Genomic DNA, 115,343 nt, shown 5'->3' with positions numbered 1-115,343 from the left:
ACGCGCTGTTCCCGCACATGACCGTCGAGCAGAACATCACTTTCGGTATGCGGATGCGCAATGAGCCGAAAGCCCAGCACCGGGCACGGGTGGATCGCGTGGCGGGGTTATTGCAACTGGAACCGCTGCTGAACCGAAAACCGGGGAAACTCTCCGGGGGCCAGCGGCAGCGGGTGGCGATGGCGCGTGCCATCGTGCGTGACCCGAAGCTGTTTCTGATGGATGAACCCTTGTCGAATCTCGATGCGCGTCTGCGCACCGAAGTACGCGATGGCATCATGACCCTGCATAAACAGCTGAAAACCAGCACCGTGTATGTCACGCACGACCAGATGGAAGCCATGACCATGGCCGACCGGATAGCGGTGCTGGACCAGGGCCATCTGCAACAAATCGGCGCACCGGAAACCCTCTACGCCCATCCGGCTAACCTGTTTGTCGCCGGGTTTATCGGCACACCGTCGATGAATATTTTCAAACTGCCTTGTGGGCAGGGTACTTTATCGCTTAATCATCAGGCTATTACGTTGCCGGACAGTGAGCACTCGCTTGGTCTTAGCGAAGTGTATCTGGGCATCAGACCCGAACATCTCAGCGACCGGCCAGATGCGCACGGCACGCTGAAAATCGACGTCACTTTGCACCACCGCGAGTTGTTGGGTGCCGAGTACCTGTGCCATGCAGAAAGCAGCATCGGCAACATTCGTTACATCAGAAAAAACCATTTACGCGAAAACAGCCGGGAGATCCCACAACCCGGCGATCGCGTCACCCTGTACTTCTCTTTGCACGACCTTCATCTCTTTTCAGGCCAAACCCGGCTGAATTTGAAACACAGTCACCAGGAGATCCACCATGCGTTCGACCCTGCATAAATTTCACGTATTAACGCTGGCACTCGGGCTGCTGTCCGCAGGTACGGCGGCGGCGAAAGAGAGCATCGATTTCATGTTCCCTGCGCCGGTTGACGGCAAGCTGACCATGGAAATGACCCGCGTTATCAAAGAGTTCAACCAGTCACAGAATGATGTCGACGTGCGCGGGATTTTTACCGGTAACTACGACACTACCAAAGTGAAGGCTGAAGCGGCCGCCAAATCCGGCCAGCCCCCGGCGCTGGTGATCATGTCTGCCAATTTCACGGCGGATCTGGCGATTAAAGATGAAATCCTGCCGATGGACGATTTATTCAAATATGGCGATCAGAAAGCCACGCCGTTTTTGACGCAGAATTTCTGGCCCGCGATGCGCCAGAACGCCCAGCTCAACGGCGTGACGTATGCCATCCCGTTCCACAACTCGACACCTATTCTCTATTACAACAAAGATCTGTTCGCTAAAGCCGGAATTTCAGCCCCGCCGAAAAACTGGGATGAGCTGCTGGAAGATGCGAAAAAACTCACTGACCAGGCCAAAGGGCAGTGGGGCATCATGCTGCCGTCCACCAATGATGACTACGGCGGCTGGATTTTATCTGCGCTGACTCGCGCCAACGGTGGCCAGTATTTCAATGCTGACTATCCGGGCGAAGTCTATTACAACACCGCTTCTACCGTCGGCGCGTTGCAGTTCTGGCAGAATCTGGTGTACCGCGACAAGGTGATGCCAGCTGGCGTGCTGAACTCCAAGCAGATCAGCGCGGCGTTTTTCTCCGGCAAACTGGGGATGACCATGCTCAGTACCGGCGCGCTGGGTTTTATGCGTGAAAACACCAAAGATTTTGAGCTGGGCGTGGCGATGATGCCGCAGAAAGTGCGTAATGGCGTGAGCATCGGCGGTGCGAGTCTGGTGAGCTTTAAAGGGATTTCGGAAGATCAGAAAAAGGCGGCCTATACCTTCTTGCAATATCTGGTCAGCCCGAAAGTGAACGGCGCATGGAGTCGCTTCACCGGTTACTTCTCACCGCGCATGGCCTCGTATGACTTGCCGGAAATGAAAGAGTATCTGGCGAAAGATCCGCGGGCGGTCATTGCTCTGGACCAGTTGAAATATGCCTATCCGTGGTATTCGACCTATGAAACCGTTGCCGTGCGTCAGGCGATGGAAAATCAACTGGGGGCGCTGGTCAATGATCCGAAACTGACGCCACAGGATGCCGCTGCCGCCGCGCAGCAGAAAGCTGACGCGACCATGAAGCCTTACGTAGATTCCACGGCGCTTAGCGCACCGAAGTAACCTTATAAAAAATGGCATAAAAAAGCCCCGGGCTGACAGCTGCGGGGCTTTTTCTTTGCTCTTCAGGCGATAAACGTCAGCGTTACTTCAGCCAGCCCTGCGCGTGGGCATGGTCCAGATGGCCACGGATGTGTTGCCACAATTCCGGGTTGATGTCGCCGATGAATGAGTTGCGTGCCAGCACCTGCTCCAGACGAATGTTGTTTTCCACCCAGCTTTGGCCCCGATTGTTCAGGTTCATGATGACCGGCAGCACACGGTCGATCATCAGCGCAAAGCGTGCTTCCGGGGTAACACCTGCTTCATATTCATTCCACAAATCCCGGAATTGCTGATTCAGCGGTGCAGGCAACATGCCAAACAGGCGGTCGGCGGCCATTACTTCCTGGTCGTGCACTGCTTCGCGGGCGGCGAGGTCATAAACCATAACGTCACCGGCATCGATTTCAACGATGTCATGCAGCAGTGCCATGCGGATCACTTGCTGAATATCGACATCTTTTGGCGCATAAGGCGCAAGAGACATGGCGGCTACGGCGAAATGCCAGCTGTGTTCCGCTGAGTTTTCCTGGCGCTGAGTACCGAGCACTTTCGTGCGGCGTTGTACGCTTTTCAGTTTATCGATTTCCATCAGGAACTGAAAAACGGCAGTCATCGAGCCGAAATTCAGCGCGGAAGAAGCTTCAGACATATTCAAACCTCAGTCATTGTGACGTCATTATCGGACCATTGAGCTATACGATAATCCGATGTTTTAAAAAAATCATGTTTTTACATGCGACAAAGAATGTTTTATCAAAACCTCATGCAGTGAAATTATCAATAAAGTGAATGATTTGAGGTGTTTCTAAAAAGAGAGTCGATGAAATAATTATCGCGCTAAGAGCTTGTTACATCAGTTAATACTAATTTTTAGCGTACACGTGTACACTGGAATTATTCTCAGCTACTCTGCTTTGCAGGTAAATTTTTGACCGATTTTAGAAAGTGTGTTTCTCAATAATTACCTCGGAGAATATGATTTTATGAGTAAAACACTGCGCCAGGATTATCCCTGGGCTGAAGAGATTGCCAACAGCCTGAGCCATGGCGTCGGGCTGGTGTTAGGTATCGTAGGATTAGTGCTGTTACTGGTACAGGCCACGGCTGAAAACGCCAATGTGATGGCGATAACCAGTTACAGCCTGTACGGCGGCAGCATGATATTGCTGTTTCTGGCCTCCACGCTCTATCATGCTATTCCACATGAAAAAGCCAAATATTGGCTGAAAAAACTCGATCACTGCGCGATTTATATCTTGATAGCCGGCACTTATACGCCATTCCTGCTGGTCGGGCTGAATTCGCCGCTGGCCAAAGGGCTGATGGCGGTGATCTGGGGACTGGCGCTGTTTGGCGTTATCTTCAAGATGGCCTTTGCACACCGTTTTGAGGTGTTGTCGCTTATCACCTACCTGACTATGGGCTGGCTATCGCTTATTGTGATTTATCAACTGGCGGTACGTCTGTCGGCGGGAGGTGTTGCGTTGCTGGCCGTTGGCGGATTGTTATATACGCTGGGCGTGATTTTCTACGCGTCTAAGCGCATTCCCTATGCTCACGCCATCTGGCACGGGTTTGTACTGGGCGGCTGTGCGTGCCACTTTTTTGCGGTGTATTTCTATATACTCGCTGGGACATAACCGGGGAAATGACAGGGCCAGCTTGTTTGGCTGACCCCGTTTAACTTATCGGCTTATTACTTCTCTTCAACCAACGAATACGGCAACGGCTGAATACTTAACTGGCTGGCGGCGTCATCACGTACGCGCAGTTTTGCATCGGCATCGAGATCGTTATTCAGCACGGCCTGCACCCATAGGCTGCCGTCATTAAGCTGGCTGGCAGCAAGGACAGTGCCGGTGCGTCGCCAGTTCTCACCCAGTTGTAACTCCAGATCATCCCCTGCGGCCGGCACTTTGCTGGCATTACCGGCTAACCAGTAAAGCGCACGTTTATTCGCACCGCGGTATTTGGCTCGGGCAACCATCTCCTGCCCGGCGTAGCAACCCTTGGTAAAGCTGATACCGTCCAGAGCCTGGATATTGGTAGCCTGTGGAATAAATTGCACACTGTTGACGGTGTCGATCACCGGATAACCGGCTTCAATATCCAGCGCCAGCCACTGCTGGCTGTCGTTGAGTTGAGCCTGTTCGCCCAGTTCTTCAACCATCTGTTGCGCTTTCTCAGGACTGGTAACAATCAGGTAGCGCTCGGCAGGCAGTGAAAGGTGTAGCAATGTGCTCTCATCCTGCTGCACGACCGGTTGTTCTGCGGTTGGCAGCGTTGAGAACAGACCTTTTAGCGCTGCGCTTGCCTGAAAACCGGCGACACCCAGCAGCACGACGTCGTCATCTTCAGTGAAGGTCACTTTTGAAAATACCGCGTACTTTTTCATCTCGGTCATCTGCTGGTTACGCAGGTTACGGCGCTCGATAAACGCCATACCGTCACCGCGTTTGAACAGACGCATGTTGCTCCACATTTTGCCTTTGGCATCACAATGGGCGCAGAGTATGTGCTGGTTTGGTGCCAGCGCATCAATATCGGCAGTCACCTGACCTTGCAAATATTTCACCGTATCGGCGCCGGTCATGGAGACCATCGCCCAGTCTTCCAATGAAATTAAGGTCAGCGGGAGATGGGAAGAGGCTGAAGGTTTTTGCGGTGGAAACGGAAACTTGTACGCCATGATGCGATCCTGGGCTGAGAGACATGAACAGTTAACCCCATGGTAAAAGAGCCGCTCCTCTTTGCAAACTCAATTTATGCCATTTACGGGATGCCTCGCAGCCTATCTCTCCGTTACATGAAAATATCGCAGTATTTTGCGAGGCGAGATGGAGATGTGAACATCGGCGCATGTAAAGGTTACGCGCAGGGCACATGGACTGCTAGAATCCTTCCCGACCGATAAAAAACATTATCAATGTACCTCAAAAAAGAGTCAGTTTATGGAAAGCAAAACCCAACTGGACATTCATAACAGATCCCGCATTCACTGGGCATGCCGTCGCGGTATGCGTGAGCTGGATATCTCCATCATGCCGTTTTTCGAATACGAATATGACAGCCTTGATGACAATGATAAGGCATTGTTCGCGCGTCTGCTGACCAGCGATGATCCCGATTTATTCAATTGGTTGATGAATCACGGCGCGCCTCAGGACGCCGAATTGCAACGCATGGTGGCCCTCATTCAGACGCGAAATAAAGACCGTGGCCCTGTGGCAATGTGATTTACGGGTTTCATGGCGCAGTCAGCTTATTTCGCTGGGTATTCACGGTGCAATAATGCTGGCGATTTTGCTTGCGCCATGGCCCGCAGGTTATTGGCCGGTATGGATGACGCTGCTGCTGGTGGTGATATTCGAATGCATCCGTAGCCAGCGGCGGATCACTTCGCGCCATGGCGAGATAAGCCTGCTCGACAGCAACCGGCTGATTTGGCAGCATCAGGAATGGGTGATCAAAAAGCCGGTCTGGATGATCGACAGCGGAATATTACTGTCTTTGCAGCGTGAGAAGCGTAAAGGCGGACTACGTCAGGCGATGCGCAGCTCGCGACAACGGCTGTGGCTGGCATCCGACAGCATGAGTCAGGAAGAGTGGCGGCGATTAAGGCAGTTGCTGCTGATCACCCAGCCGGAAAAAGAGACCCGCTGAGGTTAAAGAGGTTCAGAGCGAACCTCTTTGGTCTTATTGCATGCGACATGGATCAGCTCAGTAAGCCGTCCATTTCCAGCAGGATTTGGTCGCACCAGCTTTCCAGGCGCTCTTCACTGAGATCGAACTGGTTAACATCATCCAGCGCGAGGCCAACAAAATGTTTGCCATCCGGGCTGAGGGGTTTAGGGCTGGTAAATTCAAAGCCTTCGATGGGCCAAAAACCGATGAATTGTACGCCGAGCGGCAGTAAGCGGTCATACAACATGCCCAGCGCATCAAGGAACCATTCACCGTAGCCCAGTTGATCGCCCATGCCATACATTGCGATGATTTTCCCGCGCAGATTCAGGGTTGGGAGCTTATCCCACACCGCTTCCCAGTCTTCCTGAATTTCGCCGAAGTCCCAGGTCGGGATACCGAGGATCAAAATGTCGTACTCTTCCATTTTGACCGGATCGACATCCTTTAAATTGTGCAAATCGACCAGCTCTTCGCCGAGGATCTCGCGGATTTTTTCCGCTGCCATTTCGGTATAACAGGTGCTTGAGCCGTAAAAAAGTCCAATCTTCATGCTTGTTGCCGTAACGTCATAAGAATGTGAATGGGGTGCAGTGTATACCTAATGAAACAGCGATTGAATGAAATAAGGAGTCAACGTGCCCGATGCCGATTATGACCAAGCGCTGTGTGAGCAATTTCTGGATACGCTATGGATTGAGCGCAACCTCGCTGAAAACACGCTGGCATCTTACCGGCTGGATTTAAAATCATTGCTTGGTTGGCTGCACCATCACGACAGCGACTTGCTGCACGTGCAGGCCGATGGCCTGCAATCTTTCCTCGCAGAAAGAATCGAAGGGGGTTACAAGGCTACCAGCTCGGCCCGTTTACTTAGCGCGATGCGTCGCCTTTTTCAGTATATGAACCGGGAGTCTCTGCGCCACGATGATCCTACGGCGCTATTGTCGTCGCCTAAATTGCCGCAGCGCTTACCTAAAGATCTCAGTGAGGCGCAGGTCGATGCACTTCTGGCAGCGCCGAGCATAGAGACACCGCTAGAACTGCGCGACAAAGCCATGCTTGAGCTGCTGTATGCTACCGGCTTGCGGGTGTCGGAACTGGTCGGGCTGACGCTCAGCGATATCAGTCTGCGGCAGGGTGTGGTGCGGGTGATTGGTAAAGGCGACAAAGAAAGGCTGGTCCCGCTTGGCGAAGAAGCCGTTTATTGGATCGAGTATTATTTTGAGCACGGACGCCCGTGGCTGCTTAACGGTGTATCGCTGGATATCGTGTTTCCAAGCAATCGGGCACAGAAAATGACCCGGCAGACTTTCTGGCATCGTATCAAACACTATGCGATCCTTGCTCATATTGATGCAGAACGGCTCTCTCCGCATGTCTTGCGTCACGCCTTCGCGACCCATTTGCTGAACCACGGGGCAGACCTGCGCGTCGTGCAAATGTTATTAGGTCACAGTGACTTGTCGACCACCCAAATCTATACCCATGTAGCGACTGAACGACTCAAAAAGCTGCATCAACAACATCATCCCCGTGCCTGAGCGCGGAGAGATAAAGGACGCAATGATGAAAAAAGGTTTAATGCTGTTAACCCTACTGGCCGCGTGTATCACTTCCACGGTTCAGGCAGACGACGCGGCGCTCCAGGGAACCCTCAATAAACTAGGCATGAAAAACGCTGAGATCCAGCCTTCGCCGGTTGCCGGCCTGAAAGCGATAACGACCGACAGCGGTGTGATTTACATTACTGATGATGGCAAGCACGTATTGCAAGGGCCGATGTATGACGTCAGCGGTACGCAACCGGTAAACGTGACCAACCAAATGTTGATCACCCGGCTGGATGCGTTGAAAAGCGAAATGATTATCTACAAAGCCAAAAATGAAAAACACGTCATCACCGTGTTTACCGATATCACCTGTGGCTATTGCCACAAGCTGCATCAGCAGATGCAGGACTATAACGATCTCGGTATTACGGTGCGTTATTTGGCGTTTCCGCGTCAGGGGCTGAACTCCAAAACCGAAAAAGATATGCAATCTATCTGGTGTACCGGCAACCGTAAGCAGTCGTTTGATGCGGCTATGCGCGGTGACGAGATCTCTCCGGCCAGTTGCAAAACCAATATTGCCAAACACTTTGAGCTGGGTGTGCAGTTTGGTGTGACGGGTACGCCAGCCATCGTGCTCGAAAACGGTACGATGATCCCGGGTTATCAGCCGCCGAAAGAGATGGCGGCGATGCTCGATGCTCAGGATGTTTCAAACAAAACCGGTGGTTGATTTTACGTGACTCTGCTGACCCAACTTCGCCGCCGTGAAGCGGCTGACGGCGCGTCTCTTCCCGCCGAACTCTCTCCTTTACTGCGCCGGTTATATGCCGCGCGGGGTGTTCAGGGGCCGCAAGAACTGGAACGCAGCGTACGCGGTTTGCTGGGCTACGAACTGCTCGATGGTATTGATACCGCTGTGGCGCTGCTGCAAAAAGCCCTGCGCGACCGCCTGCGAATCATGGTAGTGGGAGATTTCGACGCCGACGGTGCGACCAGTACCGCACTGACCGTCCTCTCCCTGCGCAGTATGGGGTGCAGCGAGATTAATTATTTGGTGCCCAACCGTTTTGACGACGGTTACGGCCTCAGTCCGGAAGTGGTCGAACAGGCTGCAGCCCGGGGCGCTGAACTGATCCTGACCGTCGATAACGGCATTTCATCCCATGCGGGTGTCGATCTGGCCCACGAGAAGGGCATTCTGGTGCTGGTTACCGATCACCATCTACCGGGTGAGACGCTGCCTGCGGCGCAAGCCATTATTAATCCCAACTTGCACGGCTGTGAATTCCCCTCTAAGTCGCTGGCGGGCGTTGGGGTGGCGTTCTATTTGATGCTGGCGCTGCGTGCGGCGCTGCATAAAAGTGGCTGGTTCGAAGAGAAAGGGCTGCCTATGCCCAACCTGGCCGAATGGCTGGACTTAGTGGCTCTTGGCACCGTGGCTGACGTCGTGCCGCTTGATGCCAACAACCGCATTCTGGTGTATCAGGGGCTGAATCGCATTCGTGCCGGGAAGTGTCGCCCTGGTATCCGCGCCTTGCTGGAAGTCGCCAACCGTGAAGCGCGCACGCTGTGCGCCAGTGACTTAGGTTTTGCGCTGGGGCCGCGTCTGAATGCTGCCGGGCGACTGGACGATATGTCGATAGGCGTGGCGCTGCTGCTCAGTGACGACATCGCGCAGGCCCGCGCTTTAGCCAGCGATCTGGATGCGCTGAACCAGACCCGCCGTGAAATCGAGCAGGGGATGCAGGTTGAAGCACTGGCCCTGTGTGACAAGCTGGAAAGCAGCAGCGACGAGCTGCCTTATGGGCTGGCGATGTACCACCCCGAGTGGCATCAGGGTGTGGTTGGCATTTTAGCGTCGCGCCTGAAAGAGCGCTTCAACCGGCCTGTCATTGCTTTTGCCCCCGCAGGCGATGGCATTCTCAAAGGCTCAGGTCGTTCGATTGCCGGTCTGCATATGCGCGACGCACTGGAGCGTATCGATACACTTAACCCTGGCCTGATGATGAAGTTTGGCGGACACGCAATGGCGGCCGGGTTGTCACTGGAAGAGGCGAAGTTTGACGAGTTCCGCGCCCGTTTTGCCGAGCTGGTGGGCGAATGGCTGGATCCGTCACATCTGGAAGGTGTCATCTGGTCTGACGGCGAACTGGCCGGTCAGGAGCTGACTATCGACACCGCTGAAATGCTGCGCGACGGCGGTCCGTGGGGGCAGGCTTTCCCAGAGCCGACCTTTGATGGCCGTTTCCGTATTCTGCAACAAAAGCTGCTTAAAGAACGTCATTTGAAGCTGATGATTGAACCGATTGGCGGCGGGCCACTGCTCGACGGCATTGCGTTTAACATTGATCCGACCTTCTGGCCGGACAGCAGTGTGCGCGAAGTCGAACTGGCTTACCGGCTGGATATTAACGAATATCGCGGTAATCGCAGCGTTCAGTTGATCATCCAGCATTTGTGGCCGAAATAAGCCGGGTTGCGCTCGTCACATGGGTGAATAAACGGCGCTAAAAAAACGGCAACTTGCTATAAACCGGCCGCTAATTCCGTTAGAATTGGCGGTTCGAATGGCATTGGGCCAACTCCGAATCAACGTAAGACGCGAAAAAACATGTTTGAAATTAATCCGGTAAAAAACCGCATTCAGGACCTGACTGAGCGGACTAACGTCCTCAGGGGGTATCTTTGACTATGATGCCAAGAAAGAACGCCTCGAAGAAGTAAACGCCGAGCTGGAACAGCCCGACGTCTGGAACGAACCCGAACGCGCACAGGCGCTGGGTAAAGAACGTTCCACGCTGGAAGCGATTGTCGAAACTATCGACCAACTGACCCAGGGCCGCGACGATGTATCCGGTCTGCTGGAGCTGGCGATTGAAGCTGACGACGAAGAGACCTTCAACGAAGCCGTGGCAGAACTCGATGTTCTGACCACGAAGCTCGAACAGCTTGAATTCCGCCGTATGTTCTCCGGTGAGTATGACAGCGCCAACTGCTATCTGGATATCCAGGCCGGTTCAGGCGGGACAGAAGCACAGGACTGGGCCAGCATGCTGCTGCGTATGTATTTGCGCTGGGCTGAAGCCAGAGGCTTTAAAACGGAAGTGATTGAAGAGTCTGACGGCGAAGTCGCAGGCCTGAAATCAGCCACTATCAAAATCATTGGTGATTATGCCTTCGGCTGGCTGCGTACGGAAACCGGCGTCCACCGCCTGGTGCGTAAAAGCCCGTTTGACTCCGGCGGCCGTCGCCATACCTCGTTCAGCTCCGCGTTTGTTTACCCGGAAGTGGACGATGACATTGCTATCGAAATCAACCCTGCCGATCTGCGTATCGACGTATATCGTGCGTCAGGTGCGGGTGGTCAGCACGTCAACAAAACGGAATCTGCGGTACGTATTACCCACCTTCCGACCAACATTGTGACCCAGTGCCAGAACGACCGCTCACAGCATAAAAACAAAGATCAAGCCATGAAGCAGATGAAAGCCAAGCTTTATGAGTATGAAATGCAAAAGAAAAATGCTGATAAGCAACAGCTGGAAGACACCAAGTCTGACATTGGCTGGGGCAGCCAGATCCGTTCTTACGTGCTCGATGATGCGCGTATCAAAGATCTGCGCACCGGCGTTGAAACGCGAAATACGCAGGCCGTTTTGGATGGCGACCTGGATAAATTCATTGAAGCCAGTTTGAAAGCCGGGTTATGAGGAACCAAAATGTCTGAGCAACAACCGTCTGCTGAACAGCAACCAAAAGTGCAGGGCGCAGAACATGTGCCGGATCTTAACAACGAGCTGAAAGCCCGTCGTGAGAAGCTGGCCGCCTTGCGCGAAACCGGCAACGCTTTCCCTAACGATTTCCGTCGCGACAGTATTTCTGACGAAATTCATGCCAAATATGACAGCAAAGAGAACGAAGAGCTGGAAGATTTAGGCATCGAAGTGACCGTCGGTGGCCGCATGATGACCCGCCGTATCATGGGTAAAGCTTCTTTCGTCACCTTGCAGGACATGGGCGGGCGTATTCAGCTTTACGTTTCCCGTGACGATCTGGCCGAAGGCATTTACAACGAGCAGTTTAAGAAGTGGGATCTGGGAGACATTCTCGGCGCACGCGGCAAGTTGTTTAAAACCAAGACCGGCGAACTGTCGATCCACTGTTCTGAATTACGTCTGCTGACCAAAGCGCTGCGTCCGTTGCCGGACAAATTCCACGGTCTGGCCGATCAGGAAACCCGTTATCGCCAGCGTTATCTTGATCTGATCGCCAATGATGATTCGCGCAAGACATTCAAAATTCGTTCACAGATCATGGCCGGCATTCGCAGCTTCATGGTGGAAAACGGCTTCATGGAAGTCGAAACCCCAATGATGCAGGTGATCCCGGGCGGGGCTGCGGCGCGTCCGTTTATCACGCATCATAATGCGCTCGATATCGACATGTACCTGCGTATCGCGCCGGAACTGTATCTGAAGCGTTTGGTGGTGGGGGGCTTTGATCGCGTATTCGAGATCAACCGTAACTTCCGTAACGAAGGCGTTTCTCCGCGCCACAACCCAGAGTTCACGATGATGGAACTCTACATGGCGTATGCGGATTACAAAGACCTGATCGTACTGACCGAAACGCTGTTCCGCACGCTGACAGAAAATGTTCTGGGCAGCAGTGTGGTGCAGTATGGCGAGCAGACGTTTGATTTCGGTAAGCCATTTGCCAAGCTGACCATGCGTGAAGCGATCTGTAAATACCGTCCTGAAACCAACGTTACCGATCTCGATGACCTGGCGAAAGCGACGGCAATTGCACAATCCATCGGCATTAAAATCGAGAAGAGTTGGGGTCTGGGCCGTATCGTGACTGAGATCTTCGAAGAAACCGCCGAAGCGCAACTGATTCAACCGACCTTCATCACCGAGTACCCAGCAGAAGTGTCACCGCTGGCGCGCCGTAATGATGAAAACCCGGAAATCACTGACCGTTTCGAGTTCTTCATCGGTGGCCGCGAAATCGGCAACGGTTTCTCAGAGCTGAACGATGCGGAAGACCAGGCTCAGCGCTTTGCCGATCAGGTTTCTGCGAAAGACGCGGGCGACGACGAAGCGATGTTCTATGACGAAGACTACGTGACAGCGCTGGAACACGGTCTGCCGCCTACAGCCGGTCTTGGTATTGGTATCGACCGTATGGTTATGCTGTTCACCAACAGCCACACCATCCGCGACGTTATCCTGTTCCCGGCTATGCGTCCGCAGAAATAAATTCGCGTCTGCAAGAAACACAAAAGGGAGCTTCGGCTCCCTTTTTTATGTTTATCACCGTCAGTCACTGAGAGTGATTGAGACGTTGTGAGATAAAGTGTTCCCCTCATTGATAGTTAAATCAGAGACCTGGTGCAACGCTGAGTGAAATTAACTCAGGAGAGTCACCCATGTCTGACCCGCATTTTTCCTCCCTACATGTTACTGCCAGCGCCATTGACGCCGACAGTTGGTATCAGCCTGTCACCCTGACATTTATCAATGCAGGCAGCAGCAGCGTCGATCTTAACCAGGCAGTACTGAGCTTTTCCGCCTGTGGTGCGGCGGACAGCTTCGGCGTCATCAGCGGTTCATTGGCGGAGACTAAAGTGCCGGTTATCACCGTTGAAGATGGATGGCCGCTGAAAACGACCCGGATTGAGTTCGCTTACGGTGGGCCGATGTTACTTGCCGCCGGGCAAAGCGACACATTGACGTTTCATATGTCTGCCAGTCAGGTTCCTTTCGAGGTCACACAATGGTTGCTGCTGCTGGCCTCGGGTGAGCAGCCCAATGCCGATGATGATGATGGAGAGGCAGTTATTCCGGTGCCGAAACCAGAACCAGAACCAGAACCAGAACCAACGTCTGAACCCCAGGCAGAAACGGCCAGCGTCAGTGTGCAGGTTAGCCCAATATCATCAGGAAGCTGGTATCAAAAAATCACGTTGAGCCTGACCAATATTACTTCTCAGTCGATTGATTTTACCCTGGCCGAGATTGAGTTTTTTGCCACCGGTCATCCTGATGAATACAGCCCGTTCGGCGGGTCGCTGGTGGGCAGCAACTCCCCGGTCGCAAAGCGTGACGGTGGCTGGCCGCTGGAGAAAAACACCCTGACATTGCAGGCGGGTGGCAACCTGCAGCTTGATGCAGGAAAAACCGGCACCTTGACTTTTTCACTGAGCGCCACGCAGACGCCAGTGACGCTGGGTGAAGTGCGGGTGACATTGCGGAGTGACCCGGCACGCCAGGGGGAGCTGATCGTGGTTATGCCTTCGTCCGGGGTGGCCGGTATTGGCGATCCAACGCTGACGCTGATCACCGAGTCTGGTGCGCAGACGGCTCACTCGTTAAGCTGGAACAGCCGTAATAGCCTGAAAAATCTGGCCTATGGACGTTATTGTATTCAGACTGACTCGCTGGAAAACGCCACGGCACGCTTGACCCCAGCCCAGTCTCAGCAGCAAATCACGCTCTCGGCGGTCAATTCTCCCTGCATCATTAATATCAATTATGAGTCACCGGTGTTTTTCGCCAGCGCGTTGCTCTCCCTGACACCCAATGCGAGTGTCAAAGAGGGCGAGATAGACATTGAGCTGACGCAAGCAGCCACCACGCAGACCGTAGCGCAACGTTTTGAGCCGGGAAAAACCACACAGGTTTCCCAACTTACCCATCAGGTGGTCTGTGACGCGCGGATAAAAACCACCCGTATCAATAATATTGAATTCAGTGCGGCGGCTGAACCCAAGACCTTCAAACCAAATAAAGACGCGGTCATGTCGGTCATTTTGGACTACCAGTTCAAACCGGTAAGCAGCGCGGGCATGATCTTCGCCACGCTACAGGCGACAGGTTTGCCTGCGGGGAGCCAGAAAATCAGCGTCTCACTGGTAAGCAAAGACCGGGCCACGCAGTACTATTTCACTCTTAATGGCGCCGGTGAGATGGCGATCCCTTATGCGCTGGCGGCAGGTGATTACTGGCTGAATGCCAAAAAACTCACGGTGGACGGGCGCCGTTATATTCCACTGACCGACACGCCGGTGACTGTCTCTGCGGTCTCCAAACGTCTGGTTCTGGTGTTTGATAAAGGCGTCGATTTACAGGTGCGCGGCTGGCCCGACTATCTGGCACACGGCGGTGTGACGGTAAATTCATCCTCAAGTGTCACGGCTTACAATAATGTTCCGGTCAGCGCCTTGTTCAAGTACGACGGATTTGATGGCGGAGGTGACCCGATTCCTGCTGCTGAAGTGGATTCCAACGGTGATGGTTATCTGGATCTCGTCTCATTACCGGTCCACCAGACCTGCAGTGTCGCGCGCCAGATTGAGCTGGCCAGCGGCCTTGCCGTTATGCCAGTGATGGTGGTTTATACCGCGAATGCCAGTGGTGGCAGTGCGGTCCCGGATTTAGCCGACAGCCAGCGGCTGCGTAACCATTTTGGCAGTTTCATCACCCAGTGCGTGGCGGCGCAAAGTTATAAAGATGAGGATCATCCGGTGCCGGTTACCTTCGTCCTTAACCCGGATTTCCTCGGCGCGATGCAGCAGGAGCCGTCGGGTTACCAGGCTTTGCGCAAAGCCAACAGCGTACAGGTCAACAGCCTGTTGCAAAAAGCAGTGAGCGATCTCAAACCGATATTGAATTACACCACGCCGGTATTGCCGCATTTTGACGACTCGCTTTACGGTTATTTGCAGGCAATAAACTACATTGTTCATACCTTCGCGCCTGATGTCGCTTTCGGATGGCAAACCAACGTCTGGGCAACCGGAGGCGCGGATTGGGTGTTGCGGGACAACGTTGACTCCCGCGATTATGCCGATCAGGTGGTGACTTACCTGGATGAGTTGGGCGTTTATCAGGGCGCGTATGTGCCAGATTTTATTGTGTTTGATAAATTTGAACGTGACTGTTTCAGTCCGGATGCCCTGGCGCATTACGGTTGGAATGCCACCAGTTGGCTTAATTATCTGAAGCTGGTGAAGTACACCGCGAGTGGCCTGAATAAACCGGCGATGATTTGGCAAATTCCCGGTGGCCATATGCCGACCGAGTCGGAGGGCACCAGCATGTTATCCAGCGCGCACTTTGCTTCCGGGGGCAGTTTCTTTATGGGGGATACCCGCATCGGCAGCGATGTTAATAAGGTGTCGAAGGCGCTGCGGAATACCGCGGTCAATCCGGTGAATTACGGCGTGAAAACGGTCGGAGAGTTTTTACTCAAAGATCAGGGCTACGATTGGGGGCAGGCACAGGTGGATAACCTAACCGACTACAATATCTTCTCCATTTTATGGGGGGGAGGTTCGACGGTTAGCATCACCAGTATTCAGTCAAACGGTACTGACGGCGGCTGGCTGGCGCAGAAAATGCGCGAATATTATGCCGCACCTAACTACTTTGCCGACTGACCTCACCGGAAGGGATCAACTGACCGCTCAAAACACCGCCACTTGGCGGTGTTTACTGCTTGTCACTCAGATGGTTAAGGTTATAATGCCCCTCGCACATCGATGCGGGTGTAGTTCAATGGTAGAACGGCAGCTTCCCAAGCTGCATACGAGGGTTCGATTCCCTTCACCCGCTCCAAACACAAGTCTTCTGAACTCCACCAAACTCAGCAAAAACCTTACTCTACTTCATACTTTTTGCATTTCTAGCCAGCCCACTTCACCGTCAATCATTTCAGCCAGCAACCAGCGTTCAAAATCCTGCAGTGCAGGTTCATTTATTCCTGTTTCTACCGGTTTTACCAAACAGAATTTTTTGCTCAGGCATTCTGATTCTGGCCAGGGCGCGACAAGCGCTCCGCTACTCAGTTCTTTTTCGACGTACATACGCGGCACCATTGCCACGCCTTGTCCCGCCAATGCGGCAGCTATTGCCATTTCATGAAGATCATACCGGACACCTTGCGCCGGATTATTAAGGATTATCCCGCTTTCCTGAGCATAGTTATGCCATGCTTCTGGATTCTGCCGCCGATGAATACGTGGCAGTTCGTTCAACTGATCATCGACGTTCTTATCCGTTAACAGTGCAGGATGGCACACCGGCACCAGTTTTTCCTGAAAGAGAAAGTGCATGCGCATGCCTGCCCATGCGGGATGCTCAAAATGAATTACGGCGTCAAAGCCACTCCCGGTGAGAATGAAAGGGTCGGTTCTGGCCGCAATATTCAATGTTATGTCCGGGTACATAGATCTAAAGCTGCCCAGGCGGGGAATAAGCCACCGACTGGAAAACGTCGGCAGGACGGCAATATCCAGACTTTTACTGCCTTCAGGCATTCCCATTATGTACTGGGTATCCCTTTCGAGCCGTTCGAGCGTTTCGCGTATGTGATGTGCATAGCGTGCCCCAACAGGATTAAGCTTTACGCGGCTTCCGGTACGGTCAAACAGTCTGCGGTTGAGCAAAGATTCAAGGCGCGCAATCTGCCGGCTGATGGCTCCTTCCGTCAGCGATAACTCCTCTGCGGCCCGGGCAAAATTACCGTGCCTTGCGGCAGCATCAAACGCCTGCAGGGAAGTGCTACTGGGAATTTTTCTGCGCATAAAAACTGTCCCTTGCTCTGTACATATCATGACCTTTCAGTGAGTTAACGTCACTAATCAATGAAATAATATCGATTTATAGCCGAAAATACAGCATGTAGCATGATGAAAAGTCATTAAGCAGGTTCATTGGGTTCCTGCCGTGTTTTGGCTTTACCGCACCACAAATATACGCTCGAAACTAACCCTGCGAGGTATTTATGAACCATCCGGCCTTCACATCCCGTCAGATTGGGGATTTTCTGGTTACTGCCCTAAGTGATGGCAATATGTCAGCCAGCCTGGATTTACTGTCAGGCATTGAGACTGCGGATGCTGGGGTCATTCAGCACAGTGCAGGGATCGCTGAACCCGGCAATATCCATATCAACTGTTATCTAATCCGCGGTCGGGGGCGAACCATTCTGGTTGACACCGGTACGGGAGGCCTGAACAACGTGGGAGGGCTGCTCAAAGGAAGCCTCGGTGCAGCCGGTGTCAGCCCTGATGATGTGGACACCGTTTTATTGACGCACGGCCATCCTGACCATATTGGCGGGCTGCTGGATGCTGAAGGACGGCCAGTCTATAAATATGCAGAACTTCATCTTCATCCTCTTGAAGTTGAAGCAAAATACTGGCGGGATGATGAAAGACTGAAAATGGCCAGCGAGCGCGGGAAGCGTAATTTTACGTTGGTCCGTCGAACGTTAGAAGCTTATGCACAGAACCTGCGCTTTATTGACGGGAACGAGATAATAGAGGGCATTCTCCCGGTATGGTTGCCGGGCCACACGCCAGGTCATACCGGATTGCGCATCGATTCAGGTGATAAATGCTTATTGATATGGGGAGACATCGTCCATTTCCCCCATATCCAGTCAGCACACCCATCCGTTTCCATTATATTTGACTGTGATCCCGTTCAGGCCGAAGAAACACGGAAAAAAATCCTGGAACAAGCTGTCAGGGAAAAACTGCTCATCGCAGGAATGCACTTAGACAGAACAGGGTTTGCTAATATTCTTATGGCTGATAGTGGATATCGTATTTCATACCCAGAAGAGTGAATGGGTATTCGTATCTCATTGAACACCTGTTCGCAAATCATTTGACCGCTTCCAACAAACCACAAGTGGTAGAGAAATCAGTTAGGAGTGCACCATATGCGCAACCCAGCCCTAAAACATTGAACGCTAATACAGAACTATGTTTTTGGATTGGGATGGTTATAAGACTGGGTTCTAAACAGGAATTGGACTGTTATGAGCGAGAAGCGGACGTTTTGCCCACGTCATCATCACGAGAATAAGCGATGAGACATGGATAATTTTCGTGCGAGTCGATATAACATGGAAAAGGGCAACCCCATCGCAGAGGAAAACATGGCGCTTTCGCACGAATTAATCCTAATTTACACCACTTACTTTGTCGCAACGGCCAGCCCTGGGCCAAGTAATATGGCCATTATGGGTACGGCAATGAAAAAGGGCCGCGGCGCAGCATTGGCGCTGGCGGGGGGGGTTATTGGCGGTTCTATGCTGTGGGCAATGCTGGCGGCCTGCGGCGTGCTCACTGTGCTGGCGACCTTTGCACAGTTACTGATCGTTTTAAAAATCGGTGGTGGTTTGTATCTGTTATGGCTGGCATTTAAATCGGGTAAATCCGCGCTGTGCCGCTCTGGTGCCACTGAATTTGAGGCCAGCGATGAGAGAGTCGTGTATGGCAAACTTTTCCGTCAGGGTATATTTATGCATGTTGGCAATCCCAAAGCCATCCTCACCTGGGTGGCAATCATGTCCGTTGCGCTCAAACCGGACCTGGCAGCCTCTACTTTACCCATGATCATCTTCGGCTGTGCGGCTATTTGCGTGGTGGTGTTCTGCGGCTATGCGCTGCTGTTTTCTACCGCAGTAATGGGCGCATTTTATCGTCGTATCCGCCGTGGGCTTGATGCGCTATTAGCGTGCTGCTTCGCGTTTGCGGGCCTAAAGCTGGTATTGAGTCGTAGTTGAAGAGGGTGACTTTTCCTTCTTAATTACCACGCCATGTGTTCGTAATGTCCGCTTCTTGCACTGCGCTATAGTCGATAAGCTGGTTGCGTCATAACATATCATTTACAATCCGAAGAGTATGGAAATCAATTTCCTTGGCTTTATGCTTGTGCTACTGCCTGTCGCTCTCTCCCCCGGAGCAAGCTTCACTCTTGTCATGAGTAGCGCTTTGGCCGGCGGACGCAGTGGGCTTTTTAGGACGCTGGCCGGAACGGCTTTGGGCATATACACACATGCGCTTCTTATCGGGCTTGGTATCACCGCTGTCATTGTCTCGTCTCCAGCGATTTTTGGCACACTGAAAATTGCCGGGACATTTTATCTCCTTTGGTTAGGATTAATGCTCATCGTCAGCGGCATTAAATCAAAGCGTACCGAGCTCACCAGCAGACTCTCTTCGATTACAGTCAAAGAAGCTTGGCTGGCTAACGTTCTGAATCCTAAAGCCATTATGTTTTATCTGACAGTGGTTTCACAATTTTCTGGAAAAGATGGTGGCATTAGCCACTATCTGATTCTTGCCTCCGTGCATGTGGGAGTGATGAGCATCTGGCTTATCGCCATCAGTCATGCACTCATTTTCTCAGCTAAAAATACCGATCCACTACTGCTGAAAAAATACGTCAACATCGCTGGCGGGCTACTACTCATTATTTTTTCATTACACAGCATCATTCAATAGGGTTCAGGCCGACATAGAAAAGAGGGGACCATTTACCTCTAAAGTTATTCCCTAAAATGCCGATAAAAATTTGAAGATTAAGTCTAAGCCGTGATCAATTCTTTTTTGTATTGAACAGGAGAACGAAATGGATGTATCGCAAATTACTTCACTGGCTACCAGCCTTGATAGTCAGGATCTCAGTAGTAAGGTGAACACCCTTCTGCTAAAAAAGACACTGGATAACCAACAATCAACGGCAGCCAGTCTGATCGAATCAATCCCACAATTGCCGGCTAACCCGGCGATCGGACAGAATATCAATATCACCGTCTGAACAGCAATTTGACCCGTGCATTGTTGATTAATGCACCCGGTTGTCAGCGTTAGTTTCTGGTATTGAACCGCCAACAGAGCATCTGTCTACTAATTATTATATTTAACATGGGCAACGAACTTACACATAATAAAGGACGATATGGAATTAAATAAAACCGTCATCGTAGCAGTAATCTCTCTGGGACTTATAGGGTGCGCTAGGGTATTACCCCTTGATTATAAAAATTATAATGGAAGTGATGCTGCGACGTTATATGTTCTTAACCGTGAGGGCAATGTAGGGACCATCTATCTAGGCTCTTACACCCTCAACAGCAAAGATAATTGCTACGATATGTCTGATCGCTATGAACTTGACTCAAATTTTTTTCAAGCCAAAGGGAACGTAGTGGTGAGCAAGATAAAACCCGATGTCCTATACACTGTGTCGCAGATCAATAATGAAGGACGATTCATTCGAAACTCTCACTCATCATTTATTCCAGAAGCTGGGAAATATTATTATATAGCTTCGGGAAGCAAGGCTGTTCAGGTCCCTGCTGACTTCGTTCCGGATGCTTCAGTAAACTCCGATGAAATAGTCAAAAATTATGCCAGGAACCAGGTCAGGTATTGGAATGTTAAAAAAATCTGCGGCCGTACATTCTGAAAGATTGGCTAATGTATAAATTGATTCCCCCTAAACTTAATTTTTCGATTTATAGAGCGGGCAGTGCCCGCAACTGGCACAAGGCCAGACACTGAGCCCTCAGGCAACGATGAGCGAAGAGCGGACTTTGTATGCAGTTATCGCTGTAAGAAAATGCAACCTCATTTGGTGATTAAAACGGCGAAATATGTTTATATAAAAATTCGAAAGGTAGTGTTTCTGAGTTATTTAAGGGGGCTTTGTGCGCACTCGTCCATCATCTCGGTTAATAATCCTTTCACCAGAAAATCTGGTGCTGCTCTTTAGTTTCTGCCATGAAAATGATGCCTTGAGTGGCAAATCATACTGGGCAACTCCCGGAGGAGGGCTTGAGCCCAATGAATCTTTTGAGCAAGCAGCCTTACGCGAATTACGTGAAGAAACAGGTTTGACAAGAAAAACAGCAGGACCGCAAGTAGCTTCCAGAACCTTCACAATGATGCTGCCGAGTGGGGAAACGGTTCTTGCTGATGAGCGTTTTTTCATTATCCATACAGCGATATTGGATATAGACCGCTCAGAGTGGAGTAGCAACGAAAAGGAAGTCATTCGCGATCACTATTGGTGGACAAAAGAAGAACTCAGACACACCAGTGAAATAATCTTCCCACGCGATTTGATCATCAACATACTTACCGACCAGTTGCCTTGCTCCCTAATAATTAACGCACCGTAATGTACCTAGCATCCGCTTCTGACCTGCCCGGATGATGGATCCGTGTCGGCTGTGAGTGAACATGTTCGGCGCTGGGTAAAGCCCGTCAAATACCTAAAGTAATCTTAAAAGCTTCGCAGGATTACCCGCATAAATCCCTTTAACAAGTACAGGCTTTGTTACCACGCTACCAGCACCAATAACTGCACCACTGCAAATTTCTGTTATCAGAGTCTAGAAAATAGCTAATGAAGATATGATAACCACTATTTTTTGACTCGGTGTAATGAGAAGTAATTCGCTATTACAACTAATCCGGTGCCTGGGGCCAAATAGTATGTGGTTAATTGACACCTAATTTTAGACACAAAAAAGGTGGTGAGTTTGGCGCTATATGGGCTTCTGGAAGCGGCGACGCCGCGCAAGCCCTCTAGGGTATATAGAGGGCGGGTTGTGCTGAGGATTAAACTGTCATCCCGATTTATTGCGGTACAGGCAGAGCAAAGCGGTTTTTCAGTACATGGGCAATATCGTCTTTCGTCAGTTGCTGCTTTTTGACGCCATCTGCGGTGACCGTCTTCAGCACATCACCCAGCAAAATCAGGCGCCCCTCGGAGCCGTGCTGCACGATCAGTAACTTCTGTACAAAGATGGCATCAGGGTGGGTGGAGTTGAGGTAGTTGGCCGGGACGAAATCAATCCACTCCTGGGGTGACAGATCAAAGCCGTATTGATTGGCCCATTCACCCTCCACCTTCGCCTGTAGCAGGTACTCGCTATTAGCGTTACGGGTAAGTCGGAAAGTGTCGAAGTCCTGCTCGATGTCGGTATCTATCATGTCTAAGGCCATCGGCGCGCGAATACCGTAGCTGCCGAACCCTAGGTCGCAAAGCCACAGACGGTCATCGACTTCAGCAATTAACGCCATATGCGTTTTCGGCCGGCGCGCGGGGTAGAACATCGGACGAGCCGCAACGAAACGGTAGGTAATACCTAAAGCGTCCAGCGCCATGGCAAATAGCCCATTGACCTCATAGCAGTATCCGCCCCGACCTTGTTGCAGCAGCTTGTCGGCAATGTCTTCGGGCACCAGTGAGACAACTTTGCCGGCTTGTACATCCAGATTCTCGAAGGGCACCGAAAAGAGTTGATGACGCATGAGCGCGTGCAGCGTGGCGGTATCAGCGGCCGCATGCCCGGTATAGTTTATACGGCGGAAATAAGTAGAAAGGTCGAAGTTGTCGCTATGCATAATGCCTCCTTGATTGATCGAGTTCGGCACTATAGATGGATAGCATCATTGTCTGTATAGTCAGATCTATCGAAAATCAGACTGTACAGTTCGCAATGTCCGTCCCACCCCTGTCGTCCCCACATTACCGCCGGATTGCTGAAATGCTGCGCTTTACCCTTGCATCAGGTGCGTTGCAAATCGGTGACCGGATGATCTCCGCGCGCAAACTGGCCGAACGCGAGCAAGTTAGCCTCCCAACGGCACTGGAAGCACTCCGTTGCCTTGAGGCCGAAGGCCTGGTTGTTGCGCGTCCGCGTTCGGGCTACTTCGTCTGCCAGATAAACACACCTCAGGGCATGCGGCCTTCTCATCCTTTGCCTGGCCCTGTACCGGTGACAATGTCAGCCGTAGCCCGTTCACTGTTCAGTAGCGCAGAAGCCCGTCTGGTGCCACTGGGGGCAGCGCTGCCCGATCCCATATGGCTGCCAACAGATGCTCTACAGCGGGCGCTGCAGACTGCAAGCCGTCGCCTGGAAGCACGCGGGCAGAGCTATAGCCTGCCGCCGGGGAGGGCAGACCTGCGCAGAAATATAGCCGTACGCGCTGCACAGTGGGGGGCCCGTTTTGGTTCGGATGATCTCGTCATCACTGCTGGCGCGACGCAGGCGTTGCGTCTGGCTCTCCGGGCTGTGTGTCGGCCAGGTGATGTCGTGGCGATTGAGCAGCCCGCCTACTTCGGTACGCTCCTGCTGCTGGAGGATTTAGGCCTGAAGGCATTGCAAATCCCCACGGATCCTGCTGAAGGCTTGTTGCTGGCACCACTGGCTGAAGCTATTCGGCGCCACCGTCCCGCTGCCGTACTCGCCTCGCCCACGGTGCAAAACCCACTCGGTGCCAGTATGCCCGTCGCGCGCAAGCAGGAACTTGTCGCTCTGATTGAACGTGCAGGCATCCCTTTAATTGAGGACGATGTGTATGGTGACCTGGCCGGTGAGGGGCAGCGTCCTCCGGCCTGCAAGGCGTTCGACCAGAGTGGGAGTGTGATTTACTGCAGTTCATTGTCCAAAACCCTTGCCCCGGGCTGGCGAATCGGTTGGGTTGCGGCAGGACGCTACCACACACAGGTCTTGCAGGCTCGCATGGCCGGGGATTGGGCAGGCTCACCGCTGCTTGAAGCAGCCGCGAGCGAGATACTGGCAAGTGGAGACTACGAGCGTCATCTGCGGCGCCTGAAGCTCCGGGTCACAGAGGGGGTACAAGCCGTCATCGCTCGGGTCGAAGCAAGCTTCCCTCCGGGCACTCGTGTTGCAGTGCCAACAGCCGGTTTCTTGTTGTGGGTAGAACTTCCGCATCAGCTGAATGCATTGGAGGTGCATCGTCGCGCGCTGGCACTGGGCATTGGTGTCAGCCCTGGCCCCCTGTTTTCCCCCGGGGCGGAATTTCAGAACTTCCTGCGGTTAAATTGTGCGAACGAACCTTCGGCCAACCTGCTAAATGCAGTGGAACAGATCGGCGCGCTTTGTCATGAACTGGCCGGTCATACCGTAAGTGTAAAAATCAGCGCCTGCTGAAAATGATAAATGAACTACGAGCGCAGATAGAAAAATATGAGCTTTTGCAGCATCAGTTACTGTCTGAAACGCTCAAGTTTCAGGATGAACATGAGCAAATTTTAAACGCCTGTCTGCGTGGCGACCCCGCTGCTGCTCGCGATAAAAATCCAAACAACAGAGCTTTTGCTGGATCTGCTTCTGGCACGAAGGAGAACTGCTGAAGGCTCGTTAGGTCTGCCATGAGCGAGGAGCTGAAGTTACGGCTAGACAGCAGTGGTTTGGATCAGTAGGAATCGAGGTTATGGTTGCTCAGTATCGCGCACTTAATGAGGTTGCTGGGATGATCGATGCCAGCAAGTTAGGTTCAACGCCAATTGCGTGATGCTGCCACCTGCGTGAGGCGTATCTACGGGTAAGAAGCGGTGGAATGACAGACAAGGTTGTCAGGATTGACTAAAATCCTAGAGTTAACATAGGATTGTTGCTATAAATTCATCGTAACAGTGTCTCGCTGGCAAGGTAAAACCCCACCTATTTAGGAGATTATTGAGTGTTTCTTAACGAAAAATATCTGCCCGTCTATCAGTTCAATGAGAAACATTCGTTGAACATTTTGGCCCCGCCAGCAGATATAATGGCAGCAGTATTGAATTTTTGCCCTCAGAATGATTGGCTCATCCGATACGCCACGGCTGTCCGTGAGTTGCCAATTCGACTACTGGACCTGATACAGAGCCGACCTGCTTCGTCCCGCCAAGCGTTTGGCATGGAAAATTTCACATTACTGGAGAAAAAAGGCGATCGGGAACTGGCATTCGGCCTGGCTGGAAAATTTTGGAAAACAGATTATGGTCAAACAACGATAAAAGATGCCGCCGAGTTTCTCGCATTCAGTGAGCCTGGCACTGCCAAGCTCGTTCTCAGCTTCACCATTGAGAAGCTAAATGAAACGCACACCCAATTGACCACAGAAACTAGGGTGTTTTGTCTGGATAGAAATGCACAACGCAGCTTTACACCTTACTGGTATCTTATCAGACCGGTAAGCGGCTTGATAAGATTAAGAATACTCAAAGCAATCAGCCAAAGCGCCAAAATGCAAAACTTCCAACCACATTAGTTTAATCCCCATGCGGTTACCCAATCTACCGTATGAGTACTTAAACAGCCGGAGTGAGTCGAAGCTGTAATGTCCACTTTTGGCACTCTAAGACCCTTCGAAAGACCTCCGGCAGCTTTGAGCGATGAGCGGAAGTTCGTAATTGTTCTCATTGGTGAGGGTGTAGTACTAACATTACCGAGTGTTTATCAACGGGGAACACGTCAATTCATCCCTCATGAGTTAGGGGCAGACGGATCAGCAAAGAAGGAGAAGGGTTAGAGATGAGATAAATCTTCCAGAGACAAATCGCGTCTTAATGGATTGTTATACTGTTTTTATTACGTTGTAGGAGACAGATTACCTTCATGTGTGCAAATATTCCTTGTAAATTTTTATGATGGTATTGTGGTTATGTTTTCTGTCCCCTTTCCTGTTATTACTTTGCTTGCGCTATTGGTTTTAATAGTAATGGCGCTATTTCCTGAAAAAAATCGCCACAGCGGTACACTGCGTTTTCTTATCGCCTGCACAGTCCTTCTTTCTGTCAGCACTCTGCGCTGGGAATACGAGTCAGCAATGCTTAGGAACATTCAATCCGTCTTGGCAATACTTCTGCCCCCTCTCGCATGGCACAGTTTCATCTCAATGACTGAAACCAGTAAGCAGCGTCGCTGGGTATTGCTGCTTTTACCCCCAACCATTGCCTTATTGCTCAGGATGGTTTGGCCGGCGGCGACTGATTTCATCCTATTTATCATTTTTACAGGATACGGATGTGGCCTCTTTCGTATTGCATGGCAGGGGGAGCGTAACTTCACGCTGAACCGACTGGCGGAGTCAACACATACGGTAAAGATGGCTTTTTTCGCAGGCTGCTTTCTGTGTATATCTGCACTGACAGATCTTGCGGTTACATTTGACTTCAGCATCACCGGTGGAAAACAGGCTCCGGGTATGGTTGTCATTTTCCAAATGACACTGCTTCCTCTCATCGCCGCGGCTATTGTCAGTGCGGGAAGGACAGCTGTATCAGGAAATGATAAGCGGGAAGAAACGTCCCCCGAGAGTATTGTGGTACCCGCGGGAGAGTTTGAGGAGATTTATAGTAGACTCGAGAAACACGTTCGTGAAACAAAAATTTATCTTAATCCCGACCTAACACTAAGTATTCTGGCCAGAAAAACAGGTATATCAGCACGACATCTTTCAAGTGCAGTCAATTCGGTAAGTCATTGCAATGTATCGCAGTGGATCAATAGCTTCAGGATTGAATGGGCAAAGGAACTGCTGTTAAACACCCCATTGCCTGTGACGGATATAATGTTGGAGTCTGGATTCACTACTAAATCAAATTTTAATCGTGAATTTCTGCGCGTTTCTGGCGTATCACCTACCTTGTTCCGACAGAAGATGCAGCGTAATCAAGCGTAGAATTCAGGAATGCACTGATCTTACGAACCAGAGTTTGATGAATATTCGATCTCTTTGCATGGAGGCCATCTTGGCAAACAACATCGTCACCAGGTGATTCTTCATTTAGGATATTTTCAGCGCCGGGTTTACAAAGCTGCATGAAACTGAAATGTGTCGCGCCTTCAACGATCTCATATTGCCTCCTATTTGGATTCATTTCGGCAGCAAGGTATCCAGACTCCTGCCCTGCGGGTAATTCTGCCAATCTGTCCGCCTGTGCAGCTAAAATCAGGACGGGAATATTAATAGCATTCAGACTTTTAGGGGTAAAACCAGGTGCTAATCCTAGATCAAGAGAGACTACAGCCCGGATCCTTGCATCCCTGTTATTTGCGGATATTTTTTCCAGTGAAAGCGTTTCATTTACGCCAAGTTTTTCTGTTAACCGGCAGTCGCCTCGTTTGGGATGGTTTTGACAATCGTGGATAAACAGGGAGGGTTTAAATCGCGCACCCGCTAGCGACATTACCGTCCATCCGCCAAGAGAATGCCCTAAAGCAGCAATACGTCCCTTGTCCGTTGCCCCGAAAAGTGCGGGAGAATCTATGACGAAATCAATAACCCGAGAAATATCGTGCGGACGTCGCCACAACTTTTTAGCATCTATCGGATTCTGATCAAAAGTGGTAGTACCTGGGTGATCCGGGGCGGCAACAATATACCCCTCTGCAGCCATCGCCGCAGCAATCCAGGACAAATTCCGCCAGTTTCCGTTATATCCGTGTGAAATAACCAGGAGAGGATGTACTCCAGGTAATGGTGGTGCATCGGGGTTCACCGTAACGCCAACGAAAGCGGGATTACTTCCTATATTAACTGTTTTTCCCTCAGAAGAAGTTGGATACCACACAGTCAAATTTAGAGTTTCGGACTTTGGGTCTGATAGCGTTATCTGACGAAAGCCTGGAGATGCCTGCACTTGTATGCAGCAAAGGAACACAGACAATAAACAAAAAGCTCGTATGCACATCATAAATAACCCTGTAGAGATGAATTGTGCAACTTGTATATATCAGGTTCGGTATCCGGGCGTCCTGGAACACGATTGAGGTCGTGAATTAGGTTTTTTTCGGAATTTTTCATGTATATCTCTGACATCAGAGTGCCTGAGTATCACTCCTATTTCGAATGACATGCTTACATATGGTGGCGGTGACAATGTCCGCTCCTGGCACAAAGCTGCCTACGACCAGGGGCAACTATGAGCGAGAAGCGGACCTCCAGACTCACAAATTCATCATCATGCCAATAGCAGCGAGCTTCTGGGTAAGTTTTACTTGATATATCGTCCTCTCAGCTAGAACCTTTTAGGTTCAATACTGTATTTAATCGAAATTTTATGTAACCTAACAAACTCATGTACTAGTCAGGTGGACTGAAGATGAATTTTTCGTCAATTGAAGACGTTAGAAATCGAATCGATCAAATTGATAGTGAACTGGTTAGGATGATCGCGCAACGCAGCGAATGTGTTAAAGCTGCAGCAGCTTTCAAAATTGACCACTCAGCCGTTCGTGCTCCAGACCGCGTCCAACAGGTAATCGACAAGGTATGTAAACAGGCCACTGAAGCAGGACTTCCCGAAGTGATTATCGAAAAGGTCTATCGGACTATGATCGGTGCGTTTATCGATTATGAGCTCGAGCAACACGACCAACTGCGACAGGAAAAAATCTGACATCGTGCGTCAACATACCATTCAGCTTCTCCCAATTACGGTAGCGGGTATCGAGGCGGTAAACGCCAACAGCGATATCTCTTTTGGGCGGCATACTCACGACCAGTTCGGCATTGGTTTGATGGACAGTGGTGGGCAAAAATCCCTGAGTGGGCGCGGGTATGTCGAGTCGAACGCGGGTGATATCATCACGGTTAACCCGGGGGAAGTTCACGATGGGACACCTCTCGGCGGTCCACGAGCCTGGCGGATGCTTTACTTTGATACTGAGCTTATCAATCGCTGCTTTAGCGATATTTCCGATGGGAAATTTGCCAGCGGCGAGTTTACTCTGCCTGTATTGACTAATGTCTGCATAGCAGAAAATTTTAACCAATTATATCATTCCATTCTCAGCGGTAATGGCGATGTAGAAAGGTTGGCTGCGGATGAAGCGATGTTAGTCATGACCAAAGCATTGGCCCAAATGCCCAGCCTTCAGATGAAAATGCCCTTAAAAGGAGTTTTGTACGCAAAGGAAAAAATGGATGACGCGCCGGGGAGTGCCGTATCCCTTACTGAGCTGGCGGCGATTGCCGGACTTGGTCAATTTAAGTTTTTACGCGCTTTTGCGCATTATAGTGGAATGACCCCGCACGCCTATCTTTTGCAACGACGCCTGTCCTTGGTTCGAAAGCTTATTACGGGCGGAATGAGCCTTGTTGATGCAGCCATTGCGGGTGGATTTGCGGATCAAAGCCACATGACTCGCCTATTTGTCCGCAGTTATGGCTATACACCGGGCCTCTATGCGCAACAGATTTCAAGAATCTAGCTGTCACTACATCTGCAATTTTATTCAAGACAGAAAAACCCTCTTAATCGAATACTGAAGCGGTTATTTTCAGCTTCCGATGAGGGGTAAAATTTTGATTCTTTATAATGATTTTCTGGTGACATCTCTGCTGATCGTTATGTCACCCGGTACTGGTGCCATCATTACGCTTTCTGCCGGCCTGAGGCAGGGAAAACGTAGCGCGATAATTGCCGCTGCTGGATGCACCCTGGGGGTGTTGCCTCATATGCTGGCTGCCATTACTGGCCTTGCTGCCTTATTACATACAAGTCCGTTGCTATTTTCCCTTGTGAAATATACCGGTGTGGCTTACCTGCTGTTTATGGCGTGGCAAACGCTACGGGATAAGACACTTTTATCCGCTGACTGCCCCGGGTTGGCATTATCTCATCGCGCCTTGATACAGCAGGCTGTGGTTGCCAATCTTCTTAATCCCAAGCTTTCGCTATTTTTCCTGGCTTTTCTTCCGCAGTTTATCGCCACCAAGGATGTACACCCCACACAGAGTATGTTGATTCTTTCAGCTATTTTTGCCGCCATGACTTTTGTTGTATTTTCTCTGTATGGCATTTTTGCTTCGGCTGTTAGTCATAGTGTATTAGGAAATCACAAGGTGATGACCGGCATTCGTTGGGGGGTAGCGCTGGCCTTTACTGCAGTTGGGATTCGGCTGGCGATGGCCGTGCAATAATAAATATTCGTGTTGGATAGCACTTGAAAAAAGTGTGCTTATAAGCGCTATTGGATGTCAGCTTTTGGCACTGAGCTGCCCACAGGACTTCGACTGCTAAGAGCGAGGAGTGGACATTGGCTTTTCGTGCCGGTAAGAGATACCCACCGGGCTGGTAGGTTTTTTTACCGTGCCATTGCCAAACTTATACCGCACCCGCCTCTGGTGTTCCCTGATGGAAAGCCAGCTCCCATTGCTCCCTGTCAGAATACACCCAGCAGGAAGAACGTAGGGATGCTCGGCTGCCGTCCGAATTAAACGTCTTGTAGTGCAGAATGGCGCAGTACTCTCCCATGCTGATCAGCCGGAAATCACTGCTAAGAATGATCATTGGACTTAATTCGCCAGCCAGAGATGCTATCGTCTCCGCGCGGTCAACTATTACGCCTGACCGTGTAATTTCCCGAAATTCGGGATGCAATATCTGTTCAAGCCATTTCCGATCATTCCGCCGGGCACCGTGAAGACTGCATTCAAGTGCTTTCAGCTTTTCCAAGAGCATTTTGCTCACCCTAATTGAACCCTGACAGTTGAATGAATTTATCATAACATCCCAAGGCTAATCTTTAATGGCCCCGAGGGGTAACCTCCGCTTTTAGCACAGGGCTACCCACGACAATACCAAAGGGCATCTATGAGCGAAAAGCAGACTTAGCTAAGGCTCTGTTGTTTGGATTTTTATAGCGAACAGAAGTACCTTTGATTACCGATTGGTAATATAACTTTTTAGAATCTGTCCGGCAGAAAGAATATGTTCAACTGTACATTCGCGAGCAGCAGTGGGATCGCTCCCCAGACAAGCGCTTAAAATATGTTCATGTTCATCTTGAAATTTGAGAGTTTCAGAAAGCAATCGATGCTGTAAGATCTCATATCTTTCTATCTGCTCACGTAATTCATTTATCATCTTCAGCAGGCGTTGATTTTTACACTTCCGATATAGCAGCTCATGAAATTCCCGGTTGTATTGTCCCTGTTGTGTCGTTTGGGAGGCGCTACCAAGAAGTTTGTGAACAAGCTCTGCTCGCGTAAGAGTTTCAGAGTCCATGTATTGAAGACTCTGAAAAATAGCATCACCTTCCAGTAAAGCCCGGAGTTGATAGATTTCGTCAACATCGTTAACAGTAAGCGTCCTGACTACTGCTCCGCGATTTCTGTAAACGTCAACTAAGCCTTCCCTTTCAAGTTTCTGGATTGCTTCTCTCAGTGGTATGCGGCTGACAGAAAACTTGCTTGCGAGGTCTCTTTCTACTAGCCGATCCCCATCCCGCAGCGAGCCGTTGTTAATTAAATTTTTAAGCTCATAAGCAAGCATGTCTGCGGTTGAAAGAAAAGCCGAACTCATAAAACCTTCTTTACATGATTATTAAATGGTATACCATTATGCCATTAATATGAGCGTTTTGACAATAAATTGCGGTAAATCATGCTCCTTAAAAGGAGGGGCTGAAAGTGGAGGTACAGTTTGGGGAGCATTTCAAAAGTAGTTAATTGCCTAATTTTATTGGTCGATTGATAGTACATTTCTAACTATTAGACATTCAGAACTGGAGCAGAAAATTTATGGAACACAGTTATTCGTCACATATATCTTGGACAGGAAATCTGGGGAAAGGTACATCAGGTTATCGTTCATATGCTCGAACATGGGACATTTCTGTCGCTGGAAAGGAAATAATACATTGCTCTAATGATCCGATACTGGGTGGTGACCCTGGTAAAATGAATCCGGAAGACCTGCTTATATCATCTCTTTCTGCATGTCATATGCTGTGGTATTTGCATCTGGCATCAGATGCTGGCATCACTGTAATGGGTTATGAAGACTCGCCAGTAGCAACAGGTGAGGTTTTAAAGGATGGAGCTGGCCGATTCATATCAGCCATACTCAAACCAAAAATTACTGTAGTAGCCGGTACTGATATTGATGCTGCAACTGCTATTCACCATGAGATCCATAAAGTTTGCTTTATTGCCAGGTCAGTAAACTTCCCTGTGAGCTATGATCCTAAGTTTATCCTCTCTGAGGAAGTGCACTCTGCAACATCGTAAGGCCCAGTGTCTGAATAACGTCGATAAGCGAGACGATAGCTAACAGTGACTGTACCAGCCTACAGTCCGCGTCTCGCTCAAAGCTGTGCGTCAACACCGACTCGCTTCAAAAACAGGCTTAACGTGGGATATTTTCCGTTTTCCAAGCGGCCCCCCGATCGCTCAACAACAAAATCTCAACCTGCAGGAGCAAATAATGATGAAACTCCGGTTGCTTTTCGAGGCGGAGTCTGTCGAACCAGACTGGTTCACTGCTGATTTTTTGAAGCAGGTCTCATCGATAGAGTTAGAACATAATATTGCCCAGATAAAAGATACATTCGGGAAGCTGAAAGATATACAGACTACTGAAGGTAAAGGTTTTCTGCGGTTTGAGAAAGCACGAATCCCGATCCTTATCGGGTTTAATAGGGAAACGCAAATTGACGTTTTGTGGCTTGGTGCTCCCCAACTGGAAAATGTCTCACTTGAGGATCTGGCGCGAGAGCTGAAAAGTACCGCAACTGGCGAAGTCTCGGTTTTTGTCACCGTCGATGGACAACCTCTTCTTGATGATAACAGTCAGAAAGCGATGGCCGTTGGTTCGACTTTCAAACTGGTTGTCCTTAAAGCGTATGAGGACGCTTTAAAATCCGGAGAGATCAAAAGAGAACAGGTGGTCACGCTTGAAGACAGTGATCGATCTCTTCCTTCCGGGACACTCCAGGTTCTGTCTGTCGGGACGCCGGTCACTCTGGAGATGCTGGCACAGTTGATGATAAAAATCAGCGATAACACAGCCACAGATATTCTGATGCGTATTCTGGGGCAGGAAAGGCTGGAAGCGCTTTCTCCCGGAAACGTACCGTTTATGACCACGCGGGAGCTGTTTCAGCTCATTGCACCTGGTGCGAAAGCCAGCCGGGAGCAATACAGGGTTGCAGGACCCCAGGAACGCCGTCAGATCCTTTCTGCCCTCAACTCACAGGCGTTGCCACGTCCCGATCAGGTTGGACGGACTGCCACCTGGCAGAATGTTGAATGGTATCTCACTGCAAGGGAAATATGTGAACTTCTCCGGAACGTTAAACAAGCTCCGGCTCTTGATGACACTTCAGAACCCCTGTTCGAGGGCATGAACTGGCAAAAGATTGGCTACAAAGGTGGTTCCGAATATGGCGTTCTCAATCTTTCGGCCATCGGGACAACTCGTCAGGGACATGAAATCTGCGTTGTCGTTACTGCCAATGGTGACGGTGCACAACCAGTGGAGCGGATTGCCCCTCTGTTTGCAGACTTGCTTCGGATTGCCGGAACATAAAATAATATATAAATCAAAAGGATGTAACGCCCATGACATTATTTAAAAGATCGGAAAAATCTGGTGACCACCAACGTTGAAGACTTTTCGTTGGGCGACGTCCAGAGGATCTTGTGTCATGTCTTTAATCAGCATCGTGAAGATCGGACAACGAAACACCGGGACCGAAATTTTATGCAAAATGTTGGCGTTCACTGAATGATTTGATCAGCCGGCGATCGGCCTTTGCTTATCTTGCAATCCATCATAGCGAAGGCGCAGTGCGGACGGCTATCGCCAGGCGAAGCCTGAACGGAGTTTTCGCGCGATAACAGGCGGCTCCCCGCCCGTTTCTTACCGCTTACTTATCGAGTTTTTTGATCCCAGCCTGCTGAATAAAGGCACCGCCGAGATAGACCGCGCTCTGACATTTCAGATAAAAACAAATGTCATCGAGAAGCTGGGTCGTGTTGAGTGGGGATAATCCGGCCCCGCGGCGACTCCCCGCCAGTAAACCACAGATCGTCATCGATAAACGTGACTGTAGTTGTCATCACGCTCCGCTCTTTTTTCAGGATCTCAGCAGTTAAATCCTGAATGACTTCATTTTTAGCTGTATTCAATCACACTAAACCCTTCGTCAATTATTGGCCCTGATAAATAACTTGTTATGAGTTCAAACTGTTGATCTGTTGCTGAAAATTCGTGCGCACCTTCTGCGTTACGGGTCCGTAATCGGGCTTTACACACCTCATCAGATACTCTTAGATAATGCAGGCGATTGTTGGAGCCTGACTCCTTAATGATACTCATCATCCATTCACGATTTGTTCGCGTAGTTGTGAACGACCGCTTCCGCGTCATTGCAGTCATTCAGTTTGCCAGTAATCGACTGCTGCGGGAGGTGCTCATTAAATCGGGTTTTACCTGACTAGTGCCAAGCAGTAAAAGCGGTCCGCTCCACTTTCTGGTAGTGGGTCCGGGCCACGAACCCATCCTAAGGATTCATACAGGTGAACCGCAGCCCCCATGTCGCCCCAAGTATCGAGTTCCAGTTGAGTGAAATTATGGATAACGGCCTGTGCTATTCCCTCGCCCAGCAGCGTTCGGCCGATGCCCTGTCCTTGCATGCTCGCATCGACGTGGAAGCCGAACAGCTTGGCGATAGCCCCCTCCATACTCTGAATCGCAAGGCAGCCGACCAGTTTGCCATCTACCTCTGCCACTAATTCGATGGCGTTAGGGGTGTTGGCTTGGCCAAGCGCACCAATGGCAGCATCTAAGTTGTCAAAATCCGCGATTAAACCGAAAGAAGCTAATGATTTCTGTACTACAGCCTTGGCACCCGAATTATCGGTAGGAAGAGCTTTACGGATTGACATTGCTACCTCTTGAGTGATTCAGAGCAATGATTCTATGCGAGAGGTCCGCATCAGTCGAGTGAGCGGCATTCTTCCCATCCAACAATTGAACTCACAGCACATAGCAGACTGTAAAGTAGGAGCTACATTTACATTCAGGATGATTGCTGTCCTGCCTTTACCCGGAGTATGGTTTGCGCTTTCGGTTCACCAGAACCCTTTACTGAAACTGGCACGCGAAGGCAGGAAAATGAGTAGCCGAGACCTGGCTAAATTCACGGATATCCAGTTGGTGATTTTGAACTTTTGTTTTGCCACGGGATAACACTATAGGGTAAGGGATGTGGTGATCTGATCCTGATTGCGGCCAAAAGTTCGATTTATTCAACAAAGCCGTCTGATGGCGAGTGACCAAAGTAAACCCTGTATTGTTTGTGTCGAGCAATGGGTAGCAGGCCACCAGGTATTGCTCAGAGAAAACCTTCTGAACTTAGGATGCAGATCAGTTCTAATCAGTAACTATTATTTACTAACTAATCTCTTTAACTCGAGAAGTGTCATACACCTCCTGGGCCAGCTCCATTTCTGCTCCATGCTCCAGAGCCCATTCGTACATTGCAATAAACGGTTCCTGTAGCGTCTGTGCCAAAGGAGTAAGACTGTATTCCACACTCACCGGCGAAGTAGGAAGTACCTTGCGATATACCAACCCATTACGTTCGAGACGCTTAAGCGCATCGGACAATGCTTTGTGAGTGATCCCCTCTAATCGGCGGCGGAGTTCATTAAAGCGGGTTGGTTTAGTGCAAAGCACCGTGAGAATTAAAATCGACCATTTGTTAGTGATGTTCTCAAGAATAGGACGGGTTTTTCCTACATCTCTTAAGTCACTGCTATCGATCTGTGTCATAGCGATATACTCCAGGCTACTTAGTTTACGTAAAGTGCGTAATTGTTATTAAGTATAAAAATTATATCATCTCTTTTCCATTCAAACAGGAGTAAGCAGATGAGAAGATTAGACAACAAAGTGGCCCTGATACTGGGCGGAGCAAAAGGCATTGGTCTTGCAATTAGTCAAAGATTTGCCCGTGAGGGTGCGACAACCTGGTTCACCTCGCGCCGGGATGAAGAGTTAGAAGCCGCCAGCCACACTATAAAGGGCAATGCTAGGCCGTTACGTGCTGATGTCAGCCAGATAAACGAACTGATCCGCATAATAGAGACAATTAAGTCGGAGTCTGACCAGATTGACGTGCTTGTAATTAATGCTGGAATGTCGGAGTACTCTACGCTCGATGAGATAACCCCAGCGCATTTTGATCAAATTTTCGGCCTGAATGTTCGCTCACCGCTTTTTGGCCTTCAGGCCGCACTTCCACTAATGAAAGCGGGCGCAAGCGTGGTGTTAATAGGTTCGATTGCAGATGTCATAGGAACTCAGGGATATGGAGTCTACAGCGCCAGCAAGGCGGCACTTCGTTCTTTTGCACGTACATGGACACGCGAACTCTCTACACGAGGCATTCGAATTAATGTGGTCGCCCCTGGCCCTATCGATACAGACATGATGCTGGCTGCCTCCGAGGAGGTGCGCAGTGAATTAACCCGCGCAATACCGTTAGCAAGAATGGGCAAACCTGAAGAAGTTGCAAACGCTGTACTCTTCCTAGCGAGTGATGAAAGCAGTTATATAGCGGGAGCAGAAATCTGTGTGGACGGTGGGCTGACACAGGTTTAGTTGTATGGCACTAAACTGCCCATAAAAAGGATTTCATTGGGCAGCTATGAGCGAAAAGCAGCCCCTAAAAAGCGTCATAAATATCCGCTGATCTCGGTATTTCATCAATTAAGAGATGAGAAATAGTGTGTTGGCGATTTACCCAGCGCCTTCCTGAACATCGTGATAAACGCGCTGACCGAATCATATCCCAGCGTACCGGCTACGCTTTGCACGGATTTACCTTCAGCCAGATGGTTCAGGGCAATCATCAAATGCAGTTGCTGACGCCAGCGGCCAAAGCTCATTCCTGTTGCATTTTTTACCAGTCTGGCCAGAGAACGTTCGCTGATTGCAAGACGGAGAGCCCACTGCTTTAAAGTCCTCCGATCGCCGGGATTCTTAAAGAGCGCATCAGCCATCTGACGGATTTTAGGATGCCCGGATAGCCGATCTGTTATGCAGAAGAATTCATCTCACCTGCGCCATCCCTGAAAAGCCCGGCGATCCATTCCGCAAAAGCGCGCACGGCGGGAGAAAGAAAGCGCTGATGCGGATAGAGCATCGTTACCGGCACTGATGGCGGCTGCCAGTCCGCCAGAACCTCGATTAGCTTTCCGTGCTGAAGATTCTCAGAGATAATATTCTCCGCAAGCTGTGCCAGCCCAAAACCTTCAAGGCACATTTTTATATAGAGCCCCGTTTCGTTCACGGCGGCATCTCCCTTCACCGGGACGGAGATCGTCTCCGTGCCTCGCAGAAAACGCAGTTCATTGGTCCGTCTGGCCGAGCCGGAAAAGTAATGGATCGCCCGATGGTGCGACAACGCTTCAGGCGTCTCAGGGACACCGTACTCTCTGAGATAGTCCGGAGAGGCGCAGGTCACCCAGCGAAACCGGCCAAGCGGACGGGCAACCAGCGTGGAGTCTGTTAATTCCCCGGTTCTGATGACGCAATCCACGCCCTCCTGAACGAGATCGACCTGCCGGTCGCTGACGCCAATCATCAGGTAAATATCCGGATAGAGCCGGTAAAAATCTTTCAGGTTTGGCATGACGATGAAATGGGCGATCCCACCGGGCATATCAACCCGCAGCCGCCCCTGGGGTCGCCTGACGGAATCCGTCAGGCTGGATTCAGTGTGTTCAATTAACGACAGGATTTCCCGGCATTGCGCAAGATACTGCAGGCCTTCAGGGGTGAGGCTGACCCGCCTCGTCGTCCGGTTAAGCAGACGCACCTGCAGGTATTTCTCCAGATTTTTAATCGTGCTGGTGACGGTGGAAGAGGGCAGTGACAGTGTCTCTGCCGCGCGCACAAAACTTCCGGCTTCAGCGACCCGTGTAAAAACCTGCATAGCCTGAATCCGATCCATTGTCCTTCTCCCGGGCAAAGAGTGAGTCTGATTATTCGTAAATTATGAATTATGAAAACGTTTTAAGCATCTTTTTCAGATTAATAAGATGACGTATTGTTTCTTCATTAATCAGGAAAGAGGCAACTTTAATGATGGGTTATATCCGAAATATTGTTAACAATCAGACTGTAACGCCACTGGCAATATTGATTCGTGGCGCGACGATACTGAGCATGGATGAGCGCGTCGGTAACATTGAACGTGGTGATATTCTCATCAACGGTTCAACTATTACCGCCGTGGGCCAGAACCTGGAAGCGCCAGGCGCCCATGTCATCGATGCCACCAACATGATCGCTATGCCGGGGATGGTTGATTCTCATCGTCACGCATGGGAAGGACAGCTGCGCCGCATTAACCCTAATGCCACCTGTCTGGACGACTACAGCAACGCCACGCACTTCTCGTTCGCTAAATATTACCGGCCTGCCGATATCTATGTCGGCAACCTGCTGACGGCGCTGGGCGCTATTGACGCGGGTATCACCACCATGATTGATAATTCGCACAACAGCCGCACCGCAGCGCATTCGGATGCCGCCGTCGAGGCCCTGCTTGATAGCGGCATTCGCGCCATCCATGCTTCCGGCGCACCGGTAGCAGGCGAATGGGATAAAGCGCACTGGCCGGGTAACTGGCAGCGCCTGCAGGAAAAGTATTTCACGAACAACCCTGAAAGCCTGGTGTCTCTTGCCGTCATGGCCCAGCTGGAGCCAGATCTGTGGGCCGAGGCCCGCAGGCTGGGACTGTCGATCGTGACTGAGTTCTTTGGTGCTGAGATGGGGTCTGAACTTGAGTCACTACATCAGCAGGGGCTGCTGGGTCCGGACAATATTTTCAATCACTGCACAGCGTTGCCTGACGAGGGATGGGAAATTCTGCGGGAAGCCGGTGTCCGGGTGAACGTTTGCCCGCGCTCAGATTCGCACTATGGCATCGAAAGCGGGATGTTCGCCATTGAGGCCGCGCAGCGTCATGGCATCAACCCCGGCCTGAGCGTTGACAATGAAACCTCATACAGCACCGACATGTTTATGGAGATGCGCGTGGCCTTTTACCTGCAGCGGGTGATGGGCATGCATCAGCAGCAGTGCTGCGATTCCGAATATGCGCTGAAAACGCTCCCGGCGGCGCAACTCCTTAAAGCAGCGACTCTCGATGGCGCGGCCTGTGCAGGGCTGCAGGACAAAGTGGGTAGTCTGACGCCGGGCAAACAGGCTGACCTGGTGCTGATCAACGCCAGTGATATCAACCTTTACCCGTCAGGAAATGCCTTTGGCACGGTGGTACATGCCGCAGAGCGCAGCAACATCGACACCGTCATGATCGGCGGACGCATCGTTAAACAGAACGGCAAGGTACTGGGCGTAGACAGCGCACGACTGCATGCAGCGATTGATGAGTCGCGTGAGCACCTGTTTGCCGCCTCTGGCTACCAGCCTGACATGTTTGCTGACACCTTCCTGCCGCTGGAGCAGGCAGACTGACCGGGATGAAAAACATGAGCATGATCTATTACGTAATCGCTTTTGCCGCAGGTCTCGGTATCACCCTGCAGACGACCCTGAACAGCCAGCTGGCGCGAGGACTGGGCGGCGACCCGGTCACCGCTGCCCTGTTTTCCTTCACGGCCGGTGCGTTCAGTCTGGGGATTTACTCGCTGCTGCGGGGTGGATTGATGACATCGTTAGCGGCTATACCGTCGCAACCACTTTGGAGTCTGGCGGGCGGTCTCATAGGCGCATGTGCCCTGTTCAGCTATGTGGTGCTCGCGCCGAAAATCGGGTTTTCAGCCCTGCTGGGGCTGGCCATTGTCGGACAATTACTCTCGTCACAGATGATTGACCATTTTGGCTTGCTGGGGGCCGTGCGACGGCCGGTTTCGTTACTCAGACTGGGGGGAATGCTGGTCATGCTGATCGGACTTGCCGTCATGCTTTTCGGCGATCGGCTTTCTGCGCGTTTTCTGCAGTAACTGCGTTTACCCACGTTTACCACAGCGCAGACGCGGGTGAGCCACGCTCAATGTGCAGTACGACCTTTATTTATCCGGAGGATTAACATGTTTTCAATTGCAGCTGATGTCAGGAATACGCTGGGAGAGTGCCCCCTGTGGTGTGAAAGAACACGCAGACTCTATTGGACTGACATTGAATGCAGTGAACTACTCGCCTTAGAAGAAGGCGATGACGCTGTGATGCGCTGGTCGCTGCCAGAACGCCTTGGATCCTTTGCCCTGACCGAAAAGAGTCACATTCTGCTGATGGGACTCGCGTCCAGGCTGGCTTTCTATGATCTCAACACCGGTATTCTTACAACGGTGGCAGCCTCACCGGGAGAAACAGGCACCCGCACAGGTGACGGACGGTGCGACCGTGCCGGTAATTTTGTCTTTGGGACTATGGATGAAGGTTATCCCGTAAAAGTCATCGGTAAGTTTCACCGACTAAATGCTGCAACGCTGACTGTTGAAACGCTTGCGCTGCCCGAGGTCGCCATCCCGAACAGCATCTGTTTCAGCCCCGATGGCCGCACGATCTATTACAGCGACTCGATGCAGGGCAAAATATTCTGCTGCGATTATCCATCTCTGGACAAGCCGCGCGTGTTCACCGAAACAGTAGGCAATGGTGCACCTGACGGCTCCTGCGTGGATGCGATGGGCTATTTATGGAATGCTGAATGGGGAGGGAATCGTATTGTTCGTTACAGTCCGGATGGGACCACAGACACTATCCTGCCATCCCCTGGTATCCAGAGCACCTGTCCGATACTGGCCGGTGAGGGCTTCACCAACCTCTACTGCACCACTGCTTCTGTGGGGCTTTCTGCGCCATCAATTTATGACGGTGCTTTACTGAAGGCCGAATCTGCAGTCTTTGCCGGTTTACCAGAAAGCCGGTTTGCAGCATAAACAATGTGAGAGCTCTAATTGCCGCATGCGGGCAGGATTTTATCTGCTTCAGTCTGCCAGTAATGTCCGCTTATGGCACGAGGCGGACAGTCCAGAGAGCAGCACGTCTGCTATGAGTGAGGCCTGAAGTCCACTGGCAAACGCGATGAGGAATACTATTCTGGCTCTTCGCAAGAAGCCTATGGGAACAAAAACGTGCTGAGGTGTAGTGGCATACCGATTTTGGCCACATAAGCAGAGGTGTGAATGACTACACCTGGCACACAGCAGACAAGCACGTGGCGCTGAAGGTCTGCTGAGAGCGATGAGCGGAAGTTCGTAAGGCATAACTTATATCGCTGTGTTTTGATCAAAGGGGAGCAGGTCAGAAAGCCTGGAGTTTCGGACATGGTGGCCGCTTCATGACGTGTTACAGCAGCCTTCGACGATCAAACGCATTACACATCCAGATGCCGGGCTTCTTGTTTTTGAGTATATGAGTCTTGCTGTAGAAGGGTGCCCCGGAATGCGTTTTATCGTATGCACACCATGATCCGGTCACTAAAAACGCGTCCAGCGCCTTTCTTGTCAGAACAGATGTGTTCTAAGTAACGTTGACACGGTTTCCCCCTTATTCAGGAGAACGTCATGAACGCTGAAAATATGCGGCTCCCATTTCCTGGAATGTTTGTTTACTGCATTCAGTACGCTAACCCGTTTTCGCATGCAGACGACCAGTGCGAGCTTTTTGGGCTTCCCCTGCGGCAACCCAGCGCTGTCTGCTGAAGCCACCCTGACTTTTCTTTAATTCTATAAGAACAGTGGAACACTTAAGCCTTTATTTATTCTTTCGATGTAATTAACTTTTTTAATGTTATTTATTATCAACCAATGATCTGCGTCGCATTAAAATTAGATAATTTTGACTTACCCATGTGTTTACTGTACGAGACTTTCGAAGTAAATATCAGCCACATAAAATCAGACAAAAATACACGCACCTCCGCCATGCGTACTGACGTGAATGTCCACCTACTACTGTCTATGAAAAAAGTATGCGCGAAAATTAATGTTAATTTCAATTTTTTTGGGTTTTTAAATTAAATTAATAGTATAACAATCAACGGATTATCTATTTTATAATGATTCTATTAATTAAAAGTTAAGGTAAATATTTTATCCGCCGATAAATATCCTAGCTCGAAAAGGACAATGCTCTTGAAATGCGAAAGCACAGTGCAAAAACATACTAATATGTTAACAAAGGATTTTATATGATTTTCGCGAAGTTAGCATTCAGTAACTTATCGATAGGTAAGAAATTATTCTCTGGGTTTATAACATTAATTGTCATTACAACGGCCGTGTCGGCTTACAGTATTTACTCATTAAAGGCAATTAATGACAATGCGGCCAAGACAGAAATATCTAATCAAATAGGTCGCTTACTGGAGGTTGCAAAGAGAAATCGACTGACCTATATGCTCAATGGGGATGAGCAGGCAATGAAAGCGAATGGCGAAGCCATCGGCAGTATGCAGGTGCTCGTACAACAACAAAGCAGCGCTGACTGGAAAGGTGATACCAAAGATAAACTTGGAGCACTGGCTGAAATAATAGATAACTTTAAGCAGTTACGGGATGTGTATTACGAAAAAAGTCTTCACAGCAACGCGCTGGTCAATGCAATAAACTCAGACGATGGCCAACATTTCTTTGTTGATCTGCAAAAAACAATGCGGGATAGCGCCGTTGACACCGATGTGCGGAAAACGCTGTTTGAGATTGCGCTTGACCTCGATAGGCTTCATGACACCGTGGGTACACTCATCGCTAAACCTGCCGATGACACCTTGGCGGATTTCAATAAGGCCTATAAGGATGCCGACTCACTTTATTCCGCCAGCATCCCGCAACTTCCTGACGCAGAAAAAGCCCAGGTCGTTTCCGCGTTGGCATATATTCAAAAACTGAAGGCGAACGTAGAAGCCTACTATTCTGCCGCGCCTGAAACGCAAAGAGCTGCCGACAGCATGGTGAAAGGCGCTGATTCACTGAACAGTGCGACAGTGACACTCATTGAAGCGCAGGGGCATGACAATGATAAGGTGATCAAGGAAAGCATTACCCTTATTTCCGCGCTTTCAGTCATCTCCGTCATCGCCGGATTACTGGCCGCAGGCTACATCACCCGGCAGATAACGCGCCCTATCAGCGAAAATCTGGCACTGGCTGAACGTATCACCAGCGGGGATCTCACCTCAGAGGTTTCATCGCATTCGACTGATGAACTGGGCAAGCTGACGCAGACCATGGGCGCCATGAACAGCCGATTGTGTGACATGATCACGGGTATACGGGAGAGCGTCAGTCACCTGGCGAGTGCATCTTCGCAGATCGCGGTCGGTAATATGGATCTGGCGTCCAGAACGGAGCAGCAGTCTGCCGCCGTGGTAGAAACGGCGGCAAGTATGGAAGAGCTGACCTCCACCGTCAGGCTGAATGCGGATAACGCGCTTCAGGCGAGTAAATTGGCCACCAGCGCAACCCATGACGCGCGAAAAGGCGGTGAAATAGTCAATCAGGTTGTACTCACCATGAATGATATTGGCGACAGTTCAAAGAAAATCACTGATATTATCAGCGTGATCAACAGCATCGCTTTCCAGACGAACATCCTGGCTCTTAATGCCGCGGTTGAAGCCGCGCGGGCAGGTGAACAAGGTAGGGGCTTTGCCGTCGTGGCCGGTGAGGTCAGAACGCTGGCACAGCGAAGCGCTAATGCAGCCAAAGAAATTGAATCGTTGATTAATGACTCAGTCACCCGCATTAGTACAGGCACCGAGCTGGTCAGTCGTGCAGGCGCAAGCATGGAGGACATTGTGCGGTCGGTGACGCACGTGAGTCAGCTCATCGATGAAATATCAACGTCGTCAACTGAACAGAGCCAGGGGATTGAACAGATAGGTAAAGCCGTGACGGAGATGGATTCCACCACGCAACAAAATGCCACGCTGGTTCAGGAGTCCTCCGCTGCGGCGATTTCGCTGGAACAGCAGGCGAAAAAACTGAGCGACATGGTCGCCATCTTTAAGGTCAGAATCCCTCACACAAATGCGCGGAAATCTAATGACCTCTTAGCTGAGGCCAAAACCAGAAGGTCATCGGCCCCTCTCACAATAAATAACACGATGAATGAAGACTGGACTTCATTTTAGATGTTTGAACAGTGTTTATAACATCAGGTTGGGAGCGATGCTATGTCGGCATTGCTCAGTCCGGTTGGTGGTTTGGGATATTCAGCGATTGATCAGATCGCCTAAATCGGACTGAGTTCCCTTCTGGTGATCTACTCTTTGTAGCAGCCATTTAGGGGGCCGTGCGCAGCGCTATTCTGGTATGGCTATCACTACGGAACGGGTGATCAAACGCGTGTCTGCATGCCAGAAAATATGCGGGTGGCAGAGTAAGTGGCTGATACGGAGTTAGTATCGCCTTAATGCGGCGGCTAAATATGTTAGCTGCCACTGAAGTTGACAATTCCCTAATATATACTATATTTATAGGTAATATGTTTTTAAAAATTATTGATAATAATATGCGATATTTTATAAAAAAATCCAATCTTCTCTTTTATTATTTTTAATCATAATAAATTACTCTATTTTAGGATGCAACTAAAACATAATGATCCCATTCCTCGTTGAAGCAAATCATTTTCTTTACAGCCATCCTGACAATGTTATTATAAAAAATTCCCCCAATGGGGATATGCAACTTATCGAATATTGTAGAGGTGAATACATTTATAGAAATTATTATATAGGTTATAGGAAGGTTAATGGAATTATTTTGGTTCTAAAAAATAAAAAGCCAATATGGATCATGACCTATGAAGGTGGTGTTTCGAACATTGATACGTCAGATGGCCATGTAAACTCAATCAATAAATTTGTCAGGCAAAATTTGGCCAGATCTACGATTATACAAGCCATCAGAGGCCCGAGCGAATTCCATACAGACAAAATGAGTTACCGTAATAGATTTTTTGGATCAATAAATAAATTTAATGGTATTGAAACGGTTACTGGAGAAGGTAAAGTAATAATATACACCCTGATGTACTCAGGGAGTAATGTGATAATTTAACCGGCATTATTGAATAAATCGAATTTTTGTCATCCAGGATTACATCTCCACCTTTCTGACGACATCCCAGTATCCCGTGAAAAAAACAAGACCTGTCAGATACAAATTCATTATGTTTTTTGGGCTTGTTCATATTGATACACAAGCCACATTTGAATTTAATACATTTGTGTCGCGTACAGATTTACGAACACTAAATATAACGGATGTTTATGACTTTAATTCTTATTAACCCCCACCTGCTTTGGGCGTAATACTTTTTCAGCAATGAGCAAGAGGCGCCGGCGTGTAACGAATCTTTGTAACTGGCCGAGTAACCAGTTTTTGCAGCCAGTGATCAGGTAGTTACGGTTAGTATCAACAGCCTTTAGCGCCTGTTTTACCACACTTTCAGGCGACATTCTTTTACCCACCGAAGCTTCCTCGGCATTTACCACCTCAAAAAAGGCGGTGTCTGTTGCGCCGGGGCAAAGCGCCAATACACGGATGCCGCGTGAGCGATATTCAGCCCAAAGTGCATTAGAAAATGACAGCAAAAATGATTTCGTTGCACCATAGACCGCCATATAGGGATCGGGTTGCATCGCTGCTGTAGAGGCTACATTAATAATCACACCTGAACCTCTCACGAGCATTTTGGGCAGCATGGCGTGAGTGAGTTCGACGGGCGCCAGGCAGTTAACTTTTATTTCTTCGTGTTGTCGCTCAATAGATAGCACGTCGAACGGCCCATATGTCGCAAAACCCGCGCTATTAATAAGAATATCGGGATAAAGATTTAATGCACCAAGTCGTGCCGTAATGTGGGCGATGGCATCAGATGCCATCAAGTCCTGCACAATGAGAGTAATAGGTACGCCGTAATTTTTATCTAACTCAGCGGAGAGAGCTTGCAGCTTTAACTCTGAGCGGGCGGTCAGGATCAACGCCACACCGCGCGCAGCCAGTTGTTGAGCGAAGACCCGCCCTATACCCGATGAGGCACCCGTAATCAGTGCTGTTTTGCCTGTATAATCAAAAGAATTCATGCCATGTCTCCTGTTTGCCGATATGCTCATAACAGGATAAACCGTGAACTTAGGTCAACGGTCAAGAATGATTTTATACGAAGGTAGGACGACAACATGAGAATCGGAGAGCTGTGTGCAAAAGCAGAGTTACCTAAAGATACGGTACGTTACTATGAACGGCAGGGGTTGCTGGAGAAAATTCCCCAGCCCAATGGCAGCAACAACTATAAAGTATATTCCGCTGTGGATTTACAACGTTTAAAAATGATCAAACATGCCAAAATGCTGGGATTTACCTTAGCAGAAATTTCTGATGTCTTGGCTGTTTGGGTAGAAGACCGATTTACCGTTGTGCAAAAACAAGCGTGTCTGCAACGCAAGCTTGAACAGCTTGAAGATAAAGAAAAAGCATTGGCTGAGCTCAGGTCCGGGTTGATAAATGCCCTTAACAAGATCGGTCAACGTTGTGAAGACGTATTGTGAACGGGTGGATCACGGCAAAAATGCTAGTCGGGCTGATGTGGAATACTGAACTTGGCCACCTGAAGGTTGCTCAGTGCCAGAAGCGGAAGCGGACATTGCAAACACTACCGCGTTTTAATCAATGGGGAGCGGTTCGCGTACCCAGAGCTGTAACACACCACATGTAAACTTCAGATAAAACCCCCTAAAGGAGAGGTAGATCCCTTATGCGAACCCCTGATTATCCTTCTGGAGACGCTGAAAAATGGGCACAGGTCGATACCTGGTTTGCTGAAAAACTCGCCCCCGAAGGACCGGATTTGAAATGTACCCTCGCCAATAACGCCGCTCATGAGTTACCCGCACACGATGTATCTGCCTTACAGGGTAAAATGCTGGAGCTTTTAATCAAAATGATACGTGCTACTCGCGTTCTTGAAATAGGAACGCTCGGAGGTTACAGCACGATCTGGATGGCTAAAGCTTTACCGCAACATGGGCGCGTGACGACCATAGAATTTAATGAGCATCATGCAAACGTTGCCCGCCAAAATATAGATAATGCAGGATTGACTGAACGGGTTGAGCTGCATACTGGTGCCGCCCTTGATGTGTTACCGATGCTCAACGCACCCTATGACCTTATTTTTATTGATGCCGATAAAGTTAATAATCCACGCTATCTGGAGTGGGCAATAAAATTGTCCAGGGAAGGTAGTGTGATCCTGGGAGATAATGTCGTTCGTGGCGGTGGTGTGATTGATTCTAATAGTAACGATCCTAACGTGCAGGGATTGAGAGACTTTATTCAGATGATTTCAGAAGACGAACGACTTGAAGCTACAGCAATACAAACTGTCGGTGAGAAGGGGTGGGATGGTTTTATCATGGCGATAGTTAAAGCCATATAGCTATCCCTCTGATTAAATCAGCATTAAGCTGCCGTCAGGTGTTTCTTTACACCGTTTCCCGGGTTTCGATAACCTGCCAGGCCAGTGCTAAGGAAGAGTATATGTTTACTCAGGATTTATCCCGAATGGGCGCAGCAGTAGTGAAGCATTTTATTGATGATGGAGGCTATCGTGTAATTAACAACACGACGAGGCCATTACAGGAGAAATTATAATGTGTCTGCAAAACACGTTATGATTCATTAATCATTTCCTTTACACGAAAAAATATTTTAACAAATTGATGTTTTGAGCCATCGATGGTTGTTTCATTCCGACAGATATGGTCCGACAATAGATATATTATGTATGTCAAAATCTATTGCTAATGTTGCGCCAAGGGGCAAAGTCAGCATCGGATGGGTATGGCAGCAATCGAAGCCATCGACTATGGGAATTTTTTGTTCACCCAAAACTTCAGTCAATACTTCATAGGGCGTTCGCCCGCTTCCTGCAGAATCAAATAATTCATGTTTACCAAGGAGAATTGCACCTACTTTTTCGAAAATACCATTCAGTTTCAGCATTGCGAATGAACGTTCGACAGTCGCGATGTCTTTCAAACTATCTTCAATGAACAGAATATCACCTGGTAATATTTCCGGCATCCATTCACTTCCCCAAATTCCTGATAAGGTATTAAGATTACCTCCAATAACACGACCTTTTATCACCCCCTGGCCTATAAAACGACAGTTATTATTGTAAAGCGTTTTAGGGCGAACCGGTTGTATGTCATCCCAGTTCAGACGCTCGTCAGTCCATGTGTTGGGAAGTTTGTATTCGTAGACACCCTTTTGCCGCCTGGTCAGTATGTCAATAAAATATCCATAGGTTAAGTCAACAAGGGGAGGGAATTCCCCAAAGGAAGCAACCAACGCTGGACCATAAAACGTGATCAATCCCGTTTTGGCATAAATACCCGCAAGTAACGCTGTCGTATCTGAATATCCAATGATCACTTTGGGATCGGCCATCAGAGCTTCGTAGTCCAGGAAAGGTAACAAAGAATTGCTGTTAGTTCCCCCTATCGTAGACATCACACAGCGGACTTTCGGATCACGGATAAGTTCATTGAATTCATTGGCTCTCTCAGCAATAGTGCCTGACCGATAGAAATCAGACTTGCCGGTCAAATGACCTGCTTTGAGTAGAAATCCTTTATCCTCCAGGAATCGTTTCCCACGGCTAAAGCGATTTGGGGCGGTGGTTGTTATCGGAGCTGATGGGGAGAAAAAACCGATAGTATCTCCTACCACAAGAGGGTTTGCTAAAAGGGGGGATCTAAAGTGGCTCATATGGAATCCTTGCCGTTATACGCATTCGGGAGAACTGCACAGATGTTATTCTAAAGCCCGAACTCACAGAGTATTTTCTTGGATAGGTATGAAGCTTAGCCAAAAAATTCTTAGACAGAGAATCATATTCCGCAAAAATAACCGTAAGCAAACATCTCCTGTATGTTCATACACTAATAAAAATTAGAAGCCAAGAAAATGCTATTGCGCGTATTCCCGTTGATCCCTGCCTCCGGCAAATGAGTCACCGTCACATCGCCACCGGGTTCCTCGCTATGTTGACCAGGCGATAAACAAGCTCGGTACCTTCTTCGACTAACGGCCCGTTTTTGTGGCTCTGGTGGTCAGCGCCATCACAGCGCTGGCCACCGTAAATACCGCAATTATCCAACCCATTGTCCAGGGCGTACCATCGCTGAGCAGGGCCAGCAAAAGTGAAGAAATAATTCCGCTCCCGTATTGCAGCGATCCCATCAGTGCCGATAATCGCCAGCAGCCAGAAAATGGCATGCCAGGAGGTCATTTTAATCATTTGTCCGCCGACCAGTGGCCCGGCAATGGGCGCTGATCATCAGTGTAGAAAGCATCTGCGCTGCACGAGTACGGCTAAACAGATCGCGTATCATGGCTCGTGCCAGCATGGGGCCCGTGCATGCTCCCAAAGCCTGAAAGACACGCCAGAAAACGATGTGCACAATATCAGTCGATAATGCGCAGCCCACAGAGCCTATAACGAACAATACCATGCCAATGAACAGTGGCAGGCGTCGGCATTCTTTAGAACAGTGGTGGTATTGGTTAAAATAATTTATGTGTCATTTCCCCGGGGTCATTCTTGTCAACGTATTATCACGCATGATGTAGTGATGGAATAATGCTGCGGCAGCGTGTAAGCCGACAATGAAATAACCCGTATTGGCAATGAGTTCATGTATTTCTTTCAAATCATGCTGCATCAAAATGTTTTCTTCGCCTGCAACTGGCATCGGATAGGAAAAGAATGACCATTCAATGTTGCCATAATACAGTGATAAAACACCAAGTAACGGCAGGCTAATAAACATTAGATACAAAATGCCATGTACTGATTTAGAAATTATGGTCTGCCAGCGCGGTGGGTTAGGAACAATATCGGGATCTTTATGTGTTACCTTCAAAACGATTCGTATTATCATCAGGATCATGACGCTGACGCCCATAGTATAATGCGCTACCTTCATCCAGTCGCGTGCATTGCTGCCTTTAGGAACAAATCCTTTTAACTCCATCGCGGCATAAGTCAAAACAATTAAAATAAAAATGGTCCAATGAAATAAAATCTGGCTGGGTGCAAATTTTCTAGACATATCATAGCCTCTGGGTTCTGAAAATTTATTATATGCGAATATGATTAAGCCAACATTAAGGTTAAAGGAACAGCACATTCTGTTGGAAATAATGAATCAGCAAGTTTCAGTCAACCTATAGCCAAACCGAACAGTGCGCCAACCCCGGACGACATCGTCATCGCCAATGCACTCCAGAATGTCACGCGAACAATACCTGGGAGCAATGGGGCCCCTCCAGCCTTAGCGGCAATCCCTCCAAGAATGGAAAGGGACAATAATGCAGACAGGGCAATAGCAGGGAGAAGCCAATGCGATGGCACTATGATGGCTACCAGCAGCGGTAATATCGCTCCAGCGGAAAAACTCAACGCGGAAGTCCATGCCGCCTGAAACGGGCGCGCAGTGGTGATCTCAGAGATACCCAGTTCATCGCGCGCATGCGCGCCCAAGGCATCATGGAGCATCAGTTGCTTAGCCACTTGTCTGGCTAGCGTCACGTCAAGCCCCCGGCTGACATAGATAGATGTGAGCTCATGATGCTCCGCCTGGAAATCCGTATTTAACTCCGCTAACTCCTCGGCTAACGCCGCTTTTTCCGTATCTGACTGAGAAGAAACCGAGACATATTCGCCGGTTGCCATCGACATCGCACCTGCTACCAAACCGGCAACGCCTGTTAGCAGGATGTTCTGGTGAGTCACATTGGCTGATGCCACACCCAACAACAAACTGGCGGTAGAGACAATCCCATCATTGGCACCCAGAACAGCCGCTCGAAGCCAACCTATTTTCTCAATGCTGTGACGCTCTCTGTGTGTCATGCAAGCCTCTGGTTATCTTGTAATTTACAAAGTTAATAACGCTATTATAAAGATCTTTATGACGTTTTTTTCTTCTCTTTGATGCCTGTTTGACCGGTATACATTATCTCTGGCTGAGACCCATTAATGAGTTAGTAATTGGAACAACAAAGATATATTCATTCTGAATCAAATACAGGCGTAACACTATCTGTTTATCACTCTGATGATGGCGTTACACTCGTGATAATAAGGTGGGTAATTGGTTTGCACCAGAGTTATATGTGTGGTTTTGATAAACTAAATAAAAATTCCTTAGCTGATGTTAACCGCTCTGCTAGAGTGGCAACATAACGTGTTTATTTTTTTTGTACGGTCATGCTCTCATTCTGGTGGGTGCTGATTGAATGAGTGATTATAGTGATAAATATAATGATAACTATACTCATCTACACTGATTTATTTATGGAGGCTTTGTGCGGAAAAATAAAGTAAGTAATGACGACGGTAATAAATATCAAGAGCGTTTTAATGCGGCAAGAAAAAGCACATGGGTGAGCGTTATTGCGAACTGTTTTCTTACATTAGGCCAAATTTTTACTGGTTTTTTTTCCGGGTCCCAGGGGCTTATTGCCGACGGTATACATTCGCTATCTGATCTCGTTGCGGATTTCGTTGTACTTGTAGCGAATAATAAGAGTAAGAAAAATGCAGATCCAGACCATCATTATGGCCATTATAGATATGAGAATGGGGCATCATTGATCATTGGATTAATATTGATAGTTGTAGGCATTGCGATGTTGTGGTCTGCCATTAATAAAATCAACTCTCCTGCGGATATTCCTCAAGTACATATTGTGGCTCTGTGGGTAGCCTTATCTGCTCTTTTGATTAAAGAAGCGCTGTTCAGATACATGCTCAGTGTGGCAAAGCGAGTAAAATCAAGCATGCTGGTTGCTAATGCCTGGCATGCGCGTTCTGATGCCGCTTCATCCCTTATTGTTGCATTAGGTATTATGGGTAATCTGTTAGGATTTAAATTTCTAGACCCTATCGCCGCATTAATTGTTGGTCTCATTATTGCCAAAATGGGGTATTCATTTTTATATGATGCATTGCAAGATTTGATGGACCGGGCCGTTGATGTTGAGATTGAAGATGAAATAAAGAAAACGTTATTGGCAACCCAGGGCGTTATTAATATCCATGAATTAAAAACAAGAAAAGTGGGAGACTTTATCCTCACTGACGTTCATTTGGAAATTGACGGCAATCTGACCGTTAAAGAGGGGCATGATATCGCGGTTTCCGCCCGTAATTCAGTATTGAAAAACCCGCAAATATTGAATGTAATGACCCACGTTGATCCTTATAACTCAAAAGTATTGCCCGTGCATTTATCTCCAGGGAATTGGACACCTGGAAGGTGAAAACGCCAGAGCCTTGCCGGGCGTGAGGTTGATTTGCTCACAGCGGCAGCACGTCCAGCGGCTTGATTTCGCGCAGTACGAAGGTGGTTTGCATCTCTTTAATGCCCGGCAGGCGGCGGACCACTTCCATAGCAAACGTGGAGAAGCTGTCGAGATCTTCTGCGACCACCTGCAACATAAAGTCGGCATCCCCGGCGACGGCGTAGCAGGCGATCACCGGTTTTAATTCACCGACCTGCTGCTCGAAGCGCTGGGCTTCCTCCTCATTGTGGCTGTCTATTTTCACCCGGATAAACGCCAGGATCCCCAGGCCAATTTTTTTGCGGTCAATTCTGGCCTGATACCCGGTGATCACGCCACTCTCTTCCAGCTGTTTCACCCGGCGCCAGCAAGGTGAGGTGGCCATGCCAACGTTATCAGCCAGATCCTGATTGGTTATCCGTCCGGTGTGCTGAAGCTGACGCAGAATGCGAAGATCTGCCGGTGTGAATTCTTAATGAGACATAATTTTCCTAATAATGGCGTAATTTAGAAATAGATTACCAAAAAACAGCCGCAAATGTGTGTAAAAAGAAAGCACTTACCTGCCGCCTGCGGCTATGATCTCAGGCACTTATCCGCCCCTGAAAGGACCGTCTGTTGAGCACTTCACTTCGCCTTGCGATTATCGTTAACCCTGAACTTTCCCTTGGTCTGATCGCCAATACCGCCAGTGCGCTGGGCATCGGTCTGGCCGCTAAGTTTCCGCAACTCGCCGCCAGTCAGTTATCTGATACACAGGGCAGAACGCTGGATGTCAGTTCCAAACTGCCGGTGCCCATTCTGCAAGCCAGTGCCGAGCAAATGCGTGAGCTTCTGCTCAAAGCGCTGACGTCTGAAGCCGAAAAAGCCGTGGTGCCGTTTCCGGCGTTTGCTCGCGCAATGCACAGTTTTGAAGAGTATGAACAGGCCTTCCCGCAGCGGGATTTGGCCACAGAAACGTTGGATGGTTTAGCGCTGTGTGGCCCGGAAAAATGGGTGAAATCCCTGACCGGGGCATTGAAGTTATTGCGCTGAAGGCGTGCGGGAAAGTGACGTAAAGAGATGACGGGGCGCGCAATGCGCCCCGAAGTGATTAAAGCACTTTACTCAAAAATGCCTGGGTTCGCGGGTTGGTTGGCGCGGTGAATAACTGCTCCGGCGTGCCCTGCTCCTGAATCACGCCTTGATCGATAAACACCACGCGATCGGCCACTTCACGCGCGAAACCCATCTCGTGGGTGACGATAACCATCGTCATGCCTTCCAGCGCCAGCTGTTTCATCACGGCCAGCACTTCGCCCACCAGTTCGGGGTCCAGCGCGGATGTCGGCTCATCAAACAGAATAATCGACGGTTCCATCGCCAGCGCGCGGGCAATGGCCACACGCTGCTGCTGGCCACCGGACAGGCTTGAGGGCCAGGCATCAATTTTGTCGATCAGACCGACTTTTTGCAGCAGCTTTTCCGCACGGGAAATGGCTTCAGCTTTAGATAACCCTTTCAGTGCCATCGGCGCCATGGTCAGGTTTTCCAGCACGGTCATGTGCGGGAAAAGATTAAAGCGCTGGAACACCATCCCTACGCTGGAACGCAGGGTATTCAGGTTGGTTTTCGGGTCATGTACCGCAAAACCGTTGACCACCACTTCGCCACCGTTCGGCTTCTCCAGCGCATTTAAACAGCGCAGAAAGGTGCTTTTACCCGAACCCGACGGCCCGATGATACACACCACTTCTTTCTGGGCGACGTCGCACGAAATACCGCGTAGCACGTGGGTTTCGCCAAACTGTTTCTGTAAGTCCTTAACGTGAATCACTTTTGCCAAACCTCTTTTCCATGTGTTGAACCAGCAGCGAAAGCAGGAACGTCAGTACCCAGTAGACCAGCGAGATGGTCAGGTAGGGTTCCCAGTAGGTTGCATAGGCACCGGAAACCGTGCGCGCCGCATAGGCCAGATCGGCAAGGCCGATGGCGGAGGCCAGCGAGGAGTCTTTGACAATAGCGATGGCGTTATTGCCCAGCGGCGGCAGAATGCGGCGAAATGCCTGCGGCAAAATCACCTTGCGCATGGTTTTGCCCCAACCCATGCCCAGTGCCCGTGATGCTTCCATCTGACCGTTGTCAATTGACTGAATCCCGGCGCGGAAAATCTCTGAGACATAAGCCCCGGCGTTGAGGGTGATTGCCACTACGCAAGAGAGGAATGCGCCGTAGTCGGAACGCAGGGTGCGGGCAAACTCTGAAGACATCAAGCCGTGACTGACCAAAATGCCGTCTCGCGGGTTGATAAACAGGGGTACCAAAGCAAAATGCACCACCATTATCTGTACAAATAGCGGCGTACCGCGGAATGCACTGACGTAAACCCGCACCGGCCACTGCACCGCAAAGTGCAGTACCCATTTCCACGGGCCGTCATCGGCGCGTGCCATCCGACCCAAACCCAGCAATAAGCCCCAGGTGGTGCCTAAAATCACACAAATAATGGTGCACTTGATGGTCATCAGCGCGCCCTGAACAAACAGCGGGGCGTACTCGGAGATGATCTCCCAACGAAATCCTGTCATACCTGTCCTTGTGTGGGGATCGTCGGGATCCCCTGATTAAACGTCATTATTTTGCCGGGAGAGTCGGAACGTTGTTATCGAACCAGGTTGCGTAGATTTTTGCGTAAGTGCCATCAGCGACGATAGTTTTCAGGCCCGCATTGATTTTACCCAGCAGTTCCTGATTGCCTTTGGCCACGGCGATGCCGAAATATTGACGTTGGAATTTGCTGTCGGGTACCAGTTTCAATGCTTTCTCGGGATGGGATTTGATGTAGTACTTCACCACGCCAACATCGCCTACCGCCGCGCCGATGCCATCTTCTGCCAGCTCCTGCAACATCAGCGGTGTGTTATCAAAGCGTTTGATATCCGTGCTATTTTTGCCGAGCGTATCGGAAACCACGATGTCGCCGGTACTGGAGTTCACCACACCGACTTTCTGGCCTTTCAACGCCGCGACGGAATCGACTTTCGAACCGGCCGGTACCACGATAGATTGCTCCGCCGGGAAGTAGGGGGCAGAGAAATCAACCATTTGCTGACGCTTGTCGGTAATGGTAATACCCGAAATGATGATGTCGCGGTCGCCGGAATTAAGCGTCGCGAAGATGCCTTCCCACGGCGTGTTGACCAGTTTTATGTCAAAGTTTTCCGCTTTGGCAATGGCTTTAATAATATCAATATCAAAGCCTTCCAGCTGTTTCTGGCTATTTTCATATTCGAACGGACGGTAAGTGCCGCCGGAGCCGACAACGTAGGTTGTCTGTGCCGCGAAGGCTGATGATGCTAAGGAAGAGAACAGACACCCGGCGAGAATAAAGGACTTAAACATAGTCACTCCTGTTTTGTTTGTTGTTTTATGCAATTAATTTGCATAAAAATACACAACTTGACGAAGTGCTTCAACTGAAAACAGCAGAAGTTGCGGTATTAGGTCAGACGGAATGATTTTATTTCAGGGGTTCCAACACCAGTGCCATGGCTCATAAATAAAGCCCCACGGGTTATCGGGTGCAAAGGAGAGGGTAAAGCCAAAGCGGGGAGCGTTGCGGCTCAGCCAGCGAAACGCCGCAGTATCACCAAATATTCCGGTGACTTCATCGCAGCCGGGCGTATTGATATCAACCGCCCGTCCGGTGTGATGTTCACTGCAACCGGGTGGGGCCAGTGAGGTGAAAATAGCCTCGGGCGCGATACCCGCCAACTGTTTCAGTCGAATAAGCCCTTTCTGGTACTCAAGGCTACGCCATGCAGACACCAGCAGCAGTTCCACACCGTCCTGCTGTGCTGCCTGTTTCATCTTTTGCCAGGCGGCGGTGGCGGGAGCGGTCAGGCGGTGAGCTTTGCCGGTTTCATCAGTCTCGGCTACCACCAGCTGTGAGGCGTCGATATCCTCGAAAAACGGCAGGGAGCGGGCGGCAATGACTGCCGGATCAATCCCCAACTCACGCAAAATCTGGTCTGTTTTCTGGCGCAACACGGTTTGTGCAGGCGCAACGTTCATGCGTCGTTATTGCCTAAGCGATGCATCGCCTGCGCCATAGCCTGGCCGCTGCTACGCATGGTTTTCTGGTAGTGTGCGGCTGCGCGGACAAATGCCGCCAACAGGTGCTTGTCCTGCTGATGTTGCAGATATTCCGGGTGCCATTGCACGCCAAGACAAAAATCATAACCTTCACATTCGATGCCTTCAATCACGCCATCCGGCGCGACGGCATTGATGCGACAGCCCGCGCCCAGCGTTTTAACGGCCTGATGATGAGAGCTGTTAACCTCGTAACGCAGTGAATCCACGCAGCGGCTCAGCAGGGTGCCTTCGACAATCTCGACGTCATGACGCGCCCGTTTTTTGCCCCCGGCATTTTCAGTATCGACCGTGGTGCTGTGTTCGAGCGCATCCGGCAGGGCGTCGGGAATATGTTGATGCAGCGTGCCGCCAGTCAGAACGGCCAGCAGTTGCTGACCACCACAAATGCCGAGCAGCGGCATATTACGGCGCATTGCCCCCTGCACAATGGCGACCTCGAACTCGGTGCGTGCGGGTTTCAGCCGCACTTGCTCACTGGATTGCTGTTCATTGAACAGAGCGGGAGGCACGTCGAACGCGCCGCCGGTGACCACAATGGCGTCACAGATTGAGAGATACTCATCTGCCAGTTCGCCATGATGGGGCAGCGCCAGCGGCACCGCACCGAGCGCCGCCAGACTGGCCATGTAATTTTGGCGTAACGCATACCACGGAAAATCGGCATATCCACCCGCTTCTTCACTATCGAGTGTGACGCCGATAACCGGTCTGGACTGAAAATTCGTACTCATAGTGATCTGCCGTACCCCGTAGTTAGCCCAAAGAGAAACGATAAGAACAACACTTTATCTCAACATATCAACAGGTCGGGGGCGGAAACAATACAAATTATCAATGTTTTGCTTATTCGGAGTTTACCTCTGTAATAAGTTCTTTACGGCAGTTCACGCACCACTTTACAAGGTTGTCCCATCGCTAAAACGTTGGCCGGAATATCGTGGGTGACAATACTGCCCGCCGCGATAGTGGTGTTATCGCCAATGGTGACGCCAGGCAAAATAAGAACGTTGCCGCCGATCCACGTATTGTTGCCAACCACAATCGGACGGGCGCTGGTCAGGAAGGGGTAGTCAGGGTCGCCGGTCAGGCGCTCTTTGGCGGACAGCGGGTGAACGGGCGTATAGAACTGGACATTCGGGCCGATCAGCGCGTTGTCGCCGATGGTGATGGTATTGCAGTCGAGAAACACGGCATTGACGATAATAAAAGTATTGCGGCCAATGCTGACGTGTTTGCCGTAATCGCACCAGAACGGTTGTTCAATCCAGCTCTCTTCGCCATAGGCATTAAACAGCGAGCGCAGCAGCTGATTTTTCTGTTCGAAATCCTGTGAGTCCAGCGTGCTGAGTTGTTTGGTCACTGAGCGCGCGTGATGGTACATCGCCAGCAGTTCCGGGTCGCGGGTGTTGTAAGCTTCGCCGCTGAGTAGCTTCTGTAACTCGCTTTTGGTGAGTTCGGTCATGCACTTCTCCTTGTCGGTTATAGCTCGAGCCAGATAATGCACTGGCGCAGAGATAAATGGTGAGCCTCAATACGAGTGCCCAGCCAAGCCAAACCATTCCTTAATGAGGGTAAAACGTTGCCTTATCTGATGAATCAATCCTTCAACCCGCTTTGCGGATTAGCTGTTAGAATTCATCCAGCTATTAGAAACATGTGAATTCAATTGCTATCGCAATCTTTACGTTGTCCTAAAAACAGCCAGCGGCTATTTTCTGGATAATGATTATGTCTGGTTGAAGGACCTAATTCAGCTGTTTTATCCTCATTTTTACTGCGAAACCAAGAAACTTATGCTGCCACACGCCTCTTCTCACTCTAAACGCCGCACAAGATTGTGGTTTGTTATCGCTGTGATCATCGCGGCAATTCTGGTCTGGTATGTTGCCTTCCACCACAGTTCATCCACGACTGAGGCGAAGCGGGCAGGGCCCGGGCGTGGAGGAATGCGCGGCGGTATGCATGGCGCTGCCATGGCCGGTGCCGTGACGCCGGTGCAGGCGGGGAAAGCCGAACAGGCCGATGTGCCAGTGTACCTGCGTGCGCTGGGCACGGTGGTGGCCAATGCGACCGTGACGGTCACCAGCCGGGTTGACGGGCAACTGATGAAAGTCTATTTCACCGAAGGCCAGAAAGTGGAGCAGGGCCAGTTGCTGGCGCAGATTGATCCTCGCAGTTACCAGGCGACGCTGGAGCAGTATCAGGGCGATTTGGCGCAGAATCAGGCGCTGGCGAAAAGCGCTGAGTTGACGCTGGCCCGCTACAAAAAACTCTATGCGCAGGACTCCCTGGCGCGTCAGGATCTGGAAAGCCAGATGGCAACGGCCGGTCAATATGCGGGCGCGGTGAAAGCCGATCAGGCGCAGATTGCCGCCGCGAAGCTTAATCTGGAATTCGCGAAAATCACCGCGCCAGTGAGCGGCCACGTGGGGTTACGTCTGGTTGATCCAGGCAATATGGTCAGCAGCAGCGCCACCACCGGCATTGTCACCATCACCCAAACTCAGCCGATTGCCGTCACGTTCAGCGTGCCACAAAGCAATCTGCAAACCCTGCTCAAAGCCCTGCGTGGCGGTCAGCAGTTGCCGACTACGGCCTTTGATCAGGATGGCAGCGACGTGCTGGGTCAGGGAAAATTGCAGTTTATCAGTAACGAAATCGACACCAGTACCGGCAGCATCAAACTCAAGGCGTTGTTTGATAACCATGATGAAAAGCTCTATCCGAACCAGTTTGTGAATGCCCGCTTACAGGTAGGAACGTTGATGAAAGCCACGGTGATCCCAGCGGCCGCCTTGCAGTTGAGCGCAGCGGGTGATTTTGTCTACGTGGTGAAAGCCGATAACACCGTCGAGCGCCGTCAGGTGAAATCCGGCCCGCCGTTTGGCGATGACAAAGTGGCCGTGCTGACAGGTCTTCAACCGGGCGAACAGGTAGTGACCACCGGTATTGACCGCCTGAACAACGGCAGCAAAGTGCAAGTGGTCACCGCCAGCGCCGCCGCTGAGGCCGCAGCGCCGAAAGAACCCGTCAGTGGTGCAAAGAAAACCTCTACCGGTAAAGACAGCGGGTCGAAATGAATCCTTCACGCCTCTTTATACAAAGGCCGGTCGCCACTATTTTGCTGATGGTGGCGGTGCTGCTGTCGGGCATTTTTGCCTACAACATGCTCTCCACCTCGGCGCTGCCGCAGGTGGATTACCCGACTATTCAGGTCACCACGCTCTATCCGGGTGCCAGCCCGGACGTGATGGCCTCAGGCATTACCGCGCCGCTTGAGCGTCAACTCGGGCAAATGGCCGGCCTGAGCCAGATGTACTCCACCAGCGCCAGCGGCTCGTCAATCATCACGTTGAAATTCTCGCTGGACTTGTCGCTCGACGTCGCTGAGCAGGAAGTGCAGGCCGCGATTAATGCCGCCGACAACCTGCTGCCTAAAGATCTGCCCAATCCGCCGACCTACAAAAAGGTCAACCCGGCCGACAGCGCCGTACTGACGCTGGCCGTGACCTCTGAATCGCTGCCGCTGACTAAAGTGCAGGATTTGGTGAACACCCGCGTGGCGCTGAAACTGTCTCAGATCTCCGGCGTGGGTATGGTGACGCTGGCGGGCGGCAACCAACCTGCCATTCGTGTGCAGGTCAATCCGCGCGCGCTGGCGGCGCACAGCCTGACGCTGGAAGATATCAACACGCTGATTGGCAACAGTAATGTCAACGGCTCGAAAGGTGGCTTTGACGGCAAACACCATTCGATCACTATCGATGCGAATGATCAACTGCGCACTGCCGCCGAATACGGCAACCTGATTGTCACCTACCAGAACGGGGCGGCGCTGCGTCTGCGTGACATCGCCACGCTCTCTGAAGCGCCGGAAAACCAGTACCTGTCGGCCTGGGCCAACAAACAACCGGCGATCATCATCAGTGTGCAGCGCCAGCCGGGTGCCAACGTGATTTCGGTGGTGGATGCCATCAAGCAGCAGTTGCCGAAATTGCAGGAAGCCCTGCCGGACTCGGTGAAAGTCACCATTTTGTCTGACCGCACTCAGACCATCCGCGCTTCCATCAGCGACGTACAGTTTGAGCTGATGCTGTCGATTGCGCTGGTGGTCATGGTCACCTTCTTGTTCCTGCGCAATGTCGCGGCGACCCTCATTCCGAGCGTTGCGGTGCCGCTGTCGCTGGTCGGCACCTTCGGCGTGATGTACTTGTGTGGGTTCAGCCTCAATAACCTGTCGCTGATGGCGCTGACCGTCGCCACCGGTTTTGTTATCGATGACGCCATCGTGGTGGTGGAGAACATTACCCGCAGGCTGGAAGAGGGTGAAACGCCGATGCAGGCGGCGCTGAAAGGCTCTGCGCAGATCGGTTTTACCATCATCTCCCTGACCTTCTCGCTGATCGCTGTGCTGATCCCGCTACTGTTTATGGGGGACGTGGTCGGGCGGTTATTCCGCGAATTTGCCATCACGCTGGCGGTGTCAATCCTGGTGTCGATGGTGGTGTCGCTGACCCTGACGCCGATGCTGTGCGCCTATTTGCTGCGCCATATTCCCGAAGACAAACAGAGCCGCTTTTACCGTAAGGGCGGGCAGCTGTTTGACAAGCTGATCGCCGGTTACGACCGCATGCTGATCGTGGTACTCAACCACCAACGTCTTACTTTGCTGGTGGCCGCCGCGACATTAGTGTTCACCGGCTTGCTGTATGTGATTGTACCGAAAGGTTTCTTCCCGTCGCAGGATACCGGGATGATTCAGGGCATTACGCAGGCATCGCAGGATGTCTCCTTCGGCGAAATGGGCCGCCGCCAGCAGTTGCTGACCGCCGCCATTTTGCAGGATCCGGCGGTGGACAGCGTCTCATCGACCATCGGGGTGGATGGTAATAACACCAGCCTGAACAGTGGCCGGTTACAGATTAACCTCAAATCCTTTGACCAGCGTGATGAACGCGCCCCGGCCATTATTGCCCGCCTGAAGCAGGAAACGGCCTCGGTGCCGGGCATCGAACTGTATATGCAGGCTTCACAGGACTTGACGGTCGATGACCAGGTCACGCCGAGCCAGTACCAGTTCACACTCGACGATGCCGACAGCGAAAATCTGGTCACCTGGACGCCAAAACTGATTGATAAACTCAGTCAGCAGCCGGAATTCAGCGACGTGGTCAGTAATCTGCAAAATCAGGGGCAGGTGGCTTACGTTGAGCTGGACCGCGATGCTGCTGCGCGCTTTGGTATTACAGCTTCTGACGTCGATACCGCGCTGTATAACGCCTTCGGTCAGCGGCTGGTTTCCACCATTTTTACCCAGTCGAACCAGTACCGCGTGGTGCTGGAAGTGGCACCGCAGTTCCAGCAATCTCCGGCCTCGTTTGAAGATATCTATCTGGCGACCAGCAACACCGACTCCTCCTCTGCGACGGATGCGAACAGCACGTCTTCCACCAGTGCGTCGGGTTCGACCACCAGCACCTCTTCCAGTGGCACGTCCACGACGTCCACCAGTTCGACGGCGGGCATGGTCAAACTGACCTCTATTGCCAAAATCCACATGCGAACCGGTGCACTGTTGCAGGCACGGCTGAATCAGTTTCCGGCGGTGACCGTTTCCTTCAACCTCAAAGACGGTTATTCACTGGAACAGGCACAGGCGGCCATTAAGCAAACGGCCGCCGGGCTCTCGCTGCCGGACAGCATTACCCTGCGCTATCAGGGGGCCGCGTCGTCGTTTGAAAGTGCCACCGGCAATACGCTGTGGCTGATTCTCGCCGCCTTGCTCACCATGTACGTGGTGCTCGGTATCTTGTACGAAAGCTTTATTCATCCGGTGACGATCCTCTCGACGCTGCCGTCGGCAGCTGTGGGGGCGTTGCTGTCACTGCTGTTCGCCAATACCGAATTCAGCCTGATCGCGCTTATCGGCGTGATCCTGTTGATCGGCATCGTGAAGAAAAACGCCATCATGATGATCGACTTTGCGCTCGAAGCCGAAAACAAACACGGCATGTCGCCGCGTGAGGCGATCCATCAGGCCTGTTTACTGCGGTTCAGGCCGATTCTGATGACCACCATGGCGGCGCTGCTCGGCGCGCTGCCGCTGATGCTGGCCAGTGGATCCGGTGCGGAACTGCGCCAGCCACTGGGGCTGGTGATTGTCGGCGGCCTGATCTTCAGTCAGCTGCTGACGCTGTTCTCCACGCCGGTGATTTACCTGATGTTTGACCGTCTGGCGACCCGCTGGAACCCGCGTTTGAAAAGAAAACGTGCGCTTCAGGCTGAAAAAAACCAGGCCAGCCAACCGCCGGCGGGTAATGAATAGATGAATATCTCGCGCTTTTTCATCTTCCGCCCGGTGGCGACGCTGCTGCTGACCGGCGCCATCGTGCTACTGGGCCTGCTCGGTTACCGCCTGTTGCCGGTTGCGCCGCTGCCGCAGGTGGATCTGCCGGTGATCATGGTCAGCGCCAGCCTGCCCGGTGCCAGCCCGGAAACCATGGCCGCCACGGTGGCGACGCCGCTTGAACGGGCATTGGGGCAGATCGCGGGTGTCAGCGAAATGACCTCAAGCAGTTCTCAGGGCACCACCTCGGTGGTGTTGCAGTTCGACCTCGATCGTGAAATTAACGGTGCAGCACGTGACGTGCAGGCGGCGATCAACGCTTCACGCGCCTTGTTGCCAAGCAGCATGCCGTCGCTGCCGACCTACCGTAAAGCCAACCCGTCCGATGCGCCGATCATCATGCTGTCGCTGACCTCGGCCACCCGCAGCAAAGGAGAGCTGTACGACATCGCCTCCAGCCAGCTGCAACAGAAAATCGCCCAGGTGAACGGGGTCGGTCAGGTGTCGCTGGTCGGCTCGGCGCTGCCCGGTGTGCGTATCGATTTGCGCCCGGAAGCCATCAGCCATTACGGTATCTCTCTTGACACCATCCGCTCCGCGATTGCCAACAGCACCACCAATCTGCCAAAGGGGGTTTTGCAAGGCTCCAGCCAGTCCTGGATGATTGAGGGGAACGGGCAGCAAAGCACGGCGGCGCAGTACAAAACGTTGATTGTGACGTACATCAAAGGCGCGGCTATTCGTCTGAGTGATATCGCCAATGTGTATGATTCGGTGGAAGATAAGTACAACGTCGGCTATTACAACAGCACGCCTTCGGTGATGATTGGCGTCACCCGTTCTGCCGGCGCCAATATGCTGGAGACGATTCAGGCCATTAAAACCGCACTGCCTCAGATGGAAGAGAACCTGCCGGGTGACGTCGAACTGCACATCGCGCTCGACCGCTCGGGCACCATCTCCGGCTCACTGCGCGCCACGGAAGTGACTCTCATGGAGGCCACTTTTCTGGTGATTGCGGTGGTGTTCGTTTTCCTGCGCAACTTGCAGGCGGTGATCATCCCGGCGCTGGCGCTGCCGGTCTCGTTGATCGGCACGTGTTCGGTGATGTACCTGCTGGGCTACAGCCTGGATAATCTGTCGCTGATGGCGCTGATCATTGCCACCGGTTTTGTGGTCGATGATGCCATTGTGGTGCTGGAAAATATCACCCGTCACATTGAGGAAGGGCTGGGACCCGTACGCGCCGCCATCAAAGGGGCGCAGGAAGTCAGCTTTACCGTATTGTCGATGACGCTCTCGCTGATTGCGGTGTTTATTCCGCTGCTGCTGATGGGCGGGATCCTCGGGCGCTTGTTCCGTGAATTCGCCGTCACGCTCACCGTGTCGCTGATCATCTCGATGCTGGTGTCACTGAGCCTGACACCGATGCTTTGTGCCCGTTTTCTGCGGCGTAAACCGGCGGTGGAAAAGCGCCAGCCGCGCATTTACCGCATTATTGAGCGGGCGCTTAACCGCCTGCTGGCGAGCTACGCCGCCGCGCTCGGCTGGGTGATGCGTCATCAGCTCATCACTTTGTTCGGTTTGCTGCTGACGATTATGCTCAACTTTTATCTGTATACCGTGGTGGAAAAGGGCTTCTTCCCCAATCAGGACACCGGCATGCTGATGGGCATGATGCGCGCCGATCAGAACACCTCATTCCAGTCGATTCAGCCAAAAGTGCTGCAATACAGCAAAATTATTCAGGACGACCCGGCCGTTGACGCGGTGATGAGTTCGGCGGGCAGCGGTGGTTTTGGTTCGCGTAATACCGCGATGTTCTTTGTGCGGCTGAAAGATTATAAACAGCGCAGCGCCAACGCCAATGAAGTGGCCAACCGGCTGATGGCGAAAACCAGCAAACTGGCCGGGGCGCAGCTATTTTTGATGGCTGCACAGGATTTACGCGTCGGTGCACGCAGCGCCAATGCGCAATACCAGTACAGTCTGCAGGCGGATGATCTGTCGCTGTTGCGCGAATGGGCGCCGAAAGTGAAAGCCGCGCTGGAGAAACTGCCGCAACTGACCGGCGTAGACACGGATTCACAGACCGGCGGCCAGGAAGTGATGCTGACCATTGACCGCGACAAGGCGTCGCGCCTTGGGGTCAATATCAAGATGATCGACACGCTGCTCAACAACGCGTTCAGCCAGCGGCAGATCGCCACCATCTACAAAACGCTCAACCAGTACCACGTGGTGATGAACCTGACCGCCGACTACACCAGTGATCCTGACGTGCTCAATCAGCTGTATGTCATCACTGATGCCGGCGATCAAGTGCCTCTCTCCGCCTTTACTCAGTTCAGCGGAGCCAACGCGCCGCTGTCAGTGGCGCATCAGGGGCAGTCGGCGACCACCACGCTGGCCTTTAATCTGTCTGACGGCGTGGCGCTTGGCGATGCGCAAGGGCTGATCAAAACGGCGATGGCGCAGATTGGTCTGCCGGACACTATTCAGGCCGGATTTGCCGGTACCGCACAGGCGTTTGACTCCTCGGTCAGCATGATGCCGTGGTTGATCCTCGCCGCGCTGGCGGCGGTGTATATCGTGCTGGGTATGTTGTATGAAAGCTATATTCACCCGCTGACCATTCTCTCGACGCTGCCTTCTGCGGGCCTGGGCGCATTGCTGCTGATGTTGCTGACCAATACGCAGTTGACGGTGATCGCGTTGATCGGCATTTTGCTGTTGATCGGCATTGTGAAGAAGAACGCGATCATGATGATCGACTTCGCGCTTGATGCCGAACGCCGCCTCGGGCTCTCGCCGCAGCAGGCGATCACTCAGGCTTGCCTGATGCGCTTTCGCCCGATCCTGATGACCACGCTGGCCGCGTTCTTCGGTGCCTTACCGCTGGCGCTCGGCAGCGGCGGTGATGCCGATCTGCGCAGCCCGCTGGGGCTGGCCATTGCTGGCGGCCTGGCGCTTAGCCAGATACTGACTCTGTTCACTACGCCGGTGGTCTATCTGTATATGGACCGTTCGAGCCGGGCGACACGCCGTTTCTGGCATCGCCTGCGTCCTCATGCGTCCTCACCACAGGCCGATTCACATGACTAATTCTCACATGACTGATTCTTTGAAAAGCGAAACGATTCTGATGACTTCCCGTAACTCGCATGCTGCTATTTTTCGTCTTGCGCCTCTGGCGCTGGCGTTGCTGGTCAGTGCCTGTACCGTTGGCCCGGATTATCAGCGGCCATCGGCTCCGCTGTCGCTGGAGTTCAAAGAGGCCAAAGGCTGGACGGCGGCGGTGCCGCAGGACAATCACACCAGGGGCGACTGGTGGACGGTGTATCAGGACCCGGAACTGTCGTCGTTGTTGAGTCAGGTGCAGATTTCCAACCAGAACGTCGCGCAATATGCCGCCCAATACCGGCAGGCGCAGGCACTGGTGACCGAGGCGCGCTCCGGGCTCTATCCGTCCGTTGACGCCACCGTGGGCAGTACCCGCAGCGGGACATCGCAGGCGGTGACTAAAAAACAATCCACCGAACTCAGCGCCAGCTGGGAGCTGGATTTGTGGGGCAAACTGCGCCGCACGGTCGAAGAGGATAAAGCCAGCGCGCAGGCCAGCAAGGCCGATCTGGCGGACGCCACGCTCAGCGCGCAGTCCGAACTGGCGCAGGACTATTTCCAGCTGCGGGTGATGGATGAACAAATCGCGCTGTATAACCGCAGTATTGCGGCCTATGAGCGTTATCAAACCATTATTCAAAATCAATATACCGGCGGCAATACGTCGCGCGCTACGCTGGCGCAGGCACAAACCCAGCTGGAAAGCGCCCGCGCCTCGGCGTTGCAGGTGCAGTGGCAGCGCGCACAGATGGAGCACGCCATTGCGGTGCTGATGGGCAAACCGCCTGCACAGTTCACCCTGACGGCCCGCGAAATCAAATTCACCTTACCGGCGATCCCGCCGGGCCTGCCGTCGCAACTGCTGCAACGCCGCCCGGATATCGCGGCGGCTGAACGCACCATGGCGTCGGCCAACGCCGCCGTCGGTGTGGCTACCGCAGCCTATTACCCGGACCTGACGCTCAGCGCCAGCGGTGGCTTCACCAGCGACGCTTTCCATAATCTGTTCTCCCTGCCGAACCGTGTCTGGTCGCTGGGGCCGCAACTCAGCCAGACGGTCCTCGACTTTGGCGCGACGAGCAGCAAAGTGACCCAGGCCGAAGCCGCCTATGATGCGCAGGTCGCGGCGTATCGCCAGAGTGTGTTGGGTGCCTTGCAGGAAGTGGAAGATTATCTGGTTGAGCTGCATACCCTTGACGCGCAAACGCTGGCCCAGCAACGCGCCGCCGACGCCGCCAAAGAGTCAGCCCGGGTGACCTACAACCAGTATCAGGCCGGAATGATCGACTATCTCGACGTCGCCAGCACCGAAAACACCAGCCTCTCCCAGCAACAAAACGTGTTGTCGTTGCTCAGCACCCAGATGGTCACCAGCGTGAAGCTTATCGCCGCACTCGGCGGAGGATGGAATGGAGATGTGGGTGAATGACCGGCAGCAGGAATTAATTTAACAAGAATATTCTTGTTAAACTCCAAAGGAATCGGCTAGGGTGGTCACTCACTCATTTCGTGACAGGATGCCAAATGCCGATTCTCTCCACATTTCATGCGCAGATTGATTATCAGGACAGCGGTTCAGGTGATACGACGCTGTTCTTAATGCCGGGCTGGTGCCAGCCGAAATCTGTCTTCACTGACTTTGCCACGCTGGCTGCGCCACACTGTCGGGTGGTCAGTATTGACTGGCGCGGGCATGGAAAATCCTCCACGGATGGCAACGATTTTGACGGTACGTCATTGGTTGAAGACGCACTGGCGCTGATTAACCATTTAGGCCTGAAGCGGGTGGTGCCGGTGTCGGTCGCCCATGCGAGTTGGGCCGCCGTAGATCTGCTGGAGCGTTTGCAAGAACGCGCTCCTGCGGCGGTGTTTCTCGATTGGATCATGAATCACCCTGCGCCTGAATTCTTCACCTCCATTGATCAAATGCAACGTGAAGATCAATGGCTCCACGCACGGGATCAACTGTTCGAATTCTGGCTGGCAGGAAGTCACTCGCCGACCATGATTCACCATATGAAAACCGAGATGGCCGAGTCCAGTTTCCAACTCTGGCGGCTCGCCGGTCAGGTTATCCGTGACGCCTATCTTCACTACGGTTCACCGCTGCAGCGCCTCGCGCAACTCAAGAATCCACCGAAAATGTGGCACATTTATTCCCTCGACAGAAATGACGATTACCTGAGCCTGCAACAACGATTCGCGTCGCAGCATGATTTCTTCGATGTGAAACGCCTCGAAAACGCCAAAACGCATCTGGCGGTACTGGAAAAACCGCAAGATGTGCTGGCGCAGATTTTGGGAATGTTAGGGGAGGATCGCCAATACGGCACAAAATGAAGTGCCGTATGAGGAATGATAAAGAGGCAAAAACGCCGACGTCCGTCGGCGTTTTCGATGAGATCCCACCGTTACTCCTTCCAGCCACCGCCCAGTGCTTTATACAGCGTAATGTCCTGATTCAACTGGCCGAGGCGGGTGGTGATCAGCGTTTGCTGGGTGGCGTAAAGCGAACGCTGTGCCACCAGTACGCTGAGGTAGTTGTCGACACCGGCTTTAAAACGCATTTGCGACAGGTCGAAATTACGCTGGTTGGCATCGGTGTCCTGCTGGCGGGCCAGCACCTCGTCTTTGTAGGTGGCTTCACCGGCTAAGCCGTCTGAGACTTCCTTAAACGCGGTTTGGATCGCTTTCTCGTAATTGGCAATGTCGATTTGCTTGGTGTCTTTGGCAATGTCCAGATTGGCCTGGTTCACGCCCGCATCGAAGAGGGGGATGTTGATCGATGGCACGAATGACCATGCGCCGGTGCCGCCGTCAAACAGTTTACTCAGGCTGCCGCTTTGCGTACCGGCAGAACCGGTCAGCGTAATGCTCGGGAAGAAGGCCGCCCGGGCGGCGCCGATGTCCGCGTTGGCCGCCTTGAGGGTATGTTCAGCCGAGATAATATCCGGGCGTCGTGTCAGCAGGTCAGAGGGCAATCCGGCGGGTGTCGCCGGGAAATTCCAGTTTTTGTCCAGCGTGGCATCGGCCAGCAGGTTCGACGGAATAGTGGCGCCAACCAGCAACGTCAGTGCATCAACATCTTGCCTGACCTGCCGTGTATATTGGGCAATATCCGCCTGCGCACTGCGCACGGTGGTTTCTGCCTGCACCAGGTCCTGCGACGTACTGACGCCCGCGTCGTAACTGCGTTTGGTTAGCTGATAAGAGTTGTTTTGGCTATTGGCGGTGTTGATCGCCAGCTTCAACAGGTCGTTATCCGACGCCAGACTCAGATACCCTGACGCCACTTCAGACACCAGCGTGATTTGCGTGGCGCGCTGCGTGGCGGCGGTTGCCAAATAGGTTTCCAGCCCTTTATTGCGCAAACTGCGCAGGCGGCCAAACAGGTCAACCTCGTAGGAGGTCACGCCCAGACTGGCGCTGTATTGTTGATACGTTACCGGCCCGCTGTTTTGGGTTGAATACAATCCCCCTGGCAGATGCTCCGACGTTTGGCTGCTGCTGGCATTCAGCGTTGGCAGCAGAGCGGCGCGGTCAATCTGGAATGAGGCGCGGGCAGTATCAACATTCAATGCCGCGACGCGAAGATCGCGGTTATTGGCCAGCGCCATGGTGATCAACTGATGCATGGCGGGTTGATTGAAGTACTGCTTCCAGCCGATCTCGTCGGCTTTAGTCGGTTGGCTGCCGCTGTCTGTACTCCAGTTGCTGGCGACCGGCAAAGCTGGGCGCTGGTAATCCGGCGCCATGGTGCAGCCTGCCAGCAGAGTCAGTGAAAACGCGCTGGCCAGCGTTAGCGTGAAAGGGGTTTTATTCATGATGAGTCACCTCTGGAGCAGGACGCGCTTTATCGTGTGTTTGGGTCTTGCGGGTGAAAAAATTCACGATCAGCACGTAAAACATCGGTACAAAGAAAATCGCCAGGAAAGTGGCCGTGATCATGCCGCCGACGACCGCCGTACCAATCGAGTGCTGGCTTCCTGCCCCTGCGCCGCTTGAAATGGTCAGCGGGAGGACGCCGAGAATAAAGGCCATCGAGGTCATGATGATCGGGCGGATACGCAACTTGGCCGCTTCCACCGCCGCATCAATGATCGCCATTCCCTCCTTCTCATGCAGTTCTTTGGCAAACTCGACAATCAGGATGGCGTTTTTCGCCGCCAGCCCGACGGTCGTCAGCAGGCCCACCTGGAAGAACACATCATTGGACAACCCACGGATCAGCACCGCACCAATGGTGCCGAGAATGCCCAGCGGCACCACCAGCAGAACGGAGAACGGAATAGACCAGCTCTCATACAGCGCTGCCAGGCACAGGAACACGACGATAATTGACAGCGTATAAAGCGCTGGCGTCTGGGAACCGGAAAGCTGTTCTTCATACGATAAGCCGTGCCACGCCACTTTATAGCCCGCAGGAAGTTTGGCGGCGATCTCCATCACCGCTTTATTGGCGTCCCCTGAGCTGTAACCCGGCGCCGGTGAACCCATCAGTTCAACAGCAGAAACGCCGTTGAAACGCTCATAACGTGGGGAGCCATAGACCCATTTTCCGCTGCCGAACGCGCTCCATGGCACCATGTCACCGCTACTGTTGCGGAAATACCACTGGCCCAAATCTTCCGGGGTGACGCGCGAAGCCGCTTTGCCCTGGATGTAGACACGTTTTACACGGTCGTTGTACATGAACTGGTTGACGTAGGCTGAACCCCACGCCGCCGACAGGGTATTGTTGATGTCGTCCATACTCAGACCCAAAGCCTGCGCACGCTCGTCATCAATCGACAGCTGATATTCCGGTTCATCTTCCATCCCATTCGGACGCACGGCAGTCAGGCGTGGGTCCCCGGCGGCCAGTTGCAGGAACTGATTGCGCGCTGCCATCAGTGCCTCATGGCCCCGGCCGTTGGTGTCTTGCAGGAAGAAATCGAAGCCGGTGGCGTTACCCAGCTCCATCACCGCAGGTGGCACAAAAGCAAACACCCGCGCATCTTTAAGCTGCCCAAAGTGTGCCATCGCACGGCCTGCGAGTGCCTGAACTTTAAGATTGCTGTCCTTACGCAGGCTCCAGTCTTTCAGCATCACGAAAGCGATCCCCACGTTCTGCCCACGACCGGCAAAGCTGAAACCATTGGCCGTAAACACAGATTTTACCGAACTGCCTTCCTGGGTCAGAAGGTAGTTGCGTACATCGTCCAGTACCTGTTGGGTGCGCTGGGCTGAGGCATTGGCGGGTAAGGTCGCCTGAACCATCATCACCCCCTGATCTTCATCGGGTAAAAAGGTGGTGGGAACGCGGGTGAACATAAACCCGGTGGCAATAACCATCAGCAGATAAAGCCCCATAAACAGGCGGCGGCGGGAGATCACCGTGGCGACGCTGCGGGTATAGCGCACCGTTCCTTTATCAAAAGTACGGTTGAACCAGCCGGAGAAGCCCTTTTGAGATTTCTCCTTGTCGTTGTGTTTGATGATGGTGGCACATAGTGCCGGGGTGAAAATCAGTGCCATCAGCACGGACAGGGCCATCGCCGACACGATAGTGATGGAGAATTGACGATATATAATCCCGGTGGAACCGCCGAAGAAGGCCATCGGTACCAGCACGGCGGAGAGCACCAACGCGATACCAAATAGCGCCCCCTGGATTTGCTTCATCGATTTGATGGTGGCGTCTTTCGGTGACAGCTTCTCTTCGGTCATCACGCGTTCGACGTTTTCCACCACCACAATCGCATCATCCACCAGCAAGCCTATCGCCAGCACCATCCCGAACATGGTCAGCGTATTGATGGAATACCCCGCCGCCGCCAGAATACCGAAAGTCCCGAGCAGAACCACCGGCACCACCAGCGTAGTGACCAGCGTCGCACGCAGATTTTGCAGGAACAGCAGCATCACGCAGAACACCAGCACGATGGCTTCGATCAGTGTTTTCACCACTTCTTCAATCGAGGCGCTGACCACCGGTGCGGTCTGGTAAGGATATTTCACCTCAACGCCATCTGGCAGGGAGCTTTGCAAATCGCTTAAGGTTTTCTCCACCCCTTTAGCCGTGTCCAGCACGTTGGCACCGCTCGCCAGTCGCAGGGCAATCCCGGTCGATGGGCTGCCGTTAAGCGTTGAGGAGATAGAATAACTTTCGGGTCCCAGTGCCACGTTAGCCACATCACTGAGGCGCACCTGCGAGCCGTCCGTATTCACCTTCAGCAGGATATTTTGGAACTGCTTCACACTGTCGAAGCGGGTTTTACCAATAATGGTTGCGTTGAGTTTGCTGTCTTTAACCGTCGGCAGGCCGCCGAGTGAACCCGAGGAGACCTGAACGTTTTGCGCAGAGATCGCCGTGCTGACATCGCTTGGGATCAGTGAATATTTGTATAACTTGGCAGGATCAAGCCAGATACGCATGGCGTACTCAGAGCCCAGCACCTGGAAGTCACCGACGCCTTTGGTGCGGACAATGGCGTCTTCAAGCTTGGTCACCAGCAGGTTACTGAGGTCGGCGTTGCTCATCTTGCCGTCTTTCGAAATCAGGCTGACCACCATCATAAAGTTGGCCTGATACTTGGCGACACGGATCCCCTGATTAATGACTTCCGTCGGTAACTGCGATTCGGCCAGCGACACTTTGTTCTGTACCTGAACCTGCGCGATATCTGGATCCGTTCCCTGATCGAAGGTGGCAATAATGCTGGCGCTGCCATCGCTGTTACTTTGCGATTCAATGTAACGCAGGTTATCCAGTCCGTTAAGCTGCTGCTCAATCACCTGAACCACGGTGTCCTGCGCCGTCTGGGCCGACGCACCGGGATAGGTCAGGCTGACTGAAATGGCGGGCGGCGCAATATTCGGATACTGGTTCACCGGCAGTTTCATGATAGACAACGCACCGGCAATCATGATGACGATGGCAACGACCCAGGCGAATACGGGGCGATTAATAAAGAAAGTAGACATGCGTAACCCTTATTGCGCGGAGGGATCGGTCGTCGACATATTGTTGTCGGCGGTCGGGGCGCTGGTTTTCCGTTCGCTGGCGCTGACTTTGGTACCGGTTCTGATATTTTGCAGTCCGTCGGTCACCACCCGGTCGCCGTTATGCAATCCTCCGGTGACCAGCCAGTCGCCTGACATCATTTGGCCAGTGGTGATGGGCTGTTGTTCAACCGTGCTGTCCGGTTTTACCAGCCAGACATAAGGGGCGCCTTTCACATCATGCGAAATCGCTTCCTGCGGGACCAGAATGCCTTTGTCATCAACGCCCTGTTGCAGCTCGGCATGAACAAACATGCCCGGCAGCAACTCATTGTGTGGATTAGGGAAGGAGGCACGCAGGGTCACGGTACCGGTGCTTTGCGACACGGTGACTTCAGAGAATTCCAGCTTGCCCGGCAGGGCATACTGGCTGCCATCTTCAAGCGTCAGCGTCGCTTTGGCCGCGTTGTCACCCACCGACTGTAATTGACCTAACGCCAGTGCGCGGCGCAGCCGCAGCAGATCCAGTGAAGATTCGTTGACGTCAACGTAGATAGGGTTGAGCTGGTCGATGGTCGTCAACTGCGATGTTTGCCCGCTGGTTACCAGTGCACCTTCCGTAAACAGCGAACGGCCAATGTGGCCTGAGATAGGGGCGTAAACTTTGGTGTATTGCAAATTAACGCGGGCGGTTTCTACATCGGCGGCGGCTTCACGTTCGGCGGCGAAGGCGTTGTCATAATCCTGCTGGCTCACGGCGTGCGCCTCGACCAGCGGTTTATAGCGTTTGGCTGTGGCGGCAGCACTTTGCCAGGTGGCCATCGCGCGATCGTAAGCCGCCTGGTAGGACGTTGGGTCAATCTGATAGAGCTGATCTCCGGCTTTGACTTCGCCGCCTTCGACGAACAACCGTTTTTGAATCACCCCGCTGACCTGCGGGCGCACCTGTGCGCTGCGAACGGCGGTGGTACGGCCGGGTAAGCGGGTCGTGAGGGCGACGGATTGGGAATGCAGTGTGACGACATTAACTGCCGGTGGTCGGGCCGCAGGCGCGGCAGATCCGGCGGATCCGTCACACGCACTCAGCAGGACCAGGGTACTGAGTGAAAAAACCTTCAGGCGCATAGAATTGGCTCTCTGTGAGATTTGAGAACAATCATTCTCAACAAGTGCCTCACTCTACGCCAGCCGGTGATTTCGCTCTGTAAACTTATCGTTATGACCGATGACGGAATACGTCAAAAGATAAAAGGCTCGTGAGCCTGTAAACCCTGTTTTACTAAGGTTAAAGAGGAATAAAACAGAATATCTAAAAAATGATCAGACAAATTATTAAGTGATGATTGGTGTTACAGTCAAATTTTCAGAGCAATACACTGAGGGCGTGATGCGTTGTGGATGTTAATATTTTGTGATGAATGTCACGAAATTTAATACTTATTAATGGCGGACTGACGCGTTACTTTGTGATTTATGTCACTTACGTCGCCAAACTGTGATCCCTTTCATACTCCTGACTATTATGTCTATACAACTATACATTCTATGACTTTACTCAATTAACGGCGTTTTTTTCGTCAATTGACTCAGGGGAAACGGATGATGAAATTAGGCAGCAAAATCCACGATTTGGGTAAAGCGCTGATGACGCCGATTTCAGTGATCGCCGCTGCGGGGATTTTTCTCGGGCTGGCGGCGGCGTTACAAAATCCGGCGGTGACCGGGGAGGCGTTCGCGCAGATAAAATCGCTGCAACTGGTGATCGGTTTTATTCGTCAGGTATCGGGCGCGCTGTTTGCCAATTTACCGCTGTTCTTTGCCGTCGCCACGGCCATGGGGCTGGCCAATGCAGAAAAAGCGACGGCAGCCTTTGCTGCAGTGATTGGCTTCGTCGGTCTGCACGTTGGCGTTAATTATAGCCTGCTGGCGCAGAACATTACGCCGGAGACCATTACCGTCGCCAAACTCACCGCCAAAGGCATGACTGAAAGCGATGCGATGATCTATGCGGCGGAGTTCACCAATACGCTGGGGATCTTCACCTACAACATGAGTGTGCTGGGTGGGGTGCTGGTGGGGTTGATCACCATGTGGCTGCACAACCGCTTCTATACTATCGTGCTGCCCACGGCGATTGCCTTCTTTGGCGGACGGCGTTTTGTGCCGATTATCACAGTGTTGGTCCTGCCGATTGTCGGCGTGCTGATGTCATTAATCTGGCCAACCATCGCGCAAGGCATTCAGTGGGTCGGTGAGCTGATTGGCCGCACCGGCGAGATCGGCACCTTTATTTATGCTGCTTCTGAACGCCTGCTGATCCCAACAGGTTTGCATCACATCATCAATGAAACCGTGCGTTTCACCCCGATTGGCGGAGTGACGACGGTGGATAACCAAAGCATCGTCGGGGCGCTGAATATCTTCAATGCGTCGCTGGCGGATCCGGGGGCAATCACCGATCAGGTCACACAACAGGCCACGCGTTTCCTGGCGCAGGGTAAAATTCCGGTCATGATGTTTGGGTTACCGGCCGCGGCGCTGGCGATGTATCACTGCGCACGTCCCGAACATAAAGGACGCGTTAAAGCGCTGATGCTGGCGGGGGCGCTGGCCTCTTTCACCACCGGTATCACTGAACCACTGGAGTTCTGCTTCATCTTTGTCTCGCCGGTGCTGTACGTCATGCATGCGGTACTGACCGGCATTTCGTTTGTGCTGATGCAGATGTTCCACGTGATGATCGGTAACGTGCAGGGCGGGGCGATCGACTTCCTGATCTTCGGCGTGTTGGGCGGCGCGAAAACCCACTGGTGGTATCCGCTGATCCTGGGGATCATCTATGCCCCGATCTATTACTTCAGCTTCCGCTGGGTGATCTTGCGAATGCAGGTCAAAACGCCGGGGCGTGAAGATGAGAATGATGCCGAAGAGCGCGCTAAACCGGCGCAGGGTAACGAGAAGACCAGGAATATTATTCTGGGACTGGGCGGCGAAGGCAATATTGCACAGGTCGACTGCTGCTTTACCCGTCTGCGGGTGAAGGTCAAAGACATGGCGCAGGTTCAGGACGATACCCTGCTGAAAACCGGTGCGATGGGCGTGAAGCGGGTTACGGACAATGACGTGCATGTGATCTACGGACCGCAGGTCGAACAGGTGGCAAATCTGGTGAAGGCGGAGCTGTCCGGGATTAGCTGACAGAGCCGCCAGCACATCTCAAGGCTGACCCTCTGGTCAGCCTTTTTTTATGTCTTTCACCTCGGCCCAAATCGTAAAACTGTAATGCTGCTGATTGTAATAGACATCGGACACTTCGAAGGCTTTGCCGTCGGTGAATTCAGACACCGCACGCGAGTGCAGTACCGGTTCATCGCGTGACAGATTCAGCGCCAGCCGGATTTGATTGGAGGGCAATTCGGCTGAGATCTCTTTATTGCTGCCCGCCGGTTCGAAACCTTTTGAGCGCAAATAGGCATATTTGGAGTGGGTCAGGTGTTGCCGCGTCATGTCGGGGAACGGGTCAGCCAGCAGCCAACACTGCTCATAGACAAACGGCTCCTCCCCGAGCAGACGCAGGCGCACCATAAAATGCATCTCCGTTCCCACCGGCACATTCAGTGCGGCAGCGATCTCCGCATTGGCGCTGATCCGTTTGAACTCCAGCACGCGGTTTTCAATCGGTTGATTGATCTCCACCGCCAGTTCACTGGCGGTTAGATGGCGGTCGAGCGGCAGATTCACTTTGGCGATGTGGCGTTTTTTGACCACAAAAGTACCGCGCCCGCGAAAGCGTTCCACCCGGCCCTGCCGCACCAGATAGTCCACCGCTTTGCGTGCGGTCATGCGTGAGACGCCATAAATTTCGCACAACGCCGCTTCGGTTGGGATCGGGTCACCGGGCTTGATCTTACCGGCGGAAATTTTTTCAGTAAGCTGCTGTTCTATCTGTAGATACAGCGGTACGAACGAGGTTTTGTCGAGTTTCATCAGCCCTCCGGTTAGATGCTTAATTGTATAGCTGAGTATACATTTGGACAAATAAACCGCGGACTTTTGTGCGCTGTGAAGGGTTTTAGGTGAATAAAAGCAAAACAACCAAACCCCGTATGAAAGGGGTTTGGTTTATACAGATACCGTCAGTTTACTCAGGCAGTAATGCGGATGAAGAGAACAGGCTGCCGCCGTCTTCCTGACGTTTGAAGCGCCAGCAGTGCTGATGATATTTTGCCACGCTGTTACGGTGCGCGACGCTGATTACCGAGGTGTCTGGCAGCTCGCTCACCAGCAGGCTGTACATGCGCTGCTCGGTTTCGTCGTCCAGCGCGCTGGTGGCTTCGTCGAGGAACAAAATAGCCGGCTGAATCAGCAGGGCACGGGCAAAGGAGAGACGCTGCTGTTCGCCCGGCGACAGGCGCTGGCTCCAGTTAGCATAATCATCCAGCACGCTTTGCAGATGCGGCAGGCAGCATTGATCGAGTACTTTATTCAACTGGTCGTCAGTGTAGTCACGGCTGGAATCGGGGTAACTCAGCGCTTCGCGCAGGGTACCAATCGGAATATAGCTGCGCTGCGGCAGGAACAGATGTGTTTTCCCCGCAGCAAGATGAATACTGCCCGTGCCGTAAGGCCAGATACCGGCAATGGCGCGCAGTAACGTCGATTTTCCGCAACCCGACGGGCCGGCGATCAGTACGCGTTCACCGGCATTCAGGCTGGCTGAAACATTGCAAAACAGCGGGCTGCCGTTCGGCAATTTCAGGGTTAAATCGTCGAGTTGCAGATCAACACTGTCCGATTCACGCACGCTGATACCGCGTGGCTGCGCGTTGACCTGATCGATTGCCGCATTGAAACCGGCCAGACGGTTAACGCAGGCTTTCCAGCTGGCGAGATCGGAGAAGGCGTTGATAAACCACGAGAGTGAGCCTTGTACCTGACCAAATGCCGAGGCGATTTGCATCAGCGCACCCATCTGAATAGCGCCGGAGAAGTAGCGCGGTGAGGCCACCAGGATCGGGAAAATGTTGGCGAACTGGGCGTAGAAGGTCGATGCCACGTTCAGGCTACGGGTGACCTTCATGATCGACCACCAGTTGGTTTTAATCGAATCAAACTTGCCGGTCAGTTGTTCGCGCTCGCTTTTTTCCCCGTGATACAGGGCAATGGCGTCGCTGTTTTCACGGATACGGATCAGGCCGAAACGGAAGTTCGCTTCGAACCACTCCTGGTTAAATCCTAAGCGAACCAGCGGCTTACCCACCCACCAGACAATCACCGAGCCTACCACGGCGTACAGCAGGGCAAACCACAGCATATAGCCGGGAATTGTGATCTCATGCGAAGAGATGGCGAAGGTTAACGGCCCGCTGATCGACCACAAAATAAACACGAAGGAGAACAGGGTCACCACGCTCGACAGCAGCCCAAGTGTCAGGGAGAGGGTGCCGCTGGTCAACGCATTGAGGTCATCGGAGATACGCTGGTCGGGGTTATCCACCTGATGCTGATACTCGGTGTAATAATAGGCGTGATTGCCCAGCCACTTGTCCATATACTCTTGGGTCATCCAGCGCCGCCAGCTCATTTGCAGGCCCTGCGTCAGGTAAACTTTATAGATGGCAATGACAATAAACAGCAATGCCAGCCAGGTGAATTTAAACAGCTGGGCTTTGAACACCGGATAGTTTCTGTTTTGCAGGGCGTCATAAAACACCCGGCTCCATTCATTGATTTGGACGCTAAGATAGACGCTGGCCAGTGAAAGAATAACGATAGCAGTCAACATGCCCCAGGCACGCCACTTCTCTTGCGAGAGCCAATAAGGCTTAATCAACTGCCAGACGGCACGCCACGGTGCCGATTTTCCAGGTTTATTAGTCATAATTGCCATGTTTAAAGATATTTAGGTAGTGATGCGTAATCATCCCAGAATGAGTGAGCCAGCGCGAGAGGGCAATGGCCTACATGTAAGGATGTTTTTCCTGCGGTAAAGTTCAATTCCGCATTAAGAAAAGGGTGTTTGATGAGAGTGGTGTTGAGTTTGCTGCTGATGGCAGGATGGTCGTTCAGTCTTCAGGCATTGGCGAAAATCGATGAACCTGATATCAACGGCGATTGCCTGAAAGCCGGGATTTATGCCTCCGCAGGGAAAGTCGCCTATCAGCAGGGCCAGTTCGATAAAGCCCGTGAAGTTTTTCGCGATCAGGTGGCATGGAGTGAATTTTGCCACAAACCGCAGGAGAGCATCGCCACGGCTTATAACAACATTGCGCTGACCTATATCCGTCAGGGGCAGTACCGCAAAGCCAAAGCCTGGCTGATGCTGGCGCCGGAAAATCAGAAATCCCAATACAATCTCAGCCAGATCAAACCGAAGCTTGATGCCCTGCCTGCGGCCGAGAGCGTGGCGGGTGAGTACTGGCAATATGCCGGCTACGGCAACTGGAATGAAGTCAGTGTCAAAGCGGAAGAAGCACAGTTTAGAATCGATTTCAGCGGCATGTACATGGGGCTGATGTCACTCTACTACGGTCCAAACACCGGTGAGTTTTCGGTCGTGACGGCGGTCAAAGAGGGCAAAGCGGAGTATCGCGAGGCTGACGATAAAAATGCCGGTGGTGGTCAGTGCGTGGTTAACCTGGATTTCGCCGCCGAACAGGTCAATCTACACACCATTGGCGACTGCGGGTTTGGTATGAACGTGCAGGCCGAAGGGCCATTTGTGCGGGTAATGTGATCTTTTTTCGGCAACAGACGTTGTTTGCCATACCTCAAACCCCCTCTGTGAAGGGGGTTGGAGGGCAGTCATAATCAGAACTGAAAATTTACTGCGGCCACTTCATTTCACCCTTCAATACCTTGGCGCTCATCAGCAGCGAAGAATCATCCTTCAATTGCGGATAATGGCCTTTCATCGCGGCGATGAGGGCGGTGGAGTCTTTGGCTTTCGGCAACGCTTTTTCCAGCGTCAGCAGATAGTCTTTAGTGAATTTAACCGACTCCAGCGTATGCGGTGCGCCCGGCAGGAAGTGTCCCGGTACGACGGTGGACGGTTTCAGTGCGGTGATCTGATCCAGCGCAGCAACCCACTGCTGACGAGATTCAACCGTTTGGTTGTCGGCCACCCACAGATGCATATTATTGCCATCAACCAGCACCCCGCCGACGACGGCTTTCAGCGCTGGGATCCACACGAAGGTACGGTCGGCGACCTGACCTTTCACTTCAAATTTTTTGCCTTCCAGCTCAAAACCGTTGCCTTTCAGTGCTTCAGGGACAATCACTGCTTTCGGCGCATTGTCTTTTAACTGCGGGCCCCAGAAAGCGACTTTGCCCTGTTTGGTGGCGTTGATCTCATCGATGGTGGCCTGAGTGGCAAGGATTTTAGCCTTCGGGAACGCCGCGTGGATCACATCCAGACCGAAGTAGAAATCGGGATCCGACTGGCTGATATAAATCGTGGTCAGGTTTTTGCCGCTGGCTTTGATCTTCTCCACCAGTTTTTCAGCGTCGTTGCGCTGGAACTGTGCGTCGATTAACACCGCGTCTTTTTCGCCGGTGATGATTTCAGATGACACCGGGAATATGCTGTTTTCACCCGGATTATAGACGTCCATTTTTAAATCGGCGGCGTGGGCGGACAGGCTGGTGCCGAGCAGTAACGCAGCGGTCAGGGCGGATCTTTGCAAACGTATCGTTTTCAAACATATGGCTTTCAGACGCATAAGACTTCCTCAGAGAAAATAGTGAAGCAAAAAATAACCTTTGGTAAGCACCTACTGTACGTTGCATAAAGCGAGAGAAAAACCGGATAATACGCAACTGTTTGTTGCATAAACCGGACATATCCATGGACAGAATTACCGCTGCTGAAGTTTTTGTCGCCATTGTTGAACGCGGAAGTATGGTCAGTGCCGCCGAGTCGCTGAATATGTCGCGGGCGATGGTGACGCGCTATTTATCGGAGATGGAAAAATGGTCCGGCGCACGCCTGCTGCACCGTTCGACCCGCAAACTGAGTTTAACGGATGCCGGTGAAAATACGCTGGCGCGTTGCCGGAAAATGCTGGCGGTGGCGGCGGAGATGGTCAGCGTTGGGGAAAGTCAGGATGACGCCCTGCGCGGATTATTACGCCTGAGTTGTTCGCAATCATTCGGCCAGGGGGCGGTGGTGATCGCCGTGGCCGAGTTCTTGCGCCGCCATCCGCAGGTCAGCATTGATCTGCAACTGGAGAGCCGGGCGATCAATCTGGTGGAAGATCGCATCGATCTGGCGCTGCGCATCACGAACGATCTCGATCCCAACCTGATTGCCCGCCCGCTGGCGCAGTGTCCGTCAGTGGTGTGTGCGGCACCGGCCTATCTGGCGGCCCAGGGCACGCCGCAAAAACCGCAGGATTTGGCGCTGCATAACTGCCTGACCTACAGCTATTTCGGTAAAAGTCTTTGGCAGTTTGAGCGTGATGGTGAGAAAACGGCGGTGCCGGTCAGCGGCAATCTCAGCGCCAATGAATCACTGGTGCTGCTGACTGGCGCGGTGGAAGGCGCAGGCATTGTGATGCAGCCTTATTACTCTGCCGCGCCGCTGGTCGCCAGCGGGCAACTGGTGGCGTTGCTGCCGCAGTGGCAGCCGCAAAATATGGGCATCTATGCGATTTACGCTTCCCGGCGGCAAATGCCTGCTGCATTACGGGCATTGCTGGACTTTCTGGTGGCGTGGTTCGCCGGGCATCCTCGCTGGCTGTCGCTCACGACTGAAAAATAGTGCGCTCAACGCGGCCAGCACTATTTTTTGAAACCTTTACACACATTTTCATAACCCCTTAAACATCATCAGATTAGTTCTAACTGCATGGCAATTTGTGCCGTCGTCAACCGTCAAAACTGGCCAAAAGTGTGATCTGCATGGTATTTCTGTGCCCCTATGCAACATTGTTCTAACAATAATAAATAAACCAACGGGGAATTTTATGCCTGTTTCACTCCTGGCGCTGGCGTTGAGTGCATTTGCCATCGGCACCACCGAATTTGTCATTATGGGGTTGTTGCCCAATGTGGCGAACGATTTACAGGTCAGTATTCCGCTGGCGGGCTGGCTTATCAGTGGATACGCGCTGGGCGTGGCGATCGGCGCGCCTATCATGGCGGTACTGACCGCCATGATAGGCGCGCAAGAAAACCCTGCTGTTGCTGATGGTGATCTTCATCTTCGGCAACCTGATGTGCGCTCTGTCGTACAGCTACGGCTTCCTGATGCTGGCGAGGGTGATCACCGCGCTCTGTCACGGTGCCTTCTTTGGTATCGGTGCCGTCGTCGCCGCTAATCTGGTGGCCCCTAACCGCCGGGCTTCTGCCGTGGCACTGATGTTCACCGGCCTGACGTTGGCCAATGTGCTGGGCGTGCCACTCGGCACCGCACTCGGGCAGGCACTGGGCTGGCGTTCCACGTTCTGGGCCGTCGCGATCATCGGTGTGGCCTCGCTGTTTGCATTGTATAAAAATCTACCGGATAAAAAAGACGAAGAGCCGACCGACTTACGCAAAGAGATGGGGGCGCTGCGCGGGCTGGGACTGTGGTTATCGCTGTCGATCACCGTGTTTTTCTCCGCTGCGATGTTTGCGCTGTTCACTTATATCGCCCCAATGCTGACGGAAATCACCGGCGTTTCCGAGCACGGTGTCAGTTGGACGCTGCTGTTGATCGGTCTTGGTTTGACGATAGGTAATGTGGTTGGCGGGCGTCTGGCGGACTGGCGACTTGGCGCAACCCTGACGCTGATTTTCCTGCTGATCGCCGTGTTCTCGGCGCTGTTCAGCTGGACCAGCGTGAACCTGCTGGCGGCCGAAGTGACGCTGTTTTTCTGGGCGATGGTCAGTTTTGCCGCCGTTCCGGCGTTGCAGATTAACGTCGTGACGTACGGTAAAAACGCGCCGAATCTGGTCTCTACCCTCAACATTGCGGCGTTTAACGTCGGCAATGCGCTGGGTGCCTGGGTCGGCGGAGCAGTGATTGCCCGTGGTCTGGGGTTGACTGCCGTACCGTTGGCTGCCGCCGGTCTTGGTCTGGTAGGGTTTGTGCTGTGTATTGTGACTTTCCGCCGTGCGGCGAAGAAAGCGGAAAAAGCCGTAGCCTGACGTTCAGGCTAACGGCATAACATCATGTCCAGGAGGCAGGTTTGATGAGAACCTGCCCCCTGATCTATTCAGTGATTTTATGACTGCACCCGCGCCTGTTCAAGGCGCTGAGCAAACCGCTCTGCCTGCTGGTGGCAATGTTCGATGAAAGTCGTGACCAGCGCCGAGGCCGGGCGGTGCAGCGGGCGGATCAGGCTGACGGTGAACGGCACTGGCAGGCTGAATTCCCGCACCACCATGCCACTGTCGCCTCTTTCGACATAGTCCAGCGCAGTCAGCGGATTGACTATCGACACCCCGACGCCTTCGCGCACCATGCTGCACACCGACGCCGCACTGTGGGTTTCCATCACCAGACGGCGGTTCACCTGATGTTCATTGAACAGCGAATCGAGCAGTTGGCGGTAGCTGTCGGTGGCTGACAGGCTGATAAAGTTGTGACCGGAAAAATCCTCTGGCGTAAGACACTGTTTGGCCGCCAATACATGCCCGGCGGGCAGCACGCACACTTCATTGAGCGTCAGCAGCGGTTGCCGCTCAGTGCCGGCTGGCGTATGGGTATTTTCGGTCAGCCCGAGGTCATGGCGCTGCGCCGACAGCCACTCCTCCAACAGCGGTGACTCCTGCGGCACAATGTTAAAACTGACGTCCGGGTAGCGGTCCAGAAAGGGTTTGCACACCGCCGGCAGCAGGGACTGGCTGAACACCGGCAGGCAGGCAATGGAGAGCTGCGCCTGTTCAAACTGACGGATGCCTTCTGCGGCGCTGACGATGCGGTCCAGCCCGTAGTAGGAACGCTGCACTTCTTCGAACAATCGCAGGCCTTGAACCGTCGGAAAAAGACGGCCACGCAGGCGCTCAAACAGCTGTAAATTCAGCAGCTTTTCACAACGTGCCAGCTCACGGCTGACCGTTGGCTGAGAGGTATTGAGCAACGCCGCCGCTTCGGTCAGGTTACCGGTGGTCATCACGGCGTGAAAAATTTCGATATGGCGCAGGGAAATGGTGGGCATCGGGTTCTCCGCAGAGGAGTTTTGGCTGGCAATATCCATATCATAAATGAATAGACTGGTATGAAACAGATATTTTCAAGCAAGAGAGGGATCGGCGATACTCAGGTCAACTTCCTCTTTGCCGATCTCAGGACTCTCTATGCCACGCGCCTTAAATGATACTTCCACCGCGCTGAACGCTGCCAATCTTCTGGCACTGACGCAGCAATATGGTTGCCCGGTCTGGGCGTATGACGCACAGATCATCAGTGAGCGTATTGACCAGCTGCGCCAGTTTGATGTGATCCGTTTTGCGCAGAAAGCCTGCTCGAATATTCATATTCTGCGCCTGATGCGTGAGCAGGGCGTGAAGGTGGATTCCGTGTCGCTCGGCGAAATTGAACGTGCGCTACTGGCGGGTTTCAAGCCGGGCCGTGATGCCAGTGAGATCGTCTTCACGGCTGACGTGCTCGACCAGCCGACGCTGGATCGCGTGACTGAGTTGGATATTCCGGTGAATGCCGGGTCGATTGACATGCTGGGGCAGATTGGTCGCCAGAAAGCCGGGCATCCGGTGTGGCTACGGGTTAATCCGGGCTTCGGTCACGGTCACAGCCAGAAAACCAATACCGGCGGCGAAAACAGCAAACACGGCATCTGGTATGCCGACTTACCCCAGGCGCTGGCCGAAATTGCGCGTTATGACCTGAAACTGGTGGGCATTCATATGCATATCGGGTCCGGCGTGGATTACTCCCACCTTGAACAGGTGTGCGACGCCATGGTGCGGCAGGTGATTGACATCGGTCATGATATTGAGGCGATTTCAGCCGGTGGCGGTTTGTCGATCCCTTATCGTTTCGGCGAAGAAGCGATTAATACCGAACATTATTACGGATTATGGAACCGTGCGCGTGAGCAGATTGCTGCTCATCTCGGCCATGCTGTCCATCTGGAAATTGAACCGGGCCGGTTCCTGGTCGCCGAAGCCGGTGTGCTGGTGGCGCAGGTCCGCGCGGCGAAAAACATGGGCAGTCGGCACTTTGTGCTGTGCGACGCCGGTTTCAATGATTTGATGCGCCCGGCGATGTATGGCAGCTATCACCATATCTCGCTGCTGCCTGCCGATGGTCGCGACCTTAGCGGGCAGCCGCTGATCGACTCGGCGATTGCCGGTCCGTTGTGTGAATCCGGTGACGTCTTTACGCAGGAAGCGGGTGGCGGCATCGAAACATTCCCGCTGCCGCCAGTGCAGATGGGTGACTACCTGGTGTTCCACGATACCGGCGCGTATGGCGCATCGATGTCATCGAACTACAACAGCCGTCCGCTGCTGCCGGAAGTGCTGTTTGAAAACGGCGTACCGCGTTTGATTCGCCGTCGCCAGACCATCGAAGAGTTACTGGCGCTGGAACTGATCTGATTCTGGCCGGGGTCCGCTTTCCTTTCAGCGGTTGGCGAAGGGCCCCGGTAATACCGATTCACGTAATTTCAATTCACCGGTAAAGGGCACAATCGGTGCCAGCGGTTGGCCTTCAATCAGCCGCAGCGCCTGCGCAATGGCCGCGGCTATCATGGCGTCAATCGGCAAGTAGACCGTTGACAGGGCCGGATGTAAATAGGCCGCACTCGGTTCGTCATCAAAGCCAAACAACGAAATATCCTGCGGCAGGCGGATCCCCGCCTGATGCAGTGCTTTCATCGCCCCCACCGCCATATCATCGTTACAACAAAACAGCGCGCTGAAACTGACGCCGGAATCCAGCAGAGCCTGGCAGCCGAGATAGCCGCTCGGCACGCTGCTGTCGCCATAGGCCACGCGTAATGGCTCGAACGGTAATTGATGGTGCGCCAGCGCCGCTTTATAACCTGCCAGCCGCGCCTGGGCGGTCGGGGTGCGCATCGGGCCAGTAATACAGGCGATGTGATGATGACCCTGATTAATCAAAAACTCAGTGGCTTCGAAGGCTGATTGCTGCTGTTCAAAGTAGACGCAACGCTCGGGTGCGTCGGGCAGCGCGCGGTTGACCACCATCAGCGGGGTGGACAGGGTGCCGAGCAGGTGCATCAACTGGTTGTCGGACATGAAGCGGGTATAGAGAATGATCGCATCACAGCGCCGGTCAGCCAGCAAATGCACGGCCTGAAGTTCATCCTCCGGGGTGTCGTGGCCATCGGTAACAATCAGATGCTTACCGCTGCTCTCCGCCAGTTTGGCTGCCTGACGCAGTAAGCGGCCAAAGTAGGGGCCGTCGAAATTGGAGATAACCAGCCCGAGGCTGTACGAGCTGTTGGTCGCCAGCGACTGCGCCAGAAAATTGGGCCGGTAGCCGAGTTCATCCATGGCGCGGAACACCGCGTCACGGGTGGTTTGTTTTACCTGCCCGGTGCTGTTTAGCACCCTTGATACCGTCGCTTTCGAGACACCCGCACGCAACGAAACGTCTAACATGGTTACCATCGGTTTCTCTTCCCCGCATCCGGCTCATTAAACATAACTTTATCACAGCTCGGCGGTAGGGAAGGGGAGCAAATCCGTCAGTTCGCCGGCTCTTTTTGCGCAAACATCTCGCGGCGCAGCAGGACAATTTCCCCGGCCAGATCCCGACACAGCATGGCGGTCATCAGATGATCCTGCGAATGCACCATGATCAGGTTAACCGGGATCTTGCCCGTCCCTTCATCCAGGCCGATCAACTGCGTCTGCACTTTGTGCGCCTTGCGGGCCGCGTCATCCGAGGCTTTCAGCATGGCGTCGGCTTCCTCCCACTGCTGTTTGCGTGCGCACTGAATCGCCATCATGGCGTTGGATCGCGCTTCGCCCGCGTTGATCAATAACTCCATTACCGTTTGTTCAAGGTCGAATTCCATCAGATGCTCCAATTGGTATGCCAAATTTGGCTGAATTCATCATATTGGAATTCCAATATTCACATGTGAGAAGCGGATCACAGAAATTAACCACCATTACGCTATTTTTTGGCATACCAAATTGCGAATGCGCTGTACGCACTGGATAATTAGGAATACCTCAGAAACGGACTCTGACCTTATTTTCGCGACAGATAACCACTCTGGCAGCCCTGCATCTTTCTGCGCGAAATAAACACCCAATAGCTCTTAAGAACAGAAGAGGTGGCGTCATGTCTTTAAAGGACCGTTTGATCGACTCGCTCGGAGGATTTGCTAATTCATTTAACAGCCTGCGATATATTATGGCCATCAAGGCGGCGTTTATTACCCTGATGCCGGTTATTATCGTCGGGGCATTCTCGGTGTTGATCTCCAATATGGTGATGGATCCGAAAAATGGTTTAGCGCATTTTGACATGTTCTCCTGGCTGGCGACGCTCAAACCGATCATGAGCAGCATTAATTATGCCACGCTGAGTTTTCTCACCATCGGTGCGGTATTTTTAATTGGTATTGAGCTGGGGAAAATTAATGGTTCACGTTCATTATTTCCCGGACTGCTGGCGGTTATCTGCTTTATTGCCGTCACGCCAACCACCGTCGACATGATGGTCAATGGCCAGATGCAGGAAGTGAAAGATGTACTGGCGAAGCAATTCTCCGATACCAAAAGTCTGTTCCTCGGCATGTTTATTGCCATTCTTTCGGTTGAAATTTATTCCGCGCTGGAAAGGGTTAACCGCCTGCGTATTAAAATGCCGGAAAGTGTACCGCCAAATGTCTCGGCGTCTTTCTCGGCTCTTATTCCCGCCATTATTACCGTGGTGATTATCGCCACCTTCGGTTTTGTTTTCCATCGCGTGACTGGCATGTATTTGTACGATGCGGTGTATCAGGTGATCCAGCGTCCGCTCGAATCCGTGATGCAAAGCCTGCCGGGGATCCTGCTGCTGATGTTTGTCGCTCAGCTGTTCTGGGTTATCGGTATTCACGGCAACCAGATGATCAAACCTATCCGTGAACCGCTGCTGCTGGGCGCGATCATGGTCAACATGACGGCCTTCGAGCAGGGTAAAGAGGTGCCTAACATCATCACCATGCCGTTCTGGGATGTGTATATGAGTATCGGCGGTTCCGGTTGCACCATCGGCCTGCTGATGGCGGTGATGATTGCCACACGGCGCAAAGAGATGAAAGAGATCGCCAAGCTGTCGATGGGGCCAGGCTTCTTTAACATCAATGAACCGGTGATCTTCGGCATGCCGATCATGCTCAATCCTATTTTGGCGATTCCGTTCATTATCACGCCGCTTATCACGGGCACCATCGGCTACTTCGCCACCAGCCTCGGCTTTGCCGGGCGCGCCGTGGTGATGGTGCCCTGGACCACGCCGCCGATTATCAACGCCTGGCTCTCCACCGCCGGTTCCATGGGGGCGGTGGTCACTCAACTTGGCTGCATTGTGGTATCGGTGCTGATTTACCTGCCGTTTGTGAAAGTGGCGTCACGCCGCGCTGAGCAAGCACAACGTGATGCCACCGGGCAGAAACAGAAAAACGCCGCGACGGCATAATCAGGCAAAAGAGGAACATTATGAGCAAGGTTTCAATCGCCATTCCTGAAGGGTTTATTCTCGGCGCCGCGGCTTCCGCCTGGCAAACCGAAGGCTGGAGTGGCAAAAAGTCCGGTCAGGATTCCTATCTCGACCTGTGGTACAAAAACCACCGTCACGTTTGGCATAACGGCTATGGCCCGGCGAAAGCCACCGATTTTATCAACCGTTATCAGGAAGATATTGCGCTGATGAAGGCCAGCGGACTGACGCATTACCGTACCTCAATTAACTGGTCACGATTTTTCACCGATTATGAATTGGGTACGGTAGACGAAGAGTATGCGGCGTACATCGATAACTATCTCGATGAGATGAAACGTCAGGGCATCGAGCCGATGTTGTGCCTGGAACATTATGAATTACCGGCGTATTTGATTGAAAAATATGACGGCTGGAGTTCGAAAAAGGTCGTCGAACTGTTTGTGCTGTATGCCGAAAAAGTGTTTGCGCGTTTTGCCGGAAAAGTCAGCCGCTGGTTTACCTTTAACGAGCCGGTAGTGGTGCAGACGCGGGTTTATCTGGACGCCATCCGCTGGCCGTTTGAGCAGAACACCGCTAAATGGATGCAGTGGAATCATCACAAAGTGCTGGCGACCGCCAAAGTCGTCGAACTGTTCCGCCGCCAGGGCTATGACCAGCACGGCAGTATCGGCGTTATTCTTAATCCTGAAGTCACCTATGCCCGTTCATCGGCGGCGCATGACCAACAGGCGGCGCATTTATACGATCTGTTTTATAACCGGGTCTTTTTAGACCCGATGATCAAAGGGGAATATCCGCAGGCGTTGCTCGATTTATTGCAAAAGCACCACGTGCATTTCGATTATTCAGAGCAGGAACTGGCGATTATCCGTAATAACACCGTGGATGAAGTGGGTATTAATCTTTATTACCCGCACCGGGTTAAAGCCCCGAGCCGTGAATGGAATAAAGACACCCCATTTCACCCGGCTTTTTATTACGAACATTTCGAACTGCCAGGCCGCCGGATGAATAGTTCACGCGGCTGGGAAATTTACCCGAAAATTGTGTATGACATGGCGATGCGCATGAAAACGGAGTACGGCAATATTCCGTGGTTTATTGCCGAGAATGGTATGGGTATCGAAAATGAAGGGCGATTCCGGGACGCGGTCAGCGGCGAAATTCAGGATGATTACCGCATTGAGTTTGTCGCTGAACATCTTTACTGGGCGCTAAAAGCCCGTGAAGAGGGTTCGAATTGCCAGGGTTATATGCTGTGGGCCTTTACCGATAATGTGTCGCCGATGAACGCCTTTAAAAACCGTTATGGTCTGATTGAAATTGATCTCGACGATAACCGTAATCGCCATCAGAAAAAGTCATCGCACTGGTTTAAATCACTGAGTGAATCCGGTGTGTTGTCATTAACGCTGGATGACGAAGATAAATAACCGAGGGAATCGCATGAAACGTATCGTATTAGCCTGTTCGGCAGGCATGTCCACTTCGCTGGTGGTCACCAAAATGGAAAAAGAGGCTGCAGCGCGGGGTCTGGAATACAAAATCTACGCGATTCCCGAGCAGGAGTTGCGCGATGAGCTGGAGCAATATGCGCAGGATGTGGTGGTGGTACTGCTCGGCCCACAGGTGCGCTTCAAGCTAACCGAGAATAAAAAACTGACGGATCACTACAACATCCCGATCGCCATCATAGATTCGGTGGCTTATGGCACGCTGAATGGCGCGAAGGTACTGGATCAGGCCCTCAGTTTGCTACACTAGGCGTGGCAAAAAATCCGGTATACCCATCAGGTATGCCGGATCCGATTCATGGTTTTCGGGTATTAGGGTGGAAGTGTGGAAAAGGGCGCGATGTCGCAAGAGCGTAAGCAGTATCAGGAAATAGGCCATGACCTGCGGGAGAAAATCCAGCAGGGGCATTTTGCTATTGGCTCGCGTTTACCGCCTGAACGTAACATGGCCGAAACCTACGGTGTCAGCCGCACTATTGTGCGCGAAGCCTTGCTGATGCTGGAGCTGGAAGGAACGGTGGATATCCGCCAGGGTTCCGGCGTGTACGTGATCCGCATTCCGTCGGCGGAAGAGGGACAGGATGACCTGCTCTATCAGGGGCAGATCGGGCCTTTTGAAATTTTACAGGCGCGGCAGTTGCTTGAGAGCAACATTGCCGCGTTTGCCGCCAAAATGGCGACTAAAAATGACATCGAAAATCTGCGTCGCACGCTGGAGCAGGAGCAGAGCGCGATTGTTGCCAATGACGAAAGCGGCGATAACGATCGCCTGTTTCATTTGCTGATCGCCGGGGCGACACAAAACCAGATGTTGCTCGATTCGGTAAAAAACATTTGGCTGCACCGCGATTCCAGCCCGCTGTGGAAGCAGTTACACAGTCACATTGCTACCCGCGGCTATCGGCTGAAGTGGCTGGCGGATCACCAGAACATTCTGGCCGCACTGCGCCGTCGCGACGTCATGGGCTCGTATCAGGCGATGTGGCAGCATATGGAAAACGTCAAAAATACCCTGATGGAACTCTCCGACGTGGATGCGCCGGAGTTCGATGGTTATCTGTTTGAGTCGGTACCGATTTTTCAGGGCAAGATGGTTTGACTGAGGTGTTCCACTGCCTGGGTAGTGGGGCCAGTCACCGAGTGCCGGCGCACTAACGTCGGGCTGAACATATGGGTGGTTTCCGGCAGCGGCTGGCCGTTGGCAAGCGCCAGTGCCAGTTGTGCAGCCTGATTCGCCATGGCGACCACCGGATACCTCACCGTCGTTAAACGCGGGCGCAGGTAGCGCGAAATCAGTACGTCATCAAAGCCAATCAGTGATATCTCCCCAGGGACATCAATGCTGTTATCGCTTAACACCGACAGCGCACCGGCGGCCATCGAGTCGTTGTAGCAGGTAACCGCCGTGAATGTCCGCCCCAGCCCCAGTAAATCCGCCATCGCCTGCTCGCCACCGATTTCATCCGGTTCGCCATAGGCAATCAGTTTGTCGTCCACCGGAATGTTGTGCTCTTTCAGGGCATCGAGATAGCCTTGCAGGCGGTCTTTGGCATCTGAAATACCGTGGTTGGAACACAAAATGGCAATGCGCTGATGGCCATTCTGGATCAAATGGCGCGTTGCCAGCCATGAGCCGTGGCGGTCATCGAGCGCGACGCAGCGTAGTTCGAAACCGGGCAGGGTACGGTTAATCAGCACCATGCCGGGGATTTGTGTCATCAGGCTTTGCAGTTCGTCATCCGGCAACATCTTGGCGTGGACCACCAACGCAGCGCAGCGATGGCGGATCAACTGTTCAATCGCCTGACGTTCTTTCTCGATATTATGATAACCGTTGCCGATCAGCAGAAAATTGCCGGTGGCATAGGCCACCTGTTCCACGGCTTTGACCATGGCACCGAAGAAGGGGTCTGAGACGTCCGCGACAATCAGACCAAGGGTTTCGGTTGACTGCTGCGCCAGTGCGCGGGCATTGGCATTGGGATGATATTGCAGATGTTGCATGGCGCTCTGCACGGCTTCACGCGAGCTGTCACTGGCTTTGGGGGAGTGGTTTATTACGCGGGAAACTGTCGCGACGGAAACCCCCGCCAGTTTTGCAACATCTTTGATGGTAGCCATTACACGTCCAAAATTTGTGTGAGGGTAAACGTTTACACTACCAGTTTTGCGGAAAAAACGCGGTGGGGCAAGGGGGACAGATCGCAACTTTGTGATGCAAGGCAATGTTTTGTCGCCTGAGCAACAGCAGAGCAAAATTAAATAACACCCGCTTTGCCTGCGAACACTGCCGATTATCGATATTTGTGCTTTGAGTTCCGGCTGCCCACAATGCTATTTTTAACCCTATTCACTTGCCTATAATAAAAATCCCACCTGAGAACAACATGACAATCAAACGTTATCCGCAATTGGCTCATTGGGGAGCCTACACCGCCGTAGTTGAAGACGGGCGGTTGATCCGCTGTGAACCTTACTCTGCGGATGCCGATCCTTCGCCGTTGCTCGACTCCATCGTCCCGCTGGTTTACTCCGATAAACGTATCCGCAAACCGGCGGTGCGCCGTTCGTGGCTGCAAAAGCGCGAAAACAGTGACCGCACGCTGCGCGGTAAAGAAGATTTTGTCGAAGTTGACTGGGATCTGGCGCTGGATCTGGTCGCGGAAGAGAACAAACGCGTGCGTGATCGCTACGGCGCCTCGGGCATTTTCAACGGATCGTACGGCTGGTCCTCCGCCGGTCGCCTGCATCACGCGCGATCTCTGGTGCGGCGCTTTTATTTCACTGGCGGCGGCGGGGTCGATCAGCAGGGCAACTACAGCTGGGGATCGGCGCAGTTTTTCCTGCCTTATGTGATTGGCACCTTTACGCCGATGACCGGTCGGGTCACTTCGTGGCCAAGCGTGGTAGACAATGCCGAGATCCTGTTGGCCTTTGGCGGGCTGGCGCTGAAAAACGCGCAGGTGGCCTCCGGCGGTGCCGTGGAGCACACGCTGAAACCGGCGCTCGAGCAGTTGGCGAAAAAGGGCACGCCGGTGATCAACATCAGCCCGATGCGTGATGACTGCCCGGCATTTTTGAATGCTGAGTGGATCCCAATCCGGCCCAATACTGATGCCGCATTGATGATGGCGATGGCCTTCGAAATTCAGCGTCAGGGCGCGCAGGACGATGCTTTCCTCGCCAGCCACTGCGTTGGGTATCCGCAACTGGCGGCCTACCTGCAAGGGGAAACCGACGGCGTGGCGAAAACCCCGGAGTGGGCGAGCGACATTACTGGCATCCCGGCTGAGCGTATCGCCCGTTTGGCGCAGCAGTTGATTGGCGTGCGCAGTTTCATCACCTGCTCTTATTCGGTGCAGCGCGCCCATCGCGGCGAACAGCCGTACTGGATGATGATTGCGCTCTCGGCGATGCTCGGACAGGTCGGTCTGCCGGGTGGCGGCTTCTCCTTTGGTCACGGTTCGATGAACAGCGTCGGCAACCCGCGCTTTGACACGCCGGGACCGGCGGTGAGCGCCGGACCCAACCCGTCAGGGTTATCGATCCCGGTAGCGCGTATCAGCGACATGTTGCTCAACCCGGGCCAGCCGTATGAGTTTCAGGGGGAAACGCTGAACTACCCGGAGATCCATCTGGTGCACTGGTCAGGCGGTAACCCGTTCCATCACCATCAGCAGCTTAACCGGCTGGTGGAAGGGTGGCAGAAGCCGGACACCATCATTGTTCAGGACAACGTCTGGACCCCGGCCGCCAAAATGGCTGACATCGTGTTGCCGGCGACCACCACGCTTGAGCGTAATGATATCGGTGGATCGTCCCGCGACCGCTTCGTGCTGGCGATGCATCAGGCGATTGCGCCGCAGCATCAGGCACGTAATGACTTCGACATTTTTGCCGATCTGGCTGAGCGTCTGGGCTACCGCGAGCAGTTCACGCAGGGGCGCAACGAGGATGCCTGGCTACGCCATATCTACCGAAAATGTGGCGAAGCGCAGAACGGTACCGGCGTGGAATGGCCCGATTTCGAAAGCTTCTGGGAACGCGGCTTTGTCGAGTTACCGATGCCGGAGAAAGATTTCGTGTTCTTCGAAGAGTTCCGTAAAAGCCCGAGAGCCAATCCACTCGGCACGCAGAGCGGAAAAATTGAGCTGTTCTCTGAAAAAATTGCCAGCTACGGCTACAAAGATTTCGCCGGTCATCCTGAATGGAAACCGCCGGTAGAGTGGCTGGGTTCTGACACCGCGAAACAGTGGCCGCTGCATTTGATCTCCATTCAGCCGAAAGACCGTCTGCATAGCCAGCTGGATCAGTCACCGCTGGCGCAGTCGAACAAAACGGCAGGCAAAGAAACCCTGATGATGCACCCCGAGGACGCCGCCGGGCGCGGTCTGCAAAATGGTGCGCTGGTGAAAGTCTCCAACGATCGCGGCAGTTGCCTGGCCGGCGTATCGCTCAACGACGGCATTACCCGTGGTGTAGTACTGATGGCGACCGGCGCGTGGTTTGACCCTGGCTTTGGCGGCAAATGGCAGGAGACCGAGCAGGCGGGTAACCCGAACGTGCTGACGCTGGATATCGGCACTTCGCCGTTGACGCAAGGGCCGAACGCCATGAGCTGTCTGGTGGAGGTTACCCTGCATGCCTGATGCCGCTTCTGTCCTGCGAATCACCGACGTGGCTCCGTAATTCGGGGCGTTTTGCCCGCAGCGTTGCTACAGCGCCAATGATTTAGTCGGTAAAACCCCGCTGATCCGGTAACCGTCTGATGTTCATGACGGAAAACAGACAGTTTTTCACCACTGGTTACACTTTGCGGGAATATGTTTCGATTGCTTGCTGGCTGCGAATAAGGCAAAGCGGCTAAATTGAACGTCCCAGAGGTATTGATTGGTGAATCATCAACGTACTCTGTATGTTGATACCGATTAGATTTGCACCAACCTACGCGGATGCGTAGGTTTTTTTTGCCTTTTTTTCGGCATTGCTGAATCAGCGACACTCCTAAACTTATACCTGCCCGTCGTAAAATTCCTCTCTCCTATAGTATGCTGTTTCCCTAACCTTTTTTCTTTCAGAATCAGGGATGACTCATAAGGAGATGGCTCAGATGTATAACCTTCTGTTTTCATTTTTCAGGCTACTGTTCCGTCTGTTATATCGCGTGACGGTCACGCCCGCCAACGCCAGTTTTGATTATCCAAAGCTGCTGATCACGCCGAACCATGTTTCGTTTATCGACGGCGTACTGTTGGTGCTGTTCCTGCCGGTCAAACCGGTGTTTGCGGTCTATTCGAACATCACCGATAGCTGGTATATGCAGTGGCTGAAGTCTTATGTTGATTTCGTGCCGCTGGATCCCACCAAGCCGATGGCTATCAAGAGACTGGTGCGTGAAGTCGAGAAAGGCCGCCCGGTGGTGGTGTTCCCTGAAGGGCGTATCACGGTGACCGGTTCACTGATGAAAATTTACGACGGCGCAGCCTTTGTGGCGGCGAAGTCGCAGGCTACCGTCGTACCGGTGCGCATTGACGGTGCGGAGTACACGCCATTTGGCCGCCTGTTTGGCAGCTTTAAAATCCGCTGGTTCCCGAAGATCACCATCAACATTTTGCCTCCACAGCAGGTGCCGATGCCGGATGCGCCGCGCGCCCGTGAACGTCGCGTACTGGCCGGGCAGAAGCTGCATGACATCATGATGGATGCGCGGATGAACACCCGCGAGCCGGAAACGCTCTATCAGGCATTGCTGTCTGCACAGACTCGCTATGGCCGCCGTAAACTCTGCATTGCTGACATCGCCTTCAAAGAAGATACCTACCAGGGGTTACTGAAAAAATCCCTCGGCGTCAGCCGCATCCTGCAACGCTTCACCCGCGAAGGTGAACACGTCGGTATGCTGCTGCCGAACGCCACAATTATGGCGGCGGCGCTGTTTGGCGCGTCAATGCGTAATCGCATTCCGGCGCTGCTCAATTATACGGCGGGTGCCAAAGGCATCAAAAGCGCGATGAAAGCGGCGCAGATAGAAACCATCATCACTTCTCGACAGTTTCTGGAAAAAGGCAAATTAACCCACCTGCCGGAGAATGTACCTGAGGCGAAGTGGGTCTATCTGGAAGATCTGAAAGATACCGTGACCACCGAAGATAAGCTGTGGATCCTGTTCCACCTGATCTTCCCGCGCCGGGCGATGCTGCCACAGAAAGCCGATGACGCGGCGCTGGTGCTGTTTACCTCCGGCTCGGAAGGCAACCCGAAAGGCGTGGTGCATTCCCACGCCAGCCTGCTGGCCAACGTCGAGCAGATCCGCACTATTGCGGATTTCACGCCGCGCGACAGGTTTATGTCCTCGCTACCGCTGTTCCACGCCTTTGGTCTGACCGTCGGCCTGCTGACACCCCTCATTACCGGTGCGCGGGTGTTCCTCTACCCCAGCCCGCTGCATTACCGCATCGTGCCAGAACTGGTCTATGACCAGAACTGCACCGTGCTGTTTGGCACCTCGACTTTCCTCGGTAATTACGCCCGTTTTGCGCATCCGTATGATTTTGCGCGCTTGCGTTACGTGGTGGCCGGTGCCGAGAAACTGTCTGAAAGCACCAAGCAAATCTGGCAGGACAAATTTGGTATCCGCATTCTGGAAGGTTACGGCGTGACGGAATGCGCGCCCGTGGTCTCTATCAATGTGCCGATGGCGACCAAAATCAATACCGTGGGTCGCATCATGCCGGGCATGGCGTCGCGTTTGATTAACGTGCCGGGAATCGAAGAGGGTGGACGCCTGCAACTGCGTGGGCCGAATATCATGAAAGGCTATCTGCGGGTGGAAAACCCCGGTGTACTGGAAACGCCACAGGCCGAAAATGCTGACGGCGATATGCAGCCAGGCTGGTACGACACCGGAGATATTGTCACGCTCGATGAGCGGGGTTTCTGTGTGATTAAAGGCCGCGTGAAGCGATTTGCGAAACTGGCCGGTGAAATGGTCTCGCTGGAAAGCGTCGAGCAGGTGGCGCTGAAAGCCTCGCCTGACTGCCAGCACGCCGCGACCTCTCGTAGCGACAGCAGCAAGGGTGAAGCTTTGGTGCTGTTTACTACCGACGCCGAACTGCGTCGTGACGCCCTATCAAAAGCCGCCCGCGAATTGGGGCTGCCTGAGCTTAATGTGCCGCGCGAGATCCGCGTGGTCAAAGCGCTGCCGTTACTCGGCAGCGGAAAACCTGACTTTGTCACCCTGCGCGAGATGGCAGAAAAACCGGAGAATGAGGCATGACCCAGCCCTTAGCTGCAAAATCCCCGCTGATGTCGCGCAGTATGACGGCGGTGATCGCCGCACAGTTCCTGTCGGCCTTTGGCGATAACGCGTTGCTGTTTGCCGCACTGGCGCTGATTAAGCAACAGTTGTATCCCGACTGGAGCCAGCCGATTCTGCAAATGGCGTTTGTCGCCACCTACATCATTCTCGCACCGTTTGTCGGCCAGTTCGCCGACAGTTTTGCCAAGGGCCGGGTGATGATGTTCGCCAATATTCTCAAGCTGGCCGGTGCAGCGGTAATCTGCGCGGGACTGAATCCGTTCCTCGGTTATACGCTGGTCGGGATCGGCGCGGCGGCCTATTCACCGGCTAAATACGGCATTCTCGGTGAAATTACCGAAGGTGAACAGCTGGTGAAAGCCAACGGTCTGATGGAAGCATCAACCATCGCCGCGATTTTGCTTGGCTCGGTGGCCGGCGGTGCGTTGGCTGACTGGAGTATTCTGGCCGCGCTCGGCATCTGTGTGCTGGCCTATGCGGCGGCAGTGGTGGCGAACTGGTTTATTCCGCAGCTTGCCGCAGCGCGTCCGGGGCAGTCATGGAATCCTAAAGCCATGACCTGCACCTTCTTCCGCGCCTGCCGTATTTTGTGGAACGACGGCGAAACCCGCTTCTCTCTGGTCGGGACCAGTCTGTTCTGGGGCGCTGGCGTTACGCTGCGATTCCTGCTGGTGCTGTGGGTGCCGGTGGCGCTCGGTATTACTGACAACAAAACCCCGACGTTGCTTAACGCAATGGTGGCGATTGGTATCGTCTTTGGTGCCGCTGCTGCCGCCAAACTGATCACCCTCAAAACGGTGAAACGCTGCCTGCCTGCGGGCGTGGCGATTGGCGTGGCGGTGGTTGTTTTTGCGGTGCAAACCAGCATGATGAACAGCTATCTGCTGTTGGTGATTGTGGGTGTGCTTGGCGGGTTCTTCGTGGTGCCGCTCAATGCGCTGTTACAGCATCGCGGTAAAGAGTCTGTCGGTGCGGGTAATGCGATTGCGGTGCAGAATCTCGGTGAGAACACTGCGATGCTATTGATGCTGGGGCTGTACTCACTGGTGGTGATGGTTGGCGTGCCAGTGGTGGGCATTGGTATCGGTTTCGGTGTGGTCTTCGCACTGGCTATTACAGCGCTGTGGGTGTGGCAGGTGATGCAAAAGCGCCGGGCGTAGTTTATCGCTTTCAATCAATAACAACCCCGGTCAATCCGGGGTTGTTGCATTTTAACCTGATGTGTTCAGTGACATTTACCAGTAGCCCAGCCACTTCCACCATAATCCCCCTACGGTGATCCAGATAATCAGGTTAATCACGCTGAGAATAAACCCGGTTTTCCACCATTCACCCAGCGTGACGTAGCCTGAACCAAAGATGATCGGCGCTGTACCGGTACCGTAGTGGGTCAGGGACATCATCAAAGAGGAAGAGAACGCCAGGATTAAGGCTAAGAATGCCGGAGGTGCGCCGAGAGCCAGACCGGCGGTGAAGAAAGCAGCGAACATGGCCGTGATATGCGCCGTGGTGCTGGCGAAGAAGTAGTGGGAATAAACATAGACCAAAACCAGCAGAATCGTGCCGCCAATCCATCCGATGCCTAAGTTATCAATTGCACCCCCCACACTCTGTGACAGCCAACTGATTAAGCCCAGTTTGCCGAGGAAGGTTGCCATCATCACCAGCGCAGCGAACCAGACAATCGTATCCCACGCGCCTTTATTTTTTAATAAATCATCCCAGCTTAATACGCCTGTTATCAGCAGAACGGACAACCCTATAAAGGCCGCCGTTGTCGGGTCTACCGCCCATGTCTGACCCAATAAGAAAGCCGGAATGCCCGCCCACAACAGCAACAGCAAACCAAACGCTGAGAGGGTGATTTTCTCTGGCAGGGAAACGGGGCCGAGTTCACGCATTTTTTCTTTGGCAAACACCTGAGCATTCGGCGTTATTTTGATTTGGGGCGGATATAACCAATAGATCACCAGGGGAATCACAATCAAAGAAACCAGCGCAGGCAACAGCGCTGCGATAGCCCACATTCCCCAGGTCAGCTCAAAGCTTGAGCCGATCTCTTTCATGATAAGATTGACAATCAATGGGTTAGGCGCAGTGGCAGTAATAAACATCGCGGAAGTAATCGGGTTGATATTGTAGTTAACCAGCGCTAAGTAACGGCCAATTTTTTCCGTCGACCCCGGCTCCGGTTTTGAATCAAAGCTGTCGGCAATAGAGCGCATAATCGGGTGAATAATACCGCCACCACGGGCGGTATTGCTGGGTGTTACCGGTGCCAGCAGGGTTTCGGCAATGGCCAGCGCATAGGCAATCCCTAAAGTACTTTTACCGACCAGAGAAATAAAATAGTAACCAATGCGCGCACCCAGCCCGGTTTTATTCAGGCTTTGCGACAGCATGATCGAAATACCAATCAGCCAGATAAGATTATTTGAAAAACCGCTGAGCGCATCATTCAGTGCCGCAGCAGGTTTGCCGGGATTGGTCACCCCGGTGAGTGCAACCAAAGCAATGGCGATGATGGAGAGGGCGCCAATCGGCAAGGCTTTGCCAATAATCGCTGCAATTGTGCCGACAAACAGCGCCAGCAGATGCCATGCATTGGGCGTCACTTCCTGAGGGTGCGGAATAACAAACCAGATAATGAGCGTAATGGCTATTGCGATAAACGAAGGAACAGGTTTCAGCGGGGTCATCCGATCCATAATGTTTTCACTCTTCCAGAGATAATGAACATCTCAGAAAAGCAGGAGCAGTAATCTGAGATTAACTAATGCCTTTATTCTGTGATCAACGCTGGCCGCATTGTGAGAGGAGCACCGACCGCCCAACGATAATAGGTACTGGGAGGTGCGTAGTAGTTGTCCGAAATCATTGATAGTACAAGAAGGCGATAAAAAAGGGCGCTGTGCCGTCAGTAAATTCTGACCAGCACAGCGCCCTTTTTAAGGCTTATTAGCCACGATTACGGCGCAGGAATGGTGAAGCGTTTGTGGAGCTCTTCCAAAGAGTTCAGCACGTCCTGATCCAGCGTCAGGTTTTGGCTGTCGATGTTGATCTTCAACTGCTCCAGCGATGTCGCACCGAGCAGAGTACTGGCGACAAACGGTTGCTGACGCACAAAGGCCAGCGCCATCTGTGATGGGTCCAGACTGTGCTTTTTCGCCAGTGCCACATATTCGGCCACGGCGGCTTCAGACTGCGGCGAAGAGTAACGGGTAAAGCGGCTGAACAGCGTATTACGCGCGTTCGCTGGTTTCGCACCGTTGAGGTACTTGCCGCTCAGCGTGCCGAAAGCCAGACTTGAATAGGCCAGAAGTTCCACGCCTTCGTGCTGGCTAATTTCCGCCAGACCGATCTCAAAACTGCGGTTCAGCAGGCTGTACGGATTTTGGATCGACACAATGCGTGGCAGATCGTGTTTCTCGGCCAATTGCAGGTAACGCATCACGCCCCATGGCGTCTCATTGGATACCCCGATGTAGCGGATTTTACCGGCACGAACCTGCTCATTCAGCGCTTCCAGCGTTTCCAGAATAGTGACCGGTGAGCTGTCGTCGGTGTACTGGTAACCCAGTTTGCCGAAGAAATTCGCCGGGCGTTGAGGCCAGTGCAACTGGTAGAGATCCAGATAGTCGGTATTCAAACGTTTCAGGCTGGCGTCCAGCGCGGCGCGGATATTTTTGCGATCCAGATATTGATCAGGGCGGATGGCATTGTCGCTGCCACGTGAAGGCCCGGACACTTTACTGGCCAGTACGATCTTTTCACGATTGCCGCGGGCTTTGAGCCAACTGCCAATATAGCTTTCGGTAAGGCCCTGAGTTTCAGGACGCGGCGGCACCGGATACATTTCTGCCGTATCAATCAGATTGATGCCAGCAGCAACGGCGTAATCGAGCTGTTGATGGGCTTCGGCTTCGCTGTTCTGTTCACCAAACGTCATGGTGCCAAGTCCCAGTAAGCTCACTTCTAAAGAACTGTGGGGTATACGGTGATATTGCATTGCCGGTCTTCCTTACTTTTTGAGAATGTCAGGCCGATGAAAAGTGCCTTAACTGACTTTTATATCTATTTAAAGACGTGACCTACTTTAAAGAGGCTGTCTGTGCGTCAGAGACGATATCTGACTATATACAAGCGACGCGGATGGGGGAAGTGGCAAGCTGAGTTCGGCAGGAAATGGCAAGGCGGGTTGTGCGGGTAGACAAAAATGCCAGCGGCAAATCACCGCTGGCACCCTACCTCAACGTCTAACCTGAACGGGCTTAGCGTTTCATCACCTGGCTGACGTTATCGTTGTTGATTTGACGCTCGTTGCCTTGCTCATCGGTATAGCTCAACAAACCGGTGGATTTATCCAGTGTAGGTTTGCCGTCCGTGAGGATCATGCTGCCGTCTTTGGTTGAAATCACATAATTACTGGCGCAGCCGGCCAGACTAACTGCGATCAACGCTGCACTGATCATCAATAAGCTTTTTTTCATTGCTATTCCTTCATTGTGCGCTTGTTCAAACAGTTATTAGCGTAGCAAAACTCCCGGTTGATGTTGGGTAAAAAGGGGGTTTTGTTGCTAAATTCAGAAGAAAGATCGACTAAAGCAGAAAATGTCTGGCGAGCAGAGATCCGGTAAAACTCTTTTTGAGGTAGAACCCGCGTGGCAAGGTCATGATCGGCTGACCCAATTCGCCGATAGCTTCAGTCAGCGCTTTGCTGTTGGCGCCCTTCGGGCGCAGTTGCAGTACTTCACCGTGGCGGGCGGTGATGGTTTCGACTTTCCCTAGTACGATCAAATCCATTAACTCTTCCCAATCCTGACGCAGTTGCTGCTGCTCCTCATCAGAAGGGCTCCACAGCAACGGCGCGCCAATCCTTCTTTGCGAAAGTGGGATCTGACGTTCTCCTTCCACCGGGATCCAGAGTACGCGAGCCAGTTTGTGGCGAACATGGCTGCTTTCCCATGTCACGCCGCTGTTGCCAGTCAGCGGTGCGACACAAACAAACGTGGTTTCCAGCGGTTTACCGGCCGCATCGATAGGGATGGTTTTGAGCTCGATACCTATTTCAGCGAAATCCTGTTCCGGTTTACTGCCGGCCATTGCGCCCAGATAAACTTCCAGCAGCATGCCCACCCAACCTTTTTCGCGTTTCAAATTGGGTGGGATCGCAAGCCTGGCGTGGGCGGCTAATTCACCCAGAGAATAACCCGCCAGAGATTGCGCGCGTGCCAGCAACGCCTGTTCGTTACGGGGGGGTTCAGTCATGGGCAGTGGAATCGACATACAGCAAGTCCCGGAATTGTTGGTTAATTTTTATACGCGGGTGGGCAGACTGCGATAATTAAAAGTTATACCCGCGAAGACCACGAATAATAGCATGATTTACTGCGGTTTTTTTTTCGTGACGCGTCGCATCGTTAGCGAATAATTTTAGGTTAACCCACAGTTGAGGCGGACAATGAACAGGATCTTCCCCCTAGTTATCCACAGATTTTCTGGATAACCCACCGCAATGACGATCACTGGTTTGATTTACAGGCTTGACGGCGGGGTTATTTTGTCATTTTGCCCCATAAATAGCCAATGCATGTCTTTTCTCTGTGGATAAAAACGTCATCGGTGGATCTTTCACCAGTTGTTGTTGCAGAGGACAAATACACTGTAGGTAAACCCGGTGGAGAAGCTGTGAATTACTTTTAATTAATTGAAATTAAACATTATTAATTGATGGTCAAAATCACTTAGGAAAAAGCTTAAAATAGTTTTACCCCTCTTGCTATGAAGTTCTTCACACACCTATCCACAGAAAAAGTGAATAAAATTGCACGGAATGGGACGGGCCTGTTCATAACTTTGTCATTTAGCCTGAGTTATCCCATTTTATTCCTGAAGATAGGGGCGAAGCAGTGGTTTACCGCCTCTTGGTAGTGTGAAACAATCAGAACATCTATGATTTTAAGCTTATCGAGGTAGTCCGGTGATCGATGATGATGGCTACCGCCCGAATGTTGGTATCGTAATCTGCGACAAGCAGGGCCAGGTTTTATGGGCCAGACGATACGGCCAGCACTCCTGGCAGTTTCCACAAGGTGGCATCAACCCCGGTGAAACTGCCGAACAGGCCATGTACCGTGAGCTGTTTGAAGAGGTGGGTCTTGGCAGAAAAGACGTGCGTATTCTGGCTTCGACCCGCAACTGGTTGCGCTATAAATTGCCAAAACGTTTGGTGCGTTGGGATACAAAGCCGGTGTGTATCGGCCAAAAGCAAAAATGGTTCCTGCTGCAATTGATGTGCAATGATGCAGACATCAACATGCAGCGCAGCAGTACGCCAGAATTTGATGGCTGGCGCTGGGTGAGTTTCTGGTATCCGGTGCGTCAGGTCGTGTCTTTCAAGCGTGATGTTTATCGTCGTGTGATGAAAGAGTTCTCCATGACCGTGATGCCAATGCAAGAAATCGCCGTGCCCCGGACATCGCCCGCTTACCGTCGGAAAAGAGGCTAAGTCACGAAGAAATGCTCACGCGTTTGCGAGAAATTGTTGAAAAGGTAGCAATGGCGTCCAGCCTGAACGATGCGCTGGATGTGTTGGTCAGTGAAACCTGCCTGGCGATGGACACCGAAGTGTGTTCGGTGTATCTCGCTGACAATGACCGCCGTTGTTACTACCTGATGGCGACGCGAGGTTTGAAAAAACCTCGCGGGCGCACTATCGCATTGGCATTCGACGAAGGTATCGTTGGGCTGGTGGGCCGGCTGGCTGAACCGATCAACCTTGCCGATGCGCAAAGCCACCCCAGTTTCAAATATATCCCCCAGGTAAAAGAAGATCTTTTCCGATCCTTCCTCGGCGTGCCGATCATTCACCGTCGCCAACTGCTTGGCGTGCTGGTTATCCAGCAGCGTGAACACCGGCAGTTCGACGAAAGCGAAGAGTCTTTCATGGTCACGTTGGCTAACCAGCTGGCGGGCATTTTATCTCAGGCTCAACTCAACGTCCTTTATGGCCGCTTTCGCCAGACCCGGGTTAAAGCACTCGCGGCTTCCCCCGGCGTTGCCATTGGCACCGGCTGGCAGGACAGCACGCAGCCTTCGCTCGATCAGGTATACATGGCGTCCACGCTGGACACCGTGCGTGAGCGCGAACGCCTGACCCGTGCACTGGAAGACGCCGGTGCAGAATTTCGCCGTTTCAGCAAACGATTCAGTGCCAGCGCGCAGAAAGAGAGCGCCGCTATTTTTGACCTCTACTCCCACTTGCTCAATGACGCACGGCTAAAGCGTGAACTTTTCGCTGAAATCGATAAAGGCGCAGTGGCAGAGTGGGCAGTCAAAAAAGTCGTTGAGGAATTTGCAGCACAGTTTGCCAGCCTGCAAGACACCTATATGCGTGAACGCGGGAGTGACCTGAGGGCGCTCGGTCAGCGGTTGGTATTCCATCTCGACGACACTATTCAGGGCAATACCCAGTGGCCGGAGCGTTTTATTCTGGTGACAGACGAGCTGACTGCCACCTTATTGGCTGAAGTTCCGCAAGACCGGCTGGCCGGTGTGGTTGTGCGTGACGGCGCTTCCAACTCCCATGCGGCGATTCTTGTGCGTGCCATGGGGGTGCCGACCATTATGGGTGCCGATATTCAGCCGTCGTTGCTCAATCAGCGCCAATTGATTGTTGATGGCTATCGTGGCGAACTGCTCATCGACCCAGAACCGGTGCTGGTTAACGAATATAAGCGATTGATCAGCGAAGAGATGGAGCTGAGCCAGCGTGCAGAAGATGACGTAGAACAGCCCGCAGCGATGAAAACCGGAGAACGGGTTCAGGTGATGCTCAATGCAGGCCTGAGCGCCGATCACGAAAAGCTGTTCGGCAGCCGCGTTGATGGCGTTGGCCTCTATCGCACAGAAATTCCTTTCATGCTGCAAAGCGGTTTCCCGTCGGAAGAAGAGCAGGTGGCGCAGTATCAGGGAATGTTACAGCTGTTCCCCACCAAGTCTGTGACCCTGCGTACTCTGGATATTGGTTCTGACAAACAGCTGCCGTATATGCCGATCAGTGAGGAGAACCCTTGTCTCGGCTGGCGTGGGATACGTATCACCCTCGATCAGCCAGAAATTTTCCTCATTCAGGTTCGCGCTATGCTGCGGGCCAATGCTGCTACCGGTAACCTTGGCATTTTGCTGCCGATGATCACCAGTCTCGAAGAGATTGATGAGGCGCGTCGCCTGATCGACCGCGCCGCCCGTGAGGTGCAGGAACAGCTCGGTTACGACTTACCTAAAACGCGTATCGGCGTGATGATTGAAGTGCCATCCATGATCTTCATGCTGCCTTCACTGGCCGGACGGGTCGATTTTCTCTCCGTGGGCACCAATGATTTAACCCAATATCTGCTGGCAGTTGACCGCAATAATACGCGTGTCGCCGGGCTGTATGACAGCCTGCATCCGGCCATGCTGCGGGTGCTTAAACAGATTGTGACTGATGCCGAAACCGCCGACTTACCCCTCAGCATTTGCGGTGAAATGGCCGGTGATCCGATGGGCGCATTGCTGCTAACCGGCATGGGATATCGCAACCTCAGCATGAACGGGCGAAGCGTCGCCAGAATTAAATATCTGCTGCGTCGCATAGACTTAGCTGATGCGCAGGAGCTCTCTCGCCGGGTGCTGGAAGCACAGTTCACCACCGACGTGCGCCATATGACTGCAGCATTTATGGAGAGACGTGGATTAGGTGGTTTGATTCGCGGCGGTAAATAAATACTCCTATGTTTCATCCTTCAGGGGCCCGACGCTTTGGCTGTCCTAAGGGTAAGGTGTGAGACGTTTTTTTACAGAACTTTTCCAGCCTGCCTTGTCCTTGGTGGGCACTGCCTGTGCTATGATCCGTGCCCTGCTGACCCCTAACCGGGCGATACCCAAAATAATTCGCGCTGTAGCAAGGCGGCAAACGAACTAATCCAGATAAGCTTACTTGTGTAAGTGATTGGGGTGAGGGAGTGTAGCCAACGCACCTACGACCTGAAGTACTCAGGGTATATAACAATAAACTATTTGTGGTGATAGATGAGTAACAGCTATCTGGCGTTTCCCCAGTTTGATCCGGTCATTTTCTCTGTAGGTCCGGTTTCCCTGCACTGGTACGGTCTGATGTATCTGGTCGGTTTTGTCTTTGCAATGTGGCTGGCGGTTCGCCGTGCCAACAAGCCGGGCAGTGGCTGGACGAAGGACGAAGTTGAGAATCTGCTGTACGCCGGGTTCCTCGGTGTCTTCCTCGGTGGCCGCATCGGTTATGTCCTATTCTATAACCTGCCTTTGTTCCTCGAAAATCCGCTCTATTTATTCAAAGTCTGGGACGGCGGTATGTCCTTCCACGGCGGTTTGATCGGCGTTATCGTGGTCATGCTGTGGTTTGCGCGTCGTACTAAGCGCACTTTCTTCCAGGTTGCCGACTTCATTGCTCCGTTGATTCCTTTTGGTCTGGGTGCCGGCCGCTTGGGTAACTTCATCAATGGCGAGTTATGGGGCCGCGTGACCACCGATGTGCCATGGGCGATGTTGTTCCCAGGTTCGCGTCAGGAAGATATTGCTATCGCCGCCGCTGACCCTAAATGGCAGCCATTGCTGAACCAGTACGGTGTTCTGCCGCGTCACCCGTCGCAGGTATATGAACTGCTGCTTGAAGGTGTGGTGCTGTTTATTATCCTCAACCTGTTTATCCGCAAACCTCGCCCAATGGGCGCTGTGTCCGGCCTGTTCCTGATTGGTTATGGCGCTTTCCGCAGCCTCGTTGAGCATTATCGCCAACCAGATGCTCAGCTTGGCTTGTTTGACGGTTTCCTCAGCATGGGGCAAATCCTTTCCGTTCCAATGATTGTCATCGGCGTCATCATGATGATCTGGGCCTATCGCCGCCCGCAGAAACAATTGTCGTGAGGTAACATGAAACAGTATCTGGATTTAATGCAAAAAGTGCTCGATGAGGGCACACCTAAAGCTGACCGTACCGGTACGGGTACGGTGTCAATTTTCGGTCATCAGATGCGTTTCAATCTGCAAGATGGCTTCCCGCTGGTCACCACTAAAAAGTGTCATTTGCGCTCCATCATTCATGAGCTGTTATGGTTCCTGAAAGGCGAAACCAACATCGCTTATCTGCGTGAAAACAACGTCTCTATCTGGGACGAGTGGGCAGATGAAAACGGTGATCTGGGGCCGGTATATGGCAAGCAATGGCGCGCCTGGGGCTCTGCCGACGGTAAGCAGATCGACCAGTTGACCAATGTGGTAAACCAATTGAAACAGGACCCAAACTCCCGCCGCATTATTGTTTCTGCGTGGAATGTCGGGGAGCTGGATCAAATGGCGCTGGCACCTTGCCATGCGTTTTTCCAGTTCTATGTGGCTGATGGCAAGCTATCCTGCCAGTTGTATCAGCGCTCTTGCGACATCTTCCTTGGGCTGCCTTTCAATATTGCCAGCTACGCCTTACTGGTACACATGATGGCCCAGCAGTGTGACCTTGACGTCGGTGACTTCGTCTGGACCGGTGGTGATACGCATCTCTACAACAACCATATGGATCAGACGCATTTGCAACTGAGCCGTGAACCACGTGCTTTGCCTAAACTGATCATCAAGCGCAAGCCGGCATCCCTGTTTGACTATCGTTTCGAAGACTTTGATATCGAAGGCTATGATCCGCATCCTGCGATCAAAGCCCCTGTCGCAATTTAAGTCCTGACTTCCCCGCCGACCACACGCTGGCGGGGGATCTTTCCCGCCAAACTTGCGTTCTGCTCCTGCCACCTTTTCTACGCTTTATTCTGGTTTTCTCCACAATAATTTCTGCCTGTTTTATCGTCTTGCGAGCCATCCCGCATAGAATTTGTTGTGTAAGACGAATGCTCAAAAATGTTCCCGAGGTTTGCTGGAAACCTGTGTTTTGGCGGTTGTCGCCAAAACATGGCTGAGTAAACTCGCGGCATGAAAACAACACATGACTCAAAACAGCAAGGCATGAGCCTGATAGAAATCCTGGTGGTAATTATTCTGGTAGGCATCTGCAGTCTGTGGGGGATGCACGGCTGGCAGGGTTACCAGCAGGCGCTTCGTCTCGAACAGAATGCCCAAAGATTGAGGCTTTATCTCAGCGGTTTACAGACGCAAGCTAATGCTTATAACCGTTCGATAATTTTATGGGCGATAGATGGCATTCCGGGCTGTGTCGGTTATTCATCGCGTCCGGTAAATTGCACCTCTTCTGACCGTGTGCCGCGCTTTGTGGTATCTGAACCCGACATGGAAATTCTCGATTTTACGGACAAAGTCATGGGGTTCTATGGCATACGCAATGCCGCACAGGCGGGACATATCACCTTGAGAAATCCCGCAGGCAGCATTCGCTTGGTTTTGTCAGCCAGAGGCCGTATCAGATTATGCAGTGAAGGAAAACCGATGCTGGGAGCACCACAATGTCTCTGAATCAACTTCGCGCACAAGGTTTCACTCTGCCTGAAGTGCTGATGGCGATTAGCATTGGCAGCATGCTGATGCTCAGCGCGGCACAGCTGTACCCGTTGCTGCGTCAGCGCAGCCAAAGCCTTGTGCGGCACTTCCAGTTGGACCAACTCCTGCGGGGGACGGCGTTTAATATCGAAAAAGATTTACGGCGAGCAGGGTTCTGCAATGGTGAGTGCAAAGGTAAGACCGTGATGATTGGGAATAGTGAAGGTGAAGCGGTCAACTCCTGCGTCATTATCGTGTATGACCTCAATCGCAATGGGCGTTGGGATCTGCCCGGTAGCAGTGAACCAGACTATTTCGGCTATCGGTTGCGACAGGGCGGGATAGAGACGCAGCGTGGGGCAGAGAACTGCTCCGGGGGCGGTTGGGAAAAACTGCTGGACCCCTCTGAAGTGCAGGTGACCGAATTCACCATTACAGACACGGTTTCAAGGGATAACAGCCATCTGTACTCATTTCGTCTGGCTGCGCACTGGAGCGATGCGCTGGCCATACATCGCAGGATCGAAAAACAGGTCTCAGGATATCAGCGATGAAACAGGCACACAGACTGACAGAGGGTCATGAGCGTGGCAGTGCGATGATATTGAGCATTGTGATGATGATGTCGCTTGGTCTTTTGGTTCTCACGACCCTGGGTCAGCATTTGTCTGGTGCGTTGTTACTTACTGCTAATGAACACCGTTATCTTATGGCATGGGAACAGGCGGAGTCGTCCCTTAATTGGGGAATGCGACTGTCCTGGGCAATACCCTCGGGAGACGGCTGGCAGTGTCAGCGTGGAAGTATGGTCTTGGCCGGTCTTGGACAACCACTGACCAGTTGTATACGCCCTTCATTGAGAGAGGGTTTCTTTCTGCTCAAAGGTGAGGGGATAACGACAGCGAATGCGCCGCCATTAACGTTATATCAGCAAGTAAAGGCAACGAAGACCTCAGAAGGAAGGTATGTTCTGTCGGCGCTTAAGCAGGGCTGGCTGGACTTCTGTCCAGAGTCAGACGCTACCTATTGTGACGCTACCCACGTGGAGGCAACGCATGCAAAAGGGATTTAGTTTGCCTGAAGCGTTGATCGCCACACTGCTGCTGGCTGTTTCACTGCTGGGTTTACTGCAGTATTACCAGTCACTGACTCAAGGTTTCATGCGTCAGTGGCAATTCAGGCAGGCGTGGTCTGAGGCACATGCACAACTTGATGCTTATGCGATAACGGGTAAAGGTTATGCAGCGTCTTTGGTGGGTTGGCAGAGCCAGATTATTGCAGTTGCCGGGGTTGGAGGCTGCAAAACCGTGACCGCACGTATCCAAACTCCATCAGGATATATCGCCCAGGCCACCCGCATCATATGTAACTCAACTGCCCCACCGGATCGGTGAGCCTGAGACCATAGGTTTTCATTACGTCTTAAGCTGGTTAGAGTGGTGTGCAGGGTTTCTAAAATCAGTTCTTTTCATTTTGTTCTTAAGGACGCGCTAATGTTTACGGTTTATCATTCAAATCAATTAGATATTCTGGAAACGCTCACCACGGCGCTGATTGAAGGACGCCCGCTAGCTGATCCTTTCCGTCAGGAAGTCATACTGGTGCAAAGCCCAGGTATGGCCCAGTGGTTACAGATGGAGCTGGCACAGACTTTTGGCATCGCTGCAAATATAGCTTTTCCTCTGCCTGCGACCTTCATCTGGGACATGTTCACGAAAGTCCTTCCGGGTATTCCGAAAGAGAGCGCCTTCAGTAAAGATGCCATGACCTGGAAACTGATGTGGCTGCTTCCCCATAAATTAGCCGACAAGGATTTTGCCGCACTGCGTCATTATCTGGATGATGATGAAGACAAACGCAAAATTCACCAACTTGCCGCACGCGTGGCGGATTTGTTTGACCAGTATTTGGTCTACAGGCCTAAGTGGTTGCAAGCCTGGGAAAATGAGAAAGAAATTGAAGGTCTCGATGAGTCTCAGCGCTGGCAGGCCTCACTGTGGCGCGCGCTTTGCCTCTACACCGAGGAGTTGCAGCAACCTGAATGGCATCGTGCCAATCTCTACCAGCGCTTTATTTCTGAATTAGATCAAGCCAAAAAGACTCCAGCCGGTTTACCCGCCAGAGTCTTTATCTGTGGTATTTCCGCATTGCCACCCATTTATTTGCAGGCGTTACAAGCACTTGGCAAACATATCGATATTCACCTGATGTTTACCAACCCTTGTAAATACTACTGGGGCGATATTCAGAATTATGCTTTCCTGGCGCGGTTGCAAAGCCGTAAGCGTCGCCATTTTATTGAGAAAACAGAAGCCTCTCTGTTTCGTGATCCTTCGCAGGCTGCGCAGCTTTTTAATGATGAAGGCGAGCAGAATATCAGTAATCCGTTGTTAGCTTCGTGGGGAAAGCTGGGACGCGACCATATGTATTTATTGTCCCAAATCGATGACATTCAGGAGGTCCAGGCTTTTGTCGATGTGGGCCACAACAACCTTTTACATGCCATTCAGCAAGATATGCTGGAGCTTGAGGATAATGCTGTGATTGGCATGACCCCTGAAACCTTGTTGCACAGCAGCCAAAAACGGGTGCTGCTGCCTGATGACCGCTCCGTAAGCCTGCATGTTTGCCATAGCCCGCAGCGTGAAATTGAAGTACTGCATGACAACCTGCTGGCGTTAATGGCCCAGAATCCCGACTTCACTCCACGAGATATTATCGTGATGGTGGCCGACATCGACAGCTACGCGCCGTACATTCAGGCCGTGTTCGGCAATGCTCCGCCCGACCGCTATTTGCCTTTTGCACTGTCAGACCGAAAAGCGAGCCAGGCCCATCCTGCACTTCAGGCATTTATCTCATTGCTGGATCTGCCACAAAGCCGTTTTACTGCCGAACAGGTGCTGGGATTACTTGAGGTTCCGGCACTAGCCACGCGCTTCTCTATTGATGAAGATGGGTTGCGTTTACTGCGCCAGTGGGTTGGCGAGTCAGGTATCCGTTGGGGGCTGGACGATGACAACGTGCGTGAATTATCGCTTCCCGCCACCGGCCAGCACACCTGGCATTTTGGTCTGACCAGGATGTTGTTGGGCTATGCCATGGACAGCCAGTCCGGTGAATGGCAAGGGGTTTTACCCTACGATGAGTCAACCGGGCTGGCAGCTGAACTGGCTGGACATCTGGCAGAGTTACTGATGCAACTCAGCCAGTGGCGAATTACCTTATCTCAGGAACGCCCGGTAAGTGAGTGGTTACCTTTATGTCAGGAGCTGCTGGCCACTTTCTTCTCAGCCGAAGGTGAGACCGAGGTTGCGCTGGCATTGATTGAACAACAGTGGCAAAAGGTGCTCAGTCATGGTGTGGCTGCGCAGTACCCTGATGGGGTTCCGCTTTCTATCCTGCGCGATGAGCTTTCTTCAAAGCTTGATCAGGAACGTATAAGTCAGCGTTTTCTTGCTGGCCCTATTAACTTCTGTACGTTGATGCCAATGCGTTCAATTCCTTTTCGGGTGGTCTGCCTATTGGGGATGAATGACGGTATTTACCCAAGGACTTTACCTCCGCTGGGCTTTGATTTGATGTCACAAAAAGTCGAGCGTGGAGATCGCAGCCGCCGTGATGATGACCGCTACCTCTTCCTGGAAGCGCTGCTTTCTGCTCAGGATTACTTGTACATCAGCTACATAGGGCGCTCTATCCAGGATAACAGCGAGCGTTACCCTTCGGTTCTGGTGAGTGAACTGCTGGAATATATCGGGCAGAGTTACTGCCTTGAGAGTGACAGTCATTTGGGTGCCGACGAAAGTGCTGCGCGGGTGACTGAGCACTTACTTTGCTGGCATCCACGCACGCCTTTCGATGCCATCAATTTTGAAGTAGACAATGAGCATCAGAGCTATGCCGCAGAGTGGCTTCCAGCGGCAAGCCTGCAGGGCGATGAAGCCATCGATTTCAATCAGCCGTTGGAGCCTTTGCAGCTTACTGAAGTGACGCTCGATAACCTGTTGCGTTTTTATCGTCATCCGATTAAGGCCTTCTTCCAGATGAGACTGAACGTAAGCTTTGTGCTGGAGGAGACTGAACTCTCGGATGAAGAACCGTTCATTTTGGATAACCTTGACCGTTACCAATTCAATTCACAACTTCTGAACACGCTCATTGAAGAGCAAAACAGCAAGCAGCTTTTCTCCCGTATCCGGGCCTCAGGCGGATTGCCCTACGGACCCTTCGGTGAGATCTACTGGCAGAAGCAGCTAGAAGAAATGTCCGAACTTGCAGAACAGGTTCGCAGTGAAAGGCAGGAACACGCCAGTATTGAGCTGAATTTGCCTGTTGGTGATAAACAACTGACAGGCTGGTTACATCAGGTGCAGGAAAGTGGACTTTTGCGCTGGCGTCCTGCGGCATTATTGGCACGAGATGGCCTATTGCTATGGATTGAACATTTGGCCTATTGCGCTGTGGGTGGAACGGGTGACAGCCGCATGTATGGGCGAAGCGGAACCGCGTGGCGCTATGCGGCTTTACCACCTGAAAGGGCCATGCAGTATTTGGATGATCTCATTGCTGGTTATGTGCAGGGAATGGCTGAGCCTTTAATTTTACTCAATAAAAGTGGCTGGGCCTGGTTGGCACAATGCTTTGACCAAAGCTCTGGGGCTGTTAGCCACGACGCTGAAAAGCAGGAAAAAGGCCGCAGCAAATTACTGCAAGCCTGGCAGGGTGACTATCGCGTTCCCGGCGAAGGTGCCGACCCTTATATTCAGCGTGTTTTCCGCCAGATTGATACGCAAAAACTGCACATTATCGTTCGTGAGGCTGAGCGCTACCTTTTGCCTATTGCCCGCCACAATCTGGCATAGTAGAGAGAGCATAAAAATTCACGTGATTGAGGGAGAGTGGCAATGTTAAAACAGCTTACCCGTGTTGGCGGGTTACTGTTGTTATCGGTTTTTTGGGTTCCCGCCGTGTGGTGCACAACTAACTGGCAGCCGTATCCACAAGCCATCAATAAGAGTCAGAACGACCCGCGTCAGTATCAGGCAATAACCTTGGTCAACGGACTCACGGTATTGTTAGTCTCAGACAGCGAAGCGAGCAAATCTTTGGCGGCACTGGCTATTCCTGTCGGGTCCCTCGAAGATCCTGATGCTCAACTGGGGCTGGCACATTACACCGAACATATGCTGCTGATGGGGTCTAAAAAGTACCCTGAGCCTGAAAGCCTTTCTGAGTTTCTGAAAAAGCATGGCGGCAGCCACAACGGTAGCACGGCTTCCTACCGCACGGCGTTTTATCTCGAGGTTGAAAATGATGCGCTGCAACCGGCGGTTGATCGCCTTGCTGATGCTATTGCCGAACCTCTTCTTGACCCCACTAATGCCGAGCGTGAACGTAATGCGGTTAACGCCGAGCTGACCATGGCGCGTTCACGTGACGGTATGCGTATGGCACAGGTTCGGGCAGAAACCCTTAACCCGAAACACCCAGGTGCGCGCTTCTCGGGCGGTAATCTCGATACCCTCAAAGACAAACCCAACAGTCAATTGCATGACGAACTTACGGCGTTTTATCACCGGTATTATTCTGCCAACCTGATGGTTGCGGTGATTTACAGTAATAAACCGCTGCCCGAACTGGCTGAAATGGCTTCTGAAACCTTTGGGCGAATCGGTAACCATAATGCTGAAGTTCCTGTTATTACGGTACCGACCCTGACTGATGCGCAAAAAGGCGAGATCATTCATTTTGTTCCCGCTCAGCCGCGCAAGCAGCTACGTATAGAGTTCGCCATCGACAATAACAGCGCTGCATTTCGCAGTAAAACAGACACTTATATTAGCTATTTAATTGGCAATCGTAGCCCCAACACGCTGTCAGATTGGCTACAAAAAAAGGGGCTGGCTGATGGCATTAATGCCGGGGCTGACCCGATGGTAGACCGCAATAAAGGTGTGTTTAATATCTCAGTGTCGTTGACGGATAAAGGGATGGCAGATCGCGACAGCGTCATTAGTGCCGTTTACAGTTATTTAGCGCAAATGCGTCAGCAGGGCATCAAACAAGAGTATTTTGATGAAATTGCGCATGTCATGGCGCTGGATTATCGTTATCCAGCACTGACCCGCGATATGGATTATGTTGAATGGCTCGTGGATACCATGCTGCGGGTTCCCGTTGAGCATGTTCTTGATTCGCCCTATCTGACTGACGAGTTTGATCCGGCGGCTATCCGTTCGCGTCTTGATGAACTTACGCCACAAAATGCCCGCTACTGGTATATCAGCCCGCAAGAGCCGCATAACAACGTAGCCTATTTTGTTAATGCGCCTTATCAGGTAGACAAGATTCCGGCTGAGCAATTCGAAAAATGGAAGGCCGCAGGGCAGCAAATTTCGCTCTCTTTGCCGGAGTTAAACCCCTACATCCCGGATTCACTGACGCTTGTTAATAAAGATGGCGGGGCGACAAAACCCGAACTTTTAGTGGAGAAAAAAGGTCTGCGGGTCTTTTATATGCCGAGCCGCTATTTCTCTGGCGAACCTAAAGCCAATGTCACGGTGTCAT

At 52.2% G+C, this 115,343-nt stretch carries 99 protein-coding genes, 1 tRNA gene and 5 pseudogenes (2 of these 105 cut by a window edge); 65 read left to right on the top strand and 40 right to left on the bottom strand.

Annotation, left to right across the window (positions count from 1 at the left end):
* Both EAH77_RS14475 and EAH77_RS14470 read left to right on the top strand, forming a co-directional pair.
* A protein-coding gene (locus tag EAH77_RS14475; protein WP_170215677.1) for an ABC transporter ATP-binding protein crosses the window boundary here: on the top strand, positions 1-875 show its 3' portion. 250 nt of this gene lie to the left of the window's left edge; only the last 875 of its 1,125 coding nucleotides appear in the window; the start codon falls outside the window, past its left edge; it ends in the stop codon at positions 873-875.
* Positions 856-2,175: an ABC transporter substrate-binding protein gene (locus EAH77_RS14470; protein WP_431306773.1), complete on the top strand. Its 1,320-nt coding sequence runs from the start codon at positions 856-858 to the stop codon at positions 2,173-2,175. The genes EAH77_RS14475 and EAH77_RS14470 overlap by 20 nt, the downstream gene beginning before the upstream one ends.
* An 82-nt stretch (positions 2,176-2,257) precedes the next feature.
* Here EAH77_RS14470 and EAH77_RS14465 read toward each other — a convergent pair whose 3' ends face one another.
* Entirely contained in the window at positions 2,258-2,866 is a 609-nt protein-coding gene (locus EAH77_RS14465) for an HD domain-containing protein (RefSeq protein WP_140473505.1), read from the bottom strand.
* Positions 2,867-3,200: 334 nt separating this feature from the next.
* Between EAH77_RS14465 and trhA the strand changes: the two genes are divergently transcribed.
* Entirely contained in the window at positions 3,201-3,857 is a 657-nt protein-coding gene (trhA, locus tag EAH77_RS14460) for a PAQR family membrane homeostasis protein TrhA (RefSeq protein WP_140473504.1), read from the top strand.
* Between the two features lie 56 nt (positions 3,858-3,913).
* Here the strand turns inward: trhA and ygfZ are convergent, their stop codons facing one another.
* Entirely contained in the window at positions 3,914-4,906 is a 993-nt protein-coding gene (gene ygfZ, locus EAH77_RS14455) for a tRNA-modifying protein YgfZ (protein ID WP_140473503.1), read from the bottom strand.
* Between the two features lie 280 nt (positions 4,907-5,186).
* On the opposite strand from ygfZ, the gene sdhE reads away from it, so the two are divergent.
* Positions 5,187-5,453, top strand: coding sequence for an FAD assembly factor SdhE (gene sdhE / locus EAH77_RS14450; protein WP_140473595.1), 267 nt, complete (start codon positions 5,187-5,189; stop codon positions 5,451-5,453).
* Positions 5,434-5,880, top strand: coding sequence for a protein YgfX (locus EAH77_RS14445; protein WP_140473502.1), 447 nt, complete (start codon positions 5,434-5,436; stop codon positions 5,878-5,880). The genes sdhE and EAH77_RS14445 overlap by 20 nt, the downstream gene beginning before the upstream one ends.
* Before the next feature lie 52 nt (positions 5,881-5,932).
* On the opposite strand, the gene fldB is transcribed toward EAH77_RS14445, so the two are convergent.
* A complete protein-coding gene (gene fldB / locus EAH77_RS14440) occupies positions 5,933-6,454 on the bottom strand; it encodes a flavodoxin FldB (protein WP_140473501.1) in 522 nt (173 codons plus the stop codon).
* Between the two features lie 85 nt (positions 6,455-6,539).
* On the opposite strand from fldB, the gene xerD reads away from it, so the two are divergent.
* The 7 genes from xerD to EAH77_RS14405 all read left to right on the top strand — a co-directional run bounded on the left by xerD (position 6,540) and on the right by EAH77_RS14405 (position 16,078).
* Positions 6,540-7,445: a site-specific tyrosine recombinase XerD gene (xerD, locus tag EAH77_RS14435; protein ID WP_140473500.1), complete on the top strand. Its 906-nt coding sequence runs from the start codon at positions 6,540-6,542 to the stop codon at positions 7,443-7,445.
* 25 nt (positions 7,446-7,470) lie between these two features.
* Complete coding sequence (gene dsbC, locus EAH77_RS14430; RefSeq protein WP_140473499.1) at positions 7,471-8,187, top strand: bifunctional protein-disulfide isomerase/oxidoreductase DsbC; 717 nt, start codon at positions 7,471-7,473, stop codon at positions 8,185-8,187.
* 6 nt (positions 8,188-8,193) lie between these two features.
* Complete coding sequence (gene recJ, locus EAH77_RS14425) at positions 8,194-9,927, top strand: single-stranded-DNA-specific exonuclease RecJ (RefSeq protein ID WP_140473498.1); 1,734 nt, start codon at positions 8,194-8,196, stop codon at positions 9,925-9,927.
* 141 nt (positions 9,928-10,068) lie between these two features.
* A protein-coding gene (prfB, locus tag EAH77_RS14420) for a peptide chain release factor 2 (RefSeq protein ID WP_140473497.1) occupies positions 10,069-11,167 on the top strand; the annotation gives its coding sequence in 2 pieces (ribosomal slippage) (positions 10,069-10,143 and positions 10,145-11,167; 1,098 coding nt in all).
* 9 nt (positions 11,168-11,176) lie between these two features.
* Positions 11,177-12,718, top strand: coding sequence for a lysine--tRNA ligase (gene lysS, locus EAH77_RS14415; protein ID WP_140473496.1), 1,542 nt, complete (start codon positions 11,177-11,179; stop codon positions 12,716-12,718).
* 170 nt (positions 12,719-12,888) lie between these two features.
* The gene (locus tag EAH77_RS14410; protein WP_140473495.1) at positions 12,889-15,900 is read left to right on the top strand and encodes a chitinase; all 3,012 of its coding nucleotides are present in this window, start codon (positions 12,889-12,891) and stop codon (positions 15,898-15,900) included.
* A gap of 104 nt (positions 15,901-16,004) precedes the next feature.
* Positions 16,005-16,078: transfer RNA gene (locus EAH77_RS14405), tRNA-Gly, on the top strand.
* Between the two features lie 50 nt (positions 16,079-16,128).
* Here EAH77_RS14405 and EAH77_RS14400 read toward each other — a convergent pair.
* Complete coding sequence (locus EAH77_RS14400; protein ID WP_140473494.1) at positions 16,129-17,046, bottom strand: LysR substrate-binding domain-containing protein; 918 nt, start codon at positions 17,044-17,046, stop codon at positions 16,129-16,131.
* A gap of 200 nt (positions 17,047-17,246) precedes the next feature.
* Here EAH77_RS14400 and EAH77_RS14395 point away from each other — a divergent pair, with 200 nt between their 5' ends.
* From EAH77_RS14395 to EAH77_RS14370, 6 genes are all read left to right on the top strand, one after another.
* Positions 17,247-18,095, top strand: coding sequence for an MBL fold metallo-hydrolase (locus tag EAH77_RS14395; protein ID WP_140473493.1), 849 nt, complete (start codon positions 17,247-17,249; stop codon positions 18,093-18,095).
* A gap of 315 nt (positions 18,096-18,410) precedes the next feature.
* Positions 18,411-19,040 carry a LysE family translocator gene (locus EAH77_RS14390; protein WP_140473492.1) on the top strand — a complete coding sequence of 210 codons (630 nt, stop codon included), beginning with the start codon at positions 18,411-18,413 and terminating at the stop codon, positions 19,038-19,040.
* A gap of 118 nt (positions 19,041-19,158) precedes the next feature.
* The gene (locus EAH77_RS14385) at positions 19,159-19,761 is read left to right on the top strand and encodes a LysE family translocator (RefSeq protein ID WP_140473491.1); all 603 of its coding nucleotides are present in this window, start codon (positions 19,159-19,161) and stop codon (positions 19,759-19,761) included.
* A 127-nt stretch (positions 19,762-19,888) separates the two neighbouring features.
* Positions 19,889-20,077 carry a YjfB family protein gene (locus tag EAH77_RS14380; RefSeq protein WP_140473490.1) on the top strand — a complete coding sequence of 63 codons (189 nt, stop codon included), beginning with the start codon at positions 19,889-19,891 and terminating at the stop codon, positions 20,075-20,077.
* 141 nt (positions 20,078-20,218) lie between these two features.
* Complete coding sequence (locus EAH77_RS14375) at positions 20,219-20,728, top strand: hypothetical protein (protein ID WP_140473489.1); 510 nt, start codon at positions 20,219-20,221, stop codon at positions 20,726-20,728.
* A 241-nt stretch (positions 20,729-20,969) separates the two neighbouring features.
* Complete coding sequence (locus EAH77_RS14370) at positions 20,970-21,443, top strand: NUDIX hydrolase (RefSeq protein WP_140473488.1); 474 nt, start codon at positions 20,970-20,972, stop codon at positions 21,441-21,443.
* Positions 21,444-21,536: 93 nt separating this feature from the next.
* Here EAH77_RS14370 and EAH77_RS25550 read toward each other — a convergent pair.
* Together EAH77_RS25550 and EAH77_RS14360 are read right to left on the bottom strand one after the other, a co-directional pair.
* A pseudogene (locus tag EAH77_RS25550) lies at positions 21,537-21,653 on the bottom strand (N-acetyltransferase); the annotation flags it as partial.
* 250 nt (positions 21,654-21,903) lie between these two features.
* Complete coding sequence (locus EAH77_RS14360; RefSeq protein WP_140473487.1) at positions 21,904-22,674, bottom strand: arylamine N-acetyltransferase family protein; 771 nt, start codon at positions 22,672-22,674, stop codon at positions 21,904-21,906.
* A gap of 95 nt (positions 22,675-22,769) precedes the next feature.
* Between EAH77_RS14360 and EAH77_RS14355 the strand changes: the two genes are divergently transcribed.
* The 4 genes from EAH77_RS14355 to EAH77_RS14340 all read left to right on the top strand — a co-directional run bounded on the left by EAH77_RS14355 (position 22,770) and on the right by EAH77_RS14340 (position 26,742).
* Entirely contained in the window at positions 22,770-24,227 is a 1,458-nt protein-coding gene (locus EAH77_RS14355; RefSeq protein WP_194150516.1) for a PLP-dependent aminotransferase family protein, read from the top strand.
* A gap of 2 nt (positions 24,228-24,229) precedes the next feature.
* A complete protein-coding gene (locus EAH77_RS14350) occupies positions 24,230-24,430 on the top strand; it encodes an FCD domain-containing protein (protein WP_140473485.1) in 201 nt (66 codons plus the stop codon).
* Between the two features lie 329 nt (positions 24,431-24,759).
* A complete protein-coding gene (locus tag EAH77_RS14345; RefSeq protein ID WP_140473484.1) occupies positions 24,760-25,329 on the top strand; it encodes a hypothetical protein in 570 nt (189 codons plus the stop codon).
* Between the two features lie 393 nt (positions 25,330-25,722).
* Positions 25,723-26,742 carry a helix-turn-helix domain-containing protein gene (locus EAH77_RS14340; protein WP_140473483.1) on the top strand — a complete coding sequence of 340 codons (1,020 nt, stop codon included), beginning with the start codon at positions 25,723-25,725 and terminating at the stop codon, positions 26,740-26,742.
* Here EAH77_RS14340 and EAH77_RS14335 read toward each other — a convergent pair.
* Positions 26,702-27,754, bottom strand: coding sequence for an alpha/beta hydrolase family protein (locus EAH77_RS14335; RefSeq protein WP_347237672.1), 1,053 nt, complete (start codon positions 27,752-27,754; stop codon positions 26,702-26,704). The two genes, EAH77_RS14340 and EAH77_RS14335, sit on opposite strands and share 41 nt — an antisense overlap.
* Positions 27,755-28,165: 411 nt before the next feature.
* Between EAH77_RS14335 and EAH77_RS14330 the strand changes: the two genes are divergently transcribed.
* The 3 genes from EAH77_RS14330 to EAH77_RS14320 all read left to right on the top strand — a co-directional run bounded on the left by EAH77_RS14330 (position 28,166) and on the right by EAH77_RS14320 (position 29,988).
* Positions 28,166-28,462, top strand: a complete 297-nt coding sequence (locus tag EAH77_RS14330) for a chorismate mutase (RefSeq protein ID WP_140473481.1) — start codon at positions 28,166-28,168, stop codon at positions 28,460-28,462.
* Between the two features lie 4 nt (positions 28,463-28,466).
* Complete coding sequence (locus tag EAH77_RS14325; protein WP_140473480.1) at positions 28,467-29,276, top strand: AraC family transcriptional regulator; 810 nt, start codon at positions 28,467-28,469, stop codon at positions 29,274-29,276.
* Between the two features lie 97 nt (positions 29,277-29,373).
* Positions 29,374-29,988, top strand: coding sequence for a LysE family translocator (locus EAH77_RS14320; RefSeq protein WP_140473594.1), 615 nt, complete (start codon positions 29,374-29,376; stop codon positions 29,986-29,988).
* Between the two features lie 184 nt (positions 29,989-30,172).
* Here the strand turns inward: EAH77_RS14320 and EAH77_RS14315 are convergent, their stop codons facing one another.
* Together EAH77_RS14315 and EAH77_RS14310 are read right to left on the bottom strand one after the other, a co-directional pair.
* Complete coding sequence (locus EAH77_RS14315; protein ID WP_140473593.1) at positions 30,173-30,529, bottom strand: DUF4440 domain-containing protein; 357 nt, start codon at positions 30,527-30,529, stop codon at positions 30,173-30,175.
* 201 nt (positions 30,530-30,730) lie between these two features.
* The gene (locus EAH77_RS14310) at positions 30,731-31,372 is read right to left on the bottom strand and encodes a GntR family transcriptional regulator (protein WP_140473479.1); all 642 of its coding nucleotides are present in this window, start codon (positions 31,370-31,372) and stop codon (positions 30,731-30,733) included.
* A gap of 218 nt (positions 31,373-31,590) precedes the next feature.
* Here EAH77_RS14310 and EAH77_RS14305 point away from each other — a divergent pair, with 218 nt between their 5' ends.
* Complete coding sequence (locus EAH77_RS14305; protein ID WP_140473478.1) at positions 31,591-32,079, top strand: OsmC family protein; 489 nt, start codon at positions 31,591-31,593, stop codon at positions 32,077-32,079.
* 196 nt (positions 32,080-32,275) lie between these two features.
* A complete protein-coding gene (locus EAH77_RS14300; protein WP_140473477.1) occupies positions 32,276-33,379 on the top strand; it encodes a serine hydrolase in 1,104 nt (367 codons plus the stop codon).
* A gap of 588 nt (positions 33,380-33,967) precedes the next feature.
* Here the strand turns inward: EAH77_RS14300 and EAH77_RS14290 are convergent.
* The 3 genes from EAH77_RS14290 to EAH77_RS14275 form a co-directional block, all read right to left on the bottom strand.
* Entirely contained in the window at positions 33,968-34,222 is a 255-nt protein-coding gene (locus tag EAH77_RS14290; RefSeq protein WP_277752565.1) for an AAA family ATPase, read from the bottom strand.
* Between the two features lie 59 nt (positions 34,223-34,281).
* Entirely contained in the window at positions 34,282-34,740 is a 459-nt protein-coding gene (locus tag EAH77_RS14285; protein ID WP_140473475.1) for a GNAT family N-acetyltransferase, read from the bottom strand.
* A gap of 508 nt (positions 34,741-35,248) precedes the next feature.
* Entirely contained in the window at positions 35,249-35,629 is a 381-nt protein-coding gene (locus tag EAH77_RS14275) for a winged helix-turn-helix transcriptional regulator (protein WP_140473473.1), read from the bottom strand.
* Positions 35,630-35,728: 99 nt separating this feature from the next.
* Here EAH77_RS14275 and EAH77_RS14270 point away from each other — a divergent pair, with 99 nt between their 5' ends.
* On the top strand, positions 35,729-36,460 hold the full coding sequence (locus EAH77_RS14270) for an SDR family NAD(P)-dependent oxidoreductase (protein WP_140473472.1): 732 nt from the start codon (positions 35,729-35,731) through the stop codon (positions 36,458-36,460).
* A 104-nt stretch (positions 36,461-36,564) separates the two neighbouring features.
* Here EAH77_RS14270 and EAH77_RS14265 read toward each other — a convergent pair.
* Both EAH77_RS14265 and EAH77_RS14260 read right to left on the bottom strand, forming a co-directional pair.
* Positions 36,565-36,888: pseudogene (locus tag EAH77_RS14265) on the bottom strand (helix-turn-helix domain-containing protein); the annotation flags it as partial.
* Between the two features lie 8 nt (positions 36,889-36,896).
* A complete protein-coding gene (locus EAH77_RS14260) occupies positions 36,897-37,814 on the bottom strand; it encodes a LysR family transcriptional regulator (RefSeq protein WP_140473470.1) in 918 nt (305 codons plus the stop codon).
* 131 nt (positions 37,815-37,945) lie between these two features.
* Between EAH77_RS14260 and EAH77_RS14255 the strand changes: the two genes are divergently transcribed.
* The 6 genes from EAH77_RS14255 to EAH77_RS14230 all read left to right on the top strand — a co-directional run bounded on the left by EAH77_RS14255 (position 37,946) and on the right by EAH77_RS14230 (position 44,898).
* Entirely contained in the window at positions 37,946-39,343 is a 1,398-nt protein-coding gene (locus EAH77_RS14255) for an amidohydrolase family protein (RefSeq protein WP_140473469.1), read from the top strand.
* 14 nt (positions 39,344-39,357) lie between these two features.
* On the top strand, positions 39,358-39,831 hold the full coding sequence (locus EAH77_RS14250; protein ID WP_140473468.1) for a DMT family transporter: 474 nt from the start codon (positions 39,358-39,360) through the stop codon (positions 39,829-39,831).
* An 87-nt stretch (positions 39,832-39,918) separates the two neighbouring features.
* Complete coding sequence (locus EAH77_RS14245) at positions 39,919-40,770, top strand: SMP-30/gluconolactonase/LRE family protein (RefSeq protein WP_140473467.1); 852 nt, start codon at positions 39,919-39,921, stop codon at positions 40,768-40,770.
* A 373-nt stretch (positions 40,771-41,143) separates the two neighbouring features.
* Positions 41,144-41,302, top strand: coding sequence for a hypothetical protein (locus tag EAH77_RS14240; protein ID WP_161985805.1), 159 nt, complete (start codon positions 41,144-41,146; stop codon positions 41,300-41,302).
* A 952-nt stretch (positions 41,303-42,254) separates the two neighbouring features.
* On the top strand, positions 42,255-43,967 hold the full coding sequence (locus EAH77_RS25695) for a methyl-accepting chemotaxis protein (protein WP_277752564.1): 1,713 nt from the start codon (positions 42,255-42,257) through the stop codon (positions 43,965-43,967).
* Between the two features lie 469 nt (positions 43,968-44,436).
* Positions 44,437-44,898 (top strand): DUF5680 domain-containing protein, encoded by a 462-nt coding sequence (locus EAH77_RS14230; protein ID WP_140473466.1) that lies wholly within the window; start codon positions 44,437-44,439, stop codon positions 44,896-44,898.
* A 218-nt stretch (positions 44,899-45,116) separates the two neighbouring features.
* Here the strand turns inward: EAH77_RS14230 and EAH77_RS14225 are convergent, their stop codons facing one another.
* Positions 45,117-45,926, bottom strand: coding sequence for an SDR family NAD(P)-dependent oxidoreductase (locus EAH77_RS14225; protein WP_140473465.1), 810 nt, complete (start codon positions 45,924-45,926; stop codon positions 45,117-45,119).
* Positions 45,927-46,022: 96 nt separating this feature from the next.
* Between EAH77_RS14225 and EAH77_RS14220 the strand changes: the two genes are divergently transcribed.
* Together EAH77_RS14220 and EAH77_RS14215 are read left to right on the top strand one after the other, a co-directional pair.
* Positions 46,023-46,391, top strand: a complete 369-nt coding sequence (locus tag EAH77_RS14220) for a MerR family transcriptional regulator (protein WP_140473464.1) — start codon at positions 46,023-46,025, stop codon at positions 46,389-46,391.
* 206 nt (positions 46,392-46,597) lie between these two features.
* Positions 46,598-47,281, top strand: a complete 684-nt coding sequence (locus tag EAH77_RS14215) for an O-methyltransferase (protein WP_140473463.1) — start codon at positions 46,598-46,600, stop codon at positions 47,279-47,281.
* A gap of 308 nt (positions 47,282-47,589) precedes the next feature.
* Here EAH77_RS14215 and EAH77_RS14210 read toward each other — a convergent pair whose 3' ends face one another.
* The 4 genes and pseudogenes from EAH77_RS14210 to EAH77_RS14195 form a co-directional block, all read right to left on the bottom strand.
* On the bottom strand, positions 47,590-48,618 hold the full coding sequence (locus tag EAH77_RS14210; RefSeq protein ID WP_140473462.1) for a S66 family peptidase: 1,029 nt from the start codon (positions 48,616-48,618) through the stop codon (positions 47,590-47,592).
* Positions 48,619-48,933: 315 nt separating this feature from the next.
* Positions 48,934-49,388: pseudogene (locus EAH77_RS14205) on the bottom strand (MFS transporter); the annotation flags it as partial.
* A gap of 45 nt (positions 49,389-49,433) precedes the next feature.
* A complete protein-coding gene (locus tag EAH77_RS14200) occupies positions 49,434-49,964 on the bottom strand; it encodes a cytochrome b (protein WP_140473461.1) in 531 nt (176 codons plus the stop codon).
* A gap of 110 nt (positions 49,965-50,074) precedes the next feature.
* Positions 50,075-50,767 (bottom strand): VIT1/CCC1 transporter family protein, encoded by a 693-nt coding sequence (locus EAH77_RS14195; RefSeq protein ID WP_140473460.1) that lies wholly within the window; start codon positions 50,765-50,767, stop codon positions 50,075-50,077.
* A 455-nt stretch (positions 50,768-51,222) separates the two neighbouring features.
* On the opposite strand from EAH77_RS14195, the gene EAH77_RS14190 reads away from it, so the two are divergent.
* Positions 51,223-52,179, top strand: a complete 957-nt coding sequence (locus EAH77_RS14190) for a cation diffusion facilitator family transporter (RefSeq protein ID WP_140473459.1) — start codon at positions 51,223-51,225, stop codon at positions 52,177-52,179.
* Positions 52,180-52,216: 37 nt separating this feature from the next.
* Here the strand turns inward: EAH77_RS14190 and EAH77_RS14185 are convergent.
* Positions 52,217-52,666 (bottom strand): annotated as a pseudogene (locus EAH77_RS14185) (Lrp/AsnC family transcriptional regulator); the annotation flags it as partial.
* Between the two features lie 152 nt (positions 52,667-52,818).
* On the opposite strand from EAH77_RS14185, the gene EAH77_RS14180 reads away from it, so the two are divergent.
* Entirely contained in the window at positions 52,819-53,235 is a 417-nt protein-coding gene (locus EAH77_RS14180; RefSeq protein WP_140473457.1) for a DUF2000 domain-containing protein, read from the top strand.
* A 58-nt stretch (positions 53,236-53,293) separates the two neighbouring features.
* On the opposite strand, the gene EAH77_RS14175 is transcribed toward EAH77_RS14180, so the two are convergent.
* The 6 genes from EAH77_RS14175 to EAH77_RS14150 all read right to left on the bottom strand — a co-directional run bounded on the left by EAH77_RS14175 (position 53,294) and on the right by EAH77_RS14150 (position 57,799).
* A complete protein-coding gene (locus EAH77_RS14175) occupies positions 53,294-54,016 on the bottom strand; it encodes an amino acid ABC transporter ATP-binding protein (RefSeq protein ID WP_140473591.1) in 723 nt (240 codons plus the stop codon).
* Complete coding sequence (locus EAH77_RS14170; RefSeq protein ID WP_140473456.1) at positions 54,003-54,767, bottom strand: amino acid ABC transporter permease; 765 nt, start codon at positions 54,765-54,767, stop codon at positions 54,003-54,005. Before EAH77_RS14170 ends, EAH77_RS14175 begins: the two co-directional genes overlap by 14 nt.
* Positions 54,768-54,813: 46 nt before the next feature.
* The gene (locus tag EAH77_RS14165; RefSeq protein ID WP_140473455.1) at positions 54,814-55,581 is read right to left on the bottom strand and encodes a basic amino acid ABC transporter substrate-binding protein; all 768 of its coding nucleotides are present in this window, start codon (positions 55,579-55,581) and stop codon (positions 54,814-54,816) included.
* 123 nt (positions 55,582-55,704) lie between these two features.
* Complete coding sequence (locus EAH77_RS14160) at positions 55,705-56,253, bottom strand: M15 family metallopeptidase (protein ID WP_140473454.1); 549 nt, start codon at positions 56,251-56,253, stop codon at positions 55,705-55,707.
* The gene (locus tag EAH77_RS14155; RefSeq protein ID WP_140473453.1) at positions 56,250-57,068 is read right to left on the bottom strand and encodes a gamma-glutamyl-gamma-aminobutyrate hydrolase family protein; all 819 of its coding nucleotides are present in this window, start codon (positions 57,066-57,068) and stop codon (positions 56,250-56,252) included. The genes EAH77_RS14160 and EAH77_RS14155 overlap by 4 nt, the downstream gene beginning before the upstream one ends.
* A 143-nt stretch (positions 57,069-57,211) precedes the next feature.
* A complete protein-coding gene (locus tag EAH77_RS14150; protein ID WP_140473452.1) occupies positions 57,212-57,799 on the bottom strand; it encodes a sugar O-acetyltransferase in 588 nt (195 codons plus the stop codon).
* A 331-nt stretch (positions 57,800-58,130) separates the two neighbouring features.
* Here EAH77_RS14150 and EAH77_RS14145 point away from each other — a divergent pair, with 331 nt between their 5' ends.
* The 5 genes from EAH77_RS14145 (at position 58,131) to EAH77_RS14125 (ending at position 68,146) form a co-directional block, all read left to right on the top strand.
* Positions 58,131-59,417: an MdtA/MuxA family multidrug efflux RND transporter periplasmic adaptor subunit gene (locus EAH77_RS14145; protein ID WP_140473451.1), complete on the top strand. Its 1,287-nt coding sequence runs from the start codon at positions 58,131-58,133 to the stop codon at positions 59,415-59,417.
* Positions 59,414-62,662, top strand: a complete 3,249-nt coding sequence (locus EAH77_RS14140) for an efflux RND transporter permease subunit (protein WP_140473450.1) — start codon at positions 59,414-59,416, stop codon at positions 62,660-62,662. Before EAH77_RS14145 ends, EAH77_RS14140 begins: the two co-directional genes overlap by 4 nt.
* Positions 62,663-65,788, top strand: coding sequence for an efflux RND transporter permease subunit (locus EAH77_RS14135; protein WP_140473449.1), 3,126 nt, complete (start codon positions 62,663-62,665; stop codon positions 65,786-65,788). It abuts the gene before it with no gap.
* Between the two features lie 7 nt (positions 65,789-65,795).
* Positions 65,796-67,235, top strand: coding sequence for an efflux transporter outer membrane subunit (locus EAH77_RS14130; protein ID WP_140473590.1), 1,440 nt, complete (start codon positions 65,796-65,798; stop codon positions 67,233-67,235).
* A 95-nt stretch (positions 67,236-67,330) separates the two neighbouring features.
* Positions 67,331-68,146 carry an alpha/beta fold hydrolase gene (locus tag EAH77_RS14125; protein WP_140473448.1) on the top strand — a complete coding sequence of 272 codons (816 nt, stop codon included), beginning with the start codon at positions 67,331-67,333 and terminating at the stop codon, positions 68,144-68,146.
* 71 nt (positions 68,147-68,217) lie between these two features.
* Here EAH77_RS14125 and EAH77_RS14120 read toward each other — a convergent pair whose 3' ends face one another.
* From EAH77_RS14120 to EAH77_RS14110, 3 genes are read right to left on the bottom strand one after another with little or no spacing between them, the layout of a single operon-like run.
* Positions 68,218-69,630, bottom strand: coding sequence for an efflux transporter outer membrane subunit (locus EAH77_RS14120; RefSeq protein ID WP_140473447.1), 1,413 nt, complete (start codon positions 69,628-69,630; stop codon positions 68,218-68,220).
* Entirely contained in the window at positions 69,623-72,772 is a 3,150-nt protein-coding gene (locus EAH77_RS14115) for an efflux RND transporter permease subunit (RefSeq protein ID WP_140473446.1), read from the bottom strand. Before EAH77_RS14115 ends, EAH77_RS14120 begins: the two co-directional genes overlap by 8 nt.
* Before the next feature lie 9 nt (positions 72,773-72,781).
* Complete coding sequence (locus EAH77_RS14110) at positions 72,782-73,915, bottom strand: efflux RND transporter periplasmic adaptor subunit (protein ID WP_140473445.1); 1,134 nt, start codon at positions 73,913-73,915, stop codon at positions 72,782-72,784.
* Positions 73,916-74,389: 474 nt separating this feature from the next.
* On the opposite strand from EAH77_RS14110, the gene EAH77_RS14105 reads away from it, so the two are divergent.
* Entirely contained in the window at positions 74,390-75,988 is a 1,599-nt protein-coding gene (locus EAH77_RS14105) for a PTS transporter subunit EIIC (RefSeq protein ID WP_140473444.1), read from the top strand.
* Between the two features lie 36 nt (positions 75,989-76,024).
* Here EAH77_RS14105 and EAH77_RS14100 read toward each other — a convergent pair whose 3' ends face one another.
* Positions 76,025-76,777 carry a GntR family transcriptional regulator gene (locus tag EAH77_RS14100; protein ID WP_140473443.1) on the bottom strand — a complete coding sequence of 251 codons (753 nt, stop codon included), beginning with the start codon at positions 76,775-76,777 and terminating at the stop codon, positions 76,025-76,027.
* A 154-nt stretch (positions 76,778-76,931) separates the two neighbouring features.
* Positions 76,932-78,680, bottom strand: coding sequence for an ABC transporter ATP-binding protein/permease (locus EAH77_RS14095; protein WP_140473442.1), 1,749 nt, complete (start codon positions 78,678-78,680; stop codon positions 76,932-76,934).
* A 132-nt stretch (positions 78,681-78,812) separates the two neighbouring features.
* Between EAH77_RS14095 and EAH77_RS14090 the strand changes: the two genes are divergently transcribed.
* Entirely contained in the window at positions 78,813-79,526 is a 714-nt protein-coding gene (locus tag EAH77_RS14090) for a tetratricopeptide repeat protein (protein ID WP_140473441.1), read from the top strand.
* An 88-nt stretch (positions 79,527-79,614) separates the two neighbouring features.
* On the opposite strand, the gene EAH77_RS14085 is transcribed toward EAH77_RS14090, so the two are convergent.
* Positions 79,615-80,514: an MBL fold metallo-hydrolase gene (locus tag EAH77_RS14085; RefSeq protein WP_241673461.1), complete on the bottom strand. Its 900-nt coding sequence runs from the start codon at positions 80,512-80,514 to the stop codon at positions 79,615-79,617.
* Between the two features lie 125 nt (positions 80,515-80,639).
* On the opposite strand from EAH77_RS14085, the gene EAH77_RS14080 reads away from it, so the two are divergent.
* Positions 80,640-81,554, top strand: a complete 915-nt coding sequence (locus EAH77_RS14080) for a LysR family transcriptional regulator (protein WP_140473440.1) — start codon at positions 80,640-80,642, stop codon at positions 81,552-81,554.
* A gap of 205 nt (positions 81,555-81,759) precedes the next feature.
* Positions 81,760-82,924 (top strand): annotated as a pseudogene (locus tag EAH77_RS14075) (MFS transporter).
* 77 nt (positions 82,925-83,001) lie between these two features.
* Here the strand turns inward: EAH77_RS14075 and EAH77_RS14070 are convergent.
* Entirely contained in the window at positions 83,002-83,937 is a 936-nt protein-coding gene (locus EAH77_RS14070; RefSeq protein WP_140473439.1) for a LysR family transcriptional regulator, read from the bottom strand.
* 139 nt (positions 83,938-84,076) lie between these two features.
* Between EAH77_RS14070 and lysA the strand changes: the two genes are divergently transcribed.
* A complete protein-coding gene (gene lysA, locus EAH77_RS14065; RefSeq protein ID WP_140473438.1) occupies positions 84,077-85,339 on the top strand; it encodes a diaminopimelate decarboxylase in 1,263 nt (420 codons plus the stop codon).
* A gap of 24 nt (positions 85,340-85,363) precedes the next feature.
* Here lysA and EAH77_RS14060 read toward each other — a convergent pair whose 3' ends face one another.
* Together EAH77_RS14060 and EAH77_RS14055 are read right to left on the bottom strand one after the other, a co-directional pair.
* On the bottom strand, positions 85,364-86,377 hold the full coding sequence (locus EAH77_RS14060) for a LacI family DNA-binding transcriptional regulator (RefSeq protein ID WP_140473437.1): 1,014 nt from the start codon (positions 86,375-86,377) through the stop codon (positions 85,364-85,366).
* A 77-nt stretch (positions 86,378-86,454) separates the two neighbouring features.
* Entirely contained in the window at positions 86,455-86,787 is a 333-nt protein-coding gene (locus EAH77_RS14055; protein ID WP_140473436.1) for a PTS lactose/cellobiose transporter subunit IIA, read from the bottom strand.
* 272 nt (positions 86,788-87,059) lie between these two features.
* Here EAH77_RS14055 and EAH77_RS14050 point away from each other — a divergent pair, with 272 nt between their 5' ends.
* The 4 genes from EAH77_RS14050 to EAH77_RS14035 all read left to right on the top strand — a co-directional run bounded on the left by EAH77_RS14050 (position 87,060) and on the right by EAH77_RS14035 (position 91,040).
* Positions 87,060-88,403 carry a PTS sugar transporter subunit IIC gene (locus EAH77_RS14050; RefSeq protein ID WP_140473435.1) on the top strand — a complete coding sequence of 448 codons (1,344 nt, stop codon included), beginning with the start codon at positions 87,060-87,062 and terminating at the stop codon, positions 88,401-88,403.
* Positions 88,404-88,423: 20 nt separating this feature from the next.
* Positions 88,424-89,860, top strand: coding sequence for a glycoside hydrolase family 1 protein (locus EAH77_RS14045; protein ID WP_140473434.1), 1,437 nt, complete (start codon positions 88,424-88,426; stop codon positions 89,858-89,860).
* A gap of 13 nt (positions 89,861-89,873) precedes the next feature.
* Positions 89,874-90,191: a PTS sugar transporter subunit IIB gene (locus EAH77_RS14040; protein ID WP_140473433.1), complete on the top strand. Its 318-nt coding sequence runs from the start codon at positions 89,874-89,876 to the stop codon at positions 90,189-90,191.
* A gap of 75 nt (positions 90,192-90,266) precedes the next feature.
* A complete protein-coding gene (locus tag EAH77_RS14035) occupies positions 90,267-91,040 on the top strand; it encodes an FCD domain-containing protein (protein WP_140473432.1) in 774 nt (257 codons plus the stop codon).
* Here the strand turns inward: EAH77_RS14035 and galR are convergent.
* Positions 91,022-92,062, bottom strand: a complete 1,041-nt coding sequence (galR, locus tag EAH77_RS14030) for an HTH-type transcriptional regulator GalR (protein WP_140473431.1) — start codon at positions 92,060-92,062, stop codon at positions 91,022-91,024. The genes EAH77_RS14035 and galR overlap by 19 nt on opposite strands.
* Before the next feature lie 266 nt (positions 92,063-92,328).
* Between galR and EAH77_RS14025 the strand changes: the two genes are divergently transcribed.
* From EAH77_RS14025 to lplT, 3 genes are all read left to right on the top strand, one after another.
* The gene (locus EAH77_RS14025; RefSeq protein ID WP_140473430.1) at positions 92,329-94,590 is read left to right on the top strand and encodes a molybdopterin guanine dinucleotide-containing S/N-oxide reductase; all 2,262 of its coding nucleotides are present in this window, start codon (positions 92,329-92,331) and stop codon (positions 94,588-94,590) included.
* Between the two features lie 461 nt (positions 94,591-95,051).
* Positions 95,052-97,217, top strand: a complete 2,166-nt coding sequence (aas, locus tag EAH77_RS14020) for a bifunctional acyl-ACP--phospholipid O-acyltransferase/long-chain-fatty-acid--ACP ligase (protein ID WP_140473429.1) — start codon at positions 95,052-95,054, stop codon at positions 97,215-97,217.
* Entirely contained in the window at positions 97,214-98,419 is a 1,206-nt protein-coding gene (lplT, locus tag EAH77_RS14015) for a lysophospholipid transporter LplT (protein ID WP_140473428.1), read from the top strand. Before aas ends, lplT begins: the two co-directional genes overlap by 4 nt.
* 75 nt (positions 98,420-98,494) lie before the next feature.
* Here the strand turns inward: lplT and EAH77_RS14010 are convergent, their stop codons facing one another.
* The 4 genes from EAH77_RS14010 to mutH all read right to left on the bottom strand — a co-directional run bounded on the left by EAH77_RS14010 (position 98,495) and on the right by mutH (position 102,545).
* Positions 98,495-99,967: a DASS family sodium-coupled anion symporter gene (locus EAH77_RS14010; protein ID WP_140473427.1), complete on the bottom strand. Its 1,473-nt coding sequence runs from the start codon at positions 99,965-99,967 to the stop codon at positions 98,495-98,497.
* Positions 99,968-100,227: 260 nt separating this feature from the next.
* Entirely contained in the window at positions 100,228-101,268 is a 1,041-nt protein-coding gene (locus tag EAH77_RS14005) for an NADP(H)-dependent aldo-keto reductase (RefSeq protein ID WP_140473426.1), read from the bottom strand.
* Between the two features lie 262 nt (positions 101,269-101,530).
* Positions 101,531-101,749 (bottom strand): YgdI/YgdR family lipoprotein, encoded by a 219-nt coding sequence (locus EAH77_RS14000; RefSeq protein WP_140473425.1) that lies wholly within the window; start codon positions 101,747-101,749, stop codon positions 101,531-101,533.
* A gap of 109 nt (positions 101,750-101,858) precedes the next feature.
* Complete coding sequence (gene mutH / locus EAH77_RS13995) at positions 101,859-102,545, bottom strand: DNA mismatch repair endonuclease MutH (protein WP_140473424.1); 687 nt, start codon at positions 102,543-102,545, stop codon at positions 101,859-101,861.
* Positions 102,546-103,239: 694 nt separating this feature from the next.
* On the opposite strand from mutH, the gene rppH reads away from it, so the two are divergent.
* The 10 genes from rppH to ptrA all read left to right on the top strand — a co-directional run.
* Complete coding sequence (gene rppH, locus EAH77_RS13990) at positions 103,240-103,767, top strand: RNA pyrophosphohydrolase (RefSeq protein ID WP_140473423.1); 528 nt, start codon at positions 103,240-103,242, stop codon at positions 103,765-103,767.
* 11 nt (positions 103,768-103,778) lie between these two features.
* Entirely contained in the window at positions 103,779-106,025 is a 2,247-nt protein-coding gene (gene ptsP / locus EAH77_RS13985; RefSeq protein ID WP_140473422.1) for a phosphoenolpyruvate--protein phosphotransferase, read from the top strand.
* A 306-nt stretch (positions 106,026-106,331) separates the two neighbouring features.
* Positions 106,332-107,201 carry a prolipoprotein diacylglyceryl transferase gene (gene lgt / locus EAH77_RS13980; protein WP_140473421.1) on the top strand — a complete coding sequence of 290 codons (870 nt, stop codon included), beginning with the start codon at positions 106,332-106,334 and terminating at the stop codon, positions 107,199-107,201.
* 6 nt (positions 107,202-107,207) lie between these two features.
* Positions 107,208-108,002 (top strand): thymidylate synthase, encoded by a 795-nt coding sequence (thyA, locus tag EAH77_RS13975; RefSeq protein WP_140473420.1) that lies wholly within the window; start codon positions 107,208-107,210, stop codon positions 108,000-108,002.
* A 249-nt stretch (positions 108,003-108,251) separates the two neighbouring features.
* Positions 108,252-108,749 (top strand): prepilin peptidase-dependent protein, encoded by a 498-nt coding sequence (locus tag EAH77_RS13970; RefSeq protein ID WP_140473419.1) that lies wholly within the window; start codon positions 108,252-108,254, stop codon positions 108,747-108,749.
* Positions 108,740-109,327 carry a prepilin peptidase-dependent protein gene (locus EAH77_RS13965; protein ID WP_140473418.1) on the top strand — a complete coding sequence of 196 codons (588 nt, stop codon included), beginning with the start codon at positions 108,740-108,742 and terminating at the stop codon, positions 109,325-109,327. Before EAH77_RS13970 ends, EAH77_RS13965 begins: the two co-directional genes overlap by 10 nt.
* Positions 109,324-109,845, top strand: coding sequence for a YgdB family protein (locus EAH77_RS13960; RefSeq protein ID WP_140473417.1), 522 nt, complete (start codon positions 109,324-109,326; stop codon positions 109,843-109,845). The genes EAH77_RS13965 and EAH77_RS13960 overlap by 4 nt, the downstream gene beginning before the upstream one ends.
* On the top strand, positions 109,829-110,167 hold the full coding sequence (locus EAH77_RS13955) for a prepilin-type N-terminal cleavage/methylation domain-containing protein (protein ID WP_241673460.1): 339 nt from the start codon (positions 109,829-109,831) through the stop codon (positions 110,165-110,167). The genes EAH77_RS13960 and EAH77_RS13955 overlap by 17 nt, the downstream gene beginning before the upstream one ends.
* 99 nt (positions 110,168-110,266) lie before the next feature.
* The gene (recC, locus tag EAH77_RS13950; RefSeq protein WP_140473415.1) at positions 110,267-113,638 is read left to right on the top strand and encodes an exodeoxyribonuclease V subunit gamma; all 3,372 of its coding nucleotides are present in this window, start codon (positions 110,267-110,269) and stop codon (positions 113,636-113,638) included.
* Between the two features lie 42 nt (positions 113,639-113,680).
* A protein-coding gene (ptrA, locus tag EAH77_RS13945) for a pitrilysin (RefSeq protein WP_140473414.1) crosses the window boundary here: on the top strand, positions 113,681-115,343 show its 5' portion. The gene runs 1,223 nt beyond the window's last position; the window shows 1,663 of its 2,886 coding nt (coding positions 1-1,663); its start codon is at positions 113,681-113,683; its stop codon lies beyond the right edge, outside the window.

It is taken from the genome of Ewingella americana (genome assembly GCF_006438725.1).
GTDB lineage: Bacteria > Pseudomonadota > Gammaproteobacteria > Enterobacterales > Enterobacteriaceae > Ewingella > Ewingella americana_A.
The sequence above is the reverse complement of the archived record's forward strand: the minus strand, read 5'-3'. Positions and strand labels throughout refer to the sequence as shown.

Bases quoted from the DNA above. Each gene is read 5' to 3' on its own strand.
- EAH77_RS14110 (WP_140473445.1), bottom strand. From the start codon at position 73,915: ATGCGCCTGAAGGTTTTTTCACTCAGTACCCTGGTCCTGCTGAGTGCG.
- EAH77_RS14300 (WP_140473477.1), top strand. From the start codon at position 32,276: ATGATGAAACTCCGGTTGCTTTTCGAGGCGGAGTCTGTCGAACCAGAC.
- EAH77_RS14355 (WP_194150516.1), top strand. From the start codon at position 22,770: ATGTCCGTCCCACCCCTGTCGTCCCCACATTACCGCCGGATTGCTGAA.
- EAH77_RS14310 (WP_140473479.1), bottom strand. From the start codon at position 31,372: ATGAGTTCGGCTTTTCTTTCAACCGCAGACATGCTTGCTTATGAGCTT.
- EAH77_RS14270 (WP_140473472.1), top strand. From the start codon at position 35,729: ATGAGAAGATTAGACAACAAAGTGGCCCTGATACTGGGCGGAGCAAAA.
- thyA (WP_140473420.1), top strand. From the start codon at position 107,208: ATGAAACAGTATCTGGATTTAATGCAAAAAGTGCTCGATGAGGGCACA.
- EAH77_RS14125 (WP_140473448.1), top strand. From the start codon at position 67,331: ATGCCGATTCTCTCCACATTTCATGCGCAGATTGATTATCAGGACAGC.
- EAH77_RS14010 (WP_140473427.1), bottom strand. From the start codon at position 99,967: ATGGATCGGATGACCCCGCTGAAACCTGTTCCTTCGTTTATCGCAATA.
- lysS (WP_140473496.1), top strand. From the start codon at position 11,177: ATGTCTGAGCAACAACCGTCTGCTGAACAGCAACCAAAAGTGCAGGGC.
- EAH77_RS14070 (WP_140473439.1), bottom strand. From the start codon at position 83,937: ATGCCCACCATTTCCCTGCGCCATATCGAAATTTTTCACGCCGTGATG.
- lplT (WP_140473428.1), top strand. From the start codon at position 97,214: ATGACCCAGCCCTTAGCTGCAAAATCCCCGCTGATGTCGCGCAGTATG.
- EAH77_RS13960 (WP_140473417.1), top strand. From the start codon at position 109,324: ATGAAACAGGCACACAGACTGACAGAGGGTCATGAGCGTGGCAGTGCG.
- dsbC (WP_140473499.1), top strand. From the start codon at position 7,471: ATGAAAAAAGGTTTAATGCTGTTAACCCTACTGGCCGCGTGTATCACT.
- EAH77_RS14170 (WP_140473456.1), bottom strand. From the start codon at position 54,767: ATGACAGGATTTCGTTGGGAGATCATCTCCGAGTACGCCCCGCTGTTT.
- EAH77_RS14210 (WP_140473462.1), bottom strand. From the start codon at position 48,618: ATGAGCCACTTTAGATCCCCCCTTTTAGCAAACCCTCTTGTGGTAGGA.
- EAH77_RS14230 (WP_140473466.1), top strand. From the start codon at position 44,437: ATGATCCCATTCCTCGTTGAAGCAAATCATTTTCTTTACAGCCATCCT.
- EAH77_RS14385 (WP_140473491.1), top strand. From the start codon at position 19,159: ATGGAAATCAATTTCCTTGGCTTTATGCTTGTGCTACTGCCTGTCGCT.
- EAH77_RS14145 (WP_140473451.1), top strand. From the start codon at position 58,131: ATGCTGCCACACGCCTCTTCTCACTCTAAACGCCGCACAAGATTGTGG.
- EAH77_RS13955 (WP_241673460.1), top strand. From the start codon at position 109,829: ATGCAAAAGGGATTTAGTTTGCCTGAAGCGTTGATCGCCACACTGCTG.
- EAH77_RS14100 (WP_140473443.1), bottom strand. From the start codon at position 76,777: ATGAAACTCGACAAAACCTCGTTCGTACCGCTGTATCTACAGATAGAA.
- EAH77_RS14330 (WP_140473481.1), top strand. From the start codon at position 28,166: ATGAATTTTTCGTCAATTGAAGACGTTAGAAATCGAATCGATCAAATT.
- EAH77_RS14155 (WP_140473453.1), bottom strand. From the start codon at position 57,068: ATGAGTACGAATTTTCAGTCCAGACCGGTTATCGGCGTCACACTCGAT.
- EAH77_RS14220 (WP_140473464.1), top strand. From the start codon at position 46,023: ATGAGAATCGGAGAGCTGTGTGCAAAAGCAGAGTTACCTAAAGATACG.
- mutH (WP_140473424.1), bottom strand. From the start codon at position 102,545: ATGTCGATTCCACTGCCCATGACTGAACCCCCCCGTAACGAACAGGCG.
- EAH77_RS14225 (WP_140473465.1), bottom strand. From the start codon at position 45,926: ATGAATTCTTTTGATTATACAGGCAAAACAGCACTGATTACGGGTGCC.
- EAH77_RS14350 (WP_140473485.1), top strand. From the start codon at position 24,230: ATGATAAATGAACTACGAGCGCAGATAGAAAAATATGAGCTTTTGCAG.
- lysA (WP_140473438.1), top strand. From the start codon at position 84,077: ATGCCACGCGCCTTAAATGATACTTCCACCGCGCTGAACGCTGCCAAT.
- EAH77_RS14140 (WP_140473450.1), top strand. From the start codon at position 59,414: ATGAATCCTTCACGCCTCTTTATACAAAGGCCGGTCGCCACTATTTTG.
- EAH77_RS14380 (WP_140473490.1), top strand. From the start codon at position 19,889: ATGGATGTATCGCAAATTACTTCACTGGCTACCAGCCTTGATAGTCAG.
- EAH77_RS14290 (WP_277752565.1), bottom strand. From the start codon at position 34,222: ATGACGCGGAAGCGGTCGTTCACAACTACGCGAACAAATCGTGAATGG.
- EAH77_RS14395 (WP_140473493.1), top strand. From the start codon at position 17,247: ATGAACCATCCGGCCTTCACATCCCGTCAGATTGGGGATTTTCTGGTT.
- EAH77_RS14255 (WP_140473469.1), top strand. From the start codon at position 37,946: ATGATGGGTTATATCCGAAATATTGTTAACAATCAGACTGTAACGCCA.
- EAH77_RS14085 (WP_241673461.1), bottom strand. From the start codon at position 80,514: ATGCGTCTGAAAGCCATATGTTTGAAAACGATACGTTTGCAAAGATCC.
- EAH77_RS14340 (WP_140473483.1), top strand. From the start codon at position 25,723: ATGTTTTCTGTCCCCTTTCCTGTTATTACTTTGCTTGCGCTATTGGTT.
- EAH77_RS14215 (WP_140473463.1), top strand. From the start codon at position 46,598: ATGCGAACCCCTGATTATCCTTCTGGAGACGCTGAAAAATGGGCACAG.
- EAH77_RS14135 (WP_140473449.1), top strand. From the start codon at position 62,663: ATGAATATCTCGCGCTTTTTCATCTTCCGCCCGGTGGCGACGCTGCTG.
- EAH77_RS14305 (WP_140473478.1), top strand. From the start codon at position 31,591: ATGGAACACAGTTATTCGTCACATATATCTTGGACAGGAAATCTGGGG.
- EAH77_RS14040 (WP_140473433.1), top strand. From the start codon at position 89,874: ATGAAACGTATCGTATTAGCCTGTTCGGCAGGCATGTCCACTTCGCTG.
- recC (WP_140473415.1), top strand. From the start codon at position 110,267: ATGTTTACGGTTTATCATTCAAATCAATTAGATATTCTGGAAACGCTC.
- EAH77_RS14375 (WP_140473489.1), top strand. From the start codon at position 20,219: ATGGAATTAAATAAAACCGTCATCGTAGCAGTAATCTCTCTGGGACTT.
- EAH77_RS25695 (WP_277752564.1), top strand. From the start codon at position 42,255: ATGAAAGCGAATGGCGAAGCCATCGGCAGTATGCAGGTGCTCGTACAA.
- EAH77_RS14090 (WP_140473441.1), top strand. From the start codon at position 78,813: ATGAGAGTGGTGTTGAGTTTGCTGCTGATGGCAGGATGGTCGTTCAGT.
- EAH77_RS14045 (WP_140473434.1), top strand. From the start codon at position 88,424: ATGAGCAAGGTTTCAATCGCCATTCCTGAAGGGTTTATTCTCGGCGCC.
- EAH77_RS14130 (WP_140473590.1), top strand. From the start codon at position 65,796: ATGACTGATTCTTTGAAAAGCGAAACGATTCTGATGACTTCCCGTAAC.
- EAH77_RS14285 (WP_140473475.1), bottom strand. From the start codon at position 34,740: ATGTCAATCCGTAAAGCTCTTCCTACCGATAATTCGGGTGCCAAGGCT.
- EAH77_RS14260 (WP_140473470.1), bottom strand. From the start codon at position 37,814: ATGGATCGGATTCAGGCTATGCAGGTTTTTACACGGGTCGCTGAAGCC.
- aas (WP_140473429.1), top strand. From the start codon at position 95,052: ATGTATAACCTTCTGTTTTCATTTTTCAGGCTACTGTTCCGTCTGTTA.
- EAH77_RS14470 (WP_431306773.1), top strand. From the start codon at position 856: ATGCGTTCGACCCTGCATAAATTTCACGTATTAACGCTGGCACTCGGG.
- EAH77_RS14005 (WP_140473426.1), bottom strand. From the start codon at position 101,268: ATGCAATATCACCGTATACCCCACAGTTCTTTAGAAGTGAGCTTACTG.
- EAH77_RS14055 (WP_140473436.1), bottom strand. From the start codon at position 86,787: ATGGAATTCGACCTTGAACAAACGGTAATGGAGTTATTGATCAACGCG.
- EAH77_RS14360 (WP_140473487.1), bottom strand. From the start codon at position 22,674: ATGCATAGCGACAACTTCGACCTTTCTACTTATTTCCGCCGTATAAAC.
- EAH77_RS14465 (WP_140473505.1), bottom strand. From the start codon at position 2,866: ATGTCTGAAGCTTCTTCCGCGCTGAATTTCGGCTCGATGACTGCCGTT.
- lgt (WP_140473421.1), top strand. From the start codon at position 106,332: ATGAGTAACAGCTATCTGGCGTTTCCCCAGTTTGATCCGGTCATTTTC.
- EAH77_RS14410 (WP_140473495.1), top strand. From the start codon at position 12,889: ATGTCTGACCCGCATTTTTCCTCCCTACATGTTACTGCCAGCGCCATT.
- EAH77_RS14095 (WP_140473442.1), bottom strand. From the start codon at position 78,680: ATGGCAATTATGACTAATAAACCTGGAAAATCGGCACCGTGGCGTGCC.
- EAH77_RS13970 (WP_140473419.1), top strand. From the start codon at position 108,252: ATGAAAACAACACATGACTCAAAACAGCAAGGCATGAGCCTGATAGAA.
- EAH77_RS14080 (WP_140473440.1), top strand. From the start codon at position 80,640: ATGGACAGAATTACCGCTGCTGAAGTTTTTGTCGCCATTGTTGAACGC.
- EAH77_RS14000 (WP_140473425.1), bottom strand. From the start codon at position 101,749: ATGAAAAAAAGCTTATTGATGATCAGTGCAGCGTTGATCGCAGTTAGT.
- trhA (WP_140473504.1), top strand. From the start codon at position 3,201: ATGAGTAAAACACTGCGCCAGGATTATCCCTGGGCTGAAGAGATTGCC.
- EAH77_RS14120 (WP_140473447.1), bottom strand. From the start codon at position 69,630: ATGAATAAAACCCCTTTCACGCTAACGCTGGCCAGCGCGTTTTCACTG.
- EAH77_RS13965 (WP_140473418.1), top strand. From the start codon at position 108,740: ATGTCTCTGAATCAACTTCGCGCACAAGGTTTCACTCTGCCTGAAGTG.
- EAH77_RS14315 (WP_140473593.1), bottom strand. From the start codon at position 30,529: ATGCTCTTGGAAAAGCTGAAAGCACTTGAATGCAGTCTTCACGGTGCC.
- EAH77_RS14115 (WP_140473446.1), bottom strand. From the start codon at position 72,772: ATGTCTACTTTCTTTATTAATCGCCCCGTATTCGCCTGGGTCGTTGCC.
- EAH77_RS14400 (WP_140473494.1), bottom strand. From the start codon at position 17,046: ATGCGCAGAAAAATTCCCAGTAGCACTTCCCTGCAGGCGTTTGATGCT.
- EAH77_RS14165 (WP_140473455.1), bottom strand. From the start codon at position 55,581: ATGTTTAAGTCCTTTATTCTCGCCGGGTGTCTGTTCTCTTCCTTAGCA.
- ygfZ (WP_140473503.1), bottom strand. From the start codon at position 4,906: ATGGCGTACAAGTTTCCGTTTCCACCGCAAAAACCTTCAGCCTCTTCC.
- galR (WP_140473431.1), bottom strand. From the start codon at position 92,062: ATGGCTACCATCAAAGATGTTGCAAAACTGGCGGGGGTTTCCGTCGCG.
- EAH77_RS14050 (WP_140473435.1), top strand. From the start codon at position 87,060: ATGTCTTTAAAGGACCGTTTGATCGACTCGCTCGGAGGATTTGCTAAT.
- EAH77_RS14250 (WP_140473468.1), top strand. From the start codon at position 39,358: ATGAGCATGATCTATTACGTAATCGCTTTTGCCGCAGGTCTCGGTATC.
- EAH77_RS14105 (WP_140473444.1), top strand. From the start codon at position 74,390: ATGATGAAATTAGGCAGCAAAATCCACGATTTGGGTAAAGCGCTGATG.
- EAH77_RS14160 (WP_140473454.1), bottom strand. From the start codon at position 56,253: ATGAACGTTGCGCCTGCACAAACCGTGTTGCGCCAGAAAACAGACCAG.
- fldB (WP_140473501.1), bottom strand. From the start codon at position 6,454: ATGAAGATTGGACTTTTTTACGGCTCAAGCACCTGTTATACCGAAATG.
- EAH77_RS14060 (WP_140473437.1), bottom strand. From the start codon at position 86,377: ATGGTAACCATGTTAGACGTTTCGTTGCGTGCGGGTGTCTCGAAAGCG.
- EAH77_RS14200 (WP_140473461.1), bottom strand. From the start codon at position 49,964: ATGTCTAGAAAATTTGCACCCAGCCAGATTTTATTTCATTGGACCATT.
- EAH77_RS14150 (WP_140473452.1), bottom strand. From the start codon at position 57,799: ATGACCGAACTCACCAAAAGCGAGTTACAGAAGCTACTCAGCGGCGAA.
- EAH77_RS14195 (WP_140473460.1), bottom strand. From the start codon at position 50,767: ATGACACACAGAGAGCGTCACAGCATTGAGAAAATAGGTTGGCTTCGA.
- EAH77_RS14335 (WP_347237672.1), bottom strand. From the start codon at position 27,754: ATGTGCATACGAGCTTTTTGTTTATTGTCTGTGTTCCTTTGCTGCATA.
- EAH77_RS14275 (WP_140473473.1), bottom strand. From the start codon at position 35,629: ATGACACAGATCGATAGCAGTGACTTAAGAGATGTAGGAAAAACCCGT.
- EAH77_RS14390 (WP_140473492.1), top strand. From the start codon at position 18,411: ATGGCGCTTTCGCACGAATTAATCCTAATTTACACCACTTACTTTGTC.
- EAH77_RS14025 (WP_140473430.1), top strand. From the start codon at position 92,329: ATGACAATCAAACGTTATCCGCAATTGGCTCATTGGGGAGCCTACACC.
- EAH77_RS14245 (WP_140473467.1), top strand. From the start codon at position 39,919: ATGTTTTCAATTGCAGCTGATGTCAGGAATACGCTGGGAGAGTGCCCC.
- ptsP (WP_140473422.1), top strand. From the start codon at position 103,779: ATGCTCACGCGTTTGCGAGAAATTGTTGAAAAGGTAGCAATGGCGTCC.